General features: G+C 72.6%; 104 protein-coding genes (2 of these 104 cut by a window edge). 59 read left to right on the top strand and 45 right to left on the bottom strand.

Features of this window, described 5'->3' with window-relative positions; all coding sequences use genetic code 11:
* Positions 1–825: the 3' end of an HNH endonuclease signature motif containing protein gene (locus LUW87_RS11115; RefSeq protein ID WP_232671246.1), read on the top strand. Its footprint begins 1,011 nt before the window's first position; 825 of the gene's 1,836 nt are visible here — the last part of the coding sequence; its start codon lies off the left edge, out of view; it ends in the stop codon at positions 823–825.
* A 341-nt stretch (positions 826–1,166) separates the two neighbouring features.
* Here the strand turns inward: LUW87_RS11115 and LUW87_RS11110 are convergent, their stop codons facing one another.
* Positions 1,167–1,724: a fasciclin domain-containing protein gene (locus LUW87_RS11110; RefSeq protein ID WP_232671245.1), complete on the bottom strand. Its 558-nt coding sequence runs from the start codon at positions 1,722–1,724 to the stop codon at positions 1,167–1,169.
* A gap of 259 nt (positions 1,725–1,983) precedes the next feature.
* On the opposite strand from LUW87_RS11110, the gene LUW87_RS11105 reads away from it, so the two are divergent.
* Together LUW87_RS11105 and LUW87_RS11100 are read left to right on the top strand one after the other, a co-directional pair.
* Complete coding sequence (locus LUW87_RS11105; protein ID WP_232671244.1) at positions 1,984–3,108, top strand: DUF1214 domain-containing protein; 1,125 nt, start codon at positions 1,984–1,986, stop codon at positions 3,106–3,108.
* Positions 3,109–3,264: 156 nt separating this feature from the next.
* A complete protein-coding gene (locus tag LUW87_RS11100; RefSeq protein ID WP_232671243.1) occupies positions 3,265–4,257 on the top strand; it encodes a YihY/virulence factor BrkB family protein in 993 nt (330 codons plus the stop codon).
* Between the two features lie 39 nt (positions 4,258–4,296).
* On the opposite strand, the gene LUW87_RS11095 is transcribed toward LUW87_RS11100, so the two are convergent.
* Both LUW87_RS11095 and LUW87_RS11090 read right to left on the bottom strand, forming a co-directional pair.
* The gene (locus LUW87_RS11095) at positions 4,297–5,412 is read right to left on the bottom strand and encodes a DUF1214 domain-containing protein (protein ID WP_232671242.1); all 1,116 of its coding nucleotides are present in this window, start codon (positions 5,410–5,412) and stop codon (positions 4,297–4,299) included.
* Between the two features lie 216 nt (positions 5,413–5,628).
* Positions 5,629–5,847: a hypothetical protein gene (locus LUW87_RS11090; RefSeq protein WP_232671241.1), complete on the bottom strand. Its 219-nt coding sequence runs from the start codon at positions 5,845–5,847 to the stop codon at positions 5,629–5,631.
* Positions 5,848–5,979: 132 nt separating this feature from the next.
* Between LUW87_RS11090 and LUW87_RS11085 the strand changes: the two genes are divergently transcribed.
* The gene (locus LUW87_RS11085) at positions 5,980–6,483 is read left to right on the top strand and encodes a nuclear transport factor 2 family protein (RefSeq protein ID WP_232671240.1); all 504 of its coding nucleotides are present in this window, start codon (positions 5,980–5,982) and stop codon (positions 6,481–6,483) included.
* 12 nt (positions 6,484–6,495) lie between these two features.
* Here LUW87_RS11085 and LUW87_RS11080 read toward each other — a convergent pair whose 3' ends face one another.
* A complete protein-coding gene (locus LUW87_RS11080) occupies positions 6,496–6,801 on the bottom strand; it encodes a hypothetical protein (RefSeq protein WP_232671239.1) in 306 nt (101 codons plus the stop codon).
* A 95-nt stretch (positions 6,802–6,896) separates the two neighbouring features.
* Positions 6,897–7,847, bottom strand: coding sequence for a helix-turn-helix transcriptional regulator (locus tag LUW87_RS11075; protein WP_232671238.1), 951 nt, complete (start codon positions 7,845–7,847; stop codon positions 6,897–6,899).
* Between the two features lie 63 nt (positions 7,848–7,910).
* On the opposite strand from LUW87_RS11075, the gene LUW87_RS11070 reads away from it, so the two are divergent.
* Complete coding sequence (locus LUW87_RS11070; protein WP_232671237.1) at positions 7,911–8,636, top strand: TIGR03086 family metal-binding protein; 726 nt, start codon at positions 7,911–7,913, stop codon at positions 8,634–8,636.
* Between the two features lie 63 nt (positions 8,637–8,699).
* Here the strand turns inward: LUW87_RS11070 and LUW87_RS19265 are convergent, their stop codons facing one another.
* The 4 genes from LUW87_RS19265 to LUW87_RS11050 form a co-directional block, all read right to left on the bottom strand.
* Entirely contained in the window at positions 8,700–10,463 is a 1,764-nt protein-coding gene (locus LUW87_RS19265; protein WP_232671236.1) for a diguanylate cyclase domain-containing protein, read from the bottom strand.
* Entirely contained in the window at positions 10,460–11,236 is a 777-nt protein-coding gene (locus LUW87_RS11060) for an alpha/beta fold hydrolase (RefSeq protein ID WP_232671235.1), read from the bottom strand. The genes LUW87_RS19265 and LUW87_RS11060 overlap by 4 nt, the downstream gene beginning before the upstream one ends.
* Positions 11,237–11,316: 80 nt before the next feature.
* The gene (locus LUW87_RS11055; RefSeq protein ID WP_232671234.1) at positions 11,317–11,790 is read right to left on the bottom strand and encodes a hypothetical protein; all 474 of its coding nucleotides are present in this window, start codon (positions 11,788–11,790) and stop codon (positions 11,317–11,319) included.
* A gap of 71 nt (positions 11,791–11,861) precedes the next feature.
* Positions 11,862–12,758: a hypothetical protein gene (locus LUW87_RS11050; RefSeq protein WP_232671233.1), complete on the bottom strand. Its 897-nt coding sequence runs from the start codon at positions 12,756–12,758 to the stop codon at positions 11,862–11,864.
* A 272-nt stretch (positions 12,759–13,030) separates the two neighbouring features.
* On the opposite strand from LUW87_RS11050, the gene LUW87_RS11045 reads away from it, so the two are divergent.
* The 3 genes from LUW87_RS11045 (at position 13,031) to LUW87_RS11035 (ending at position 15,976) form a co-directional block, all read left to right on the top strand.
* Positions 13,031–13,900 carry an amidohydrolase family protein gene (locus LUW87_RS11045; RefSeq protein WP_232671232.1) on the top strand — a complete coding sequence of 290 codons (870 nt, stop codon included), beginning with the start codon at positions 13,031–13,033 and terminating at the stop codon, positions 13,898–13,900.
* 99 nt (positions 13,901–13,999) lie between these two features.
* Positions 14,000–14,719 (top strand): SDR family NAD(P)-dependent oxidoreductase, encoded by a 720-nt coding sequence (locus tag LUW87_RS11040; protein WP_232671231.1) that lies wholly within the window; start codon positions 14,000–14,002, stop codon positions 14,717–14,719.
* Between the two features lie 90 nt (positions 14,720–14,809).
* Positions 14,810–15,976 (top strand): epoxide hydrolase family protein, encoded by a 1,167-nt coding sequence (locus LUW87_RS11035; RefSeq protein ID WP_232671230.1) that lies wholly within the window; start codon positions 14,810–14,812, stop codon positions 15,974–15,976.
* A 12-nt stretch (positions 15,977–15,988) separates the two neighbouring features.
* Here the strand turns inward: LUW87_RS11035 and LUW87_RS11030 are convergent, their stop codons facing one another.
* The gene (locus LUW87_RS11030) at positions 15,989–16,396 is read right to left on the bottom strand and encodes a nuclear transport factor 2 family protein (RefSeq protein WP_232671229.1); all 408 of its coding nucleotides are present in this window, start codon (positions 16,394–16,396) and stop codon (positions 15,989–15,991) included.
* Positions 16,397–16,628: 232 nt separating this feature from the next.
* Positions 16,629–17,015: a hypothetical protein gene (locus LUW87_RS11025; RefSeq protein ID WP_232671228.1), complete on the bottom strand. Its 387-nt coding sequence runs from the start codon at positions 17,013–17,015 to the stop codon at positions 16,629–16,631.
* Positions 17,016–17,226: 211 nt separating this feature from the next.
* Here LUW87_RS11025 and LUW87_RS11020 point away from each other — a divergent pair, with 211 nt between their 5' ends.
* Positions 17,227–17,529 (top strand): Dabb family protein, encoded by a 303-nt coding sequence (locus LUW87_RS11020; RefSeq protein ID WP_232671227.1) that lies wholly within the window; start codon positions 17,227–17,229, stop codon positions 17,527–17,529.
* A gap of 79 nt (positions 17,530–17,608) precedes the next feature.
* Here LUW87_RS11020 and LUW87_RS11015 read toward each other — a convergent pair whose 3' ends face one another.
* Positions 17,609–18,370, bottom strand: a complete 762-nt coding sequence (locus LUW87_RS11015) for an IclR family transcriptional regulator domain-containing protein (RefSeq protein ID WP_232671226.1) — start codon at positions 18,368–18,370, stop codon at positions 17,609–17,611.
* Positions 18,371–18,441: 71 nt separating this feature from the next.
* Here LUW87_RS11015 and LUW87_RS11010 point away from each other — a divergent pair, with 71 nt between their 5' ends.
* The 6 genes from LUW87_RS11010 to LUW87_RS10985 all read left to right on the top strand — a co-directional run bounded on the left by LUW87_RS11010 (position 18,442) and on the right by LUW87_RS10985 (position 26,346).
* Positions 18,442–20,814 carry a CaiB/BaiF CoA-transferase family protein gene (locus LUW87_RS11010; protein WP_232671225.1) on the top strand — a complete coding sequence of 791 codons (2,373 nt, stop codon included), beginning with the start codon at positions 18,442–18,444 and terminating at the stop codon, positions 20,812–20,814.
* Between the two features lie 16 nt (positions 20,815–20,830).
* Complete coding sequence (locus LUW87_RS11005; protein ID WP_232671224.1) at positions 20,831–22,024, top strand: amidohydrolase family protein; 1,194 nt, start codon at positions 20,831–20,833, stop codon at positions 22,022–22,024.
* A gap of 1 nt (position 22,025) precedes the next feature.
* Positions 22,026–22,814 carry an enoyl-CoA hydratase/isomerase family protein gene (locus LUW87_RS11000; protein ID WP_232671223.1) on the top strand — a complete coding sequence of 263 codons (789 nt, stop codon included), beginning with the start codon at positions 22,026–22,028 and terminating at the stop codon, positions 22,812–22,814.
* A gap of 148 nt (positions 22,815–22,962) precedes the next feature.
* On the top strand, positions 22,963–23,355 hold the full coding sequence (locus LUW87_RS10995; RefSeq protein ID WP_232671222.1) for an SHOCT domain-containing protein: 393 nt from the start codon (positions 22,963–22,965) through the stop codon (positions 23,353–23,355).
* A gap of 157 nt (positions 23,356–23,512) precedes the next feature.
* Positions 23,513–26,077 carry a beta-glucosidase family protein gene (locus tag LUW87_RS10990; RefSeq protein WP_232671221.1) on the top strand — a complete coding sequence of 855 codons (2,565 nt, stop codon included), beginning with the start codon at positions 23,513–23,515 and terminating at the stop codon, positions 26,075–26,077.
* Positions 26,078–26,130: 53 nt separating this feature from the next.
* Positions 26,131–26,346, top strand: a complete 216-nt coding sequence (locus tag LUW87_RS10985) for an RNA-binding S4 domain-containing protein (RefSeq protein ID WP_232671220.1) — start codon at positions 26,131–26,133, stop codon at positions 26,344–26,346.
* Positions 26,347–26,364: 18 nt separating this feature from the next.
* Here the strand turns inward: LUW87_RS10985 and LUW87_RS10980 are convergent, their stop codons facing one another.
* Positions 26,365–29,526: a glycoside hydrolase family 2 TIM barrel-domain containing protein gene (locus LUW87_RS10980; protein WP_232671219.1), complete on the bottom strand. Its 3,162-nt coding sequence runs from the start codon at positions 29,524–29,526 to the stop codon at positions 26,365–26,367.
* A gap of 67 nt (positions 29,527–29,593) precedes the next feature.
* Positions 29,594–30,136 carry a DUF6328 family protein gene (locus tag LUW87_RS10975; protein WP_232671218.1) on the bottom strand — a complete coding sequence of 181 codons (543 nt, stop codon included), beginning with the start codon at positions 30,134–30,136 and terminating at the stop codon, positions 29,594–29,596.
* 73 nt (positions 30,137–30,209) lie between these two features.
* Here LUW87_RS10975 and LUW87_RS10970 point away from each other — a divergent pair, with 73 nt between their 5' ends.
* The 4 genes from LUW87_RS10970 (at position 30,210) to LUW87_RS10955 (ending at position 35,560) form a co-directional block, all read left to right on the top strand.
* On the top strand, positions 30,210–32,315 hold the full coding sequence (locus tag LUW87_RS10970; RefSeq protein WP_232671217.1) for an oxidoreductase: 2,106 nt from the start codon (positions 30,210–30,212) through the stop codon (positions 32,313–32,315).
* A gap of 166 nt (positions 32,316–32,481) precedes the next feature.
* Positions 32,482–34,053, top strand: a complete 1,572-nt coding sequence (locus LUW87_RS10965; protein WP_232671216.1) for a DEAD/DEAH box helicase — start codon at positions 32,482–32,484, stop codon at positions 34,051–34,053.
* Between the two features lie 161 nt (positions 34,054–34,214).
* Complete coding sequence (locus tag LUW87_RS10960; RefSeq protein ID WP_232671215.1) at positions 34,215–35,207, top strand: LLM class flavin-dependent oxidoreductase; 993 nt, start codon at positions 34,215–34,217, stop codon at positions 35,205–35,207.
* Positions 35,208–35,290: 83 nt separating this feature from the next.
* A complete protein-coding gene (locus LUW87_RS10955) occupies positions 35,291–35,560 on the top strand; it encodes an acylphosphatase (RefSeq protein WP_232671214.1) in 270 nt (89 codons plus the stop codon).
* Positions 35,561–35,582: 22 nt separating this feature from the next.
* Here LUW87_RS10955 and LUW87_RS10950 read toward each other — a convergent pair whose 3' ends face one another.
* Positions 35,583–35,732, bottom strand: coding sequence for a hypothetical protein (locus LUW87_RS10950; RefSeq protein WP_232671213.1), 150 nt, complete (start codon positions 35,730–35,732; stop codon positions 35,583–35,585).
* A 154-nt stretch (positions 35,733–35,886) separates the two neighbouring features.
* Between LUW87_RS10950 and LUW87_RS10945 the strand changes: the two genes are divergently transcribed.
* Positions 35,887–36,861 (top strand): patatin-like phospholipase family protein, encoded by a 975-nt coding sequence (locus tag LUW87_RS10945; protein WP_232671212.1) that lies wholly within the window; start codon positions 35,887–35,889, stop codon positions 36,859–36,861.
* A gap of 80 nt (positions 36,862–36,941) precedes the next feature.
* Positions 36,942–37,190, top strand: coding sequence for a hypothetical protein (locus tag LUW87_RS10940; protein ID WP_232671211.1), 249 nt, complete (start codon positions 36,942–36,944; stop codon positions 37,188–37,190).
* Positions 37,191–37,245: 55 nt separating this feature from the next.
* Here the strand turns inward: LUW87_RS10940 and LUW87_RS10935 are convergent, their stop codons facing one another.
* Both LUW87_RS10935 and LUW87_RS10930 read right to left on the bottom strand, forming a co-directional pair.
* Positions 37,246–38,799: an acetolactate synthase large subunit gene (locus LUW87_RS10935; protein ID WP_232671210.1), complete on the bottom strand. Its 1,554-nt coding sequence runs from the start codon at positions 38,797–38,799 to the stop codon at positions 37,246–37,248.
* On the bottom strand, positions 38,796–40,208 hold the full coding sequence (locus LUW87_RS10930) for an FAD-binding oxidoreductase (RefSeq protein ID WP_232671209.1): 1,413 nt from the start codon (positions 40,206–40,208) through the stop codon (positions 38,796–38,798). The genes LUW87_RS10935 and LUW87_RS10930 overlap by 4 nt, the downstream gene beginning before the upstream one ends.
* Before the next feature lie 126 nt (positions 40,209–40,334).
* Here LUW87_RS10930 and LUW87_RS10925 point away from each other — a divergent pair, with 126 nt between their 5' ends.
* Positions 40,335–41,153, top strand: coding sequence for a sulfite exporter TauE/SafE family protein (locus LUW87_RS10925; protein WP_232671208.1), 819 nt, complete (start codon positions 40,335–40,337; stop codon positions 41,151–41,153).
* Positions 41,150–41,413 carry a hypothetical protein gene (locus tag LUW87_RS10920; protein ID WP_232671207.1) on the top strand — a complete coding sequence of 88 codons (264 nt, stop codon included), beginning with the start codon at positions 41,150–41,152 and terminating at the stop codon, positions 41,411–41,413. Before LUW87_RS10925 ends, LUW87_RS10920 begins: the two co-directional genes overlap by 4 nt.
* A 12-nt stretch (positions 41,414–41,425) precedes the next feature.
* Here LUW87_RS10920 and LUW87_RS10915 read toward each other — a convergent pair whose 3' ends face one another.
* Together LUW87_RS10915 and LUW87_RS10910 are read right to left on the bottom strand one after the other, a co-directional pair.
* Complete coding sequence (locus LUW87_RS10915) at positions 41,426–42,253, bottom strand: META domain-containing protein (protein ID WP_232671206.1); 828 nt, start codon at positions 42,251–42,253, stop codon at positions 41,426–41,428.
* A gap of 55 nt (positions 42,254–42,308) precedes the next feature.
* Complete coding sequence (locus LUW87_RS10910) at positions 42,309–43,322, bottom strand: hypothetical protein (RefSeq protein ID WP_232671205.1); 1,014 nt, start codon at positions 43,320–43,322, stop codon at positions 42,309–42,311.
* A 62-nt stretch (positions 43,323–43,384) separates the two neighbouring features.
* Here LUW87_RS10910 and LUW87_RS10905 point away from each other — a divergent pair, with 62 nt between their 5' ends.
* From LUW87_RS10905 to LUW87_RS10885, 5 genes are all read left to right on the top strand, one after another.
* Positions 43,385–43,819, top strand: a complete 435-nt coding sequence (locus LUW87_RS10905; protein WP_232671204.1) for a Fur family transcriptional regulator — start codon at positions 43,385–43,387, stop codon at positions 43,817–43,819.
* A 1-nt stretch (position 43,820) separates the two neighbouring features.
* Positions 43,821–45,662, top strand: a complete 1,842-nt coding sequence (locus tag LUW87_RS10900) for a hypothetical protein (protein ID WP_232671203.1) — start codon at positions 43,821–43,823, stop codon at positions 45,660–45,662.
* Between the two features lie 120 nt (positions 45,663–45,782).
* Positions 45,783–46,841, top strand: coding sequence for a D-2-hydroxyacid dehydrogenase (locus LUW87_RS10895; protein ID WP_232671202.1), 1,059 nt, complete (start codon positions 45,783–45,785; stop codon positions 46,839–46,841).
* Between the two features lie 128 nt (positions 46,842–46,969).
* Entirely contained in the window at positions 46,970–49,204 is a 2,235-nt protein-coding gene (locus LUW87_RS10890) for an NADP-dependent isocitrate dehydrogenase (RefSeq protein WP_232671201.1), read from the top strand.
* A gap of 52 nt (positions 49,205–49,256) precedes the next feature.
* Complete coding sequence (locus LUW87_RS10885; protein ID WP_232671200.1) at positions 49,257–50,033, top strand: hypothetical protein; 777 nt, start codon at positions 49,257–49,259, stop codon at positions 50,031–50,033.
* A 51-nt stretch (positions 50,034–50,084) separates the two neighbouring features.
* On the opposite strand, the gene ppsA is transcribed toward LUW87_RS10885, so the two are convergent.
* The 6 genes from ppsA to LUW87_RS10855 all read right to left on the bottom strand — a co-directional run bounded on the left by ppsA (position 50,085) and on the right by LUW87_RS10855 (position 58,098).
* Positions 50,085–52,475 (bottom strand): phosphoenolpyruvate synthase, encoded by a 2,391-nt coding sequence (ppsA, locus tag LUW87_RS10880; RefSeq protein WP_232671199.1) that lies wholly within the window; start codon positions 52,473–52,475, stop codon positions 50,085–50,087.
* Positions 52,476–52,621: 146 nt separating this feature from the next.
* Entirely contained in the window at positions 52,622–54,133 is a 1,512-nt protein-coding gene (locus LUW87_RS10875; RefSeq protein WP_232671198.1) for a GMC oxidoreductase, read from the bottom strand.
* A gap of 5 nt (positions 54,134–54,138) precedes the next feature.
* The gene (locus LUW87_RS10870) at positions 54,139–54,516 is read right to left on the bottom strand and encodes a hypothetical protein (protein WP_232671197.1); all 378 of its coding nucleotides are present in this window, start codon (positions 54,514–54,516) and stop codon (positions 54,139–54,141) included.
* 74 nt (positions 54,517–54,590) lie between these two features.
* A complete protein-coding gene (locus LUW87_RS10865; RefSeq protein ID WP_232671196.1) occupies positions 54,591–55,580 on the bottom strand; it encodes a hypothetical protein in 990 nt (329 codons plus the stop codon).
* The gene (locus LUW87_RS10860) at positions 55,577–57,031 is read right to left on the bottom strand and encodes an MFS transporter (RefSeq protein WP_232671195.1); all 1,455 of its coding nucleotides are present in this window, start codon (positions 57,029–57,031) and stop codon (positions 55,577–55,579) included. Before LUW87_RS10860 ends, LUW87_RS10865 begins: the two co-directional genes overlap by 4 nt.
* Positions 57,028–58,098 (bottom strand): hypothetical protein, encoded by a 1,071-nt coding sequence (locus LUW87_RS10855; RefSeq protein ID WP_232671194.1) that lies wholly within the window; start codon positions 58,096–58,098, stop codon positions 57,028–57,030. The genes LUW87_RS10860 and LUW87_RS10855 overlap by 4 nt, the downstream gene beginning before the upstream one ends.
* Before the next feature lie 184 nt (positions 58,099–58,282).
* Here LUW87_RS10855 and LUW87_RS10850 point away from each other — a divergent pair, with 184 nt between their 5' ends.
* The 6 genes from LUW87_RS10850 (at position 58,283) to LUW87_RS10825 (ending at position 63,963) form a co-directional block, all read left to right on the top strand.
* Positions 58,283–59,536 carry an alpha/beta hydrolase family protein gene (locus tag LUW87_RS10850; protein WP_232671193.1) on the top strand — a complete coding sequence of 418 codons (1,254 nt, stop codon included), beginning with the start codon at positions 58,283–58,285 and terminating at the stop codon, positions 59,534–59,536.
* Positions 59,533–59,919: a VOC family protein gene (locus LUW87_RS10845; protein WP_232671192.1), complete on the top strand. Its 387-nt coding sequence runs from the start codon at positions 59,533–59,535 to the stop codon at positions 59,917–59,919. The genes LUW87_RS10850 and LUW87_RS10845 overlap by 4 nt, the downstream gene beginning before the upstream one ends.
* A gap of 41 nt (positions 59,920–59,960) precedes the next feature.
* Positions 59,961–60,629 (top strand): O-methyltransferase, encoded by a 669-nt coding sequence (locus LUW87_RS10840; RefSeq protein ID WP_232671191.1) that lies wholly within the window; start codon positions 59,961–59,963, stop codon positions 60,627–60,629.
* 82 nt (positions 60,630–60,711) lie between these two features.
* Positions 60,712–61,794, top strand: coding sequence for an FUSC family protein (locus LUW87_RS10835; RefSeq protein WP_232671190.1), 1,083 nt, complete (start codon positions 60,712–60,714; stop codon positions 61,792–61,794).
* A 66-nt stretch (positions 61,795–61,860) separates the two neighbouring features.
* Entirely contained in the window at positions 61,861–62,358 is a 498-nt protein-coding gene (locus LUW87_RS10830; RefSeq protein WP_232671189.1) for a flavin reductase family protein, read from the top strand.
* A 132-nt stretch (positions 62,359–62,490) separates the two neighbouring features.
* Positions 62,491–63,963 carry a trypsin-like peptidase domain-containing protein gene (locus LUW87_RS10825; RefSeq protein ID WP_232671188.1) on the top strand — a complete coding sequence of 491 codons (1,473 nt, stop codon included), beginning with the start codon at positions 62,491–62,493 and terminating at the stop codon, positions 63,961–63,963.
* A gap of 38 nt (positions 63,964–64,001) precedes the next feature.
* Here LUW87_RS10825 and LUW87_RS10820 read toward each other — a convergent pair whose 3' ends face one another.
* Positions 64,002–64,877 carry an alpha/beta fold hydrolase gene (locus LUW87_RS10820; RefSeq protein WP_232671187.1) on the bottom strand — a complete coding sequence of 292 codons (876 nt, stop codon included), beginning with the start codon at positions 64,875–64,877 and terminating at the stop codon, positions 64,002–64,004.
* A gap of 140 nt (positions 64,878–65,017) precedes the next feature.
* On the opposite strand from LUW87_RS10820, the gene LUW87_RS10815 reads away from it, so the two are divergent.
* A complete protein-coding gene (locus LUW87_RS10815) occupies positions 65,018–65,449 on the top strand; it encodes a VOC family protein (protein ID WP_232671186.1) in 432 nt (143 codons plus the stop codon).
* Between the two features lie 16 nt (positions 65,450–65,465).
* Here LUW87_RS10815 and LUW87_RS10810 read toward each other — a convergent pair whose 3' ends face one another.
* Both LUW87_RS10810 and LUW87_RS10805 read right to left on the bottom strand, forming a co-directional pair.
* Positions 65,466–66,884, bottom strand: coding sequence for a ferredoxin reductase family protein (locus tag LUW87_RS10810; RefSeq protein ID WP_232671185.1), 1,419 nt, complete (start codon positions 66,882–66,884; stop codon positions 65,466–65,468).
* 57 nt (positions 66,885–66,941) lie between these two features.
* The gene (locus tag LUW87_RS10805) at positions 66,942–67,832 is read right to left on the bottom strand and encodes a universal stress protein (RefSeq protein WP_232671184.1); all 891 of its coding nucleotides are present in this window, start codon (positions 67,830–67,832) and stop codon (positions 66,942–66,944) included.
* A 119-nt stretch (positions 67,833–67,951) separates the two neighbouring features.
* Here LUW87_RS10805 and LUW87_RS10800 point away from each other — a divergent pair, with 119 nt between their 5' ends.
* The 3 genes from LUW87_RS10800 to LUW87_RS10790 are packed head-to-tail and all read left to right on the top strand — an operon-like array spanning position 67,952 to position 72,506.
* The gene (locus LUW87_RS10800; RefSeq protein WP_232671183.1) at positions 67,952–69,547 is read left to right on the top strand and encodes a proton-conducting transporter transmembrane domain-containing protein; all 1,596 of its coding nucleotides are present in this window, start codon (positions 67,952–67,954) and stop codon (positions 69,545–69,547) included.
* Positions 69,544–72,183: a DUF2309 domain-containing protein gene (locus LUW87_RS10795; RefSeq protein WP_232671182.1), complete on the top strand. Its 2,640-nt coding sequence runs from the start codon at positions 69,544–69,546 to the stop codon at positions 72,181–72,183. Before LUW87_RS10800 ends, LUW87_RS10795 begins: the two co-directional genes overlap by 4 nt.
* Positions 72,180–72,506, top strand: coding sequence for a DUF190 domain-containing protein (locus tag LUW87_RS10790; protein WP_232671181.1), 327 nt, complete (start codon positions 72,180–72,182; stop codon positions 72,504–72,506). The genes LUW87_RS10795 and LUW87_RS10790 overlap by 4 nt, the downstream gene beginning before the upstream one ends.
* 83 nt (positions 72,507–72,589) lie before the next feature.
* Here LUW87_RS10790 and LUW87_RS10785 read toward each other — a convergent pair whose 3' ends face one another.
* Positions 72,590–74,245: an ABC transporter permease gene (locus LUW87_RS10785; RefSeq protein ID WP_232671180.1), complete on the bottom strand. Its 1,656-nt coding sequence runs from the start codon at positions 74,243–74,245 to the stop codon at positions 72,590–72,592.
* The gene (locus tag LUW87_RS10780) at positions 74,245–75,204 is read right to left on the bottom strand and encodes an ABC transporter ATP-binding protein (RefSeq protein ID WP_232671179.1); all 960 of its coding nucleotides are present in this window, start codon (positions 75,202–75,204) and stop codon (positions 74,245–74,247) included. Before LUW87_RS10780 ends, LUW87_RS10785 begins: the two co-directional genes overlap by 1 nt.
* Before the next feature lie 286 nt (positions 75,205–75,490).
* Here LUW87_RS10780 and LUW87_RS10775 point away from each other — a divergent pair, with 286 nt between their 5' ends.
* Complete coding sequence (locus tag LUW87_RS10775; RefSeq protein WP_232671178.1) at positions 75,491–76,408, top strand: hypothetical protein; 918 nt, start codon at positions 75,491–75,493, stop codon at positions 76,406–76,408.
* 173 nt (positions 76,409–76,581) lie between these two features.
* Here the strand turns inward: LUW87_RS10775 and LUW87_RS10770 are convergent, their stop codons facing one another.
* Complete coding sequence (locus LUW87_RS10770) at positions 76,582–77,346, bottom strand: TetR/AcrR family transcriptional regulator (protein ID WP_232671177.1); 765 nt, start codon at positions 77,344–77,346, stop codon at positions 76,582–76,584.
* A gap of 281 nt (positions 77,347–77,627) precedes the next feature.
* On the opposite strand from LUW87_RS10770, the gene LUW87_RS10765 reads away from it, so the two are divergent.
* The 3 genes from LUW87_RS10765 (at position 77,628) to LUW87_RS10755 (ending at position 80,892) form a co-directional block, all read left to right on the top strand.
* Entirely contained in the window at positions 77,628–78,500 is an 873-nt protein-coding gene (locus LUW87_RS10765) for an SDR family NAD(P)-dependent oxidoreductase (protein ID WP_232671176.1), read from the top strand.
* Positions 78,501–78,583: 83 nt separating this feature from the next.
* Positions 78,584–79,810, top strand: a complete 1,227-nt coding sequence (locus LUW87_RS10760; protein ID WP_232671175.1) for an amidohydrolase family protein — start codon at positions 78,584–78,586, stop codon at positions 79,808–79,810.
* The gene (locus tag LUW87_RS10755) at positions 79,807–80,892 is read left to right on the top strand and encodes a Rieske 2Fe-2S domain-containing protein (RefSeq protein WP_232671174.1); all 1,086 of its coding nucleotides are present in this window, start codon (positions 79,807–79,809) and stop codon (positions 80,890–80,892) included. The genes LUW87_RS10760 and LUW87_RS10755 overlap by 4 nt, the downstream gene beginning before the upstream one ends.
* Positions 80,893–80,956: 64 nt before the next feature.
* On the opposite strand, the gene LUW87_RS10750 is transcribed toward LUW87_RS10755, so the two are convergent.
* A complete protein-coding gene (locus tag LUW87_RS10750) occupies positions 80,957–81,211 on the bottom strand; it encodes a GlsB/YeaQ/YmgE family stress response membrane protein (RefSeq protein WP_232671173.1) in 255 nt (84 codons plus the stop codon).
* A 94-nt stretch (positions 81,212–81,305) separates the two neighbouring features.
* Positions 81,306–82,457, bottom strand: coding sequence for a serine hydrolase domain-containing protein (locus LUW87_RS10745; protein WP_232671172.1), 1,152 nt, complete (start codon positions 82,455–82,457; stop codon positions 81,306–81,308).
* A 136-nt stretch (positions 82,458–82,593) separates the two neighbouring features.
* On the opposite strand from LUW87_RS10745, the gene LUW87_RS10740 reads away from it, so the two are divergent.
* The 3 genes from LUW87_RS10740 to LUW87_RS10730 are packed head-to-tail and all read left to right on the top strand — an operon-like array spanning position 82,594 to position 85,396.
* Positions 82,594–83,904: a sulfotransferase family protein gene (locus LUW87_RS10740; RefSeq protein WP_232671171.1), complete on the top strand. Its 1,311-nt coding sequence runs from the start codon at positions 82,594–82,596 to the stop codon at positions 83,902–83,904.
* Positions 83,901–84,626 carry a PaaI family thioesterase gene (locus tag LUW87_RS10735; protein WP_232671170.1) on the top strand — a complete coding sequence of 242 codons (726 nt, stop codon included), beginning with the start codon at positions 83,901–83,903 and terminating at the stop codon, positions 84,624–84,626. Before LUW87_RS10740 ends, LUW87_RS10735 begins: the two co-directional genes overlap by 4 nt.
* Complete coding sequence (locus tag LUW87_RS10730; RefSeq protein ID WP_232671169.1) at positions 84,623–85,396, top strand: SDR family NAD(P)-dependent oxidoreductase; 774 nt, start codon at positions 84,623–84,625, stop codon at positions 85,394–85,396. Before LUW87_RS10735 ends, LUW87_RS10730 begins: the two co-directional genes overlap by 4 nt.
* A gap of 6 nt (positions 85,397–85,402) precedes the next feature.
* On the opposite strand, the gene LUW87_RS10725 is transcribed toward LUW87_RS10730, so the two are convergent.
* The 8 genes from LUW87_RS10725 to LUW87_RS10690 form a co-directional block, all read right to left on the bottom strand.
* Entirely contained in the window at positions 85,403–86,170 is a 768-nt protein-coding gene (locus tag LUW87_RS10725) for an SDR family NAD(P)-dependent oxidoreductase (protein WP_232671168.1), read from the bottom strand.
* A 7-nt stretch (positions 86,171–86,177) separates the two neighbouring features.
* On the bottom strand, positions 86,178–87,335 hold the full coding sequence (locus LUW87_RS19260) for a DUF1214 domain-containing protein (protein WP_232671167.1): 1,158 nt from the start codon (positions 87,333–87,335) through the stop codon (positions 86,178–86,180).
* Positions 87,336–87,410: 75 nt separating this feature from the next.
* A complete protein-coding gene (locus LUW87_RS10715; RefSeq protein WP_232671166.1) occupies positions 87,411–88,133 on the bottom strand; it encodes a hypothetical protein in 723 nt (240 codons plus the stop codon).
* A 184-nt stretch (positions 88,134–88,317) separates the two neighbouring features.
* Positions 88,318–89,706, bottom strand: coding sequence for an MBL fold metallo-hydrolase (locus LUW87_RS10710; protein ID WP_346742553.1), 1,389 nt, complete (start codon positions 89,704–89,706; stop codon positions 88,318–88,320).
* Positions 89,707–89,726: 20 nt separating this feature from the next.
* On the bottom strand, positions 89,727–90,323 hold the full coding sequence (locus LUW87_RS10705) for a rhodanese-like domain-containing protein (RefSeq protein WP_232671164.1): 597 nt from the start codon (positions 90,321–90,323) through the stop codon (positions 89,727–89,729).
* A 68-nt stretch (positions 90,324–90,391) separates the two neighbouring features.
* On the bottom strand, positions 90,392–91,030 hold the full coding sequence (locus tag LUW87_RS10700) for a carbonic anhydrase (protein WP_232671163.1): 639 nt from the start codon (positions 91,028–91,030) through the stop codon (positions 90,392–90,394).
* The gene (locus LUW87_RS10695) at positions 91,027–92,811 is read right to left on the bottom strand and encodes a SulP family inorganic anion transporter (RefSeq protein ID WP_232671162.1); all 1,785 of its coding nucleotides are present in this window, start codon (positions 92,809–92,811) and stop codon (positions 91,027–91,029) included. The genes LUW87_RS10700 and LUW87_RS10695 overlap by 4 nt, the downstream gene beginning before the upstream one ends.
* A 133-nt stretch (positions 92,812–92,944) precedes the next feature.
* On the bottom strand, positions 92,945–93,589 hold the full coding sequence (locus tag LUW87_RS10690) for a TetR family transcriptional regulator (RefSeq protein WP_232671161.1): 645 nt from the start codon (positions 93,587–93,589) through the stop codon (positions 92,945–92,947).
* 98 nt (positions 93,590–93,687) lie between these two features.
* Between LUW87_RS10690 and LUW87_RS10685 the strand changes: the two genes are divergently transcribed.
* The 6 genes from LUW87_RS10685 (at position 93,688) to LUW87_RS10660 (ending at position 102,509) form a co-directional block, all read left to right on the top strand.
* A complete protein-coding gene (locus tag LUW87_RS10685; RefSeq protein ID WP_232671160.1) occupies positions 93,688–96,171 on the top strand; it encodes an efflux RND transporter permease subunit in 2,484 nt (827 codons plus the stop codon).
* Between the two features lie 68 nt (positions 96,172–96,239).
* The gene (locus tag LUW87_RS10680) at positions 96,240–97,595 is read left to right on the top strand and encodes a sensor domain-containing diguanylate cyclase (RefSeq protein ID WP_232671159.1); all 1,356 of its coding nucleotides are present in this window, start codon (positions 96,240–96,242) and stop codon (positions 97,593–97,595) included.
* Positions 97,596–97,691: 96 nt separating this feature from the next.
* Positions 97,692–99,203, top strand: coding sequence for a hypothetical protein (locus LUW87_RS19255; RefSeq protein WP_232671158.1), 1,512 nt, complete (start codon positions 97,692–97,694; stop codon positions 99,201–99,203).
* A 35-nt stretch (positions 99,204–99,238) separates the two neighbouring features.
* A complete protein-coding gene (locus LUW87_RS10670) occupies positions 99,239–100,096 on the top strand; it encodes a fructosamine kinase family protein (protein WP_232671157.1) in 858 nt (285 codons plus the stop codon).
* A 34-nt stretch (positions 100,097–100,130) separates the two neighbouring features.
* Positions 100,131–100,886 (top strand): enoyl-CoA hydratase/isomerase family protein, encoded by a 756-nt coding sequence (locus tag LUW87_RS10665; RefSeq protein ID WP_232671156.1) that lies wholly within the window; start codon positions 100,131–100,133, stop codon positions 100,884–100,886.
* A gap of 45 nt (positions 100,887–100,931) precedes the next feature.
* Positions 100,932–102,509, top strand: coding sequence for a DHA2 family efflux MFS transporter permease subunit (locus LUW87_RS10660; RefSeq protein WP_232671155.1), 1,578 nt, complete (start codon positions 100,932–100,934; stop codon positions 102,507–102,509).
* Between the two features lie 122 nt (positions 102,510–102,631).
* Here LUW87_RS10660 and LUW87_RS10655 read toward each other — a convergent pair whose 3' ends face one another.
* Complete coding sequence (locus LUW87_RS10655) at positions 102,632–104,044, bottom strand: ABC transporter substrate-binding protein (protein WP_232671154.1); 1,413 nt, start codon at positions 104,042–104,044, stop codon at positions 102,632–102,634.
* 182 nt (positions 104,045–104,226) lie between these two features.
* Between LUW87_RS10655 and LUW87_RS10650 the strand changes: the two genes are divergently transcribed.
* From LUW87_RS10650 to LUW87_RS10640, 3 genes are all read left to right on the top strand, one after another.
* On the top strand, positions 104,227–105,282 hold the full coding sequence (locus LUW87_RS10650; protein ID WP_232671153.1) for a hypothetical protein: 1,056 nt from the start codon (positions 104,227–104,229) through the stop codon (positions 105,280–105,282).
* Positions 105,283–105,403: 121 nt separating this feature from the next.
* Positions 105,404–105,865 (top strand): nuclear transport factor 2 family protein, encoded by a 462-nt coding sequence (locus tag LUW87_RS10645; protein WP_232671152.1) that lies wholly within the window; start codon positions 105,404–105,406, stop codon positions 105,863–105,865.
* A 103-nt stretch (positions 105,866–105,968) separates the two neighbouring features.
* Positions 105,969–106,619, top strand: a complete 651-nt coding sequence (locus LUW87_RS10640) for a TetR family transcriptional regulator (protein ID WP_232671151.1) — start codon at positions 105,969–105,971, stop codon at positions 106,617–106,619.
* Between the two features lie 12 nt (positions 106,620–106,631).
* Here LUW87_RS10640 and LUW87_RS10635 read toward each other — a convergent pair whose 3' ends face one another.
* The gene (locus LUW87_RS10635; RefSeq protein ID WP_232671150.1) at positions 106,632–107,426 is read right to left on the bottom strand and encodes an enoyl-CoA hydratase/isomerase family protein; all 795 of its coding nucleotides are present in this window, start codon (positions 107,424–107,426) and stop codon (positions 106,632–106,634) included.
* A gap of 182 nt (positions 107,427–107,608) precedes the next feature.
* Between LUW87_RS10635 and LUW87_RS10630 the strand changes: the two genes are divergently transcribed.
* From LUW87_RS10630 to LUW87_RS10620, 3 genes are all read left to right on the top strand, one after another.
* Positions 107,609–108,367 (top strand): SDR family oxidoreductase, encoded by a 759-nt coding sequence (locus LUW87_RS10630; protein WP_232671149.1) that lies wholly within the window; start codon positions 107,609–107,611, stop codon positions 108,365–108,367.
* Between the two features lie 96 nt (positions 108,368–108,463).
* On the top strand, positions 108,464–110,092 hold the full coding sequence (locus LUW87_RS10625; protein ID WP_232671148.1) for an FAD-dependent oxidoreductase: 1,629 nt from the start codon (positions 108,464–108,466) through the stop codon (positions 110,090–110,092).
* Between the two features lie 5 nt (positions 110,093–110,097).
* Positions 110,098–111,318 (top strand): alpha-hydroxy acid oxidase, encoded by a 1,221-nt coding sequence (locus tag LUW87_RS10620; RefSeq protein ID WP_232671147.1) that lies wholly within the window; start codon positions 110,098–110,100, stop codon positions 111,316–111,318.
* Positions 111,319–111,390: 72 nt separating this feature from the next.
* Here LUW87_RS10620 and LUW87_RS10615 read toward each other — a convergent pair whose 3' ends face one another.
* Positions 111,391–112,023: a TetR/AcrR family transcriptional regulator gene (locus LUW87_RS10615; protein ID WP_232671146.1), complete on the bottom strand. Its 633-nt coding sequence runs from the start codon at positions 112,021–112,023 to the stop codon at positions 111,391–111,393.
* A gap of 16 nt (positions 112,024–112,039) precedes the next feature.
* Positions 112,040–112,552, bottom strand: coding sequence for a PPOX class F420-dependent oxidoreductase (locus LUW87_RS10610; RefSeq protein ID WP_232671145.1), 513 nt, complete (start codon positions 112,550–112,552; stop codon positions 112,040–112,042).
* A 170-nt stretch (positions 112,553–112,722) separates the two neighbouring features.
* Here LUW87_RS10610 and LUW87_RS10605 point away from each other — a divergent pair, with 170 nt between their 5' ends.
* Entirely contained in the window at positions 112,723–113,679 is a 957-nt protein-coding gene (locus LUW87_RS10605; protein WP_232671144.1) for a TIGR03619 family F420-dependent LLM class oxidoreductase, read from the top strand.
* A gap of 50 nt (positions 113,680–113,729) precedes the next feature.
* On the top strand, positions 113,730–114,097 hold the 5' end (the start) of the coding sequence (locus tag LUW87_RS10600) for a DegT/DnrJ/EryC1/StrS family aminotransferase (protein ID WP_232671143.1). 841 nt of this gene lie beyond the right edge of the window; only the first 368 of its 1,209 coding nucleotides appear in the window; its start codon is at positions 113,730–113,732; its stop codon lies beyond the right edge, outside the window.

Below are 114,097 nucleotides of genomic sequence, written 5' to 3'. Positions count from 1 at the left end.
CAGGGTTCGACGGTCATCCGCACCCTGGAGGGTCGCGCCCTGTCGCCGCAGGTGGTCAACGACCTGTTCGGGGAAGGCACCACCCTGGCCCGGTTGTTGACCGTGGACGGCCAGGTGATCGACCACGGCCGATCGATCCGCCTGGCCACGCCGACGTTGCGTGACGCGATCCTCGCCCGTGACGGCACCTGCCGGTTCCCCGGCTGTCACGCCCCGGCGGCGTGGGTCGACATCCACCACATCGACGCGTGGAACAACGGTGGTGGCACCGCCATCGCCAACCTGGTCGCCCTCTGCGGCGCCCATCACGGTCTGGTGCACCGCAAAGGCCACGGGCTCAGCGTCGAACCCGACGGCACCGTCGTGTTCACGTTCCCCGACCGCCCACCCGTGCTGTCACCACCCCCGAGACGCACCCGACCACCCCGACTGCCACTCGACCACCCCACCGTCGACGCTCTCACCCCCCACCCCTTCACCCCACCCACCGGCACCCGGCCCGACGAGGGCAGGTTCGAGGGCACCAGGATCGACGAGGCCAGGCCCGACGAAGCCACCGATGGACACGGTGACCTGGTCGTGCCCGGCGAGTTCATCGACGTCTTCGACCCGGCCCCGACCCCAGCCACGGCCGGGGTGCGCGAGAGGGCCGAGAAGACCGAGAGCGCCGAGCTGACCGAGATCGTCGAGATCCTCGACGAGGTCGTGGCCCTGCTCACCAGCGGCGCCCTCGGCCCCCACGACACCGACGGCGAACCCCTCGACGACGACGCCGTCGACGCCCTCATCCGCCACCGAGCCCACCAACTCGTCCGAGCCGCCTGACCCACCGAGCCGACCGCCTCCACCTCTCGGTGCGAGTGATCCCTCGGGCGTGACCCGGTGGAGCCGGGGCCAGTAGCCCTGGCGGCACGGAGGGATCGTTGCGACTTCCAGGTCGTGGCGAAAGCGACCCCTGCAGGACCACCGCCGAGCAGGGCGCGGGAGCGGCGAAGGAGTGGCTGCTCGCCGTCCAGGCTGCGGAATGGCGCCGGACGGGGTGAGGGGCTGACGACCGGCGGTCACCCGCTCGCCGGACGCGACAGTGCGGCCCCGTGGGGCCGCACTGTGCGGGGGGTCTGTGGTTCACCGGCGGTCCAGGTTCGCCGGCTCCCGTGTGGGGTGGGTCAGCTGGCGCAGGCGGGCACGAAGGGCAGCAGCACCGTGTCGATGGCGTGGATCACGCCGTTGCTGGCGTTCACGTTGAACGGGGTGGTCACACCCACGGTCTGGCCGGCACCGTCGGTGAGCGTCAGGTCCGGGTTGGCGGTGATCGAACCGGCGGCCAGCATCGGCACGGTCTTGGCGTTCTGGCCGAAGACGCTGTTGGAGAACCGGCGGCCGTCGGTCACGTGGTAGAGCAGCACGGCCTCCAGGGTGTCGGCCCCCTCGGGGCTGGTGAGGAAGGTCACGCACTCGGCCGGCAGCTTGGCGAAGGCACCGTCGGTGGGGGCGAACACCGTGAGCTTCGAGTCGGTCTGCTGCACGGCGGCGTCGAGGCCGGACAGGTCGAGCAGGGCGGTGAGGGTGGTGAAGCTGTCGCTGCCGGAGGCGATGTCGTAGATGGTGGCGGCGCCGGGCTTGCCGGGCACCACGCCCGGCTTGCCGCCGCGAGCGGCGGCCGGGGCGGCGAGCAGGCCGAGGCCGATGGCGGCCATGACGAGGACGGCGAGGATCTTCTTCATGAGGTGGGCTCCCTGGTGAGCGGTTGTGTGACGTTTATCGCTAATTGCCGCGATGCCGTTCCTACGGACCCGGGATCCGGCGCGGATGAACGACCGAGATGAACAGCAGGTGCCGACCAGGCGTCCCGTGGGCCGTCACCGGGCGTGGCCTCCCGGGTTCCGGACTGACCGGGGCCGGGTTCTGGAAGGATGGGCGCCGCCGGGGCGGGGGCCTCGGACCGCAGTGCCGGACGGGTCTGCGGCATCGAAGGGGGACCACATGGGCGACACCGCGGCGACCGCGATGCAGGAGCTCTCGGCGTTGATCGCGGCGATCGACGCCGACGCCGACCACGAGCGGTGGAACTTCTCCACCGACCTCGACCGGGCCGGCTACCGCGAGTTCGCCATGCACGCCCTGCACCACGGGCTGCAGTTCTGGTTGGAGGCCGACCCGCAGCGGCCGCGCTGGTACCGCTGGTTCTCGCCCACCAAGAAGCTGCTCGGCGACAACCCGGACTCCATCTACTTCGGTACGGCGATCGACCCGACCCGCCGCTACCGGATCCGGGGCAACCTCGCAGGTGCCTGCTACACGTCGTTCACCGTCGAGCTCGGCACCGCGGGTGGCGGCATGTCCCGCCAGCTCGGTGCCACCCTCAACGACGATGAGTTCGACGTCGACCCCGATGGCAGCTACGAGCTGATCGCGTCACCCGACGAACCGGCGAGCGGTCCCCGAAACTGGCTGCGCCTCGACGAGGGCGCCGGCTCGGTGACCACCCGGCACTACTTCGAGTGGCGCCACAGCGCCAACCTCGACCCCAACCTGGTGGTGCCGCTGTCCATCACCCCGCTCGACGACCCCGGCCCGCCCCCCGTGCCCGACGACGCCGCGGTGGCCGCCAACATTCGGCGGGTCGTCACCTTCCTGCGCTCGGTCACCGTCGACTGGGGCCACGACCCGATGCCACCCGGCGCCATCCCGTGGGTCTCGGCCGAGCCCAACGTGTTCACCAACCCGCCGCCCGACGACGGGAACCTCGGCATCGGCTACGCGGCCGCCGACAACGTCTACCGCAGCGCCCGATGGCAGCTGGCCCCCGACGAGGCGCTCGAGATCCGGGGGCGGTTCCCCCGGTGCCGCTTCGCCAACATCGTGCTGTTCAACAACCACATGCAGACTCCCAACTACGACCGGCGACAGGTGTCGCTCAACCGGGTGCAGACCGAGCACGGGCCCGACGGCAGCTTTCGGATGGTCCTGGCGCACGAGGACCCGGGCGTGCCCAACTGGCTCGACACCCGAGGCCTGCCCCACGGCACCATGTTCTGGCGCTTCCTGCTGCCCGAGGAGGCGCTCACCCCCCTCGAGACCCGGGTGGTGAAGGTGGCCGACCTGTAGGGGAGCCGTCGCCGGCTTCGACCCAGGCTCGACCGCTGTTTCGTCGACGGAGTTGGGAGGGCGCGGGCCGGGCGCCATCATCGAGGTGGTGCACCGCTCCTCGACGACCACCCTCCCGGGTCCGGGCCGCCTCGATCCGCGGGTGGCGCCGGCCTCGTGATCGGCCAGGCCTGGCATCGGGCGGCCGACCGCGCCCGACGGGCGCAGCACCGGGCCCGTGGAGTGCAGGACCGGGCCCGTCGGTCGGCGCCGAGGACCTGGGCCTTCGGCCAGGAGCTGGCTCGCGAGTGGCGGGAGGACCGCGTCGGGGGCCTGGCCGCCGAGGTGGCCTTCTTCGGGATGTTGAGCCTCTTCCCTGCGCTGCTGGCGCTCACGTCGGTGCTGGGGGTGCTCGACGCGGTGACGGGCGGCGATGTCGCCGACCGGGCGCAACAGCAGGTGGTGACCGCGCTCAGCGACGTCCTTAGCGACCAGGCCAGCGGCACCGTGGACGCGGTCGACGCCCTGTTCGAGACGTCGAGCCCCGGTGTGCTCACCATCAGCGTGGTCCTCGCCCTGTGGGCGGCCTCCCGTGGCTTCGCCGCCCTGGTGCGGGCCCTCGACATCGCCTACGACCTGCCCGAGCATCGCTCGTGGGTCCGCCTGCGCCTCGTCGCCGTCGGCCTGGCGCTCGGTTCGGTCGTGATCGGGGCCGCGCTGTTGGCCATGTTGGTGATCGGTCCGCTCCTCGGCACCGGCCAGGCGGTGGCGGACTGGTTGGGCCTCGGCGACGGCTTCGCCACCTTCTGGGACTGGGTGCGCTGGCCCACGATGGTGGTGCTCGTCGTCGCGTGGGCGGCCACGGTCTTCCACATCGCCCCGAACCACTCGACGCCCTGGCGCTGGGACGTGCCCGGCGCCCTGGTCGCGGCTGCGTCGTGGATCCTCGTGTCCGTGGGCTTCCGGGTGTACCTGGGCCTGGCGGGCGAGGCCAACCAGGTGTTCGGGCTCCTCGGGGGCGGCCTCATCGCCCTCATGTGGTTCTACCTGTTGTCCGTCGGCGTGCTGCTCGGCGGCGAGGTCAACGCCATCCTGGCCGTGCGACGCCTCACCGACGGTGAGGCCCCCGCAGAGGTCGCGGCTGCGGCGGACGCCGAGGATCCGGCCTGAACGGGGCGGCCTGAACGAGCCCGATCCGAGTGGACGGGGTCAGGCCTTCAGGTCGGCGAACTTCACGACCTCGGCCACGGGGGTCTCGATGTCGCCCTCGGGGAGGAAGAACCGGAAGAACACCGTGCCCAGGGGCCGCCCTTCGGTGTCGATCCAGTTGGGCAGGCCCGGATCCTCGTGGGCCAGGACCAGGCGGAAGCTGCCGTCGGCCTCGAGGGTGGTGTTGGCCCGGTTCCGGCTCACCTGCCGGTTGACGTAGTCGTACATCTGCGACCACCGGTTCCACAGGCACACGTTGGCGAAGCGGCACTCGGGCCAGCGCCCGGTGATGACCAGGGCCTCGTCGGGGCCGATCAGGTACGGGAACATCGAGTAGGCCGCGTCGACGGCGGCGAAGGCCATGTCGCCGGGCACGACCGGCTTCGGGATCTCGTTGGGGGTGATGGACACGAACGGTGCCGGCGGCCCGGCGTCGGGGTCGCGGGGCGGTTGGTCGACGGTCTTGCCCCGCACGTGGTTGGTGACCCGCTGGATGGCTCGAGCGACGCGCTCGTCGCCCCACCGGGGAGGGGGAGGGGGCGGGTCGAGGACCTCGATGCTCAACGGCACGTGGAGGGTCTGGGAGGCCGACGCCGAGTGGGGCCACTCGAAGTAGTGGCGGGTCGTGATGCGGCCGCCGTTGGCTCCGATGTCCATCCAGTTGCGCTCGGCGGGCTCACCGCCCAGCCGGATCTCGTAGTTGCCGTCGGGGTCGATGTCGATCTGGGTGTCGTTGAGCACCCCGGAGTTGTGGGTGGCGTAGGCGCCGTCGGCGGCCCCGGCCTCCATGGTGAACGAGGTGTAGACGGCGCCGGCCAGGTTGCCTCTGACGATGTAGGTGCGACCCGGCGCCACCGGGGTCTCGTAGTACACGGCGTCGCTGTTGTCGCCGGTGAACGAGCGGGTGGGCGACACGATGCGGTGGAAGACCGGTCGGTCCGGGTCGAACTCCTGGTGGGAGTACAGAGCGCTCTGGAGGATGTGGGTGAGGTTGCGGAAGCCCTCGGCCACGTCGTCGTCGCTCATGCCCGGTCCGGGCACCACCCAGTCGTCGGCTGCCTCGCGCAGTGAGGCCAACAACTCGTCGAACGCAGCGCGCGACCGGAGCTCGCTCATCTCATCCCCCCATGGACGTCGGAGCGTGCATCCTCGCGGATGGGCTCCGTCTCTGCACGCAGGACGAGCGGTGAGGAAGTCGGTCCGTCGTCGTTCCGCTCGTGCTCCGCCTGTCGCTCGCTGGGCGCGCCGCACCCGTCCCCGGACGCGACGACGGCCGCCGGAGGCGGCCGTCGTGATCGGTGTGCACCGGTGCCCGAGGAGGCCCCGGCGGGGTCACTCGTGGCGGGCGGGCGCCCCGGCGGACTCGTCGGCGAAGCGTTCGGCGGCCTCGCTCTCGTCGCCGCCGGTCTGCTCGAGGAGGTCCTCGGCGAGCTCTTGGTCCTGCTTGCCGGCCTGGCCGATGGACTTGTCCTGGTAGCCGGGCTCGCGGTACTTGGCGTCGGGGTCGGTGCCGGTCGGGGTGTCGGTGCCGGGGGTGGGTTCGTTCGCCATGTCGTCCTCCAGGGATCGGGCCGCAGGTGCGGCGGGGCGTGGGACGTCCCTACCCGGATCGTCCCGGCGGCGGACGTCGCCGACCCGGTACGGTCGCCATCAGCCGCAACCGCGGGTCGACGAGGGGGATGCATGGGGATGGACGAGAGCCGCCTGGCCGAGACGGTGGAGTACGTGGCGCTGCGACGGTTGCAGAACCGCTACGCCGACATCGTGACCCGTCGCGAGTGGCCCGAGCTGCACCAGATCATGCGTCCGACGTGCACGCTCGACCTCGACCTCGGCGACCGCACCATGCGTCACGAGGGACCAGCGGCGATCGGCGACTTCATCGGCACCGAGCTGCAGCGCTTCTCGTTCTTCGAGTTCGTGATCCTGAACACCGTGATCGACGTGCGCGTCGACGACGGCCACGCCGCCGGGCGGATGTACATGCAGGAGCTGCGCCAAGACGTCGAGGGCGGCCGGCGCACCAACGCCTTCGGCGTGTACCACGACGTCTTCGAGCGCGACGCCGACGGTCGTTGGTGGTTCGCCCGCCGTCGCTACGCGTCGTACTCGCGCACCGCGGTCGAGGGCCCCGAGAACGAACAGGTGGTCTTCGACCTCCCGGTCATCGCCCTCGACGCCCTCTGACCGCAGCGGAGATCAGGCCTCGTCGCGGGGGCGCAGCACCAGCTGTGGCGACGCGTTCCCGTTGCCCGACGGGTCGGGCACGACGTCGAGGGTGAGCTCCGAGAGCTGGTCGTCGAGCTCGGGGTCGACGATGAGGGTGGTGCCGTGCTGCTCGGTGACGCGGTCGCCCTCGGCCGGCTGGGCGAAGTCGATGCCGAGTCCCACCTCGCCTTCCGGCGACTGGGCGGGGAAGATCCGAACGCCCAGCTCGTCGGGGTAGAGGTTCTGCTTGCGGACCTCTTCGAGGCTGGCGGCGGCGGCGGGCGTGCACGTGAGCATGTGCGGTCTCCTTCGCATCGGTGAACGACTCACCGTAGGGAGACCGTGGTCGAGACCCAACGGGGGGCGGCCGGCGCCGTCCTGGGCGGTGCGCCTCAGCCGTAGGCGGCCACCAGCTCGGCACCGATGCGGGCGAGGTGGTCGCGCATCTCGGCCGGCTCGACGATCTCGAGGGTGGCGCCCCAGCCGGCCAGCTCGGCCGCCATGCCATAGGGGTGGCCGCCCTCCACCTCCACCTGGACACGTCCATCGGATGTCGTCGGACCGATGCGCAGACGAGCACCGAGCACCATGCGCATGATCTCGAGCCGCTCGGGGTCGGCCAGGCCCCGGGCCGTCACCGAGGACCAGCGGGCGACCACCTCGGCGGTGACCGACGCCCAGGCTGCGTCGAGGTCGAAGTCGTCGGGGCGCACGACCGGCTCGCCGGTGGGGTCCACCGACGTGACCCGATCGACGCGGAAGGTGCGCGAACCCGCCTCGGTGTCGGCGACGAGGTACCAGACCCCGCGCTTGGCGGCGAGCCCCAGCGGGTGGACTCGCCTCGTCGTGGCGTCCCCCGATCGGGCCACGTAGCCGAGGTCCACCTGCTCGCCGTGGACGACGGCCTTCTGGAGGGAGTCGAGGTGGGGCGGCGGGTGCTCCCCGGCCGGGCGCGTGTGGCCCCATCCCATCGGGTCGACCACCACCGCCGCCGATGCGGCCTCCGCCGCCGGGCGGAAGGGCTCCGGCAGGGCCTGGACGAGCTTGCGCAGGGCCGCCTTCACCTGCGGGGTGGCGGCCGAGGCGGGACCGGCCACGAGGAAGAGCGCTCGGGCCTCGTCGGCGGTGAGGCCGGTGAGATCGGTGCGGGCGCCGCCCACCAGTCGCCAGCCACCGTTGCGGCCCCGCTGGCTGTAGACCGGCACGCCGGCCATGGCCAGCGCCTCGAGGTCCCGACGGGCCGTGCGCTCGGAGACCTCCATCTCCTCGGCGACCTCGGCGGCGGTCACCGTGCCGCGGGCTTGGAGCAACAGCAGGACGGAGAGCAGACGATCGGCGCGCACGGGACCATTGTCGCGAGTGAACCGGCCACACACTGGCCGGTTCTCTCCGGGAAGATGGTCGCCATGGACACCGACACCGACACCGACACCGACACCGACACCGACACCCCTGCCACCGCGGCCGAGCCCGGCGCCGGGCCGACGGCGGCGCCCTTCGGCGACGACGACCCGCGCATGGCCTTCGCCCGGGCGGTGGGGACCGCCCGCCAGGTGATCGGGGCCGTCGAACCCGACCACCTCGACCGACCCACCCCGTGCGACGCCTTCGACGTCCGTGAGCTGCTCGCGCACCTCACGGCCGTGCTGCGCCGGGTGGCCGTGATCGGCGGCGGCGGGAGTCCTTTTGAGGTCCCCGACCAGGTCACCGACGTGGCCGACGACGGGTGGGCCGAGGCGTGGGTCGCGGCCGCGCACGCGGTGCAGGGGGTGTGGACCGACGACGTGCTCGATCGTTCGGTGCAGGTGCCGTGGCGGCCCATGTCCGGTCGCGAGGCGCTGGGCATCTACACCTGTGAGGTCACTGTGCACACCTGGGACCTGGCCCGGGCCATCGATCAAGAGGTGGACTGGGACCCGCTCGCCGTCGCCGCCGGCGAGGCGGCCATCCGCGCCGAGCTGCCCAACCAGGGTCGCCATGAGATGTTCGAGGCGGCTCGGGCCGCGATGCCGGCCGAGGCGGACGGGTGGCCCGATCCCTTTCTCGCCGCCGCGCCGGTTGCCGTCGACGCCCCCGCCATCGATCGGCTGGTGGCCTACAACGGCCGCCCGCCGCAGTGGCCGGCGTCGTGAGCAGCACCGCGTGGGCCCGGCGACCGCCCGTCGGCGGGCCGGACGTCGATCACCTGATGTCGATCAGTCGATGGGGAAGACCCGGTTGCGTCCGGCGCGCTTGGCCCGGTACATGGCGTGGTCGGATCGCGCCAGCAGGTCGTCCAACGTCTCGCCGGGCCGGGCCAGCACGACCCCGACGCTCAGCCCCACCAGGAGGGTTCCGGTGCTCAGCTCCAGTGGCTCTCGGATCCGGCGGCGCAGCCGTTCGGCGATCTGGACGGCGTGGTCGAGGTCGGCGACCCCGTCGAGCACGGCCAGGAACTCGTCGCCTCCCATGCGCCCGAAGACATCGCCGCTGCGGATGACCGACGGGGCCTGGCGGGCGATGGAGCGCAGCACCTCGTCGCCGGTCGCGTGACCCCAAGTGTCGTTGATGTCCTTGAAGTGGTCGATGTCGCAGAAGAGCGCGGCCAGCTCGCCCGAACGGTCGGTCGCCGCCAGTCGGGTGGAGAGGTGGTCGATGACCTCGGCCCGGTTCGCCAGCCCGGTGAGCTCGTCGGTACGGGCCCGGCGGTCGAGGGCCTCGGAGGCCATGCTGCGCTCGGTCACGTCCCGCCAGGTCACCACCACGCCGTCGCCTGCCTTGGCCGAGCGGACGTCGTAGCGCCGGCTCTGGTGGAGGACGCCCGGAGGGCTGACCAGGTCGTCGAGGACGAGGGCTGGCCCACCGTCGACGACATCGGTCCAGGACTCGATGAGCGTGGAGAGGTCCGCGCCGGGGAAGTGGTCCCCGAGGCGACTGCCGACCAGGTCACCCGGGCCGAGGCCCTGGTCCTCGGCAGCGGCCCGGTTGGCTTCGACGCAGCGGAAGTCGACCACCTGGCCGTCGCGTCGTTCGGCCACGAGTAGGACGCAGGGGTCCATGAGCGCGTCGAAGGTGGTCCTGAGCAGGGCCTGGGCCTCGCGCAGGCGTTCTTCGGAGGTGGCCAGTGCGGCGGAGGCGTCCTCGGCGTCGCGACGGGCCTGCTTCTCCTGGTCGAGCAGACGCCGCTCGGTGGAGATGTCGTCGAAGACCCAGATCCGCCCTGACAGGCCGGCCCCCTGCAGAGGGGTCGTGCTCACGCGGAGGTGGGTGGGTGGGTCGTCGAACTCCCAGAGCCAGTCCTCGATGCTCGCCGAGGGATTGGCGAGGTGCTCGTTGGCCCTGCGCTCGAGGGCTTCGGGGTCGCGAGACCGGCGGCGGAGCCGGCCGATGGCCTCGGCCAGGGCGGCGGCGGCCACGTCGCCGGAGTGGAGGTCGAGCAGGTCGGCGGCCGCTGCGTTGAGCCAGCCGCGGTCGCCGGCGTCGTCGATCATGACGAGCGCGTCGTCGAGGGTCGTGAGCACGGCACGGAGGCGGACAGCGTCGGCCTCGGCCGCCAGGCGCAGACGGCACTGAGCCGTCCGTCGGGCCAGCATGGCAGTGTCGAGCCCCTCAAGGGCGGCGTCCGCGTCCGGGCGCGCGGGGAGGTCGGTCCACAGGATCACCAGCTCGGCGCGGGCCGGCGCGAGGTGGGTGTGGTGGACGGCGACCGGCGGCCCGCCGAGCGCGAGGCGGACGCTTGTCGGCACCAGGGTGGCGAGGCGCACCGGGTCGCGCTCGACGGCGGGCCCCGACGTCCGGGTGAACGCGGTCGGTTGCACCGGCCACGGCGCCCCGGGCCCGAGCAGGGAGGCGGGCGCGGAGGCCAGCACGGCTGGGGTGGCGCGATGCACGGACTCGACGACGAGCGCGGCGCTCGCCCCGAAGTCGTCTCGCGCTCGATCGAGGGCGGCCACCAGGCTCCCGTCGTCGGCGAAGCTCACGGTCCGAGGAAGACGTCGATCGGTGCGATCACGGAAGCGGGGTCGACCACGTGGGGGAAGTGACCCTCCACGTCGATCTCGGCGAAGTGGCCGTCGGCGACCGCATCGGCCAACCATCGGGCGGCCTTGGTGGGGACGGCCGGATCGGCGACGCCGTTGAGCACCAGCGTCGGGGTGGACAGAAGGCTCATCTCGGCCCGGAAGTCGCTGAGGAAGGCGGCGCGGAAGACGGTGAGCGCCACGTCGGGTTGGTAGCGGGCCAAGGACCGAGCGAACTCGGTGCCCAGGTCGGGCCGGTCCGGTTGGGCCATGACGTGGGAGGCGAAGCCCGCCGACCAGAGGGTGAAGTCGCTGGCGATGGCCCCCAGGAGCTGTTCGATCGCCTCCTGGGTGAAGCCGCCGACGTAGCCAGTGGTCGGGTCGTCGACATAGCGCGCGCTGGCGCCGAGGAGGACCATCCGGTCGAAGAGCCCCGGGTCGGCGGCCGAGGCCAACGCGCCCGCCATGCCGGACATGGAGTGGCCCACGTAGAAGGCGTTGCGCAGCTCGAGCTCGGCGCACAGCTGGGCGAGGTCGTCGGCGAAGCCGACGATGCTGGCGTGGCGGACGGGGGAGAACAAGGCTGGGTCGCTGCGCCCCGAGCCGGCGATGTCGAAGGTGATGACCTGGTGGCGGTCGGCGAGGTGCTCGGCCACCGCCGCCCAGTGGGACTGGTCGCCGCCGAGCCCGTGGGCCATCACCACGGTCGTGGGCCCTTCACCTCGGCGGGTCACGGCGTGTGCGTCGGCCAGTCCCATGGTCCTCCGTTCCCCCGGGCGCTCGAGAACGAGCGCCCGGCCAGTATGCCGCGGCCTCAGGGGCCGGGCTCGGGCTCGTCCTCGTCGTCGGTCGGCTCGGGGAGGGTGAAGGGAAGCGGTTCCTCGTCGGCCCCCACGGCGGTGACGCGGCGCTGCGTGCGAGGAGCCCCGGCGGCACCGATGAGGGTCAGGGCCTCGAACGCGATCGTCATGGCATCGGTGCCCGGAGGGTGACGATGGGTGGCGCCGCCGCCGTCCTCGTCGAGCTGCCACCCGCGCCGGTCGAGGGCCTCGGCGACGTTGTTGGTGCGGCTCTTGGTGAGCTCGGCGAAGCGCACGCCCAGCACGAGGTGCCCGCCGGGCATGGCCGTGAGGGTGAACCGGTGCCATCCCTCGGGCGCGGCGACGGTGGCCACGGCGGCGACGTCGCGCTCCATGACGTGGCCGCGCAGGTCGACGATCACGTCGGTGAGCACGCCGACGGCGTCGAGGTCGGTCAGGTCGAGCACGACGTGGTCGGTGGTGGGCATGGCCCCAGCCTGCCAGCGCCGGCCGAGGGTCGGGCGCCGGCGGGATGGTGAGGTGGCGATGCCCCACTCCCTCAGCGGCTGGGCGTGAGGTCGAGGAGGTCGAGGGTCGTGGTCTCGGCGAAGCGCCCGGGACCGTCGAGCTCGATGTCGCGCTCGATCCGCAGGGGGACCCCCAGCTCCCGGTCCAGCCACTGGCGCTCCGTCCAGTGCCCGGCCAGATCTCCGCTGGCGGTCAGGTCGAGCACCAGCCGCTCGGCGGTGCGAGCCTCGCCCGCCACCCCGAGGGTCTCGGGCGCCCCCCAGCGGGCCGTGCCGATGAGATCCACGGCCAGGGTGGTCCCGGCCACCTCGAGGCGCAGGGCGCACTGCACAGCCCGAGGGCCGTCCCCGGGGCGACCCAGGCTCCCCTCGGTGCACTCGGTGGCGCCCCGGGTCGTGAAGCCGGCGACCTGCTGGAACTTCGACTGGGCGGTCAGGACCAGACCGCCCTGGTCGTCTCGGCAGTAGGTGCTGGATTCGGTGTGCTCGGACATGAGGTTCAGGGTCAGCCGCGTGCAGTCGCCCTCGGGCTGCACGACGAGGGTCACCAGCTCCGGGACGGTGCGGGACGGGACCGGCACCCCACCGATGCTGACCGCCTCTTCTCCGCTCGCCGCGTAGCGGTAGACCCCGGCGGGGATCTCGCCCGTGACCGCGGCGGCGGAGGGATCCCCGATCTCGGCCCGGTACTGGGCCAGGGCATCCTCCTCGGTGATCGGGGTGGCCGGCCGGGGCCAGAACACGTAGGCGATCCCGCCTCCCAGCACGACGGCCACCGCGGCTGCCGCCACCAGCAGGCCGCGACGGACCCGATGGCGCTCGGGTGGAGGGGCGGGACCGCCGAGGCCGGCGTCCGCTGCTCGCCGGGCCACGCGGCTGGCCGCGGCGGCGGGCTCGGTGCGTCGTGTCCGTGGTGGGAGGGTGGTCACGGTGCCACCACCTCCGGCATCGGTGGCTTCCGAGTCCAGTGTCCTGTTCCACCGGCCGGGTCGGGGAGGGCCGTTGGACCCCTGCGTCGTGAGATGGGCCCCGAACGCACGACCCCGGGGGCGGCCCGGCTGCGGAGGCCCCCCGAGTTCCTTGACCATGTCCAGTAACGCCCGCCTAGGATCGCCTCGTCGGGGACCTCGCCGGGCGTCCCCGGCCCGACCCGCACGACCGTGCGGCACCACGATCGCAGCCCGGGCACGGAGGAGCTCCCATGGCCTATCCCGACGGCGTCGGTGCCATCGACTTGATGATCGGTTTCCCCTTCAAGGACAAGAAGGCGGTGTACGAGTACCTGAAGCCCGGCATCAAGGACGGGGGCTCCGACGACCTCGAGATGCCCGCCGGCTACATGTTCAAGGACGTGCCCGACGAGGCGGACGACGACACCGATCCGATCGAGGTCACCATCGGCGAGATGGACAAGTGGGGCGTGGCCGCCGGCCTGTTCGGGTTGTCCGACAATGCCATCGAGGCCAAGAGGCGCCACCCGAACCGCGTCTACTTCGGCATGGAGGTCGACCCCAACGACATCACCGGGTGCGTCCGCAAGATCCGCCAGGCCCACGCCGACCACGGCATCAAGGCCGTCACCACCTTCCCAGCCGGCTGCAACCCGCAGGTCCCGGTGAGCGATCGCCGGTACTACCCGATCTACCAGACCTGCATCGACCTCGACATCCCCATCATCGCCAACGCGGGCATCCCCGGTCCGCGCTTCCCGGCGGAGTGCCAGCACGTCATGCACTTCGACCAGGTCTGCTACGACTTCCCCGAGCTGCGCATCGTGATGCGCCACGGCGCCGAGCCGTGGGAGGAGCTGGCCGTCAAGCTCATGCTCAAGTGGCCGGGGCTCTACTACATGCCGTCCGCCTTCGCCCCCAAGTACTACCCGGAGGCGATCATCAAGTACGCCAACAGCCGGGGCCGCGACAAGATCATGTACGCCGGCTACTACCCCGCCGGGCTGAGCCTCGAGAGGATCTTCACCGAGATGCGCGACGTGCCGCTGAAGGACGAGGTGTGGCCCTTGTTCCTCCGCGAGAACGCCAAGCGGGTCTTCAAGCTCGACGACGTGGCCTGACACCCGGGCCGGCCGGGTGCCGCCCGCCCGGACCGGTCGGCGCCCGCCGGTCTGGCACGATCGGCGGGGGCCAACGGGGCCCGGAGGGAGTGGAGCCACATGGGCATCGCCGTCGTGACCGGAGCAGGACAGGGACTGGGGCAGGCCACCGCGGTGCGCCTGGCGGCCGACGGCCACGAGGTCGTCGTCCTCGACCTCGACCTCGACCGGGCCCGGGAGACGGCCGAGGCCGTCGATGGCCAGGCGCATCGTTGCGACGTCACCGACCGCGACGCGGTGCACGCCGTCGCCTCCCGGCTCCCGAGCTGCGCCGCCCTGGTCAACAACGCCGGCATCTGGCGGTTCCACTCGATCCTCGACATGTCCGAGGACGACGCCCGGGCCGTCATCGACGTCAACGTCCTCGGCGTGGTCTGGTGCACCCAGGCGTTCGCCCCCCTCATGAAGGCCGGTGGGGGCGGCAGCATCGTGAACCTGTCCTCCGGCGCGGCCTGGACGCACTCACCGGGCCTGGGCATGTACCCGGCCACCAAGTCGGCCGTGGAGTCGCTCACCCGCACCATGGCGCTCGAGCTCGGCCCATCCGGCATCCGGGCCAACGCCGTCGGCCCCGGCCTCGTGGTGAGCGACGGCACGGCGGCCAACTACCAGGGCGACCGGGCCTCCGAACGGGCCCAGGGCGTGCCCCTCGGACGGGTCGGCGCGCCGGGCGACATCGCCGACGTGGTGGCCTTCCTCTGCGGCGACCAGGCCCGCTACGTGAACGGCCAGATCATCTACGTCGACGGAGGCATCACCGCCGGCCGGGCCGCCATGTAGACCTCGACGGTGGGCGTCCCCGAGCGGGTCGCCTCCCGGCTCGGCTGCCACCCCCGAGCGCGCCAGAGCTCGCTGGGCCAGAGTGTGACCATGACCCCGCAGCCCTTCACCATCGCCGTCCCCGACGAGGTCCTCGAGGACCTGCACCGCCGACTCGACAACGCGCGCTGGCCCGATCAGGCCCCCGGTGAGCCGTGGTCGTTCGGCATCCCGGTCACCGAGGTGCAGACCGCGGTCGACCACTGGCGTCACCGCTACGACTGGCGGGCGCGTGAGGCGGCGATGAACGCCTGGCCCCACTTCCTCACCGAGGCCCAGGGCGAGCAGGTCCACTTCCTGCACGTGCGCTCGCCTCACGACGACGCCACGCCCCTGCTGCTCACCCACGGCTGGCCCGGCTCCTTCGTGGAGTTCCTCGACCTGCTCGGACCGCTGAGCGATCCCGAGGCCCATGGGGGGGACGCCGCCGACGCCTTCCACGTGGTGGTGCCGTCGATGCCCGGCTACGGCTTCTCCGGTCCCACCCGCACCCAGGGGGTCGACTCCCGGCGGGTCGCATCCATCCTCGCCGAGGTGATGTCCCAGCTCGGCTACGAGCGCTTCGTGGCCCAGGGGGGCGATTGGGGCGCGGTCGTCACCCGCTGGCTCGGCGTCGACCACCCCGACCGCCTGATCGGACTGCACGTCAACATGATGTTCGCCTTCCCCGGTGCTGACGACCCCGACCCCATGGAGGGCGTCACCGAGGCCGACCAGGAACGCTTCGCCACCGCCGGTGCTCGCATCGCCGACGGCACCGGCTACATGGCGATCCAGTCGACCCGCCCCCAGACCCTGGCCTACGGGCTCACCGACTCCCCGGTGGGGTTGGCCGCGTGGATCCTCGAGAAGTTCAACGCCTGGAGCGACCTCGACGAGGGCGGGCTGTCCGCCACCTACGGCTGGGACCGCCTGCTCGACAACCTCATGGCCTACTGGGTCACCAACACCGCCGGTTCGGCGGCCCGCCTCTACGCCGAGTCGGCTCGTGGGGGCAGCTCTCCCACCGACCCCGTCGGACAGCGGGTCGAGGTGCCGAGCGGTCACACCGTCTACCCGTACGAGCTGCTGCAGACGCCGAGAGCGTGGGCCGAGAAGGCCTACGACCTCGTCTACTGGGCCGAGGCCGAACGGGGCGGCCACTTCGCCGCCTTCGAGCGGCCCGAGGGCTTCGTGACCGACCTCCGGGCCTTCCACCGGTCGTTGCCCACGAGCTGACCGCGGACGGGATCAGGTGCGCCCGGGGATGGCGCTGGTGTCGTAGTACTCGCGCTGGAAGCGGATACGGCCGTCGCGGAAGGCGAAGATGCCGACGTAGCGGTTGGTGTAGGGCGCCCCGGTCTCGCGGTGGGTGCCGGTGCCGGAGAACTCCAGCACCATCTCGTCGGGATCGAGACCGGGGTGCACCTCGTCGACGGTGAGGTGCAGCTCGAAGACCTGGAGGGCTCCGGAGAGGAAGGCCCGAGCCGCCTCGCGCCCCTCGAGGCGCTTGGGGGGCGACGAGTAGGGCAGGTCGATGACGAGGTCGTCGGTGTAGTGCGCCAGCTGGCGGTCGGCGTCGCCGGCGGCGATCCCGGCGAAGGCGCCGAGGACGGCATCGAGGTTGCGTCGGCGGTGGGGGTCGAGCTCGGTGGTCATGGCGCCACGGTGGCACAACGACGAGAGCCCCGATCGGAATCGGGGCTCAGGTCTCTCGCAGGTGCAGGAGCGTCATGTCGTCCGAGGGATCGTCCTCGGAGCGGGTGGTTCACTCACCGGGGTCCTCCTGTCTTCTGCACTGCTCATGGTGCCCGACCCGGTGGAGGGGGACCAGGGACGGAGGTCCCTACTGTCGGCGCCCGGGGCCCCTTGGCAGCGGGCCCCGCGGCGATCAGGATTCGTTGTCGCGCTTCGGCCCTCGACGCCGGTCCGGCACCAGCCCCTCCAGGCGCTCGCCGACCGCCTCGATGACCTCGGTCGGCGGAGTGACGTCGTCGAGCACCAGGGCGAGGAGGGCCTCGTGCTCCTCCGTGCTGAGCACGAGGAGGCGGCCCTGGTACTTCGAGGCGCTGGCCCGGGTGAACTGCCGGGGGTTCTGCAACTTGGCGGCGACGGCGTCGAGCACGTCCTCGTCGGCGTCCCCGGGCTCGTCGCGGACCAGGTCCAGCAGCTCCCAGATCTGGCGGGGGGTCAGGACGACGCCCAACAGGGCGGTGTCGGTCATCATCTCGGTGCACGCTCCGGCGCTCGGCGGCGAACGGTTCTGGGGTTCCGGCACCGGCGGGGGACCCTCGCTCTCCCGGGGCACCTCGGTGCCCGGCACTCTCGAGCCACCCCCCGGCGGCAGCCACCTTCCTACTCCCCGAAGCCCCCTCGTGCACAACCCGGAGACCGATGGGGCCGTGACGGTCGGCCGCACGCCTCGGCAGGCGCCACAGTGGTGCTGACGCGGCGCCTCGCCCGGGGCGCCCACGACCCGGAGGACACCGATGGCGTTTCGTCACATCGTGCTGCTCACCCTCGCCGACGACGCCCCACCGGGCCGGGCCGACGAGATCGTCGCCGCCCTGCGCCGGCTGCCGTCGGCCATCCCCGAGCTGCGCACCTACGTGGTGGGCGTCGACGCCGGGGTGAGCCCGGGCAACGCCACCATCGCCGTGGTGGCCGACACCGACGACCAGGCCGGGTGGGAGCGCTACCGCGACCACCCCGAGCACCAGCAGGTCATCGCCGAGCTCATCGCGCCGGTGCTGGCCGCCCGCACCGCCGTGCAGCACCACGTCGAGCCCTGAGGCGGCGCTCCCTCCCGCGCGTCGGCCTGCTGTGCTGGTGGTCGGGCGCGGGGAGAGCCGCCGTTCGCCGGCGACGCGCTCAGGCCGTCGTGGCGGGAGCGCCGAGGGGCATCGAGTCCAGCACCCGGGTGACCGCCGCCGCTGCATCCACCACCGCGGCACCGAAGGTCGCCGTCTCGTCGTCGTCGAGCAGCCGCTCGGCCATGGCCGCGACGGCGGCGACGGGGAGGCCGGCGGCGTCGACGACGGGGGCGGCCACGACGGTCAGGTCCGCCTGGTACTCGCCGGCCGCGACCGCGTAGCCGTCGGCGGTCACCCGTGCCATCCCGTCGTGGACCCGCGCCGCCAGATCGGGGTCGGCCCCGGTAGGGAGGACCCGGGCCATGATCTCGTCGCGGGTCTCGGTGGGCAGGCGGGCGAGGATGGCCCGGCCGGCGGCGCTGAGGTGGACGGGCAGGGGGCCGAGGGTCTCGTCGAGGGCCCGGAGCGTCTCGGGATCCTCGGGGCCGGCCAGGATGACCATGCGGTCGCCGTCGAGCACGAACAGCCCGGTCGGGGCATCGAGGCGTCGACGTAGGTCGTCGAGCCGGGGTCGGGCCGCTTCGCGGGCGGTGATGACGGCCGGGTCGGCGTCGGCCAGCACGGAGAACCGGGCGGTGACCACCCAGAGCCCGGGACGGGTGACGTCGTGGCGGAGCCACCCGGCGTCGGAGAGGGTGCGCAGGGCCCGCTGCACCGAGGCCTTGGGGACGTCGAGCGTGCGGGAGAGCTCGCTCAGGCCCACCGGTTGGTGGGCGGCGACGGTCTCGAAGACCCGCAACGCGGTGCGCACGCTCTTCACGCCGGCCATGGTGGCACACCGGACGACCTCGGTCCGCATGGTGGACCGAGGCGGTGCTAGGGTCGCCGGTGATGGGGGATCACGCTGAGCTGCACGATGTCGTCGTCGTCGACGTCTCCGACGACCTGGCCGGCGCCTACTGCGCCAAGCTCTTCACCGACGCCGGAGCCGTCGTCACCCGTGTCGAGCCCCCCGGCGGCGACCCCTGGCGGCGGTGGCAGTGGTCGGGCGAGCCCACCGAGGCCGACGGTGCCCTCTTCCGCTACCTGCGCCACGGCCAGCGCTCCGTCGTCGCCGAGGCCGGCGAGGCGTCGCTGAGCGACCTGTGCGCGGCGGCCGACCTGGTGATCACCGGTGCCCACGGGCCGGCCGGCGACCCGGCCGAGCTGGCCGCGCGGTGCCCCGGCACGGTCGTGGTGGCCCTGTCGCCCTACGGCCTCGCCGGCCCCTACGCCGATCGACCGGCCACCGAGTTCACCGTGCAGTCCGACAGCGGAGCCCTCGCCCTCCGGGGCACCAGAGAGCTGCCCCCCTTCCAGATGGGCGGGCGGGTCGTCGAGTGGGTGGCGGGCGCCTACGCCGGGGTGGCCTCGTTGGCCGCCGTCGGTCGGGCCCGCCGCACCGGGCACGGCGAGCTCGTCGACCTGGCCCTGTGCGAGGTGGCCAACGTCACCGGGGGCAACTTCGCCGACCTCTTCGCCGGCCTCGCCGGGCGGCCCCCCATCGACCCCGAGGTGCCGGCCCGCACCGTCGAGATCCCGTCGATCGAGCCCACCAGCGACGGCTGGATCGGCGTCAACACCAACACCCGCGACCAGTGGGAGTCGTTCTGCATCCTCATCGAGCGGCCCGACCTGCTCGACGACGCCGAGTTCGCCTCCCTCGCCGTGCGAGTGGCCCGGGCCGACGAGTGGAACCAGATGGTGCGCGAGTTCACCGTGCAGCACCCCACCGCCGAGCTGGTCGAACGGGCCGCCGCCCTACGCATCCCCGTCGCCCCCGTCTCCGACGGTCGCTCGCTGCTCGAGCTCGACCACCCCCGCGAGCGCGGGGTGTTCCTCACCGCCCCCGACGGCGACTTCACCATGCCGAGGCGGCCCTACCGCTTCGACGGCGAGCCGGCCCCGACCCCTCGGCCGGCCCCGGCGGTGGGCGAGCACACGGCCGCCCCCGCCCCTCGGCGCCGCGACCGTCCGCAGGCCCCCGACGGCCCGCCGCCGCTGCCGCTCGAGGGGCTCAAGGTCCTCGACCTCACCGCCTGGTGGGCCGGCCCGTCGGGCGCCGCCGTGTTCGCCGCCATGGGCGCCGAGGTGGTCCACGTCGAGTCCACCCGCCGCATCGACGGCATGCGCACCGCCGGCGGAGCCTTCTTCGGCCGTGACCAGTGGTGGGAGTACAGCGCCTTCTTCCTGCAGGCCAACACCAACAAGTACGACGTCACCCTCGACCTCGACCGGCCCGAGGGCAAGGCCCTGGCGCTCGAGCTGGCCGCCGAGGCCGACATCGTCATCGAGAACTACACCCCCCGGGTGATCGAGAACTTCGGGCTCGACTGGCCGGTCATCCACGACGCCAACCCCCGGGCGGTCATGGTGCGGATGCCCGCCTTCGGCCTCGACGGTCCGTGGCGCGACCGGCCCGGCTTCGCCCAGACCATGGAGCAGATCACGGGACTGGCCTGGATGACGGGCCACCCCGAAGACCAGCCCCGCATCCAACGGGGTCCGTGCGACCCCAACGGCGGCCTGCACGCCGTGTTCGCCGCCCTCGTGGCGCTGGAGCGGCGCGAGCGCACCGGTCAGGGCTGCCTGGTCGAGGCCCCGATGTTCGAGGCCGCCCTCAACGTCGCCGCCGAACCCGTGATCGAGTGGACCGCCTACCAGCGCCTGGTGGGACGCGAGGGCAACCGCAGCCCGGCGGCCGCCCCGCAGAACCTCTACGCCTGTGCCGGCACCGAGCAGTGGCTGGCGCTGTCGTGCGCCACCGACGAGCAGTTCCGCCACCTGGCCGAGGTCCTCGGCCGGCCCGAGCTGGCCGACGACCCCGAGCTCGCCACCCTGGCCGGTCGACGCCGCCACCACGACCGCCTCGACGACATCGTGGCCGCCTGGGCGGGGGAGCGGTCGGTGGCCGAGGCGCTCGGCGCCCTCGTGGCCGCCGGCGTGCCCGCCGCCCCCCTCACCGACAGCCGCCGCTCCTCCGAACAGGAGCAGATGCAGGCCCGGGGCTACTTCGAGCCGGTCGACCACCCGGTGGTGGGCACCCAGGCCACCCCGGGGCTGCCCTTCCGCTTCGCCAGCGTCGACCACTGGATCCGTCGCCCCGCACCGACCCTGGGCCAGCACAACACCGAGATCCTCGGTGGCTGGCTCGGACACGACCCCGCCGAGCTGGCCGCCCTGGAGGAACAGGGCGTCATCGGCACCTGGCCCCAAGGGGCCTAGCCCTCAGGAGGCACCCATGACCCTCATCGCCGAGAACCCCACCACGACCGGAGACCTGTTCGATCGCCACCGCGTGATCGACGTCGACACCCACCTCACCGAGCCGCCCGACACCTGGACCCGCTCGTTCCCGGCGTCGCTGCACGACAAGGTCCCTCACATCGAGCGGGTCGACGGGCGCGACACCTGGATGGTCAACGGCGAGCGCATCGGCTCCCCGGGCTTCTACTCCATGGCCGGCCACGACGGGATCATGCCGGCGTCGATCCCCGACACCTACGACGACATCGCCCCGGCGATGTACGACGCCAACGCGCGCCTCGAGTTCCTCGACCGTGAGGGCATCGACGCTCAGATCCTGTACCCGAACGTGGGCGGCTTCGGCAACGGGTACTTCCTGCGCCTCGGCGACCGCGAGCTCGTCGCCCAGTGCGTGCGGGCCTACAACGACTTCCTCACCGACTGGTGCTCGGCCGACCGCGACCGGCTGATCCCCATCACCGCCCTGCCCTTCTGGGACCTCGACCTGGCCCTCGAGGAGCTGCAGCGCTGCATCGACATGGGGCATCGGGCCGTGAACTTCTGCAACCAACCGCAGGACTACGGCATGCCCGCGCTGGCCCACCCGCACTGGGACCCCATCTGGGCCACGGCCCAGGAGGCCGGCATCCCCGTGAACTTCCACGTCGGTGGCGGCTCCATGGGCACCCAGTTCGAGGACACCGCCGGCATGGGGTGGATGACCAACTTCGCCAAGGTCTCGTCGCTCATCTTCATGGACAACATGCGCTGCATGGCCGACCTCATCTTCGGGGGCGTCTGCCATCGCTTCCCGGACCTCAAGCTCGTGTCGGTGGAGAGCGGTGCCGGCTGGATCCCCGCCGCCATGGAGACCTTCGACTGGCAGTGGCTCAACGGCGGTCCCCGCCTCGAGCACCCCGAGTACGACCTCCTGCCGAGCGAGTACTTCCGCCGCCAGGTGTACGGCTGCTTCTGGTTCGAGACGCAGGCCGCCCTCGACGCCATCGCCAAGTACCCCGACAACATCATGTTCGAGACCGACTACCCGCACCCCACCTGCCAGCACCCCGGCCCCCAGACGCCGGCCCAGCGCCCCCGCGACTACGCCCAGGCCCTGTTCGCCGACGTGCCCGACGACGTCACCGCCAAGGTGCTGTCCGGCAACGCCGCTCGCGTCTACGGGCTCTGACGTGGCCGACACCGAGACGACCCTCGTCGCCCCCGACTTCGGCACCCGCTACGTGGTGGCCGAGGTGCGCGGGCGGGTGCTGCACCTGCGCATCGACCGCACCGAGCGGCGCAACTCGTTCACCCAGGACATGTACCGGGCCCTGAAGCGGGCGGCCGTGTGGGCCGACAGCCAGGCCGACCTCGACGCGGTGTGCCTCACCGGCACCGACGAGTGGTTCGGCGCCGGTGGCGACATGGGCGGCCGGGCCGAGGACACCGACGGCCTCGCCGTCGAGTGGGACTCCACCGAGCAGTTCCCGTTCCGCCACATCGAGCGGTGCCGCAAGCTGTGGGTGGCCAAGGTCAACGGGCTGTGCCACGCCGGTGGGCTCGACCTGACCCTGTGCTGCGACATCGCCGTCGCCTCCGACCGGGCGCGCTTCCGGGTGCCCGAGCTCCTGCGCGGCATCCCCGACCCGTTCATGTCGGCCCGCCTGGCCGAGGCGGTGGGCCTGGCCCGGGCCCGCTACCTCTTCTTCACCGCAGCCGAGATCACCGCGCCGGAAGCCGAGGCCATGGGTCTGGTGGGCAAGGTGGTGCCCCACGACGAGCTCGACGCCCACGTCGAGTGGGTGCTCGAACAGGTCGCCCTCACCGGACCCCAGGCCCGCGCCGACGTGAAGCGCGACCTCAACGCCCGCCTGCCGGCCATGGACTACGGCCTGTTCTTCCGGGCCATCGAGCGCCCCGAGATGCGCGAGGGCCTCGATTCGTTCCTCCAGAAACGACCGCCGGAGTGGCCCCGCTGAGACCACGGTCGGCCGACGTCGCCCGGCCGACCGGCACCCCGGCGCCAAAGGCGGTCCCGGCCGCGTCCGAGCGCGTAGGGTGACGCCGCCACGCGCGTGGCCGCTCGTCCGACCACGGACGAGGTGAGTCGACCAAGGAGCTCCCGCGATGGTGTTCGCCGCCGAATGGGGGACCGGTCAGGTCTTCCTGACCATCCTCTACTTCTTCCTGTTCTTCATCTGGATCATGTTGCTGTTCCAGGTGTTCATGGACCTGTTCAACCGTGACTTCAACGGCTGGCTCAAGGCTGGCTGGGTCGTCGTGCTCCTGGCCCTTCCCTACCTGGGCGTCTTCATCTACCTCATCGTCAATGGCGGCAAGATGGCGAAGAACCAGATGAAGATGGCCGAGGATCAGAAGGCGGCCATGGACAGCTACATCCGCGAAGCGGCCTCCACCGCCACGCCGGCCGAGCAGCTGGCCCAGCTGGCCGACCTGCACGACCGGGGCAAGCTCAGCGACGCCGAGTACGAGTCGATGAAGGCCAAGGTCGTCGCCTGAGCGACTGAGCGTCCGACCGCACGGGGACGGCCGACTGGCGCCGGACGGACCCGACTGGTGACACGGAGCCCGGGAGGGAGCGGTGCCCGCCGCCTCCCGGGCTCCGTCGCGTCCGCGCCGCTACGGTCGGGGCCCCGCCGGACCTGGAGGAACCGCCGTGCCCCGTGACGTCGCCCAACTCGTCGGCGAGCTGACCCTCGACGAGAAGACCCGACTGCTGGCCGGTGCCGATCTGTGGTCGACCACGGCGGTGGAGCGCCTCGGCATCCCGTCCGTGCGCGTCACCGACGGGCCCAACGGGGCCCGGGGGCCCATGCTCGCCGAGATGGTCGAAGGGGAGCCGCTCACCGCCCTGTGCGTGCCCTGTGGTGCGGCGCTGGGAGCGACGTGGGACGTCGAGCTGATCGAACGGGTCGGGGCGGTATTGGGCGAGGAAGCCCGGACCAAGGCCTGTCGGGTGCTGCTGGCGCCCACGGTCAACCTGCACCGATCGCCGCTCGGCGGGCGCAACTTCGAGTCCTACTCCGAGGACCCGGTGCTCGCCGGACGCATCGCCACCGCCTTCGTCGCCGGGGCGCAGTCACGTGGGGTCGTCACCACGGTCAAGCACTTCGCCGGCAACGAGTCCGAGCTCGACCGGTTCGTGGCCGACTCCGTCGTCGACGAGCGCACGCTGCGCGAGCTGTACCTCGTGCCGTTCGAGATGGCCGTCCGACAGGGCGGAGCCCTCGGGATCATGACCTCCTACAACCGGCTCAACGGCGAGCACTGCGCCGACAGCGCCACGCTGTTGGCCGGCATCCTGCGCGACGAATGGGGGTTCGAGGGGTTCGTGGTCAGCGACTGGTTCGCCCTGGCCCAGACGCCCCTCGCCATCCGCGCCGGGCTCGACCTCGAGATGCCCGGCCCGGCGCGGGCCTACGGGCCGGCCCTGGTCGAGGCCGTGCGGGGCGGGGTGGTCGCCGAGTCCGACGTCGATGCCGCCGTCACCCGGCTCCTCGGCACCCTCGACCGGGTCGGGGCCCTCGACCACGACCCGGCCGAGCAGCCTCGCTCGGTCGACGATCCGGGCCATCGGGCCGTCGCCCGCCAGGCCGCCATCGGCGCCACCGTCCTGTTGCGCAACGACGGGGTGCTGCCCCTGGAGGCCGACCGTCTGCGGCGGGTGGCGGTCATCGGCCCCAACGCCGCCCGGGCCCAGATCATGGGGGGCGGATCAGCCAACCTGCCGGCCCACCGGCTGGTGTCGCCCCTGGAGGCGCTCCGCTCCCGTCTCGGCGCGGGCGTCGAGCTCGTGCACGAGGCCGGGGTCGACATCTCCCTCACCACCCCGGAGGTCCCCGGGCGCTGGTTGACGGGCGACGACGGCGAGCCGGGCCTCACGGTGTCGTTCTTCGCCCCCGACGACCTCGGCGGAGCGATCCTGCACCGCGACCGGCGCGACAGCGGCACCGCCGTGTGGTTCGGTGCCCCGGCCGCGAGCGTCGGCGACACGTGGTCGTGTCGGGCCACGGCCACCCTCGAGGTCGACGAGCCCGGACCCTGGCTGCTCTCGCTGGTGCAGACCGGTCCGTCGCGCCTGCTCCTCGACGGCGAGGTGGTGCTGGACGGGACCGCGGGCCCTCTGCCGCCCGGCCACGACTTCCTCGGCCTCGGCTCCCGGGAGCTCACCGTCGAGGTCGACCTGCGGCCCGACCACCCGGTCGCGCTGGTGCTCGAGTGCACGAACCCCGATGGCGGCCTGCTGGCGGGGGCCAAGCTCGGCGTTCGGCCGGCCCCCGCGGCCGACGGCATCGACCGAGCGGTCGCGGCCGCCCGCGACGCCGATGCCGTGGTGGTGGTGGTGGGCACCGACGCCGACTGGGAGTCCGAGGGCGCCGATCGCACCTCGATGAACCTGCCCGGACGCCAGGACGAGCTCGTGGAGCGCATCCTGGCCGTCGCCCCCGACGCCGTGGTGGTCCTCAACACCGGATCGGTGGTACTCACCCCGTGGGCCGAACGGGCCCGGGCCCTGCTCCAGGTCTGGTTCGGTGGCGAGGAGATGGCCGACGGGCTCGTCGACGTGCTGCTCGGCGACGCCGAGCCCGGTGGGCGGCTGCCCACCACCGTCCCGGTGCGTCTCGAGCACAACCCCAGCCACGGCAACTTCCCGGCCGAGAACGGCCGGGTGGTCTACGGCGAGCGGCTGTTCGTCGGCTACCGCTGGTACGAGGAGCGCCACCTGCCGGTGGCCTTCCCGTTCGGGCACGGCCTCTCCTACACCCGCTTCGAGCTGGGCCGGCCGGTGTGCTCGGCCACGAGGCTGCGCGCGGGTGAGGGGATCGTGGTGGAGGTGCCGGTCACCAACGTCGGCGACCGAACGGGGTCCGAGGTGGTGCAGCTCTACGTCGGGTGCGACGAGCCCTTGCTGGCCCGACCCCCCAAGGAGCTGAAGGCCTTCGCTCGCATCACCCTCGACCCGGGCGAGACCGGCACGGTGCGCCTCGAGCTCGACGGCCGGTCCTTCGCCTACTGGCAGCCGGGCGACCCCGACGCCGACCGGTTCGCCCACCTCCTGGCCACCCAGGTCGCCTGGGTGCGACCCCCGTCGGGGCTGGGCCGCGAGCGGGGCTGGGCCGTCGACCCGGGCGCCCATCACCTCCACGTGGGTCGCTCCTCGGCCGTCGTCGACCACGTCGTCACCGTCGAGGTCGTCGACGGGGGCCCGGTCCCGGGCTGACGCCCGGTCGCGGTGGGGCGGCCGGCACGGCTCGGATGCACCACCATGGAGCCGTGCGAGACGTGGCCATCACCGACGAGTCCATCCGACTCGGCCAGCTGTTGAAGCTGGCCGGTCTGATCGATTCGGGATCCGACGCCAAGATGCTGCTCGAGGGCGACGACGTCGTCGTCAACGGCGAGGTCGAGCACCGTCGGGGCCGCCAGCTGCGTCCCGGCGACGTCGTCACCGCGCTCGGCGACGAGGTCCGGGTGGTCACCGGGTCGTAGCCGGGCTCGCCGAGACCGTCAACGCCCGACGAGGGGACGCACGGCCCAGGCCCAACGGTGGGGGCCCGGTCCCACCAGATACACCGGCAGGGTGTCGGGGCCGCAGCTGGCGGTGCCGAGGCCCCGGTGGGCGGCGTCGAGGTGCACGACCGCCGTGGCCCGGGGCACCAGCTCCTCGTGGTGCGTGGCGGCGGCCAGGTCGTCGGCCGTGAACCGGGTCACCGACACCTGCCGGGGTCGATCGAGGTCGATGCGCACGCCCCGACCGCCGGTGTCGGTGACCGCCAGCCAGCGCACGTCGGCGCGGCCGCCCGTCTCCTGGGGCCGGATGTAGGGGAAGGCCAAGTCGTCGACCCGGACGCGGTGGTGGCCGACCCAGCCGGCGCGGCGGCGGTCGGGGTAGGTCTCGTGGGGGCCCCGGCCGAACCACGCCACGTCGTCGAGGCCGGCGACCAGCTCGAAGGTGGTGCCCACCCGGGGCAGGTCGTGGAACCTGCCGGGGATGTCGACCTCCTCTTCGACCAGCACGGTGCCGTCGGCGAGGGTGGTGACGTGTTGGGTGTGCGGGACGGTCGTGCCGTCGCCGGTCTCCCACTCGGCCGTGATCCGAACCGTCGTGATGCCGGGCCGCGGCTCGAGGCCCCGGTGGCGAGCGACCTCTTCGACCGCGGCCAGTCGGCGCTCCAGTCGGTCGAGCCCCCAGCGCCGCCACGCCCGCGCCGGTTCCGGGTCGTTGTCGGTCGGGGCCCGCCACAGCGAGAGCGCCGGCGGTCCCGCGAACGACGGGCCCCGGAGCAGCCCCTGCGCATCGACCGCCAGCGCGGGGGCCTCCACGCGAGCATCGTCCGCGATCACCGCGCGGTGCAGGAGCGCATCGGTGGCGGAACGGTGCGCGCCGTCGGCCGGCTCGGCGGGGTCGAGCGGCAGCGAGGTGGTGCCGAGCGTCCAGCCAGCGGGTGCCCATGGTTGCTCGACGGCCACCGAGAGGGTGATCACCAGCGCCCGGTCTGGGCCCGAGCCCTGCGCTACGACCTCGGCGGGCATCGGGACCCGGGCACCCTCCTGGGCCCCGATCTCGGGAAGGTCGAGCTCGCCCGACGCGAGCTCGCCCGCCGGGGCGACGAGGCTCCATCCGGCCCGCAGCCACGTCGAGCCGCGGAACCACTGGGCGTTGCGCACCTCGATGGCCGGTGGCTCGGCGTCGGCGTCGAGCAGCGAGAACCGCAGCGGGGCAGCGAGGGCCTGGTGCTCGTGCAGGGCGGGCTTGGGGGTGCGGTCGGGGAGCACCAGGCCGTCGATGCAGAAGTTGCCGTCGTTGGGCTCGTCGTCGAAGTCGCCGCCGTAGGCCCACCGCTCGGTGCCGTCGGGTCGCGGCTGCACCAGCCCGTGATCCCACCACTCCCACACGAACCCGCCCTGCAACCCCTCGGTCGCCTCGAAGGTCTCCCAGTACTCGGCCAGGCCGCCGTTGCCGTTGCCCATGGCGTGGGAGTACTCGCACAGGACCACCGGCCGGGTCTGCTCCGCAGAGCCGGCGTGGTCGACCAGCTGCTCGATGGAGGCGTACATGGGGACGGTGAGGTCGGAGGCGGCCGCCCCGGCGTCCCACCCGTGCGCCAGCACCCCCTCGTACTGCACCGGCCGGGTCGGGTCGGCGTGGCGTACCCACGCCGCGGCCCCGTCGTGGTTCGGTCCGTAGCCGGCCTCGTTGCCGAGGGACCAGGCGATGATGCAGGCGTGGTGTCGATCGCGCTGGACCATGCGTGACACCCGGTCGAGCCAGGCCCCGAGGTAGCGGGAGTCCGAGGCCAGGTGGGGTTCGGCATGGGCCTCGATGTCGGCTTCGTCGACGACGTAGAGGCCCAACTCGTCACACAGCGCGTAGAGGACGGGATCGTTCGGGTAGTGCGACGTGCGCACGGCATCGAACCCGAAGCGCTTCATGAGGACCAGATCGGCGCGGATCTCCTCGGGCGAGACCACCCGGCCGGTGCGCGGATGGAAATCGTGGCGGTTCACCCCGTGGATCAGGACCGGCCGACCGTTCACCAAGAGCCCGGTGCCCACCACCTCCACCCGCCGGTACCCGACCCGTAGGGAGGCTTCCTCGTGCACGGTCCCGTCCGGCGTGCGCAGCCGCACGGTCACGTCGGAGAGGCGGGGCTCCTCGGCCGACCACGGGGCCACGCCGGGCACCTCGACGCGGCACCCGGCCCGGCCGGCCGGCGCCCGGCCCACCCGGGCCAGGAGGGGACGGACCTCGGGGGGTGCGGCCGGGCTGTGCAGGGCCTCGTCGAAGGTGGCGCCGGTGCCCATGGCCTCGCCGACCCACGCCAGGAAGGCGGCCTGTTCGTCGTCGGTGAAGCGCAGCGGGCCCATGGGGCGCCACCCGGGCACGGCCACCGTCGTCGGCTCGTCGGTCCCTTCGGCGTCGACCTCGAGCGACCATCCGTCGCCCAGTGGCCCACGACGGTCGTCGATTCGCACGCTCACGTCGAGCACGCCGGTGGTGAGGTCGGGCGCCAGCGACGGGGTGAGGGACAGCTCGGCGAGGTGCACCGACTCGGTGGCGTACAGGAACACCGGACGGGTGATGCCGCCGTGCCACCACTGGTCCTGGTCCTCGACGTAGTTGGCGTCGGACCACTTGGCCACGGTGAGCTCCAGCTCCACCGGCCGACCCTCTCGGAGGTGCCCGGTGAGGTCGAACTCGGCCGCCAGGTGCGAGTCCTTGGACACGCCCACCACCGCACCGTCGACCCGTGCCAACAGGGCGCTCTCGGCGGCACCGACGTGGAGCACCACACGCGAGCCGGACCAACGTGAGGGGATCTCCACCCGCCGTCGGTACACACCCGTGGGGTTCGCATCGGGCACGGCTGGCGGCACCCCGTCGTAGGGCATGGCGATGTTGGTGTACTGCGGGTGGTCGCCGACGTCCTGCATGGTCCAACAGCCCGGCACCTCGATCGGCCGCCAGTGGGCGCCGGGCGGGTCCGTCGGGTCGGCCACGAGTTGGAAGTCCCAGACGCCGTCGAGCTCGACCCGATCGGGGTGGGCGACGGGGTGCAAGGGCAGCCGGCCCAGGGAGGTGAGGGTCGGGTCCGCCCACCAGCGGGGCGGGCCTGGCTCCCGCCGGTCGGGTTCGGGGGACGGGTCGGAACCCAGGCTCGCACTCACGCCGCGAACGGTACCGGCGCCACCGGTCGGCGACCCGGGACCCACGACGGGCACCGCTCACGCCCGCTCAGCCGGGCTCCCCGGTGGGGTCGGGATGGGTGGGCGCACCGTTCTTGCGCCGGGTGATGGCGACGGGCACGACGACCCAGGCGACGACCATCGATGCGCCGATGCTGGCCACGAACGCCGCTGCCACCACCGGCGAGAAGAGGAAGCGGGTCACCACCAGGCTGGCCGAGAGCAGGGCGGTGGCGAAGAACACCAGCCCGGCCCGCATGGTGCGGATGCCCCAGATGAGCCGTTCGGCGCGCAGGGTGCGCCCGCCGATGCGATGGAACACCGTCGGTGACACGAAGCTGATCACGGCCATGATCGATGACCACAGCGCCAACGAGAACGCCGCCCGCTCGACGTCGTCGAGCTCGTTGAACCGGCTGTTGAACGGGGCGGTCAACAGGAAGGCCACCAGCACCGTCACGCCCGGCAGCAGCACCCGGAGCTCCTGGAGCAGCCCGTAGTAGCGCTGGCGGAGCTCGTCCTGGTGGGTGTGGTGATCGAGGAGTTGGGCGGGGACGTCGCCGTAGTCGTCCGCGTTCGACCGGTCGGGCATGACGAGGTCCTACCCCCGCACCCGGCCAGCGACCACGAGGCGGACGGCCACCGATCGCTACCCTCACCGGTTGATGGAACCGATCAACCTGCTCGCGCCCGGCCGCATCGGGCCCCTGCGCACCCGCAACCGCATCGTGATGCCGGCGATGGACCAGAACACGTGCGACGAGGGTGCGGTCACCGACCTCACCATCGCCCACTACGAGGCGCGGGCCGAGGGCCGGGTGGGGCTGTTGATCCTCGAGACCTCGGCGGTGGCCTGGCCGGTGGGCGCCACGTCGCGACATCAGCCGGCGCTCTCCGACGACCGCTTCGTCCCCGGCCTCCGCCGCCTCGCCGAGGCGGTGCACGCCCACGGCTCGAAGATGATCGTGCAGGCCTGCCACCACGGCAAGACCGCCGGCGTCGACGCCCAGGACGACCGGGCCCAGCTGGTGCCGTCGGTGCCCCTCCCCCCGGAGGACTACGACATCAGCGCCATCACCGTGCCCGAGCTGATGAAGATGGCGGCTCTCACCGGGGGCAAGCAGCCCACCCAGCACCAGGCCACGCTCGACGACATCGCCTGGGTGGTCGACTCCTTCGCCGACGCCGCCGCTCGCGTCCAGGCGGCGGGGCTCGACGGCATCGAGGTGCACGCCGCCCACGGCTACCTGATCGCCGAGTTCCTCTCGCCCCGGTTCAACCGGCGCGACGACGAGTACGGCGGCACCGTCGAGCGGCGGGCCCGCCTGCTGGTCGAGGTCGTGGCGGCCATCCGGGCCCGCTGCGGCGACGACTTCGCCGTGATCGTGCGCCTCGACGGCAGCGAGCACGTCGAGGGAGGCATCACCCCCGATCTGGCCGCCCGGCACGCCCGCCTCGCGGAGGAGGCGGGGGCACACGCTGTCCACGTCAGCGCCAGCGCCCCCAACGCCATGGGCACCGGATTCACCCTCGGGCCACTGCCCTGGAAGCCCGAGCAGTACGTCGACTACGCCCGCACGGTGAAGGCCGCCGTGTCGATCCCCGTGATCGCCGTGGGCCGCATCATGCCCGAGGCCGGCGATCGGCTCATCGGCGAGGGTGTCTGCGACTTCGTCTCCATGGGCCGTCAGCTGCTGGCCGATCCCGAGATCCCGGCCCGCCTGGCCGCCGGGCGCCCGGATCTGGTGCGCACCTGCATCAACTGCTACGTCTGCGTCGCCCAGAACTTCTGGGACGGCACCCCGGTGTGCGCCGTCAACGCCGAGCTCGGCCACTACGACGAGGGGCCGTTGCCTCCGGCCGACCCCGCGCGACACGTCGTCGTGGTGGGCGGAGGTCCCGGCGGCATGGAGGCGGCCCGCGTCGCCGTCCTGCGGGGCCACCGGGTCACCCTGCTCGAGCGGTCGCCGCACCTCGGCGGCACGGCCCGCTTCTCGTCGCTCACCACGCCCATGAACGCCGAGCTGGTGCGCTACCTCTCGGCCGCCATCGCCGAGGCCGGCGTGGACGTGCGCCTCGACACCTCGGCCGACGCGGCGACCCTGCGGACCCTCTCGCCGGATGCCGTCGTGGTGGCCACCGGAGCCCGCCGTGAACGTCCCCCCGTGCCCGGTGCCCACCTGCCCCACGTGCTCTCCGGCGACGACCTACGGGCCCTGCTGACCGGCGGGGGCGGCGACGGCGCCCGTGGCCTGCGGTGGCACGAGCGCCTGGCGGTCGGCGCCGGCCGGCGCCTCGGCCTCACCGACGACATGGCCAGGGTCCGCGAGCTCTCGCGCCGCTGGATGCCCTTCGGCGACGACGTCGTGGTCTGGGGCGGTGGCCTGGTGGGCGTCGAGCTGGCCGAGTTCCTGGCCGAGCGCGACCGGCGCGTCACCGTGCTCGAGGCCGGCGAGAAGCTCGGGGTGGAGATGGCCCACCCTCGCCGGGCCCGGGCGTTGCACGAGGCCCGCGAGCTCGGAGTGGTGTTCGTGAGCGGGGCCGAGCTGGTGGGCATCGACGAGCGGGCCGTCACCTACCGGGTGGCCGACGAGGAGCGCACGGCCGTGGCCGACCAGGTGATCCTGGCCGGCGGCGTGGTGCCCGACACCGGCCTGGCCGACGCGGTGCGCGCCGCTGGGTTCGAGGTCCACGTGGTGGGTGACGCCGGCGAGGTGGGCTACATCCAGGGGGCCGTGCGCAGCGGCTACCTCGTGGGTCGATCGCTGTGAGGTGAGGATCACGGGGCGAACCGGGCTAGGGTCGGCGGGTCGTTCCAGTTCCGGAGCGGCGCCGCTTCGCTGAGGGGCCCCACCGTGACGGTGGCGAGGCCCGGTCCGCAAGGCGGACCTCATCACCGTCCGCACCGCGGATCGCATCAGTGAAGGAAGTCCCCCCATGGCGCCTCGTCGCCCCCGCTCCCAGTCGTCCTCGGCCGCGCCCGTCCGCGCCGCTGCTCCCGTGCCGGGCGCCGCGCCCGCCGACCCGAACGCCTCGTTCGCCGAGCTCGGCGTGCCCGCCGAGCTGTGCGACGTGTTGACCCGCTCGGGGATCACCAGCCCGTTCCCGATCCAGACCGCCACGCTGCCCGACTCGCTGGCCGGGCGCGACGTCCTCGGACGGGGCCGTACCGGGTCGGGCAAGACCCTGGCCTTCGCCCTCCCGGTGCTCACCCGTCTCGCCGCCCAGCGTCGCGACCGCAAGCCCGGCCGTCCGCGGGCGCTCATCCTGGCCCCGACCCGTGAGCTGGCCACCCAGATCGACGACACCATCCGGCCCCTGGCCAAGCCGCTCGGGCTGCGCACCCTCACCGTCTTCGGTGGGGTCGGGCAGAACCCCCAGGTCACCGCCCTGCGCAACGGCATCGACATCGTCGTGGCCTGCCCGGGGCGCCTCGAGGACCTCATCGGTCAGGGGCACTGCCACCTCGACCGCGTCGAGGTCACCGTGCTCGACGAGGCCGACCACATGGCCGACCTCGGCTTCCTGCCCGTCGTGAAGCGCCTCCTCGACCGCACGCCCGACGCCGGGCAGCGGATGCTCTTCTCGGCCACCCTCGACAACGGCATCGACGTCATCGTCAAGCGCTACCTGACCAGCCCGGTCACCCACTCGGTCGACTCGGCCGAGTCCCCGGTCGACACCATGACCCACCACGTGCTGCACGTGAGCACCGCCGACCGCCTTCCGGTGCTCGTCGACCTCACCTCGGCTCCCGGACGCACCATGGTCTTCACCCGCACCAAGCACCGGGCCAAGCAGCTCACCAAGCAGCTCAACGCCCACGGCGTCCCTGCGGTCGAGATGCACGGGAACCTGGCCCAGAACGCCCGCACCCGCAACCTGGCCGCGTTCCACGAGGGCCGGGCCACGGCCATGGTGGCCACCGACATCGCGGCCCGTGGCATCCACGTCGACGACGTCACCCTGGTGATCCACGCCGACCCGCCGGTCGAGCACAAGGCGTACCTGCACCGCTCCGGTCGCACCGCCCGGGCCGGCGCCGACGGCACGGTGGTCACGCTGGCCACCGAGACCCAGCACGGCGACGTCCGCCAGCTCACCCGCAAGGCGGGCATCAACCCGACCGTGACCTCGGCCCGCCCGGGGCACCCGTTGCTGGTCGAGCTCGCTCCCGGCCAGCGTTCGGTCCGCTCGGCGGCCGAGATCGCGGCCGCCCTGGCCCACGCCAACCCGGCCGCCGGCAACCCCGGCGGCCGCCCCGGCTCACGCCGCCGGGGCAGCTCCACCACGACCAGGGTCACCGCCACCGGTGAGGCCGCGGGCGCCCGCAGCGGTCGTCGGGGTCGTTCCGGTGGTCCCAACGGCGGTGGCCGCGGCCAGGGCCCCTCCGGTGGGCGGGGCAAGGGCAGTGCCAGCGGGGGTGGTCGCGGTTCCGCCGCCGGCCGCCGCAGCGGTGGGGGTGGCGGCCGTTCGGCCGGTTCCTCCGGCGGCTCCCGCCGGGGCTGAACCCGGCCCCACCATCGCCTCGGTCCTCCCTTCCGTCGCTCCCGGCCCGGGTGGTCCCGTCGGGCCGTCGGGCGATCCGGCAGGGCCGAACCCACCGGTGCCGACCCATTAGGGTCGGACGCCGCGCCGCGTGCGACCGGCGCCGGAGGGGGAGGTTCGTCATGGAGATCTCGATCGGTGTGGTGCCCGGGCCCGACGCCGTGCGCCTGGCCCGGGTGGCCGAGGAGCTGGGCTACGACCGCGTCTGGATGTACGACTCAGCCGCGCTGTACGAGGACATCTGGATCAACCTGGCCAACGTCGTGCAGGCCACGTCGCTCGACGTCGGCACCGCCGTGCTGGTGCCCAACCTGCGCCACGTGATGACCACTGCGTCGGCCATCGCCACCATCGAGCGCCTGGCCCCGGGTCGGTTGACGTGCGGGTTCGGCACCGGCCTCACCGCCCGTTGGGTGCTCGACAAGCCGGCGCTCACGTGGGCCACGCTGCGGCGCTACATCGAGCAGCTGCGCACCCTCCTCGACGGCGGCGTCGCCGACATCGACGGGGGCCAGGCCCAGATGATCCACCGCCCCTCGCTGGCCATCCCGCGCCCCATCGAGACGCCGTTGTTGGTCTCGGCCCTCGGCCCCAAGGGCCTGGGCATCACCAAGGAGATGGTCGAATCCGGGGTGGCGGCCGGCCTCATGGACGTCGCCGGAGAGCCGGGCGACTTCGGCCGGCACGTGCAGATGGTGTCGGGCACCGTCCTCGACCCGGGCGAGTCGCCCGGCGACCCTCGGGCCCGTGAGGCCATCGGACCCTGGTACGTGGTCAGCTACCACTACGTGTGGACCCAGTTCCGCGAGGCCCTCGAGGGCATGCCGGCCGGTGCCGAGTGGCTGGCCCGGGTGGAGGCCGACCGCCCCGAGGGCGAGCGCCACCTGGCGGTCCACGAGGGGCACGTCACCGAGGTCACCGACCGCGATCGTATGGTGCTCGAGGCCGCCACCGCCGAAGCCCTGGGGGGCGCCGGCTGGGTGGGCGAGGCCGACGACATCGCCGCCCGGGTGAAGGCCTCCGAGGCCAACGGCGTGACCGAGGTGCTCTACACGCCCGCCGGGCCCGACGTCGAGCGCGAGATGCGGGCCTTCGCCGCGGCCGTCATCGGCTGAGGGAGGTGGCTCGGCAAACCTGTCGGGTCTGGGCGCTGGGTGGGGGGCGTGGTCGGGAGCATTGGGGGAGGGTGTCCGCGGTGATGACGGTGGCCGTCCACGTGGTGGTGTCCGGTCGGGTGCAGGGCGTCTGGTATCGCCAGACCTGCATCGAGCGGGCGCGGTCGGCCGGGGTGACGGGGTGGGTGCGCAACCGCCCCGACGGCACGGTCGAGGCGACGCTCGAGGGTGAGCGCCCGGCCGTGGAGGCCCTGTTGGCCTGGATGGCCGAGGGTCCGCCCGGGGCCGTGGTCGACCACCTTGACCTCACCGACAGGGCCCCGAGTGGGGCGACCGGGTTCGAGGTGCGCTGACCCCGGGACCGGGTCCGGGGGATCAGGTCTGCTGCAACGTGCTGATCACGGCGAGCAGGACGATGAGCAGGAGCACCCCGCCGACCAGCAGCGCCGTCTGCAGCGGCGGGTGACGAGGCCCCTCGTCGTCGCCCTCGGGCGGGCGCAGGGGTCGGTGCTCGGGCTCGGTCATCGCATGCTCCGACGTCGGCGGACGGGGACCACTCTCGCGCCCTGCCGCCCCCGTGCCCATTCCCGGGTCGCCGCCCGGCCCCGGCGGGCCCCGGTGTCGCGCTCGTGCGGGACGCAGCCGGAAGGGCCGTCCCGATGGTGGGTAGCGTGCGGCCATGATCGCGCCGACGACCAACTTCGAGGCGGTGCCCTACGAGGCCGCACCGCCGCCGCCGCCCGACGGCCTGGCGTTGCCCCACGACTTCGACGCCCGCTACGGCGAGGGCCTGCACACCGGGCTCTCGCTCGGCGGTGGGGGGCTGTTCTTCGTCGCCTGGCAGGTCACCTACCTCCAGGAGATGGCCGACCGGGGCATCGACCTCGCGGGAGCCGACCGCGTGGTGGGCACATCCGCCGGGTCGATCGTGTCGTCGGTGCTCGAGGCCGGCCACCTGGGTCGGCTCCACAAGGAGCTCGGGGTGCTGTCCAAGCTCCCCAAGCTGCTCGGCGCCCTCGCCCCCGCCGGCGACCTCCACCCCAGCCAGGAGCGAGCCCGCGACCAGTTCGGCCTGGCCGCCGACGCCGAGCCCGACACCATCAGGGCCATCGGGCACGCCGCCCTGGCCGCCCGGGCTCCCGGTCCGACGGTGATGCCCCGCAACGTGGCCCTCATCCTGGGGACGCGCAAGTGGCCCTCGCCGACGCTGCACATCACCTGCGTCGACGCCTTCACGGCCGAACGGTGTGTGGTCACCCACCGCTCCCGTGTGCGGGTCAACAGGGCGGTGGCGGCCAGCAGTGCGGTGCCCGGCCTGTTCACTCCGCAACCGATCCTCGATCGGCGATGCATGGACGGCGGCGTGAGCGGCACCGGCACCCACCTCGACCTGCTGGCCGGGGCCCACAAGGCGGTGGTGCTGGCTCTCACCGACGGCGCCGGCGCGACCGAGGGGATGATGACGATGGCGCCGGGAGGGCCCGAGCGCGAGCTGCAGGCCCTGCGTGACTCCGGCACCGAGGTGTTCCTGCGCATCCCCGAGCGCATGGACCCCCTCACCTTGATGGATCCGGCCGCGGTGCCCGAGGCGGTGGAGATGGCCCGGCGTCAGGCCGACGCCGACGCCGAGGAGCTGCGCTCCTTCTGGGTGTGAACCCCTTCGTGACCTTCGGCGGACCAGTTGGTGACGTTCTGGTCCGGCATGGCCGCCGCCGGATGCGGTAGAGATGGGACATGTCCTACGACGACATCCCACCCCCGGAACCCAAAGAGATCGACGAGAAGAACTGGCTCGAGCTCAAAGGCTTCATCGACCGAGCAGTGTTGCGCGGCCAGCCCCACGGCGAGGAGCGCTGCGACAACTGCCTCTACTACCTCGACCCCGACGAGAACCTGCACTACTGCTGGCACCCGCAGATCCGCATCCTGGTGGGCGGCGAGTGGTGGTGCCAGTGGTGGGAGCCCATCCCCGAGGACGCCTGAGCCGACGGGCGGCCGGTTCGAGCTCCGGCCGCCCGTTCGCCGCCTCCACCGACGGTCAGACGATCGGCGGGACCATCGCCTCCACCAGGCGAGGGCCGGGAGCATCCAGCGCCCGCTCGAGGTGCGACACGAACGACTCGGCGGTGTCGGCCCGTGAGGCCGGGACGCCCAGCCCGGCGGCCAGCGTCACGAAGTCGATGGGCGGATCCGACAGGTCGAACATCGAGCGGGCCACCGGTCCCGGCTCGCCCCCGCCGACCCGGTCGAGCTCCATGTTGAGCACCGCGTACGAACGGTTGTTGAAGACCACGACGGTGACGTCGAGGTCCTCGCGGGCCATGGTCCACAGGGCCTGGATCGTGTAGAGGGCGCTGCCGTCGGCCTGCAGGGCCAACACCTTGCGGTCCGGACAGGCGATGGCCGCCCCCACCGCCACGGGAAGCCCTTGGCCGATGGCTCCGCCGGTGAGGGTGAGCCAGTCGTGAGCCGGTGCGCCCGCGGTGTGGACCGGCGCGAACAGCCCTGAGGTGTTGGCCTCGTCCGAGACGATCGCGTGCTCGGGGAGCAGGGCGCCGATGGCCTGGGCCGCGGTGTCGGCCGTGAGCGCGCCCGTGGGGCGTGCGGGCCGGGCCGGCTCCTGACGGGGCGGCGCCGGCGGGGCGCCGACCGCGGCGGCCAGCGCGGCCAGCGCGCCGGCCACATCGTCGGCGCCGGCCGCCAGCACGGTGACCTCGCACCCCTCGGGCACGAGGTTGCTGGGCTTGTCGGGGTAGGCGAAGAACGACACCGGCGAGGCGGCGTCGACCAGCACCAGGTGGCGCAGCCCGGCGAGCTGCGCGGCGGCGAAGTCGCCGAGGTAGGAGAGCCGCTCCACCGGTGGACGTCCCGCGCCGCGCTCCAGGCGGGCGGGGAAGGTCTCGGCGAGGAGCTTGGCGCCGGTGCCGGCGGCCACGCGGGCGACGTCGTCGAGCGCGGGACCGTGGCCGGCGCGCCCTCCGAGGAGGATGGCCGCGGGCCCGCCGTCGCGCAGGAGGGCGGCGACGTGCTCGACGTGGTCGGCGGCCACGGCGGCGGCCCCGGGCGCGGCGGCGGGCGGGGCGGGGCTCGCCCCGTCGGTCCAGCACACGTCGGCGGGCAGGACCAGTGTGGCGACCGAACCGGGCGGTCCGGCGGCGGCGGCCACCGCGGCCGCGGCGTCGCCGGCGACGGCGTCGGTGGCGGTGGACGAGACGATCCAGGACGACACATTGCGGGCCACCGTGGCGATGTCGGACTGCAGCTGGGCGTCGTAGCGCTGGTGGGACAGCGCGTGGTCGCCGACGATGTTGACGATGGGGGTGCGGGCCCGACGGGCGTTGTGGAGGTTGGCCAGCCCGTTGCCGAGCCCCGGTCCGAGGTGCAACAGGGTGGCTGCGGGTCGGCCGGCCATCCGTCCGTACCCGTCGGCGGCCCCGGTGGCCACGCCCTCGAAGAGGGTGAGCACGCCGCGCATCTCCGGCACCTGGTCGAGGGCGGCCACGAAGTGCATCTCGGACGTGCCGGGGTTGGTGAAGCACACCTCGACGCCGCTGGCCACGAGGGTGTCGAGCAGGGCGCGGGCGCCGTTCACGCCGTCACCCCGATACCCGGCGGGGCCGGGGTGGGCGTGTCCCAGATGGCACCCGGGTTGAGGATGCCGTGGGGGTCGAACGCGGTCTTGATGCGGGCCATGAGGGCCAGCTTGGCCGGGTCCTCGAGGTCGTGCAGGTACGAGCGCTTCTCGCTGCCGATGCCGTGCTCGCCGGAGATGGCGCCGCCCAGCGCCATGCCGGCGGCGAACAGGTCGTGCAGCACCCGGTCGCGGACCTCGGGGTCGCCCTGGAAGATGGACAGGTGCACGTTGCCGTCGCCCACGTGCCCGCACCCCACGATGAACGACGCCGACTCGGCCGCCAGCTCGGCCACCCGGGCCAGGTAGGCGGGGATGTCGGCGCGGGGCACGACCATGTCGATGATGTCGTTCGCCCCGTTGGCCTTGGCCGCCCAGAACACCCGCTCGCGAGCGGCGATGAGGGAGGCGCCGGCCTGCGGGGGCAGGGCGTAGACGTCGAGGGCCCCGAGCTCGCCGAGCATGGTGGCCACCTCCTCGACGTCCTCGTCGAGGCGGGTCGCGGAGCGGTCCTCGAGCACGACCACCAGGTAGGCGAGGGTCTCGGCCCGCACCTCGGCATCGACACCCAGCTCCAAGCCGCTGGCCGCCTCGATGCCGGCCATGGCCACCAGGTCGATGTACTCCATGATCATGGGATCCACCCCGCGACCGACGATGTGGGGCACCGAGCCGGCGATGGCCTCCATCGACCCGAACGGGGCCAGCAACGTGGCCGTGTGGGCGGGCCTGGGGTAGAGGCGCAGGGTGGCTTCGGTGACGAGGGCGAGGGTGCCCTCCGAGCCGATCACCAGTTGGGTGAGGTCGTAGCCGCTGGTGGACTTCACGAACTTGCCGCCGCTGCGGATCACCTCGCCGGTGCCGAGCACCGCCTCGAGGCCCAGGACCTGGTGGCGGGTGACCCCGTACTTCACGGCCCGCATGCCCCCGGCGTTGGTGGCCACGTTGCCGCCGAGGCTGGCGCTGTTCTCGCCCGGGAACACCGGGTAGACGAGGCCGTGGGGGGCGACCGCGGCGTCGAGGCGCTCGAGGGTGACGCCGGGCTGGACCACCGCCACGTGGTTGTCGAGGTCGATCTCGAGGATCCGGTCCATGTGGTCGAACGCGACGACGATCCCGCCGTGGCGGGGGATGCACGCGCCCGACAGCCCGGTGCCGCTGCCCCGGGCGGTGACGGGGACGTGGTGCTCGGCGGCGAGGGCCACCACGGCGGCGACCGCCTCGGTGTCGGTCGGATGCACGACGAGGTCGGGTCGCCGGGGTGTGGCGGTGAGGGCTTCGTCGTGGCCCCAGTCGTCGCCGATGTTCTCCCCGGCCAGCACGGCCTGGGCGCCCAGGCGGGCCACCAACGCGTCGAACAGGTCCCCCATCGCGTCCCCCTCTCGTCCTCGGTCACGGTAGGCGCGGGGACGCGCCGGTACGAGGGCGACCCGCCCAGCGGGACGTGATATACCCCGGGGGGTGTCTTGGAGGTCGTGGTCGCGTAACGTGGGATCGTGCATCCCGTCGCCCTCGCCGTCGCCGCCCTCGCCACGGCGTCCCTGGGAGCCCTCGGCGGTCTGGGCGGGGCGGTGCTGCTGGTGCCCATCCTCGTCGTCGCCGGGGTCGATCCCTGGCTGGCCGCACCCCTCGGCCTGGTCTCGGTGGCCGCGGGCTCGCTGGCCGCCGCGCCCCGGCAGCTCACCGACCGGGTGGTGAACCACCGTCTGGCGGTGAGCACCGAGATCGCCGGCTCGGCGGCCGCGCTCGTGGGCGCCTTGATCTCGGGCCTGGTGGCCGAACGCGTCCTCTCGGTCATGCTCGGCCTGGTGGCCATCGTGGCGGCGCTGGCCGGCGCCAGCCGCAAGGGCGTGCGCAACCCGCCCGACCCCGAGCTCACCGACGCCGATGTCGGGGAGCGACCGGGCACCCTCGCCGGCGTCTATCCGCTCGGCGACGCCTTCGTGCCGTACCGGGCCCGCCGCGTGCCGGTGGGCATGTTGGGGATGGCCGCCGCCGGGATCATCGCCGGATTGTCCGGTGTGAGCGGCGGTTTCGTGAAGACGCCGGTCACCACCGAGGTCATGCACGTGCCGGTGAAGGTGGCCGCGGCCACCACCACGTTCACGGTGGGCATCACCAGCGCCGTGGCCCTGGCGGTCTTCGCCTCCCAGGGCCGCGTCATCGCGTCCGACGCCGCGCTCGTGGCCGCCGCCAGCATCGTGGGTGGTGTTCTGGGCGCCCGCCTCCAGGCGGTGATGTCCCCGCCCGTCGTGCGCCGGGTCCTGGCCGTGCTGCTCGTGGTCGTCGGCCTCGTGTTGCTGGTGCGGGGATGAACGACCTGGCCCGCCTGGCCGGGATCTTCCGGGTCGCGCTCGGCCTGGCGTTCGTGCTGGCCCTCGGGGGCGCCTTCCTGCCGGGCCGCGCCGGCACGGCCAGCGCGGTCGCCGCCCTGGTGGTGCTGGCCGGCGCCCCGGTCGTGCGGGTGGCCTGGCTCACCATCGACTGGGCGCGGACGGGGGACCGCCGCTTCGCCCTGGTCGGGGGGGCCCTGTTGGTCGTGTTGGCCACCGGCGGCATCGTGGCGCTGGTCTGAGCGCCGGTCCCCTCAGCTCTCCGAGGCGAGGGTGAGGGTGACCTGCATGGCCCCCTCGTCGTCGCGGAGGGTGAGGGTGGTGCCGGCCAGCTCGAAGGTGGTGGCGGTCTCGAGGGCGGCGGTGTACTGCTGCTCGAGGGTGGCCACGTCGGGTTCGCAGGCCATCATCGTGGTGGCGATGTCGGAGATGGCGATCGTGTCGCCGTCGGTGGTGAACGAGCCGCTGAACGAGTTGCAGCCTCCGTTGCCGCTCACCGTGCCGTCGGCCGCGAACTCCAGCGACAGGGCCCCGGTGAGGTCGGTGCCCTCGAGGGCGTTCCCGGTGTTCACCCCCGTGACGGTCCAGCCGGTGCCCTCCAGCCCCGCCAGGCCGGCGACGAACGTGAACAGGACGTCCCCGGCTTCGTCGAGGAGGGTGAAGGTCTCGCCCTCGAGCTCGAAGTCGGTGACCCGTGCCAGGCCGTCGACGAGGGCCTGCTCCTGGGCGGTGACGGCGGGGTCGACGCAGCCCCGCAGAGTCATCTGGCCGGGCTCGAAGGTGATGGCAGGAGGGTCGGTGGCGTCCACCGTGCCGTTGAGCACGTTGCAGCCGGTGTCGGCGTTGAACGAGTCGGGGGCCAGGACCAGCACCGCCTCGGAGCCCTCGACGGCGGGCACGGTGCCGTCGGGACCGCGGTAGGACTCGAGCACGAAGTTGCCGATGGGAGCGGACGCGTCAGCCTCCCGGGGCGGCTCGGTGGCGGAGCCGTCACCGCTGTCGTCGCCGCAGGCCGCCGCCGTCACGGCGAGGAGCGCGAGCAGGAGGAGGCCGGCACGGAGGGGAGACGAACGATGGCGCACGTCCGAGAATGTAGACGGCGAAGCAGCCGGGGCGGGCTACCCGGGCGGTCGGGCATCAGTCCGAGCTGTGGTCGTCCGGGGTGGCCTGACCGCCGTCGCCCTGGCCCGGTTCGAGGCCCTCACGTTCGTCGAGCGGGTACACGAGGTCGTTGGCCAGGCGGAGGAGCTCGTCCTCGGACGGGGCCCGCAGGGGGAGCTTGGTGACCCTGCGCACCGAGACGGCCGACATCGTGCCTCCGACGGCGATGCCGACCACGGGCACGAGCCCGCGCAGGAAGCGGCGGGTGGTGCGTTCGAGCAGGGCCTCACCGAGCCACTTGGCGGCATCGCGCGCCACGGTGTTGGTGGCCCGACGTGACACGGCGTCGCCGTAGCCGGCGGCCTCGGCCAGGTCGGTGACGATCACGCCGGGATCGGGCGAGCGCTGGGCCCGGTGGTACTGCTGCACCCGGGCCGACGCGGCGACGTAGGTCTCGAGCACCTCGCCGGCGATGGCCGCCACGATGGCCGTGGTCGTGGCCGTGCCCACGGTGCCGTAGGCGGCGATGGACTCGGCGGTGGCCGACGCGGCTCCGCCGGCCCCGCCCACCGCCACGTGCTTCCAGCTGCGATCGCCCTTGAGGGGCTTGTGCACGGCCGCCACGATCACCACCCGCTCGGCCTGGAGGAAGCGGTGGCCGACGCGATCGATGACCTGTTGCACCTGTTCGCGGCTGAAGGCCTTGCGGCGGCCCATGCCGGCCACCTCGTCGTAGACGTCGGCCACGATGCCGTCCCACAGCCCGGCCAACTCGTCGCGGACCTCCAGGGGCAGGTGATCGTCACGCAGTCGTCGGGGCGCGGCGTTCTCGAAGCGCAGCTTGTCGGCGACGGCGGGCGGCAGGTCCGTCAGGGACAGGTGCCGTCCGGGGGTGGCGGCCGGTTCGAGGCCGGTGCCGTGGCTCGAACCGGGCGACGGGGTGCTCTCCGTCGGGGGCGGAGGGGGCGGAGGGGGCGGAGGTGGGGGCGGGGGCGGAGGGGGCGGCGGGGGGATGGGGTCCGAGCCGTCGGCCGGGGGACGTTCGCTCACCTCAGCTGTGTACCAGGGTCCGGCGCGTTCTCAGCGATTCTCACTTTTGCTAGGATGGGTCGATGCGGGCAGACCTCCACGAGATCACCTCCGAGCGCCTGGCTGCCGACGGCCAGCGCTACACCCGCAACCGTCGCGCCATCGTGGGCATCCTGGGCGATGCCGATCGGCCGCTGGCCCTGGCCGAGGTCCTCGACCTCGGCGACGAGTTGGCCCAGAGCTCGGTCTACCGCAACCTCGCCGTGCTCGAGGGCGCCGGTGTGGTGCGCAAGGTGGTGGCCACCGACGAGTTCGCCCGCTACGAGCTGGCCGAGGACCTCACCGGCCACCACCATCACCTCCTCTGCACGGGCTGCGGGGCGGTGGAGGACTTCACCCTGCCCGCCGAGGTCGAGCAGGCCCTCGACGCCGCCCTGACGACGGCGGCCGACGACGCCGGGTTCGAGGGCACCCACCACCGCCTCGACCTGGTCGGGCACTGCGCCCGCTGCGCCTGACGTGACCGCCTCGACTTCGGGCGTGGCGCCGGCGCGCTCGTCGCTCGTCGCCCGGCTCCGGTCGGACCCCTCGTCGGTCGCCCTCCTGGTGCTCGCCGCCGTCACGCTCGTCCCGTTCGTCGTGGCCCTCGTGGTCCTCTGGACTCGACCGTGGTGGCACCCCGGTGGCGACGAGGCCCTCATCTCGCTGCGCGCGTGGGATGTCGGCCGCGACACACCGCTGCTCGGCGCCTACAGCCGCTACGGGTGGAACCACCCCGGCCCGCTGCTCTTCTGGCTGCTCGCCGTGCCGGTCCGCCTCCTCGGTGACGCCGGCACCGGCGCCACCGCCGGGGCCATCGTGATCAACGCCTCGGCCGCGGTGGCGGTGGTGGTCCTCGCCGCTCGTCGCGTCGGCATCGTGGGCGCCGCCGGGGCCATGGGCCTGATGGCGGCGCTGATCGCCGCCAACGACCACGTCATCTGGTCGGTGTGGAACCCCCATGTCACCCTGCTGGCCTTCCTGGCCTACCTCGTCGCCGTGTGGTGCATCGCCGACGGCGACGTCGCCGGGTGGCCGGTCGCCGCCGTCAGCGCGGTGTTCTGCATCCAGAGCCACGTCGGCTACGGCACCGTGGTCGCCGCGCTCGGCGTGGTGGCCGTGGTGCTCGCCCTGGTGCCCTGGTGGCGGGCCGGCCGACCGGCCCCGACGCGGCGGTCGGTGGTCGTGGTGGGGGGCTCCTTCGCCGCCGCCGCCCTGCTCATGGTGCCCGTGCTCGTCGACCAGGTGGCCCGCACCGGCAACATCGGCGCGCTGCTCGAGTGGTTCGCCGACGGCGACCGGGCCACGCTCGGCTTGGCGGATGCCGTCGGTCTGCTCAGCCGCCAGCTGCTCCCCTGGGGGCCGTGGGCGGGCGGTCCCGAGGTCGTGGTGCCCATCCTCGGGTCCACCGAGGCGATGAGCGGCTGGTGGTTGCTCGTTCCCATCGCCGCGCTCGCCGCCACGGCCGCGCTGGCGACGGCTCGAGGCGACCACACCGTCCTGCGGCTGGTCGGCCTGGTGGCCACCGCCGCGGTGGTGGCCCTCACCGCCATCGCCGCGGTGACGCCACCGGCCTTCCCGTACCTGTTCGTGTGGGTCCACGTCGTGGCCGGCGCGCTCTGGGCCACCGTCCTGCTGGGCGTGGTGCGGGCGGTGGCGCCGTGGGTCGTAGCGCGCTGGCCGGCCGCCGCCCGGCCCGGCTCGCGGGCCTGGGTGGGCGCGGTGGCGGTGGCGGGAGTGGTGCCCATGGTGCTGGTGGCACTCACCCTGCCCGGCCGGGCGCTGCCGGAGTCGTCCACCGGACGGGCCGTCGGGGCGCTCGAGGAGGCGGCCCTGGCGGCCGTGCCTGCGGGGGCCACCTTCACCATCGGCAGCGACAACCCCTACACCCGGGTGGTCGAGGGCCTCGGGTTGGTGTTGATCGAGGAGGGACGGTCCGTCGTCGTCGGCCCCGAGCACGCCCTGGCCTGGGGCACCTTCCGTGAGGGAGACCCGGCGGTGCAGGCCGACGTCCGGCTGGGGGTGGTGTCGGGCACCGAGTTGGTCGTCGACGGTGCCCCGCCGGGGTGGGTGGAGCTGGCCCGCTACGACCCGCTCGACGCCGAGGAGGCGGCCGAGCGCGAGGCGTTGCGGCGTCGTCTGATGCAGCAGGCCGAGGGCGTGGATCGCCCCGACCTGGTCGGCCTGCTCAACGGGGGGCCGTGGCCGCTGCTGGCCGCCGACGGCACCGGGCTCGACCCCACCGACGTCGAGCGCTACGTGCAGCTGGCCCGACGCGGTCAGCCCACGGCGCTCTTCCTGGCCGACGACGGCGCGCCCTGATCCACCCCGGTTGTCACCCTCCCATTCGCTTCTTGCATGAGATCGGCGTCGTGGACAGCGACGTTCTCATGCAAGAAGCGGGGGGGGGGGAATGGCGGGGTGGGGCGGTACGGTCCGGCGATGGACAGCGAGCCCGTCGTGGTGGCCATCCTCCACCCGCCCGAGTGGTGCGGTTCCGAGGGGGAGTTCGACGCGGCGGTCGCCGCCCTCGAGGCCGTCGATCCCCGGGTCGAGGTGGTGCAGGCCACCTACGTGGAGGACCACGAGCGGCGCAGCGCCCGCGGCCTCGACACCGACCCGTCGTTGCGGGCCGATGCCCCCCCGGTACCGGACGAGGTGCGTGCCGCCCTGGGCCGGGCCGAGGTGGCGGTCGCCATCGACCTTCCCTTCGACGTGGCCGAGCTGGCCCCCCGGCTGCGATGGGTGCAGTCCGTCGGTGCCGGGACGACCCAGCTGCAGTCCGCCGGCCTGGGTCCCGCCGGGATCCGGCTCACCTCCAACGCCGGCGCCAACAGCGTGGGCATCGCCGAGTTCGCGATCGGCCGGCTGCTGGAGGCGGCCAAGCGCTTCCGGGAACTCGACGCCCTGCAGGTCGAGCACCGCTGGGAGCCCCTCTACGGCCCCCAGCTGCAGGGCCGAACCATCGGGTTGCTGGGCTACGGGCCCATCAACCGGGCGGTGGCCGTCCGCGCCCACGCCTTCGGCATGCCCGTGCTGGCCACCCGCCGCACCGAGGGCGCCCCACCCGAACCACCGGTGGAGGCCTTCTTCGCACCGGACCGGCTCCACGAGATGCTGGGCCGTTGCGACGCGGTCGTCGCCGCCGTCCCCGAGACACCCGAGACGGCCGGGATGATGGACGCCGCCGCCTTCCGGGCCATGCGGCCGGGTGCCACCTTCGTCAACGTGGGCCGAGGGTCGCTCGTGGACGAGGCGGCGCTGGTGGACGCGCTGCGGTCCGGCCACCTCGGCGCCGCCGCCATCGACGTCGCCCACCGCGAGCCGCTCCCGGCCGACGACCCGCTGTGGGACGTGCCCGGCTTGGCCGTCTCGGCCCACTGCGCCAGCTCCCCCACGGGGATGTTCGCCGCCCTCTACCGTCACGTCGCCGACAACCTCGCCCGCCACCTGCGCGGTCGATCCCTCGTCGACGAGGTCGACCTCGTGCGGGGCTACTGATCTCCCGCCCCGAGCGCACCCGCGAAGTGATGCTCGCGAAGTGAGAGGGACGGTGGCGGAAGTGAGAAGATGGTCCTTCGCGTCCGGGGTCCGGGCGCCACCGCGTTCATCGAGTCGACGGGAAGAGCATGACCGAGACGACCCACACCATCATCTACACCCACACCGACGAGGCCCCCGCCCTGGCCACGGCGTCGTTCCTGCCGGTCATCTCGGCCTTCACCGGGGTGGCCGACGTCGAGGTCGAGCTGCGTGACATCTCCCTCGCCGGCCGGGTGCTGGCCACCTTCCCGGAACGCCTCACCGAGGCCCAGAAGGTCAGCGACGACCTGGCCGAGCTGGGCCAGCTCGTCACCCGTCCCGAGGCCAACGTCATCAAGCTGCCGAACATCTCGGCCTCCATCCCGCAGCTCAAGGCCACCATCGCCGAGCTGAAGGCCCAGGGCTACGACATCCCCGACTACCCCGACGAGCCCCGCACCGACGCCGAGCGCGAGGTCAAGGCCCGCTACGACAAGGTCAAGGGCTCGGCCGTGAACCCCGTGCTGCGGGAGGGCAACTCCGACCGGCGGGCCCCCGCCTCGGTCAAGGCCTACGCCCGCACCCACCCGCCGCGCATGGGCACGTGGTCCCCGGACTCCGCCAGCCACGTGTCCTGCATGGACGGCGGCGACTTCTACAGCAACGAGCAGTCGGTCACGCTCGCGGCCGACGACACCCTGCGCATCGAGCTGGTCGGCGCTGACGGGGCCACCACCGTGTTGAAGGAGGCGCTGCCCGTGCTCGCCGGTGAGGTGGTCGACGCCACCGCCATGAGCGCGAGGGCCCTCCAGTCGTTCCTCGCCGAGCAGATGGACGACGCCAAGGCCAAGGGCGTCCTGTTCTCCATCCATCTGAAGGCCACGATGATGAAGGTCTCGGACCCGATCATCTTCGGCCACGCGGTGAAGGTGTACTTCGCCGACGTGTTCGCCAAGCACGCCGACACCTTCGATCGCCTCGGTGTCGACCCCAACGACGGGTTGGGCGACGTGCTGGCCCGGGTGGCCACCCTGACCGACACCGAGCAGACCGAGATCGAGGCCGACATCGCCGCGGCCATGGCCAGCGGCGCCCACCTGGCCATGGTCGACTCCGACCGGGGCATCACCAACCTGCACGTCCCGAGCGACGTCATCATCGACGCCTCCATGCCACCGATGATCCGTGACTCGGGCAAGATGTGGAACCCGGCCGGTGAGCCGCAGGACACCAAGGCCGTCATCCCCGACGCCAGCTACGCCGGGGTCTACGACGTCGTCATCGAGGACTGCAAGGTCAACGGCGCCCTCGACCCGGCCACCATCGGTTCGGTGCCCAACGTGGGCCTCATGGCCCAGAAGGCCGAGGAGTACGGCTCCCACGACAAGACCTTCGAGATCCCCACCGACGGCAACGTGCGGGTGGTCGACGCCTCGGGTCGCGTGCTCACGGAGCACCACGTCGAGGCCGGCGACATCTGGCGGGCCTGCCAGACCAAGGACGCCGCCGTGCGCGACTGGGTCAAGCTCGCCGTCACCCGGGCCCGGGCCACCGGAGCGCCGGCGGTGTTCTGGCTCGACGAGAACCGGGCCCACGACGCCCAGCTCATCGCCAAGGTGCGCGCCTACCTCCCCGACCACGACACCACCGGGCTGCAGATCGAGATCATGGCCCCGGCCGACGCCACGCGGTTCTCGCTCGAGCGCATCCGTCGGGGTGAGGACACCATCTCGGTCACCGGCAACGTGCTGCGCGACTACCTCACCGACCTGTTCCCGATCCTCGAGGTCGGCACCAGCGCCAAGATGCTCTCGATCGTGCCGCTCATGAACGGCGGCGGGTTGTTCGAGACCGGCGCCGGGGGCTCGGCCCCCAAGCACGTGCAGCAGTTCGTGAAGGAGGGCCACCTGCGCTGGGACTCCCTCGGTGAGTTCCTCGCCCTCGCCGCCTCGCTCGAGCACCTCGCCACCGCCGGCGGGAACCAGCGGGCCCAGGTGCTGGCCGACGCCCTCGACAAGGCCACGGGCTCCCTGCTCGAGGAGGGTCGCTCCCCGTCGCGCAAGGTCAACGAGCTCGACAACCGGGGCAGCCACTTCTACCTGGCCCTCTACTGGGCCCAGGAGCTGGCCGCCCAGGACACCGATCCCGCGTTGGCCGAGCTGTTCGGACCCATCGCCACTGCGCTGGCCGACGGCGAGGCCGCCATCGTCGGCGAGCTCAACGGTGCCCAGGGCGACCCGGTCGACATCGGCGGCTACTACTTCCCGGACCCGGCCAAGGTCTCCGCCGCCATGCGCCCGAGCGCCACCTTCAACGGCATCATCGACCGCATCGGGAGCTGAGCCGGCGCAACGGCGAGCGAGCCGTGCTGGTCGTCGCGTAACGTCAACCGGCATGGCTCGCCGACGCTCCCTCACCGCCCTGGTCGCCGGGGTCTCCACCCTGTCCCTCCTGCTCGCCGCGTGCGGCGGTGGTGACGACGGGACCCTCTCCGACGAGGAGTTCTGCGCCGAGCTCGAAGCGCTCGAGGAGGCCGACGCCGCCGGCGAGGGCAGCGACGAGCTCGACGCCGAGGCGCTGGCCCAGCTGCGCGACCTCGCCGACCGGGCTCCGAACGAAGAGGTGTCCTCGGCGCTGGAGACCCTCGGCAACATCGCCGAGGACATGGAGGGGCTCGACGAGGACGACCCCGACGCCTTCGGTGAGGTGATGGCGCTGATGTTCAACCCGGAGGTCATCTCCGCCGGGGAGACGCTCGACACCTACCTCACCGAGACCTGCGGCTTCGAGGACGATGCCTTCGAGATGGTCGAGTCCGACACCGACGAGCCCGTGGGCGACGCCGACCCGGACGGCGATCCCGTCCCCTCCTCCGGCTCGGCCATGGACGACCTCGACAGCGGCGAGCTCCGCGAGGCCATGGTCGCCTACCTCGAGGACGAGGGCTTCGAACCGAGCAGCAGCGGCATGGGCATCAGCGGCGGTTCGACGGTGACGGCGGGCTTCGAGGCCGAAGGGGTCGAGGGCGCCGACGCCATGGCGTTGTGCGACGAGCTGGCCGGGCTGGTGGCCGACGCCACCGACCTCGACGACACGGTCGCCCTCGAGATCACGCTCGACGGCACGCTCGTCGCCGAGCGGGCGGCGGGCGGCAGCTGCGACGAGGTCTGAGCGGACGCGGCGGCCCGGCGCACCCGCCGGTCCCGGTCGTGGCGCGGCTCGTCAGCCCTGGTGCTCGGCGTCGAGCACGTGCTGCTTCACCCGTAGGAAGCTGTCGGGGGTCACCGAGATCGAGTCGATGCCGGCGCGGACGAGGAAGGCGGCGAACTCCGGGTCGTCGCTCGGACGCTGGCCGCACAGCCCCACTTTGCGGCCCTTGGCATGGGCCCGTTCGATGAGCACCTCGATGCTGCGGGTGACCGCCGGGTCGGTCTCGTCGAAGAGCGGAGCGAGCACGGACGAGTCGCGGTCGACGCCGAGGGTGAGCTGGGTCAGGTCGTTGCTGCCGATCGAGAAGCCGTCGAAGCGGTCGGCGAACTCCGACGCCAGCACGATGTTCGAGGGGATCTCGGCCATCACGAACACCTCGAGGCCGTTGACGCCCCGCTCGAGGCCGTGGGCGGCCATCTCCTCGAGCACCCGATCGGCCTCGCCCAGCGTGCGGCAGAACGGGACCATCACGACGACGTTGGTGAGGCCCATCTCGTCACGCACCCGCCGCAGCCCCCGGCACTCGAGCGCGAAGCCCTCTCGGTAGCCGTCGCTGTAGTAGCGGCTGGCGCCCCGCCAGCCGATCATGGGGTTGGCCTCGTGGGGCTCGAACCCCTTGCCCCCGAGGAGGCGGGCGTACTCGTTGGTCTTGAAGTCGCTGAGGCGCACGATGACGGGATCGGGCCAGCGGGACACGGCGATGCGGCCCACCCCGTGGGCCAGGCGCTCGACGAAGTACTCGCCGCGGTCGTCCTCGTAGCCGCGGGTCAGCTCGGCCACCGTGTCGCGGTCGGCGTCGTCGAGGTCGTCGAAGTGCACGAGGGCCATGGGGTGGACCTTCACCTCGTTGGCCACGATGAACTCCATGCGGGTGAGGCCGACGCCGTCCGCCGGCAGGCGCCACCACCGCATGGCCCCGGCGGGCGCGGCCAGGTTCAACATGACGGCGGTGCGGGTGTCGGCGACCTCGTCGAGGTCGATGTCCTCGGTCTCGAAGCCGAGGAGGCCCTCCAGCACGACGCCCTCGTCGCCCTCGGCGCACGACACGGTGACCTCCTGGCCGTCGGTGAGCACGGAGGTGGCATCGCCCGTGCCGATCACCGCGGCCACGCCGAGCTCACGGCTCACGATGGCGGCGTGGGAGGTTCGGCCGCCGTGGTCGGTGACGATGGCCGCGGCCCGCTTCATCACCGGCTCCCAGTCGGGGTCGGTGATGGTGGTGACGAGCACGGCCCCGTCGACGAAGCGGTCGATGTCGTCCGCGCTGGAGAGGCGGCACACCGGGCCCGAGGCGATGGCGTCGCCGATGGCCAGGCCGGTGACCAGCCGCTCACCGGTCTCGGTGAGCCGGTAGCGCCGGAGGTTCGAGGCTTGTCGGCGGGCCTGGACGGTCTCGGGGCGGGCCTGGACGATGGCGATCTCCCCCGTCCGGCCGTCCTTGGCCCACTCGATGTCCATGGCCGCGCCGTAGTGCTCCTCGATCCGGACGGCCCAACGGGCGAGGGTGAGGATCTCGTCGTCGGTGAGGACCCGGGCCCGCCGTTCGGCGTCGGTGGTCTCCTCGGTGGTGGTGGGATCGTCGCCGGTGGCGCCGTCGGCCCGGTAGACGATCTTGTGGTCCTTCTCCCCCACCCGGGCGTGCACGATCGGACGCAACGAGGTGTCGCCCAGGAAGGGCTTGAACACGACGTACTCGTCAGGGCTCACCAGCCCGCTCACCACCGCTTCGCCGAGGCCCCACGCGGCGTTGATCACCACCACGTCGGCGAAGCCGGTCTCGGTGTCGATCGTGAACATGACCCCGGCGCCGGCCTGGTCCGAGCGGACCATCCGCTGCACACCGATCGAGAGGGCGACCTTTCGGTGATCGAACGACTGGTCCTCGCGGTAGTTGATGGCCCGATCGTTGAAGAGCGACGCGTAGCAGCGTCGACACGCGTCGAGCAGAGCGTCGAGGCCGCGCACGTTGAGGAAGGAGTCCTGCTGGCCGGCGAAGCTGGCCTCCGGGAGGTCCTCGGCGGTGGCGCTCGAGCGCACGGCCACGTCGACGTCGTCGGTGCCGGCGTCCCGGCTGAGCTCGGCATAGGCCTCGGCGATGGCGTCGCGGACCGCGGCCGGCAGCTCGGCGGCGAGGACCGCGTCGCGGATGGTGCGGCCCACGTCGGCCAGTTCGGCGCCGCCGTGGAGCCGGTCGATCTGGTCGACGACGACCTGTCGGAGGTCACTGCCGTCGAGGAACGACCAGTAGGCGTCGGCGGTGGTGGCGAAGCCCCCGGGGACCGAGATGCCCTCGGCGGAGAGGTTGGTGATCATCTCCCCCAACGAGGCGTTCTTGCCGCCCACCAGGGCGGTGTCGGCCGAGGTCACCTCGGCCAGATCGACCACCAGTCGTGTCTCGGCCATCTCGGGTCCTTCCGTCGTGCGCCGCCGTACGTCCACCCTGCCATCGAAGCGCCGTCGTCGCCCGGTGACCAGGGTCCCAGGGCCTCCGCGGGACGAGATGTGGCCTCACGGGGGCTCACCGGCCTCCTGTCGGGGGCGTCGGCGACTCAGGTGCGGAGGTGGTCGGCCAGGCGGTGGGCGAGGGCGACGAGGGTGAGGGTGGGGTTCGCCATCCCGGAGGTGGGGAACACCGCGCTGCCGGCGACGTAGAGGTTCTCGACCTCGTGCATGCGGCAGTTCTCGTCCACGACCCCGCGGTTCGGATCGACGTGCATGCGGGTCGTGCCCATGTGGTGGTTCCCGATCTCGGTCGGCCAGTCCTCCACCGGGCTGCCGCTCGGGTCGAGCTCCACGCGGGCGGCCCCGGTGGCGGCGAGGTGCTCGCCCACCAGGCGGATGGTGGCGCGCAGGGTGGTGCGGTCCTCGGGGTTGAGGTGCCATTCGATGACCGGCTCGGGCAGGCCGAGCTCGTCGAGCCGGCGACCGAGGGTGACGCGGTTGTCGGGATCGGGCACCTGTTCGGTACGAACCGACAGCACCCCGAGGGGGGGTTCACTCGACCCCCGGGCGAGGAGGCGGCCGATCCCTCTCATCGCCATGGTCTCCCGGTCCCGGTCGCCGCGCAGATCGCCGCCCTCGAGGCCGGGGTAGAGCTGCACGCTGGCGTTGGCGATGCCGGCCTCGGCCTGAGCCTGCGCCGACAGGCCCAGTCCGGCCCAACGACTGACCGTCCGGCCGTCGGCCAGGGTGCTCTGACCGATCGTGTAGAAGTCCCAGGCCTCCCTCGGCTGAGCGAAGAGGATGCGACCGGACGGGTGGTGGGGGTGCTCCATGAAGTGACGACCCACCAGGTCGTTGCTGTTGCCGACGCCGCTCGGCGCGCTGGCCGTGCTGGCCAGCAGGAGACGGGGGGCCTCGATCCCCCCGACAGCCAGCACGTAGCGCCCGGCCGAGACCTGGAATCGCCGCCCGGAGAGCGTGGCCACCTGGAGACGGTCGACCCGCGTGCCGCCGGGGTCGGTGTCGATGGAGGTGACGTTGGCCCACAGGACGACCTGGGTGCTCTCGTCCGCGTCCAGGAGCGGGCGGAGCTTGGTGCCGAAGCGGGTGGGCGGGCTGAACTGGAACACGGTGGTGCGCACCGGATGGCCGTCGGCCAAGAGGGTGGCCGCGGCCTGGTCTCGCCACCAGCCGGCGTCGAAGACGTCGGTCGCCAGGTCGCAGCTGGCGGCGGCACGGACGTAGTGGGGGGCGAGGGTCTCGGCGCCGAACGGCCAGCCCGAGCCGTCGACAGCCGCCCTCACCTCGAAGTCGTGGGGGTCGAAGGGACGGCACATGCCGGTCCAGTGGTTGCTGGAACCACCGAACTGGCGCAGGCGTACGAGGTCCGGCGTCACCTCCGTGCTGTTGAAGCGGAACCCCTCGCCGGACACGCGGCCCTCGGCCAGGGCCTGGGTGCGGGGGTCCCACTGCTCGCCGCCGGACTCGAGCACGAGCACCGACAGCCCCGAGCCCACCAGCTCGGCGGCCACGGTGAGCCCGGCCGGACCGGAGCCGATGATGCACACGTCGGCGGTGAGGGCGGCGCCCTCTTCGATGTCGTCGGCGTGGCGCAGCACCTCGGTCAGCTCCTCGCGTAGGCGACGAGGGCGATGGCCTCGGTGTCGGCCAGGAGCCAACCGTCGCCGAGCACCGTGCGGCCGGCGGCGAAGTCGGCGTCCACCCGGTCGTCGACGAGGTCGAGCACCTCGAACAGCGTCGCCTCGTCGGTGATGGGTCGGGCGACGCCGGGCAGGCCCGAGGCGGCGAGGCGAGGCCCTTCGGGCCCGTCGCGCAACGAGGCGCCGAGGGTGCGGAGGGGATCGGTGTCGGTGCCGAACCCGAGGCTGCCGCAGCCGGCGAGGAGCGGCAGGGCGGGCGTGGCCGCGAGGAGCACCGCGCCCGTGGCCGTGCCGCGCAGGACCGCACGTCGCGAGACGGTTCGGGGGGAGGTCGCCGCCATCGCCCGATGATGCCACGGCCACCGGGCGAGCACGGCTTCGGGCCCGCGGCACGGGTCCTCGAAGCGCTGGGTGGTCAGCCGGGGTTCGTGGTCACACCGAAGCGGCGCCGCACCTCGTCGAGAGGGAGCGGCGCCAGCGCGAAGTGGTCGATGCCGCCCATGACGTCGACGGTGCAGCGCGCACCGCGCTGCATGGCCTCGGCCCAACGGGCGGCCGCCCCGGGCTGGGCCAGCGTGTCGGTGCGGGCCATCGTCACCTTCTTGCCGGCCACCCGGTGGATGGCGTCGTTCTGGAAGATGCCGAGCGTGACCGCCAACAGCACCAGACCCCGTTCGTCGGGCATGCAGCTGGCGATGAAGGCGAAGACGTCGAGCTCGCCCTCGGGGGTGGCGTCGTAGCCGGTGAGGACGTGCACGAAGTCGTGCCGGGCGCCGATCTCGTAGATGCCGTGGCGCTCGCCAGGGAAGGGGAAGTGGTGGCGCTCGTAGAAGGCGGCCACCTCACGACCCCAGCTGCCCTCGGGCAGGTCGCGCAGGGCCTCCCACTTGCGGGCGATGGTCCGGTCGGGTGCGATGCCGGTGTAGGCCAGCTTGGAGCGCATCAGCTCCCAGAGCCGCCCGTGCAGCGACTCGCGGATCGTCTCGGCCGTGTACCAGCTGGAGCGCTGGAGGTCGGCGTACATGAGGGCGACGTGGCCCGCGGCCATCTCGCGCGCGTCGCGCAGCAATGACAGATCGACGTCGAGCGCCTGGGCGTGGTGTTCGACGGCGCGGGCGGTCGCCGAGGACAGCGGGTGCTCGATCAGCTCGAGCACCACCGTGAGGTGCACGATCTGGCGGCGGAGGCTCTCGGAGGGCGACCGGGCGAGGAGCTCGTCGGCAGGGAGCGGAGCGAGCGGCTGCTCGGTGAGGTCGAGGCCGAAGACCCGTTCCGCGATGTTGTCGAACACCGCCTGTTGGAGCTCGTCGAGGCCGCCGACCGGCTCGAAGGCCCCGAGGGCCGCCGCCATCGCCACGCGTGCCACGTCGGGAGGCGGGAGCATCACGAGGCCGACTGTACTCATGGCCCGATGCTCCCCGGAGCGAGGCCCGAGCCGTCGGTCGGGCCCGAGGAAGGAGTCTGCCGGCGCACCGCGAGGGGGACGAGGGCGGCCCCCACCAGCGAGACGCCGAGCGCGAGGACCATGGCTGCACCGTCACCCCGGGCCAGGGCGGCGGGCGTGTCGTCGCCGCCTTGGAGGTCGACGAGGACGGCCGTGGAGATGGCGACGCCCACCACGTTGCCGAGGAGGCGGGTGCTCTGGGTGGCGCCGGTGGCCTGCCCCGATGCCGCCTGGGGGACGCCGCTCAGCGACGCCGTGGTCGACGCGGCGAAGGCCAGGCCCTGTCCGAGGCCACCGACGACCAGGCCCGCCACCACGAGGGGGAAGGCCGAGGCGGGGGCCATGGTGGTGAGCAGGGCGAACCCGGCCGCGCAGCCCAGCATCGCCACGACGAGCGTGGTGCTCACCCCGAGTCGGCGCACGGCGAGGCTGTTCACGGTGCCGGCCAGGGCGAACGCCCCGCTGAAGGCGAGGAACGTCACGCCGGCCTCGAGGGCCGAGAGGCCGCGGACCTGTTGGAGGTAGGCGCTGACCACCACCAGCGTGACCCCGAAGCCCCACGTGGAGGTGAAGGCGACGGCCAAGGCGCTGCGGGACCACCGGGCTCCCAAGGCGGCGGGGTCGAGGACCGGCCGGGCCCCTCGGCGGCCTCGGGCGACCACGAAGGCGACCGCGCCGCCGGCGGCGGCCAGGGGCACCAGCGTGGCGACCGAGAGCCACGACCCGCCCCCGGCGCGGCTGGCGGCCAGGCTGATGCCGACGAACGCCACGGCCACCGCGGCCAGCCCGGCCGCGGGGAAGGGGGCGGTCGAGGTGCGGGGCTCGCGGTCCCGGGACCCGACGAGGGCGGCGATGGCGGGCAGGGCGAGCAGGCAGATCGGGCCGTTGACGAAGAAGAAGGCCCGCCACCCCACGGCGGTGGTGAGCGCCCCTGCGACCAGCGGCCCCAGTGCGCTCCCGGCCCCGCTGACCGCACCCCAGATCCCGATGGCCGCGGGCCGCCGGTCCTCGGCGAAGGTCGCCATCACCACGCTCAGCGACGTGGTGAAGCACGCCGCCGACGACAGGCCCTGCAGCGCCCGGGCGGCGATGAGCACGGTGCTGTCGGTGGCCACACCGCACAGGAGGGATGCCACTCCGAAGCCGGCGACGCCGGCGAGCAGCAGGCGGCGGGGGCCGAACCGGTCGGCCAGCGTGCCGAAGGTGAGCAGCATCGCCCCGAAGGCGAGGGCGTTGGCGTTCATCACCCAGGCGAGCACCGTGGCGCTGGCATCGAGGTCGGTGCCGATGCTCGGCAACAGCAGGCCGATGCCGCTGACGTCGAGCGACTGCGTCAGCAGGGGCACGCACATGGCGGCCAGCACCCACCAGCTGCGGCGGCTCGCAGACGTCGTGGTCGTCGTCGCGCTCACGGATGTGTCGGGGTCCAGCACTCGACGACGTCGTCGAGCTCCAGCGTTCGCACCGCGTCCTCCACCGATCGGCGCAGTCGACGGGCGACGTCGTCGACGTCGAGCAGGCCCAACGCCAGGCTCGCCCTCAGCTGCTCGCGAGCCGAGAGCCAGCTCCGGCCGAGGTGGACCGAGAGCGCCTCTGCGAGGTCGGTGTCGTAGCGCCGAGGACGGGCCGGCGCCAGCTGGCCGTCGGTCACCTCGTCGAGCACCCCCTCGAGGGCGGACGGGGCGTCGATCACCTCGGGTGGGCCAGCGACGAAGGGGATGCTCCAGAAGTCGGGGGTCTGCATCCCCGGGGCGCCCCCGGGGATCGTTCCCGGTCCGTCGGGGGCGACGACCGAGATGCTGGCCGACCCGGGCCGGCGAGAGTCGAGCAGGGTCACCGCCAGCGAGTTCTGGCGCCGGCTGAGCTCGGTGCCCAGGTGGGCCAACCACGGCGACCGGGCGATCAACTGGATGTGGACCATGGCCAGCAGGGCGTGGAGCACCACCTCCTCGCCCTGGCAGGTGCCGCGCCCGCTCCAGAGCAGGTCGTGGGCCAGCGACGGGGTCACCAGCGCGGGGTGCTCCCCGGCGTAGCGGTCGTTGAGCGCTCGGGTGGCGCGGTCGCCGGTGGGGTGGGGACCCATGATCCGACCCGACTCGGGCATGGGCTCCACCGTCAGGCGGGCCGGTCCCTGCCGGCCGGCCGCGAAGGCGTCGAGGACGCTGCCCGCGAGGGTCGTGCCGAGCAGGACCACGGCGGCGCGCAGCCCGGGCGAGGGGACGCGGCCGACCAGGTCGCGGTCCTCGAGACGATCGACGAGGGCACCGGCCGCGCCGGGCACCGACCCATGGCCTCGGAGCTGCTCCTCGACGACCCGCTCGAGCGCCTCTCGGGCGTGGGCCTCGGTCGGGGCCTGCTTCGGCGCGGGCGCCATCGGGGGGCCCTGCGGATAGATGCCTGGTTCGCCGAACAGCGTGTTGGAGGAGAACAGCGACGGGTCCCGAGGGTCCCGAGGCGGCTCGCTCAGGATCTCGAGCACCGTTGCCTCGAGCGCCGGGTCGACGGGAGGGTCGAGGGGACGGGGTGAGAAGCGGTTCGACGTGATGCCGCCACGGTAGTGCGCTCCCCCCGGCCGGCTCCGAGGCGGCCCGGGGCCCCGGAGGAGCTGCCCCGCCGCTCATGCCGGGCCCGGCGTCCGCCCCCGACACCTACGATCGGCGGTCGTGGCCACGATCCGGTTCTCCGACGACGACGGCATGGACTTCGCCGTGCGCTGCCTCCTCACGGGGATCGGCTACGGCATGGCCGAGCCCGGCGAGGTTCTGGCGACGGCGGCGGCCGTGGTGCCCGGTGACCCCGATTCCTGGTTCACCGCGTGGACCGGGCTCGGCGAGCGGTGCGAGGCCATCGCGGCCGAGGCGTCCGCCGCCGGCCATCGCCAGAGCGCCGCGCAGGCCTACCTGCGGGCGGCCAACTATCGCTTCGCCGGCTTCTACTACGTCCTGGCGTCGGCCCGTCCCGACCGCCATCGCGCCGCGTGGCGCGCCCATCGGTCCTGCGTCGAGGCGGCCTTCGACCACTGGGCCACGCCGGTCGAGCGGGTGGAGGTCCCCTGGGAGGGTCGGGCCCTGCGGGCCTGGCGGTTCCGGGCCTCGAGCGACGCTCCTGCTCCCCCCACCGGCTCGGGCCGGCCGCTCATGGTCGTGCACAACGGGCTCGCCTCGCCGCTGTCCGACGTGGTGATGACCGGGGTCCTCGATGCCGTGGAGCGCGGGTGGGAGGCCGTCGCCTTCGACGGACCCGGTCAGGGGGCGGCCGTGGTCGACGACGGCCTCGCCCCCGTCGACCAGTGGGAACGCGTGGGCTCGGCGGTCCTCGACGCCGTCCTCGACCGCGACGTCGATCCCGGCGCCGTGGTCGTCGCCGGGATCGCCGACGGCGGCTACCTCGCCGCCCGCCACGCCGCCCGTGACCCCAGGGTGGCCGCGGTGGTCGCCGATCCCGGCGTGCTGCGACCGCTCGACGGCGTGCTGGGGGCGCTGCCCGAACCGCTCCAGCGGGCCTGGTCCGATGGTGGGGCGACCGCGCTCGACGCGGCCGTCGACGCGACATCCGACGATCCCGACACCCGGTTCGCGGTCGCCAAGGTGGTCGAGCAGTGGCCGGCCCACGGTCCGGGGCAGGTGCTCGATCGTCTGGCCGGTTGGGACCTCGAGCTGCTGGTCGACGACCTGCGAGGGCCGGTCCTGATCTGTGATCCCGACGACGCCATGAGCTTCCCCGGGCAGTCCGCCGAGCTGGCGACCCGGCTCGGCGATCGGGCGGTGCGCGTGCCGTTCTCCACCGCCGAGGGCGCTGGTCTCGACTGCGAGATCGGCGCGCCACGCCTGCGCAACCAGCGCATCTTCGACCTCCTCGACGACTGGCGGGGCCTGGCCGGCCCGGCGGCGTCGCCCCACCGAAAGGACCGACCATGACCGAACCCACCACCGAGGCCGTCGGGTGGCTCCGTGCCGTCGTCGTCGATGCCCAGGACCCCGAGCGCCTGGCGACCTTCTGGCAGGCGGTCCTCGGGGTCGGCGTCTACGAGGTCGAGCAGGACTGGATCCAGCTGGAGCGGGACCGCGGCGGGGTGTACCTGGCCTTCCAGCCGCTGCCCGCCGGTGGCGAGCCGGGGGCGATGCGCCTGCGCCCCGACATCGAGGTCGAGGACATGGACGTGGCCCAGGCCCGCATCGAGGACCTCGGCGGCCGGCTGGTGGCCGTCATCGAGGAACCCGACGGCGACTCCCACCGCCGCATGGCCGACCCGGAGGGCAACGAGTTCACCATCTTGCTCCCGCTCCCCGAGAACCGCTGACGACGCTACGAGCCGGCCTCCGCACGACCCGAGGAGAACCCATGCCCGAGCCCCACGTGCGCAGCCACTTCCTCGACCCGGACGTGGCCCGCTACGCCGCCGAGCACGTCACCCCCGCCGACGACGTGCAGCGGTGGGTGCACGCCGAGACCCAGGAGCGCTTCCCGGACTGGTCGGTGATGCAGGTCGGCGACGACCAGTCGGTGCTGCTCGAGGTGCTGACGCGGGCCATGGGCGTGCGCTCGGCGGTCGAGGTGGGCACGTTCACCGGCTCCTCGGCGCTGGCCATCGCCCGAGGCCTGGCTCCAGGGGGTCGGCTGGTGTGCTGCGACATCAGCGAGGAGTGGACGTCGGTCGCCCGCGAGGCGTGGTCGCGTGCCGGCGTGGCCGACCGGGTGGACCTGCGCATCGGCCCCGCACTCGACACCCTGCGGGCGCTCCCGGCCGAGCCCGGCCTCGACCTGGCCTTCGTGGACGCCGACAAGGTCGCCTACGTCGACTACTACGCCGAGATCGTTCCCCGCCTCCGCCCCGGGGGGCTGCTCCTCGCCGACAACACCCTGCAGTGGGGGCGGGTGGTCGACCCGTCCGTGGCCGACGACAACGTGGTGGCGATCCGGGCGTTCAACGACATGGTGGTGGCCGACGACCGGGTGCAGTCGGTGTTGTTGCCGTTCGGCGACGGGGTGACCGTCGCCCAGCGCCGCTGAACCCGGTCCCGGACGCCCGGACCGGGGGGTCGGGTGGCCCGGTCCGCCGTCCGGGCTCGGCGCACCGGCCAGACTGTCGGTCATGACGACGGCCGAGCCCCGTCCCGGCCCGGCGGGCCCGGCGCCGGCGGTGAGGTACCTGAAGGCGGTGCCCCAGGTCGTGGCGGTGGTGCTCCTGGCGTTGCTGCCGGTGGGTGTGGCCGGCTTCGCCGGCACCGAGGTCAACGCCATGGTCGTGACCCTGGCCTGCCTGCTCGGGGTGCAGGCCACCATGACCGAAGGGCCCCGGTGGGGGGCGGTCCTCGTCGCGGTCGGGGTGGGGTCGATGTCGGTCGCCACCGTGCTGAGCCCCCACCCGTGGGCCGCGGCGGCCTGGATCGCGGTGGTGGGCGCCGGTTCCTACCCGGCGGCCCGCCTCGGCCGGATGCGGGGGTACGCCATCGTCGGCATCACCACCGGGTTCGTGGTGGTGGCTCCGGTACCCGTCGATCCGGCCGACAAGGTCGAGCTGGTTCGGGTGGTGCAGACCGGTGGTGGGGTGGTGCTGCTCAACCTGGTGGTCGGCCTGCTCGCCGGTCTGTGGTCGTCGCAGGTCACGGCCCGCGCGCTGCCCCGGAGCGTCCCTCTTCCCGGCCTCGAACGTTCGTCTGCGGCGGTGCTGGCCGGGACCCTCGCGGTCACGACGGCGACGGCGACCTTCGTCGTGCTCGAGTGGTACCGGTTGCCGCTGGCCGCCTGGCTCCTGCTCACGCTGTACGTGCTGGCCATGTCGGCGCGGCCCGAGGAGCCTCGTCGCGCCGTTCGGATCAAGGCCGCTCAGCGCGCCGTGGGGACGGTCGGCGGGGCGCTGATCGCCATGGTCGTCGCCCTGGTGGTGCCGTGGGAGGGGGTGCAGCACCTGCTGGGGATGGGCTGCCTGGTCGTGAGCCTGCTGCTCTTCCTCGATCCCGACCCGCACCATTACTGGCGGGCCGTGGCGTTGCTCACCCCGGCGGTGGTGCTGTTCGACTCCGATGCCGGCACTGCGCTGAGCGCCGATGCCTACCGGGTGGGCTTCACCCTGCTCGGGGTGGCGCTGGCGGCCCTCGTCGTCCCCGTGGTGACGGTGGTGCTCACCGTGCTCACCGGGAGGGCATCCGGCCGGTCGGCTCCTGCCCGTCCCTGAACCGTCGTCGGGTCGACGCGGCCATCGCCCGAGCCGTCACCGCGGCATGCCCCTACCATCGCGCCCATGGCCCTCGACGACGAGCTGCTCAACCGTGTCACCTGGAAGATCCCCAACGCGCTGGCGCTCGTGGGCTCCCGAGCGGGTGACGAGCGCAACGCCATGACCACCAGCTGGATCACCCAGCTGGCCATGGAGCCCGTGCTCATCGGCATCGGCGTCGACAACGCCGCGGTCACCCATCGGTTGATCACCGACGGCGGATCGTTCACGGTCAACCTCTGGGACGCCGACGACACGCGGGTGTTCGTGAAGTTCTCCAAACCGGCCGCCGACGAGGGCGACACCCTCAACGGCCGCGCCGTGCGCTCGGCCAGCACCGGCGCCCCGGTGTTCGAGGAGGCGATCGCCTGGGTCGACTGCGAGGTGCGCCACACCCTCGATCTCGGGAGCCACACCCTGTTCGTGGGCGAGGTGGTCGACGCCGGCATCGACGACGACGAGCGTCGAGCCGCGTCCATGGCCGACACCCGCATGAAGTACGGCGGCGTGAAACGTCACTGAAAGAGCGCTGAAACCGCTCGGCCGTACCGTCGGCGCAGCCTCGACCCGATGGAGGGTCGATCTGCGGAGCGGAGGCGTGAGATGGGGATGATGCGACGGGCAACGGTCGCCGGAGTGACGGTGACGGCGGCGATGACGGCCGTCGCCTGCGGTGGAGGGGGTGGCTCGGGCGCCGTGGGGTCGGTCGACGACGTGGAGTCGGCCACCATCCGGATCACGACCGAAGGTTCCCTGCGGGACCCGGAGGTGGGGTTCGCCACCGAGACCGGTACCGGCAGCGGCTTCTTCATCGACGATCAGGGCCTGGCGGTGACCAACAACCACGTGGTCACCGGGGCCGGAACCCTCGAGGTCTTCATCGGCGACGACGACAGCCAGGGCTACAACGCCCAGGTGGTCGGTGTGTCCGAGTGCAACGACCTGGCTCTCATCCAGGTCGACGTGGAGGAGTCCACCCCCTACCTGGAGTGGTACGACGAGGAGATCAGCACCGGGCTCGACGTCTACGCCGCCGGGTTCCCCCTCGGTGACCCCGAGTTCACCCTCACCCGGGGGATCGTGGCCAAGGCCCAAGCTGACGGCGACCTCACCGGCACCTCGTCGATCGACCGCACCATCGAGCACGACGCCAACATCCAGCCGGGCAACTCCGGTGGACCGCTGGTGGACGAGTCCGGCAAGGTCGTGGCGGTGAACTACGCCGGCGGCGCGGTCACCGACACCGCCCAGTTCTTCGCCATCGCGGCCGACCTGGCGACCGAGGTGGTCGACCAGCTCCAGGAGGGCGACATGGAGTCCATCGGCGTCAACGGTTGGTCCGTCGACGACGAGGAGACCGGGTTGACCGGCATCTGGGTGGCCGGGGTGGCCCCCGGTTCGCCGGCCGCGACGGCGGCGCTGCTGCCCGGCGACATCATCACGTCGCTCAACGGCGTGCCCATGGGCGAGGACGGCACCTTCCGTGCCTACTGCGACGTGCTGCGCACCGCCGGCGGCGGGGCCATCGCCGTCGAGGCGCTGCGCTTCGACAGCGAGGAGGTCCTGCGGGGTGAGATCAACGGTTCGAAGGCACTCGAGGCCGCCTACAGCTTTGCTCGGGAGGTGGAGGAGGAGGCCCAGCTGTCCGAGGGCGCGTCCTACACGTCCTACGTCACCATCACCGACGACACGGGCACGCTCACCGTCGACGTGCCCACCGAGTGGGCCGACGTGCTCACCTCCCCGCTCACCGCCGACGACGGCGGGCCGATCCCGGTGGTGGCGGCCTCGCCCGACCTCCAGAGCTTCGAGACCTCCTACAGCACCCCGGGGATGGTGTTCGTGGCCGGCGAGACGCTCGTCAGCCCCGGAGAGGCGCTGGCGGAGTTCGCTCCTGCCCCGGGCGAGTGCGTGGACGCCGGTGTCTCCGAGTACGCCGACGACCGCTTCAGCGGTCTGTTCCAGATCTGGGATCAGTGCGGACCCAACGGGGCGGCGTTCGTGGTGCTCGTCACCGAGGCCGCCGAGTTCCCGGGCTTCACCTTCGTGGTCGCCGTGCAGGCGGTGACCGAGGCAGACCTCGGCGTGATCGACGAGGTGTTCGCCACGTTCAACGTCGTCGGGTGAGGGCGACCCTCGCCCGGCGCGCACCGGGCGAGGGGACCTCAGCGGGCGTGGCGCTCCAGGAAGTCGAGGACCGCCCTCGTGAAGGCGTCGTTGCGGTCGCCGGCCACCATGTGCCCGGCGCCGGCGACGTCGACGTACTCCACGGTCGGGAACCGCGCGCAGAACTCCCGGGCCCGCGTCTCGCTGACCAGGTCGCTCACCCGGCCTCGCACCAGCATCACCGGTGTGGTGTCGACCAGCGTCGCCACCGCCCGGTGCAGACGTTCGACGTCGCCGATCTCGGTGGGTGGCAGATCGGCGGTGCCGCCCACGAAGGCGGGGTCCCAGTGCCAGTAGAAGCGCCCCTCGCGCTCGCGCACGTTCTTGGCCAACCCCGACAGGTCGGTGGGACGGGGACGGTGCGGGTTGTAGGCGGCGATGGCATCGGCCACGTCGTCGAGGGAGTCGAAGCCGGTGCGGGCGTGCTCGGCCATGAAGGCCTGGATGCGGTCGGCGCCGGCCTGCTCCATGTCGGGGATGATGTCGACGAGGACCACGCCGCGGGCGACGCCGGGGACCATCTCGCCGGCCAGCAACATGGAGGTGAGCCCTCCGAGCGAAGCGCCGATGAGCACCGGCGAGGCGTCGAGGGTGGCGACGAACGCGGCCACGTCGGCGCCGAAGCTGGAGAGCCGGTAGTCCCCGTTCTCGGACCAGTCGGACTCGCCGTGGCCGCGAGCGTCGAGGGTGATGGCCGGCCAGCCGGCCTCGGCGACGGCACGGGCCGTCCCGCCCCAGGAGTGGCGGGTCTGCCCGCCGCCGTGGAGCAGCACGACCGGTGGCCCGGCGGTCGGGCCGCGGCGGTCACCGACGAGGTTGATGCCGTCGACTCCCGGGAACTCGAAACGAACGGCGGCATCGCGGTGGTCCGGCATCGGTCGCGACGCTACCCGCCGCCCCTCGGCCTCGGGCCGGTTCTCCGCCGCCCACCGCCGTGCGTCGGGGCCGCCGTCTACGGTGGCGGTCCACGGAGGGGGAGACCGATGGTGATCGTCGACCGGCGCGTCGTAGGGGCATGACCGGCGTTCCCGCGGGCGGCGTCGAGGGACTCGACCACGTGGCCATCACCGTGGCCGACGTCGACGTCACGCTGGACTGGTACGAACGGGTGCTCGGCGCCGAGCGCCTGTACGACGACCTCCGCCGTTCCGGCGTGATCCCGGTGGCGCTGTTGCAGCTGGGCGGGTCGCGCCTCAGCGTGCACGCCGTCGCCGCTCCCGCTGCGCCCCACGCCGTTCGACCCGTGGCCGGCTCGGCCGACCTGTGCTTCCGGTGTCGGGGCCCGGTCGAGTCGATCCTCGCCGGGTTGGCGGCCGCCCGAGTCGAGGTCGTTGAGGGGCCGGTGGACCGCCCCGCCTCGAACGGTGTCATGGGCCGGTCGGTCTACCTCCGCGACCCCGACGGGAACCTGATCGAGCTCTTGACCACGGCGTCGGCGCCGCCGTGAGCCCCGACCAGGGGGGTCAGACCGCCGCCCAGAGGGCGGCGCCCGCCACCACCACGGCGCTGAGACCCACCACCATCCGGCGGATCCCGACAGCTCGGCGGCCCACCGACGCCGCTGCTCCGAGGTCGAAGCGCTCTGACTCGATGTGGTCCAGGGGTATCCCGAGGTCGGTGAGCGCGGTTTCGGCGGCTTCCATCATGGGGGGCGGGCCGCACACGAGGTAGCGCCACCGCGCTCGACGGTCAGCGGGAAGGTGACGATCCAACAGGGCGGCATCCACCAGCCCTCGCTCACCGTCCCAGGAGGCGTCGGGGTCGGCCAGGACATGGACGACGGTGAGATCGAGCTGGCTCGCCAAGTCGTCGAGCTCGCGACGGTAGGCGATGTCCGTGGTGCGCTGGTTGGCATAGATCACCACGACTGGGTGGGTGGCACCCTCGTCGCGAAGGGTTCGCAGGACACTGATGATCGGGGTGATCCCGATGCCTCCGGCGACCAGTCCGACGCCTGGCGGGCGCTGGTCGTGCAGCCCCATCGATCCGTAGGGCCCGTCGACCCAGGCCCGTGACCCCACCTCCACGTCTCCGATGCCAGCGGTGAAGTCGCCGAGCTCCTTGATGGCGAACCTCACGCCAGCGGTGTCGCGGGCGCTGGACGCGAACGAGAACGGGTGCTGTTCGAGGTCGAAAGGGGTGGCGGCGATGGTGAGGAAGCCGAACTGGCCGGCCCTGAAGCGAACGGTGCGGCCGCTCTCGGCTGAGAGCGAGAGCTCCCAGGTCCCGTCGGCGATCTCCTCGACCTCGTCGACGCGGTGGGGATGGCGGCGTATGCGGAGCGGCTTGAGCGCGCGGACGTACAGGACGCTTCCGATGGATGCTGCTCCGATGCCGACCCACAGGGCCTGCTTCCATCCACTCTCGAGGTAGTAGGCGACCCTGGTGATGTGGACCAGACCGATGAGGACGATGAGCATGGCGAGGGCGCCGTGGCCGAGCCGCCACCATTCGTAGGGAAGCTTGAGCCGGTCGCGCCACAGGGCCGTCACGATGATGGTCGGAAGGGCGGCCAAAACGATCCAGAGGAAGAACGCCCGCAGGAACCCCTTCGTGGGATCGAGGAACGCCCAGTAGGCGGAGTTCGACGCCAGGAGGATCACCGGGTGGGCCAGGATGAGGCCGAACGCGACGAGCCCGGCCTGGCGGTGGAACTGCAGGAGTGCGTCCTGTCCGAGGGAGCCCGAGATGCGCGGGAAGCGCGCCGTGAGGATCGACTGGAGCCCGAGCATGGCGAGCCCCACGAAGCCGAGGGCGACACCGAACTCGATCCAGAAGCCACGCTCCCGAGGGATGGATCCGAGGTGTACCACGAAGAGCGGGACCAGGGTGAGCGCCCCGTAGGCGAGGGCGCTCACCCAGAGGCGTGCCCGGCGGTTCATCGGGTTGCGGGGTTCGGCTCGCGGCCTGGTGGGGAAGGTGATCGAAGTTGGCGCACGTCAGTCGTCCAGGTCGGTGCGCACCACGGCCAGCGGGAGGGGCGTGTGGGCCGCCAGGTGGGCAGAGACCGCACCGAGGAGGTGCTTGACCGAGCCGCCGCCGGTGGCGCCGACGACGACGAGATCCGCCTGACGCTCCCGGGCAGAACCCATCAGCGCGTCACGGGGATCACCCTCGACGGTGACGAGGTCGGGGGCGACGGCCGCGCGGTCCATGGCCCGCTGGACCTGCTGGTCAGCTTCCTGACGGAGCTCGGCGACGACCTGGGGTGGTATCTCGGCGAAGGGCGGCGAGAACACGTGGAGGGCGGTGAGGGCGGCCCCGCTGGCGACGGCGACGTCGCGCGCCCATCGCAGAGCCAGGCCGGAGGCGTCGGATCCGTCGAGACCGACGACCAGGTGATGCAGTCCGGCGGCGGGGGTGGTGCCCTCGGGAACCACCACGACGGTGCACGACGCATACTCGAGGCACCTCCGGCTCACCGAGCCGAGCAGGAGCCCGCGGAAGCCTCCGAGCCCGCGCGAGCCCACGACCAGCATGGACGGCCGACGCTCGTCGACCGCGCCGAGGATGGCAGCCGCGGCGGGCCCTCGCAGCACCGAGAGCTCGGCACCGTGGGTGTCGCCCAAGGTCTCGTCGACGAAGCCCCTCAGCTCCTCGAGGATCTCGTCGTCGATCGTCTCGGGTGCCTTGGGGTTGAGGTCGGCGAAGGGGAGGGGCAGCGAGGAGGGGTACTCCCAGGAACGCAGGACCCGCAGCTTCGTGCCCGTCGCGGTCGCCGTGGCCGCCGCCCAGCGAAGGGCGATCCGGGATCCTTCGGATCCGTCGACGGCCACGGCCACCGGGCGGCGAAGAGGAGGACCGGCCGGAGGTGGAGGTGCATCGCTCATGTCTCCGACCCTAGGGATGTCCCGAGCCGGGGGCGAGGGCACCCCGTCGTCGTGCGGAAGGACCTTTGGCAACACAAGCAAGACTTTACAGGAAACAAAATACTGCTATTGTGCTTCGTATGTTGTCGACGTGGTCCACTGCATCCCGCCCGGCCTCCGCGTCGGGACCCTCCCCCGACCGGAGCGAACGGCTCGCCCGGCTCGCCCTCCGGGCCACGTTGGGTGCCCTGGTCGGCGCCCTGGCTCTCGTCGGTGCCAGCCTGGGTGGCGGCCGCCCCACGCTGGCCCTGGGGCCCGAGGCGGCGCCCTGGTTGGCGGTGTCTGCCGACCGGTTGGCGGTGCTGCTCCTCGTCCTCGTCATCGGGGTGAGCGCCACGGTGCAGGGCTACGCCCTGCGCTACCTGCGCACCGAACCGTGGCGGGACCGGTTCGTCGGCCTCACCGTCACCCTCACGGCCTCGTCGATGGTGCTCGTCGCCGCCGCCACCCCCGCCACCCTGGCCCTGGCCTGGGTGGTCTCCGGAGCGGCGGTGGTCGGCCTCGTCGGCCTCCGGCGCGACGACCCGAGCGTGGCCGCCGACCTCCGGCTGGTGCGCTGGGGAGTGGGTCTCGGCGACGTGTCACTGGTCGTCGCCGTGGTGGCGGTGCTGGGGGTGGCCGGGAGCTTCGATCTCCGCGACCCCGGCGCAGTGGCGGCCGCGGCGTCCGAACTGGGTGGGTGGGCGACGCCAGTGGCCCTCTTGGTGGTCGTCGCCGCCCTGTCGCGCTGCGCCCAGATGCCGCTCCCGGGCTGGCTGCCCCTCACCGTCGGGGCACCCACCCCGGTCTCGGCGCTGTTGCACGCCGGCGTCGTCAACGGTGGCGGGCTGCTGTTGATCGTGGTCGCCCCCCTCCTCTCGGCCGCCACCGGGGCCTGGGCGCTCGTGGCCCTGGCCGCCGGGGCCACGGCCGTGTGGTCGGTGCTCACGATGTCGGTGAGCGCCGACGTGAAGGGTGAGCTGGCCCGCTCCACCTCGGCCCAGATGGGCTTCATGCTGGTCACCGTGGCCGCCGGCCTCCCCGCCGCCGCGGTCGTCCACCTCGTCGGGCACGGCCTGTACAAGTCCGCCCGCTTCCTGGGCTCGGGTGCTGTGGTGCACGAGGCCACCCACCAGCGGACGCTGCCCCCGCCCACCACCCTGCGGGCACCGACCGTCGCGGTGCTCGCCCTCCTGGCGCTGGCGCCGGGGCTGGTCCTCGCCACCGCCGTGGGCGCCCTCGGCTGGGGTGCCGCCGAGGCCGCCCTGTTGGTGTTCGCCTGGGCGGCCATCGTCGCCGGCACCGCCGGGTGGGCTCGGCGCCGGGGCGACGCCGCCGGATGGGCCTGGGCGCTCGTCGGCAGCACGGCCGCCGCGCTCGCCTACGTCGGCCTGGTGCACACGGTGAAGACCTTCCTCGGACCGATCGGCGCCACGACGCCCGCGGGACCGGGAGCCTGGGCTCTCGTGGGCCTGGCCGTGGCGCTGCTCGCCGTCGTGGGCATCCGCGCCGGGCTCCCGGGCACGGCCGGGCTGGCCGACCGCCTCTACGTGTGGGCCCTCGGGTCCACCCACCGGCCGGCCCCCTCCCGACCGACCCGCTCGCGCGCCAACACAGAGCTGCTCCGCATCGGCTCGCCGAGCGCCACCGCCCCTGCCTCCGGTCCCACCCCCGCTCCCCTCGAGGTCACACGATGAGCCCCGCCGCCCTGGCCCCGCCTGCACCGCCCGTCTCCGACGCCGTCCGTGCCCGCCTGCGGGCCGACATCTCCCTCGCCGCCCGGGTGCTGCCCGTGTCGCGCCCCCTCGCCGACCTGGTGGCGGTGAACCCCCTCGGGGGCTTCGAGGACCGCGACGTGCCCACCGCCATCGAGGCGGCCCGGGCCTGGTACGGCATCGTCGGCCACCTCGGAGAACCGGCCTACCGCGCGGCCTACGCCGCCGGTCGCATCGACGACACGGACCTGGCCGTGGCCCTGCGGCGGTGGGCCCCCGAGATCCCCTGGGGGACCTGGCTGGTACCCCCCGAGACCGGACCCGGCCACGGTTCGACCCTCGAGACCGTGGTCCTCGCCGACCTCCACCACGGCGAGGTGGTCGAGGTGGGCGGTCGCACCGAGGCCAGCCTGGCCGAGGCCCACGACCTCCGTGGGGGATCGGAGGTGGCGGCCACCGTCGACGCCCACGTGGTGCGGTGGTGTGCCGCCCACCTCGACCGGGGGCAGGCGGCTTGGTCGCCCATCCGCGGCGAGCCCGGCCTCTACCGCGCCTGGCAGCAGCTCGTGCGCCACGACCGGACGCTGCCGCGGCCCGTCCGCCGTCGGTTGGCCGCAGGCCCGTCTCGGGCGGAGGACGCGGTGCTCGCCGCGTTCGAGGCGCTCGACGTCGCGCCGAGCGACCAGCTCTCGGTCCTGCGCGCCGAGCTCACCGCCCTCCCGGGCTGGGCCGCCCACCTGCGCTGGCGGTCCGAGGCCGCCGGGGATGCCGCCCTGGTGGACTACCTGGCCCTGCGGCTGTCGCTGACCGCCGCCCTCGTCGGCGACGCGGGGCCGCCCACCCCGATGACCGCCGTCGCGGAGGCGGCTCGGCTCGAGCGCACGCCTCAGGACCCGGTGACGAGGGCGCGCCACGCCCTGCACCGCCTCGGGGTCGACCCCGGTGCGCTCGACCCGGACGGGTGGGAGCTGCTGGTGGGGGCGCTGACCCACCTGTCCGCCCCCCGTCGTCCGTGGGTGTGGCAGACCGCCTACGAGGCCCACTACCGCGACGAGCTGCTCCGGTCCCTCACCCTCGCGAACGTCGCGCCGCCCGCCGTCGACGTGCGGCCGCGCGCCCAGGTGGTGTGCTGCATCGACGTGCGCTCCGAGGGCCTGCGTCGCCACCTCGAGGACGATCCGCAGATCGACACCCTCGGCTTCGCCGGCTTCTTCGCCGTGGCCATCGGTTGGCGGGCGGTGTCGGGCGGCCAGCCCCTGGCCAACTGCCCGGCGCTCATCGACCCGCGTCACGAGGTGTCCGAGGTGGTCGTGGGCTCGCATCGGGTGGCCGAGGCCAACCGCCGCCGCACCGCGGCGTGGGCCGGCGCCGCCGACGGCGTCCACGAGGCCGCGACCACACCCGGGTCCGCGTTCGCGCTCGCCGAGGCGGCCGGCTGGATCACCGGACCGATCGCCGGTCTGCGGACCGCGTCGCCGACGGGCTGGGAGGCCCTGCGGCGGGGCACCCGCCGTTCTCTCGCCCCGACCCCTCCCACCGCCGTCGACCTCGTCGGGGGGATCCCCCCGGCCGATCGGGTGCTCACCGCCCGCGCCGCGCTCACCATGATGGGGCTGACCTCGGGCTTCGCCCGCCTCGTCGTGCTCTGCGGACACAGCAGCGACACCGCCGCCAACCCCTACGAGGCATCCTTGCGCTGCGGGGCCTGCGGCGGCCATGGCGGTGGACCCAACGCCCGGGTCCTGGCCGCGGTGTTGAACGACGCCGACACCCGCCAGGCGTTGCGCCTCCACGGCATCGACCTGCCCGACGACACGGTGGTGATCGCCGCCGAGCACGACACCACCTCCGACGTGGTCACCGTGCTCGATCCCCACCTCGTCCCGTCCACCCACCACGACGATGTCGAACGGGTGCGGCGCGACCTCGTGCGGGCCGGCGCCGCGCTGGCGGCCGAGCGCTGCTCCCAGCTGCCGGGGGCCCCCGACGCGGGCGACGGCACGACCACCGAGGCGTCGCGCTCGGTGGCGGCCCGCCACGTGGCCCGTCGCGGAGCGGACTGGAGCGAGACCTTCCCCGAGTGGGGGCTCGCCGGCAACGCCGCGTTCGTGATCGGGCCCCGGTCGCTCACCCGGGGCCTCGACCTGCAGCGGCGGGTGTTCCTCCACTCCTACGACTCGAGGGTCGACACCGACGGCACCGCCCTCGAGACGATCCTCACCGCCCCCTTGGTGGTGGCCCAGTGGATCAACTGCCAGTACTGGCTCTCGTCGACCGACCCCGAGGTCTTCGGCGCCGGCACCAAGACGGTGCACAACCCGGTCGGCGACGTGGGCGTGCTGTCGGGCCGGAGCGGTGACCTGCGCCTCGGGCTTCCCCTCCAGTCGGTGGCCGCAGGGTCGAGACTGGTGCACGAACCGCTCCGGCTGATGGCCGTGGTCGAGGCCCCGTTGGAGAGGATCGCAGGGATCGTGGACCGCCATCCGGGGCTGCGCGACCTCCTCGGAGGCGGCTGGGTGACCCTGGTCGGGCGGGGAGGTCCGGGCGACCCCTGGCACGAGTGGACCCCAGCGGGCTGGCGCGACTGGGTGGCGCCGACCATGGTGGGGGAGCCGTGAGCTATCGAGACGATCTGACCCGCATGGCCCGACTCGAGGTGGTGGTCGAGGCCGACGACGTGCCCGCCCTGCGCGACCTGATGGCGTCCGCCGGCGTGGTGGGCTTCACCATGGTCTCCGGGGTGTCGGGCCTCGGCCATGGTGGCTTCCGCAGCGGCTCGCTGCTGTTCAACGAGCAGGACTCGCAGTCGCTCGTCCTCGCCGTCGCTCCCGAGGAGCGCATCGAGACGCTGGTCGTCGGTGTCCGCGAGCTGCTGCGCGAACGCCCGGGGGTCATGTTCGTGTCCGACGTCTACGTGAGCCGCCCCGACCACTTCCGCTGACCTCACCCCTCACCCCCTCACCCCCTCGCCCGTCACCCCAGACCCCTGCGTCGTCGTGGTGTTCGGGCGCTAGCTGTGGGCGGTCAGCCCCGTCCCATGTCGCGGCGGTGGAGGGCGAACAGGCCAGTGGCCACGAGGGCGGCGCTGACGACGACGAGCACGGCCACCGGGAGGAGGGCGAACGACGCCGCCGGCATCGCCGGCACGTGCTGGAAGGGCGAGATGTTCAACGCCCAGTCGGGCAGGCCGAGCGCCTCGCCCAACAGCCCGATCACGACGGGTACGGCGAAGAGCGCCCAGGCCAGCAGCGACCAGCGCGGCGCCACGCTCCACAACAGGAAGGCGATCCCGGCCATCACGGCGGCCCCCGTGGCCATGGTGAGGGTTGCCCCGAGCAGCTGGAGCACACGAGAGGGTTCGCCCAGGCTGATGGCCGCCCCGATGCCCGTGGCCAGGCCCCCGGCCAGGAGCACGACGAGCATGCCCAGGCCCGAGGCGGCCAGATGGCTGGCGGCCCACGTGCGGCGGGGTGTGGGGGTGGCCAGCAGCGGATCGGCGCGTCCGGCGCTCTCCTCGGTGTGCAGCCGCAACACGGCCGCGACGACGAAGCCGCCGGCCAGCAGCCCCATGATCAGCACGGAGACGCTGAGGAAGGCGTCGACGATCGAGCCCTGCCCGAGCTGGGCGAAGAAGTCCTCCATCTCCGGGCTGTCCTCGAGCATCTGCTCGGCCTGGTCGGCGACGATCCCGTAGAAGACGCCGAGCACGACGACCCCGGCCGCCCACCCCACCACCACCCCGCGGAGCACCCGGACCGACAACGCGAAGGTGCTCGACAGCGACGATCGGGCCTCGGCCCGGCCGACCCGCTGGGGCAGCAGGCCCGAGCCGAAGTCGCGCCGGCCGGCCAGGGCGACGGCCACGGCGAGCAACCCCGCCGACGCCACCAGGGGCAGGAGCAGCACCCACCACCGTTCGCCGGCGAAGGCCCGTATGGCCTGGGCCCAGCCGATCGGGGACAGCCAGCTGAGGGCGCCGCCGGAGACGTCGCCGACAGCCCTGATGATGAACGCCAGACCGAGGACGACCATGGCCAGGCCGGTGGACGCCCTCGAGGTCGAGGCCACCTGGGCGGTGACGAGGGTGACGGCGGCGAACACGGTGCCGGCTCCGACGAGCGTGGCCCCGAACGCGACCGAGCCGGTGGCATCGAGGCCGCTGGCGATGAGCCCGACCGCCACGACCGCGCCCACCACCGCGTTGGTCACCAGTGCCGCCACCATGGTGGCGGCACTGGCGGCGTGGCGACCGGTGGGGAGCGAACGCAGGAGCTCGGCCCGGTCCGATTCCTCCTCGGCCCGGGTGTGCCGGGACACCATGAAGGCACTCATGATGGCGACGGCGATGATCGTCCAGATGCCCACCTCGTTCATGAGCACCGAGCCAGTGGTGGGGTCGTCGAGGCCGTACCCGGGACCGGCCTGGATGATGATGGTGGCGTTGTCCTCGGCGATGGCCGCATAGCCGGCCAAGGACTGCGGGGTGTCGTAGAGCCCGATGATGCTGGCCGCCGAGGTGAGGACCAGCCCCGTGATGGCGACCACCCACACCAGGACGCGTACCCGGTCCCGCCGGGCGATGAGGCGCAGGAGCTCGCCGGTGCCGGCGAACCCGTGGGCCCGGCCGGGCTTCGCGCCGGCCACGGCAGTTCCCGACGTGGTGGCCGCCAGGGTGCTCATCAGGGCGGGTCGGCGTCGCCGGGGACGGGCGCGGCGTCATCGTGGCCGAGGGCCTCGTCGCGGTCGACCCCGGCCAGGTCGTCGCCGTAGTGGCGCAGGAAGAGCTCTTCGAGCGTGGGCGGCTGGCTGACGAGCGTGCGCACCCCGAACGTGGTGAGGTGGCGAAGGACCGTGTCGAGCTCGACGCTGTCGACCTCGAAGGCGGCGTGGCAGTCCTCGACCTTGGGGCCGTGGATGCCGGCCAGGTCGGCCAGGCCGTCGACCGGTCGTTGGGTGGTCACCTCGATGGCGGTACGGGTCATGTGGCGCAGCTCGGCGAGGGTGCCCTGCTGCACGGTGCGGCCCTTGCGGATGATGGTGACCCGGTCGCAGAGCTTCTCCACCTCGGCCAGGATGTGGCTCGACAGCAGCACGGTGCGACCTTCGGCCTTGGCTTCGAGGATGCAGTCCTGGAACACGGCCTCCATCAGCGGGTCGAGCCCGGCGGTGGGCTCGTCGAGCAGGAGCAGCTCGGCATCGGAGGCCAGGGCGCCGACCAGCGCCACCTTCTGCCGGTTGCCCTTGGAGTAGGTGCGGGCCTTCTTGCGGGGATCGAGGTCGAGGCGCTCGACGAGCTCGGCCCGCTTGCGGGGGTCGAGGCCGCCGCGGAGGCGTCCGAGGAGGTCGATGGCCTCACCGCCGGAGAGGTTGGGCCAGAGGCTGACGTCCCCGGGCACGTAGGCGAGACGGCGGTGCAGCTCCACCGCGTCGTGCCAGGGGTCGCCACCGAGCAGCCGGACCTCGCCGTCGTCGTGGCGCAACAGTCCGAGGAGGACCCGGATGGTGACGGACTTGCCTGCGCCGTTGGGGCCCAGGAACCCGTGCACCTCGCCGGTGCGCACCTCGAGGTCGAGGCCGTCGAGGGCGTGGGTGGGGCCGAACGACTTGTGCAGCTGTCGGGCCTCGATGGCGACGGCCATGGGCGGCACTCCTCCACAGAGATCTCTCTGTCCGCACCCTAGTGATTCGCCGGAGGGGCGGATCGGTGGGCTCTCGCGGCCAGGAGCACGGAGGGACGGCGGCGCGCGTCGTCACAAAATGAGGCGCGACTGTGACCGATGCCTCAAGGTCGGGGTAGATCACGCCGATGGAACCCAAAGAGCGCTCTTCTGTCCGGTTGATCTCCGGACTCTGGAGGCCATCTCACCGACTCGGTGGTGTCTCGGGGCGCTTGCCCCAACGCTCCTGGATGCGAGGAGCGCAACCATGAACAGTCCCGATCCCACCCGTGCCGCACCGCGCCGGCGATCCCGGTTTGCCGCCCTGGCCGCGGCGATGGCGCTGCTGGCGGGAGTGAGCGGTGTCATGCTCGCCGCCGATCCCGGTCCGGTCGAGGCCGCCGAGGTGTCGTTCTCGCAGTGCAACGACCGCGGTGCCGGACCCGACGGAGCACCGCTGACCGTCACCTGCTCTGTCTCGATCGTGAACACCGTCGACGCCACCGGGGCGACCTCCACTGTGGTGTACGAGCGAATCTGCACCCTCAACGAGTGCACCGGCGACATCGTCAGCCCCAGTGACGTCGTCACTGCGGTGAACCAGTGCAACGGATCCAACAACGTCGGCGGCAGCGTGACCGTCTGCTCGGTCGACATCGTCAACAACATCAGCCTGGATGCACCGGGGGTGGCGACCCCGCTGACCCTCGAGCAGTGCATCGGCTCCGGCGGCGGGGGCGGCACCGACATGACGGCGTGCATCCCCAGCTCCGACGCCTCACCTGCCGTGACCCAGTGCAACGGGTCCGGCACCGGTGGCGGTGGGTTCATGGTCTGCACCGCCTCGGGCACGGTGAGCTCGGTTCTCCCGGTGACGGTGAACCAGTGCAACGGCTCGGAGAACGGCGGCGGCAGCACCGTCACCTGCACGACGTCGATGACGACGAACCTGGTCGACACCAGTGCCACGACCACCTCGTCCGCCTCCACCACCCCCACCACGGCCGACACCACCCCCACCACGGCCACCACGGCCCCTGATGGATCAGGGGTGACGGGATCACCGACCGGTTCGGGTCCCGGCGGCCCCGGCGGCCCCGGTTCGCCGGGAGCTCCGGGTACGCCCGGGGGACCAGTGCCGCCGGTCGCTCCTCCGGTGGCGTCCCCGCCCCGCCTCACCGGCTGAGCCGATCAGCACCCCACTGCGGGTGACGCGACCGACGGCCTCCTCCGGGAGGCCGTCGCCGCGTCCGAGAGCGATCCGCTCACCGCGGCCCCTGCTCACCACGACCCCTGCTCATCCCGACCCCTGCTCATCCCGACCTCGTGCAAGAACCAGGGGGTCAGTGGTCGGGGTCGTCAGTGGTCGCGGTCGGTCGGCTTCTCGGCGAGGACCTCGGCCACCGACTGGGGGTCGTCGCCGCGGTGGACGGCGATCCCGAGCAGGACCGGACGGAGCTGCTCGGCGAAGGCGACGGTCGGCTCGGGCACCGGATCGGTCTCGGTGAGTGCTCGGATGACGGGCAACTCGGCGGGGCTGCGGTGGGCCAGGGACCCCAACGCGACCCGAGGCGGCGGGTCACCGCGCCGCCAGGCCCGGTCGTCACGGATGGCGGCCACGGCCGATCCGATGGCCTGGGCGCTCACCAGCTCGTAGGCCGCCCGGGCCTCGGTGGCGGAGAAGCCCTGACGGGACAGCGCAGCGAGGATCACCTCGATTCGGGGCGCCATCACCTCGGCGCTGATGTCGGCATCGATGAAGTGGTCGAGCAGAGCGGGATCGGCCACGAAGGCCTCGCGGGTGTAGACGGCCCACTCGAGGAGCCACACCGCCCAGTGCTGGCCCACGTCCTCGGGAAGCCGGAGGCGGCCGGCCGAGCTGTCGGCGGCCAGGCGGAGCAGGTCGTCCTTGCCGGACACGTGGTGGTACAGGGCGGCCACGCTCACGTCCAAGCGGTCGGCCACCGCCTTGAGGGTGAGGTCGCGCAGTCCGATCTCGACAGCGGCGTCGACGATCTGGTCCCGGCTGATGCGAGGCGGCCGCCCCGTGCGCCGCGAGCTGGCCTCGGTGGCGCCCCGGGTGGTGGGCCCGTGGGCGGGCGGCGGTGGCGGCGACGCGGGCATCGGCGCTCACCCTACGCATCTCACCTGCGGCCCCATCGTTCTCGACCAGCTCGGGGCGGCGCCGTCTCGCGCCGCTCGGGGTGTAGCTGCGGCGGTGGCCATCCCCCGTGGCCGCGTCGAGGGAGCGTCAGGAGGGATCCTCGTGGTGCTCCGGGCCCCGCCCGTGCTCCTTGACGGGTGCCACACCCCGTGCGAGTTTTCTAGGCACCATCGGAAAGTCGGTCCTGCCTCGGGGAACAGGCGCGACCCGACGCGTCGGTCACCATCGGGGGGTAGCAGACGTGGAGCTCGCAGGGCGCGTGGCCGTGGTCACCGGGGGAGCGAACGGCATCGGGGCCGCGCTGAGCCGGGCGTTCCTGGGCGAGGGCATGAAGGTCGTGGTCGCCGATGTCGTGCCCGAGCGGGTGGACACCGCGGTGGCCGAGATGTCGGCCCTGGGGGAGGTCTCCGGTGTGGTCACCGACGTGTCCGATCCGGTGTCGGTCGAGGCGCTCGCCGATCGGACCTACGACACCTACGGCGCCTGCCACCTGTTGTGCAACAACGCCGGCGTCGGCGCACCGAAGGCCAACGTGTGGGAGACCACCGTCAACGACTGGCGCTGGGTCCACGGCGTCAACGTCATGGGGGTGGTCCACGGCATCCTGGCCTTCGTACCCCGCATGATCGCCGCCGGCGAGGAGGGCCACGTGCTCAACACCTCGTCGGGCGACGGCGGCATCGAGCCCCTGCCCGGAGCATCGGTGTACGCGTCGAGCAAGGCGGCGGTCACCACCCTCACCGAGTGCCTGGCCCAGCAGCTGGTGAGCGAGGGCACCAACCTGCGGGCCTCGATCTTCTATCCCTCCGGCGGTCTGCTGCGCACCGGGCTGTGGGAGTCCGACCGCACCCGCCCCGCCGAGCTGGCTCGCGAGAAGCCCCGGCCCACGGAGGCCATGACCGTGGCCAAGCTCGAGGCCATGGCCGAGCAGAAGGGCTTCGAGCTCTCGTGGCAGGACCTCGACGAGCTGGCCCGCATCGTGGTCGCGGGCATCACCGCCGGTGACTACATCCACATGATCGATCGCCAGTCGATGGGCCCCACCCTGCACGGGCGGGCCGATGCCCTCGCCTCGGGCCGGCTGCCCACCCACCACGCCGGTCCGTTGGGCTGACGTCCGCACCTTCCGTCGCTGTCACCCGCCGCCTCGACTCCGCCCAGCACCTGCGCCGGTCCGGCGCCGAAAGGGGTTCCGCCATGGAGGATCGCTACCTGCTCGTCTCGGCCGACGGGCACGCCGGCCCCCCGGCCGACCTGTACCGCCAGTACCTCGAATCGGCCTACCACGAGCGCTTCGACGCCCATCAAGCCGAGCTCGAGGCGATGCGGGAGCTGACTCGGACCACCGACGAGGAGTTCGGTTCCGAATGGGAGGCCCAGACGGGCGACGGTGGACTCTCCGCCGCCTACGACAGCTCGGTACGTTGCACCAAGCTCGACGCCGAGGGCGTGGCGGTGGAGGTCCTGTTCCCCGACGCCGACGTGCTCGGCACCGGCCGGGTGGCGTCGTCGCCGTTCGGCTCGGGTCTGGCCAGCGGGCGCGACACCGAGCCCGAGCTGGTGCTGGCCGGCGCCCGGGCCCACAACCGCTGGCTGGCCGACTTCCGGGCCGAGGAGCCCGACCGTCGCGTTGGCGTCGCGGTCGTGCCCATCACCGTCGACGTCGACCTGGCCGTGGCCGAGATCAGGGCCGTCCGTGACCTCGGCCTCACCGGGGTGATGATCCCCACCCGTTGGTTCGACGCCCCCGCCTACCACGACCCGGTGTACGAACCGGTCTGGTCCACGCTCGAGGACCTGGGCATGGTCCTGCACACGCACTCCGGTGCCGGCCCCGCCGACTACGAGGTGGGCCCCGGCTTCATGGCCATCTACGCCACCGAGGCCTGGTGGTGGGCGGCCCGCCCGCTGTGGGTGCTGTTGTGGTCCGGGGTGTTCGAGCGCCACCCGGATCTGACCTACTCGATCGCCGAGAACGGTGCCTGGTGGGTGCCCGACCTGGTGAAGAAGATGGACGAGAAGTACGTCGGGGGTCACAACACCAAGAAGCTGGGCAACGTCTTCCGGGAGCACCTCACCATGGCCCCGAGCGAGTACATCGACCGCAACTGCTTCTTCGCCGCCTCCACCCCGGGCGGCGACGACATCGACCGCCGAGGCGACATCGGTGTGGGCAACATCTTGTGGGGCAACGACTTCCCCCATCCCGAGGGCACGTTCCCCTACACCCGCGAGCGGGTCCGGCGGCGCTTCGGTGCGATGTCCGCCGAGGACGCTCGGGCCATCCTGGGTCTGAACGCGGTGGGGGTCTACGGCCTCGACGTCGAGCGCCTGCAACCCCTCGTCGACCGCATCGGGCCGACGGTGGCCGAGATCCACGGCGACATGCCTCTGCAGGACATCCCGCTGGAGGCGGCCTCGTGAGCGAGGTGGAGCGCATGGAAGGGCTGCTGGGTGCGTTCAGCACCCGGGCGCCGGGCCCGGCGGGCGCCATGCCGGTCGGGTTCCCCATGCCCCGCGACCCCGAGCTGCTCACCGATCCCGGCCGGCGCGTCCAGGTCACCCGTCGCCCGGGACGCCGGTTCCCCTTCCCGGTGCCCAACGGGTGGTTCGCGGTGGCCGAGTCCGACGACCTGGCCCCGGGTGACGTTCGGGCGCTCTACTACTTCGGCCGCGACATCGTGGTCTTCCGCGGCGAGGACGGTGTCGCGCACGTGGTCGACGCCCACTGTCCGCACCTCGGTGCCCACCTGGCCATCGGCGGCCGGGTCGAGGGCGAGTGCCTGCGGTGCCCGTTCCACGGGTGGCTGTTCGAGGGCGACGAGGGACGGTGCGTCGAGATCCCCTACGGCGAGGGCACCCGGATCCCGGCCAAGGCCCGCACCCGGGCCTACCCCGTGGTCGAGCGCAACGGCCTGGTCTTCGCCTGGTACCACGCCCGGGACGGAGCGCCCTTCTACGAGGTGCCCGAGGTGCCCGAGCTCGAGGACCCCGAGTGGCTCGAACCGGTGCTGCTGGAGTTCGAGATCGCAGTGGCCGCCGAGGACATGGCCGAGAACAACGTGGACTACGCCCACTTCGCCTTCGTCCACGGCAGCGACGCCATCCCCGAGACCGAGTTCGTGGTCGACGGCACCTACAAGCGCACCGTCAGCGGCGACGGCGCCTTCGTGCGCGAGGGGTTCGGGTTGGGCCTCGGTCTGCTCCGCATCGAGGGCTTCACCACGTTCCTGTCCTCGACGACCCCGATCGACGAGGAGCACGTCCACGTGCGGTGGCTCTTCACCGCCCCGGCGGCCAACGGCAACGATGCCGCCCGCGAGGCCGCCGAGATGTTGGCCGGGGGTGTGAGCCAGGACATCGCCATCTGGGAGAACAAGGTGTACCGGACCCACCCGGTGCTGACCCGCTCGGAGAAGCCGATCGTCGAGCAACGTCGTTGGGCCCGGCAGTTCTACTGCGACGACGTCGAGCTCGGTGGCGACGAGACCCTCCACGACGCCTGAGGTCGCCCCGGTCCCTGGACCGACCGCAGCGTACGCCGGCATCGCCGACCGTGGGGTCGCCGAGTCAGCGGCGGTCGGCCACCGCGTTCCAGACGGCCAGCACGATCACGGCCCCGACGATGGAGCCGATGATCCCCGAGGGGCGCAGGGCGAGACCGTCGCCGGCGAGCAGGCTGACGAGCAGGCCGCCGACGAACGATCCGATCACGCCGGCCAGGAACAGCCGGACCCAGTCGTCCGGGAACAGCCCGCCGCCGAGGATCAGGTTGGCCAGCCAGCCGGCGAAGACGCCGAGCACCACGATGGCGATGATGAGCATGAAGTTCTCCCGGACAGCGTGAGGTGAACCCCCACGGCGGGTGGGACCCTACCGTCGGTGGTCGGCGGGGCTGGGTTCTGCCGTGTCGACGCGCTCAGTCGCCGCTCAGGAGCGGCGCCAGGCGGCGGAACAGGGTGGTCGGCCCGTGGCTCTCGAGGTTGGAGGCGTTCATGAAGATGGCGACGGACGTGTCGGTCTCCTCGTCGTGCATGACGAGGGCGGTGAAGCCGAAACCTTCACCGGTGTGCCCCCACCAACCCTCGAGGTCGCCGATGCCGAACGCGTAGAGGTCGTACTCCGGACCTTCCTCGAGGACCTGGCCCTCGAGGCGCACGCGCTGGGTCTCGGGCTCGACGAGCTCGCCGGTGGCCAGCGCCTCCGCCCAGACCAGCAGGTCGTCGGTGGTGGTGATCATGGCGCCCGCCGGACCGAACACCGAGAAGTTCACCGGCTGCTGCTCCAGGCCGCCGCCGTCTCCCGGTTGGTAGCCCACCACGGCGCTCGTCCCGTGGTCGGGGTCGGTGGGGTAGACGGTGTCGTCCAGCCCGAGCGGCTCGAGGATGCGCTCGTCGAGCACCTCGTCGAAGGGCTGGCCGGTCACCTGCTCCACGATGCGACCGAGGATGTTGGTGTTGGCGTTGGTGTAGACGGCCTCGGCGCCCGGCTCGGCCACCGGCGGGTCCTGGGCGCCGTACGCGATGAGCTCGTCGAGCGTGAACTGGCGCTCGGGATCGGCGACGAAGTCGTCGATGAACGCCTCGTTGGTGTAGTCGGCGAGGCCGCTGGTCATGGTGGCGAGCTGGCGCACGGTGACCGCGTCGCCGTTGGGGATCCCGTCGACCCAGGTGCTGACCGGGTCGTCCAGGGAGATCAGGCCCTCGTCGGCCAGCTGCAGGATCAACGTCGTGGTGAACGACTTGGTGATGCTGCGCAGCGGCCACCGCAGACCCCCTTCCAGCGGGGTGCCCGACTCGAGGTCGGCGGTGCCGACCACGGTCTCCCAGCGGCCGTCGGGCGTGTCGACGACCACCACGGCACCGGGAGCGCCCAGCTCGGCGACCGTCGTGTCGACCACGTCCTGCAGCTCAGTGGTGAGGGCCGCGTCGAGCGTCGGTGGTGCGCCGGTCGAGTCGGAGGAGTCGTCGCCGCAGCCGACGGCGAGCAAGCCGATGGCGGCGATGGTGGCCAGCGTGGCGGAGACCCGACGACGACGGCGGTGGTGGTGGTGGGGGTGGCGGGCGGACATGGGCGGCACAGTATTCCGTGCCGTCGTCGACCCCGATCCCAGCGGCCGGAGCGACCGGAGCAGGCACCACCGGCGGGAGGGCGAGCGGAGGTGGGGGCGGTCCCGGTAGCGTCCGAACGGTGGGGGAGCGTGGGCGGTGACGCTGAGCGAGGGCTGGGACCCGGGACCGAGACCGCACTGGGTGCAGGCCGCCAACCGCGGCGACGTGGCGCCGATCACCGACGAGGCTCGCCTCCCGCTGACCCGCGAGTCCCTCCTCGGGGAGGCTCGGGCCCGGCTCGGCCTCGGGCCCGAGGCCGGCGTCGGGGCGATCGACGGTGACGACCGGTTCCTGGAACCGCTCGACGTGGTGCTGAAGGCCTTGGACGAGGAAGCCGAGCTCACCGTCGTCGGTCGTTGGACCACGCGGCGCTTCCTCCTGCGTCTGCTCGAGGTGCGCTTCCAGCTGGCTGCCCACGTGCGTGTCGATCCCGGTGTGCGCGAGGAGGTCGTCGAGGCGCCGATCGTCGTCACCGGCGCCCCCCGCACCGGGACCACCGCCCTGTTCGGCGCCCTGGCCGCCGAACCGGGCCTACGGGCCCCCGAGGGGTGGGAGCTTCTGCGTCCGGTGCCGTCGCCCGACCCGGACCGGTTCCCCGACGTCGCTCGGGTGGCGCTGGCCGACGAGGAGCTCCGCCGGCTCAACGCCATCTCCTCGGGTCTCGACGCCATCCACGTCTACGCCGGACGGATGCCGAAGGAGTGCCTCTCGGCGATGTCGTTCGCCTTCCTGTCCGAGGAGTTCACCGCCCGGTACCACGTGCCGTCCTACGTGGCCCACCTGGCGCGGGCCGACATGGCGCCGGCGTACGAGGTGCACCGCCTGGTCCTGCAGGTGCTCCAACGTCGCTTCGGGCCGGTGCAGTGGTTGCTCAAGTCGCCCGTGCACCTGCACTCCCTCGACGAGCTGTTCGCCGTGTACCCCGATGCCCGCCTGGTGGTCACCCATCGCGACCCCCTGAAGATCCTGCCGTCGGTCTCGAGCCTGGTGGCCACGCTGCGGTGGGCGCACAGCGACCGCGTCGATCTCGGTGAGATCGGGGGATACCACGCCGAGCTCTACGGCCGTGCCCTCGACGCGCTGGCCGCCGCCGAGGGCGGCGGCTCGCTCGATCCGGTGAGGACCCACCACGCCCACCACGCCGACATCGTGGCTGACACCGTCGCCGCCGCCCGGGGGGTGCACGACGGGCTGGGTCTCCCGCTGCCACCCGAGGACGAGGCGGCGGTCGTGGCCGCGGTGGCCGCCACGCCGCTCGGTGCCCACGGCGAGCACCGGTACGCCTTCGCCGACCTCGGCCTCGACGCCGTCACCGAACGACAGCGCTTCGGCCGTTACGTCGAGGTCTTCGGGGTCCCGGTCGAGGACCCCGCCGCCTCGCCGGTGCCCGGAGCATCGAGCCGGTGAGCGACAGCTCCGGGCCCCTCTCGGCCGCCCGCCTGGCCGAGCAGATGGGCGACGCCCTCCCCGGCCCCGAGTCGTTGCCGCCCTCGGCCGACGAGCTGGTGGCTCGCACCCGTGAGCTGGTGGAGGCGGTCGTGCTCACCGACGTGGCCGACGACCTGCGGGCCGAGGCCGCTCGGACCCTCGCCCGTGTGGCCGACACCCTCAGGGTCGAGCAACGCGAGGCGCCGCTGTGGTTGGTGCGCCATCCGGATGGACGGCTCGAGAGCCTCCTGCAGGCCGGTTCGGGGCGGCTCAACCCGCAGGCCCCACCCATCGAGTGGATCGAACGGCCGGCTGAGCCGCCGGCGGGGGCCGAGCCGGTGCCGGCGCAGGTGCGGGCCCGCTGCGTCTTCACCGCGGCCCACGCCGGTTCGCCGAGCCGGGTGCACGGCGGGGTGCTGGCCGCCGCCCTCGACGAGGTGCTGGGCAACGCCGTCACCGCCTCGGGCGTCTCGGGGTTGACGGTGTCGCTCACCGTGTCGTTCAAGGGGGCCACGCCGGTCGACACGTCCGTGGAGCTGGTGGGTCGCTACGCCGGCCACGAGGGACGCAAGAGCTACGCCACGGGCGAGGTGCTCGTCGGCGGGGCGGTCGTGGTCGAGGCCAGCGCCGTCTACGTGGCGGCGCGCCGCGAACCCCCCACCGACGACCGGCACGCCGGGCACCACGAGGAGGAGCGTTGACCGTCGACACCGACGTGACCGGACGGGTGGTGGTCGTGACCGGCGCCTCCCGGGGCATCGGGCGAGGGCTGGCGCACCACCTGGGGCGTTCGGGGGCCCGGTTGGTCGTCACCGGTCGCAAGCAGGCGCGCCTCGACGCGCTGTCGAGCGAGCTCGACGACCTCGACATCGATCACCTGGCGGTGGCCGTGGACGTGGCCGACCGCGAAGGGATGCTCGAGCTGGCCGCCCGCACGGTGGAGCGGTTCGGCCGGGTCGACGGGCTGGTGGCCAACGCTCAGAGCTTCCGGTCGGTCACCCCGCTCGAGGACGTGACCGAGGCCGACATGGACCTGCTGTACGACACGGGACCCAAGGGCACCCTGTGGGCCATGCAGGCCGTGTTCCCCCTCATGCGCGACCAGGGCTGGGGGCGCATCGTCACCATGGGCTCCAACGGCGGGCTCAACGGGGCCGCCGGGTACGGGCCCTACGCCTCGTCGAAGGAGGCCATCCGGGGGCTCACCCGGGTGGCCGCCCGCGAATGGGGCCCCCACGGCATCGTGGTCAACTGCGTCTGCCCGGTGTCGGTGGCGCACCGGGCCCCGCCCGGCGACGATCCCGAGCGAGCGGCGATCTTCGCGGCCACCTTCGCCAACCAACCCATCGCCCGCGACGGCGACGCCGAGGACGACATCGCCCCCATCGTGACCTTCTTGCTCTCCGACGCCTGCCGGTACATGACCGGCCAGACGATCATGGCCGACGGCGGCGCCATCATGTTGCGCTGAGCGGGTTCAGTCCGGCCGGTTGCTGGCAGCACGGATGTTGCTGCGCACGCAGATGCCGGTGATGTTCGACGACTCGTCCGACGCCAGCCACAGCACGGTGTTGGCCACCTCCTCGGGCTGACTGAGCCGCCGCAGGTCGAGCCCGCTGGTGTGGGCGTCCACCCCGCCGGGCTGGCGTTCGAGGTAGGCGAGGAGCGGGGCGGTGGCGGTGGGGCCTGGCGTGACCGCGTTGGCGCGGATGCCCTGCGGGCCGTACTCCATGGCCACCGTCTCCATGAGGTTGATGACCCCGGCCTTGGCGGCCGCGTAGCCGCCCAGCCCGTACTGGCCGCCGATGCCGGCGCCCGACGACATGCTGACGATGGAGCCCCGCCCCCGCTCGACCATGGGGGGCAGCACCGCCCGGGTGGCGAAGAACACGGTGTCGAGGGTGAGACGTTGCTGGAAGCGCCAGTCGCGGTCGGTGAGGTCGCCGACGAGCCCCTCGCGCGAGACCCCGACGTTGTTGTAGAGCACGTCCAGCTGCCCGAACCGGTCGATGGCACCCTGCACCCACTGGTCGACGAACGAGGAGTCGGCGGCGTCGCCGGCCATGCCGTCGGCCTCCGCGCCGGCGGCCCGCAGCTCCTCGAGGAGCACCGAGAGAAGACCGTCGTCGATGTCGTTGAGCCACAGACGGGCGCCCTCGACCGCCATGCGGCGGGCCACTGCCCGCCCGATGCCGCGGGCGCTGCCGGTGGCGAGCACCACCTTGCCGTCCATGCGTCCGCGCATCGATCCCCTAGGTTCGGAAGCGCCAGGCCAGGTGGCGGCGTCGAGCCCGCATGGTCTCGGCCCGGGTGGCGGCGTCGACGGTCGCGGTGCCCGGCGGGAGGTGGTCGACCACCTCGGCGACCGGCATCACCGTGGCGTGGGCGTCGGGGGCGGAGGTGGCCCAGAAGCAGCGCAGCGACAGCAGTCCGCCGGCGCGACCGCCGGCGTCGAGCCAGTTGGCCACCCCCGGATCGGTGTGGGACACGACCAGGCGCACGTGGCCGTCGCCGTCGACGGCCACTTGCGCGTGGTTGAGCGAGCTCTGCCGTTCGGTGATGTCGATGAGCTCGAACCAGGTCATCTCGTAGAGCTGGAAGCTCCAGTAGCGGGCCACCGGGGCTTCGATCTCGACGAGGAGGGCGTCGTCGGGCCCGAGCTCCCAGAAGCAGAAGCCGTACCGGGCCGCGTCGAGCCCCTTGGCCAGGCCGAAGGTCGGCCCGAAGGTGTTGCGCGGCCGCTCGGCGGCCTTGTCGCGCATGTAGGTGTTCCAGTACTCGAGCGAGTGGCTGACCCCGTCGACGCCCTCGGCCAGGCGGGGGCCGAGCTCACCGGGCGTGCGGCGCGGTGCGGGTTGGTCGGCGTCGTCGTCGAGGCACTCGATGGTGAAGGTGGCCGGCTCGGCCTCTCGCCAGTCGAGGTAGTACTCCCGGATCGACACCATCACGGCGCCCTCCGGGAGGGGGATGGGTCCGTCGCCACCGATCTCGATGTCGATCTCGTCGCCCGGGCCGAGTCCGAGGTCGGTCGCGGTGATCTCGAACACGGTTCCCCAGGTCGGCTGGTGCATGAACCCCTTGCGCACCGCCAGCACCCACTCCTCGCAGGCGTGCATGCGGCCGCGGAGCCGGTACCGGCGACCGGACTCGACCCGCGCGTGGCGGTAGACGTTGTCGGCGTTGGGTCCGCCCCAGGGAGTGACCAGGTCGTTCTGGCGGTGGAAAGCGGGCCGCCGGGGGTCGTCGTGGAAGACCGACCAACCCAACCAGCACAGGGCCTGCTCGGCGAGGTGGGCCACTCCGTCGGCCCGGTCCTCGGGCGCGGCCGGGAAGTCGTCGTCGGCCAGCCGTCTCCCCAGTGCCGCCAGGCGCTCGCACGCCTCCTGCCAGCCCGTCAGATCGTCCCCCACGGATCTCACCCTAGTGACGCGGGCGCGCCGAAGGCGGGGCTCGGGTCCGGCGTCGGCCCTCGGCCCACCGCGGGCTCAGTCGAGCCGGCCGCGCTCGTGCTCGGTGTCGCCGACCGGACCGGACGGCCGTTCGGCCAGCTCGCCGACCTTGCCGGTCGTGCCGTACAGGATCACGGTCTCGTCGCCGACGAGTCGGCTGTGGGGCCCGGGCGCCCCCTCGTAGGTCCCGTCGGGCTTCACGATGCCGAGCACGAGGACCCCTTCGTCTCGGAGTCGGAGCTCGCCGAGCGTCGCCTCGGTGAGCCACGAGCCGGGCTGCACCGACAGCTCCTTCACCGCGTAGTCGCCCGAGATGTGCAGGAGGGCGGCGTAGTCCTTGACGTCGAGGTCGGTGTAGCGCTCCAACCACCGCCCGATCCACGACGCCAGCCGCGTGTCCACCCACTTGGACTTCGAGATGGCGTAGACGACGGCCAGCCCGGCCACCAGCAGGCCGCCTCGCAGCAGGCCACGGCTGGCGTCGGGCGTGTTGAGGAAGCTGCCGAGGAGCCCGGCGACGGCGGTGACGATGCCGATGTTGCCGGCCAGCATCAACGCCATGATGATGCGGCGCCGGGCCGGGTGGCTGACGACCTTCTCGGCTTCGGAGGTCGTGAACCCGACACCGCTCAACGCCGACCGGGCCTGGAAGCGGGCCGAGACCGAGGGCATCCCGGTGGCGGTGAGGGCCACGGTCGCCACCCTGGTCATCAGCAACGAGACCAAGGCGACGACGAAGAGGATCACGACGCCGTACATCTCCCGGAGAACCTTCCCCGCCACACCGCCACGCATGCGCCGGTCCGCGGCCGTGGGCGGTCTCGGTGGCGTGGTCCGGACGCGCCGAACCCCGTCGCCGCACGCGGTCGCCGCTCGCGGCGACCCCGAGCGACGGACGGGGTTCTCGGGTGGGCGAGGACCGCTCGAGCGGCGGTCCGGCGGCTCAGACCGAGGCGTTCTCCTCGTGCAGAGCCATCCAGGCCCCGTAGCCGCCGAGCACGTCGGAGACGTCGGAGAACCCGACGGACTCGAGCAGGCTGGCGGCGATCGACGACCGGTACCCGCCGGCGCAGAACACGACGGTGGGAGCTTCCGGGTCGAGCTCGTCGAGGCGGTCCCGCAGCTGCGCCAGCGGGACGGGCCTGGCGCTGTCGATGGTGCCGAGGTTCACCTCGCCCGGGTTGCGGATGTCGACGAGTTGGGTGGCCTGGTCCGAGTCGAGGCGCTGGCGCAGGTCGCCGGCGGTGATCTGCGAGGCACGCTCGACCAGCTCGGGGTTGTCGACCAGGACCCGGTCCGGCTCGACGAGGGCACCGATCACCTGATCGAAGCCGATGCGGCCCAGTCGGAGCTTGGCCTCGGCCACGGCGGGGGCGTCGCCGAAGAGGATGATCGGCGTGTCGTGGCTCACCACGGTGCCGCCGTACTCGGCGAAGCGGCCGCTGATGCCGATGTTCACCGAACCCCTGAGGTGGCCCCAGGCGTAGATGTCGGGCTCACGGGTGTCGATGACCACGGCACCCTCGGCCTGGCGGGCGAGCACGTCCTCCAGCGCCATCTGGTCGGGGACCTGCTCTTCGGCGAGCAGATCCCGTTCCTTGCGGTTCAGCACCGCGTTGTAGGGGAAGTACTCGGGGGCCGCCGGTTGGTCGGCGGTGACCATGGCGACGAACTGGTCGGGGGTCATGTCCTGCAGCGCGTAGTTGGTCTGGCGCTGCTCGCCCATGGTGGACACGGTCTCGGTGGACAGGTTCTTGCCGCAGGCGGAGCCGGCGCCGTGGGCCGGGAAGACCTTGGTGGCGTCGGGCAGGTCGAGCAGCTTGTCGTGCAGCGACGTGTAGAGCTTGCGGGCCAGCTCGTCGGCGGTGACGCCGACGGATCCGAGGAGGTCCGGGCGGCCCACGTCGCCGATGAAGAGGGTGTCGCCGGTGAGGACGCCGTAGGGCACCTCGTCGGTGGTCTTCTCGTACACGACCACGCTGATCGACTCGGGGGTGTGCCCCGGGGTCGAGCGGATCTCGAGGGCGACCTCGCCGAGCGAGATGCGCTCGCCGTCGCGCAGCTTGCGGCTGGCGAACTCGGTCTCGGCGACCTCGCCGAAGGCGATCTCGGCTCCCGTGGCCGCGGCCAGCTCGAGGTGGCCCGACAGGAAGTCGGCGTGGAAGTGGGTCTCGATGACCAGCTCGATCGAGAGACCGTTGGCGGCCGCGTCGTCGAGGTACTCCTGGACGTCGCGGCGGGGGTCGACGACCACGGCCCGGCCGGTGGTGGTGTCACCGATCAGGTACGAGGCGTGTGACAGGCAGTCGAGGTAGTACTGGGTGAAGTGCAGCATCGCTGAGGCTCCTTGGCTCACGAGGCCTGCGCGGACGCAGGGGGGGTCGGGGTTCCGGTCAGTTCGGCGATGACCTCACGCACATCGCAGGTCGCGCCCTTGTTGTACGGGAGCTTCGACAGCACCATCGCCATGCCGCACGTGTTGGTGACGGCCGAGAAGGTGAGCCCGGCGCCGACGAAGCCGGCGATCAAGGCCAAGGGTCGCACGAAGAGGCTGGCGATGACAGAGATGAGGACGATCGACCCGGCCACCAGGCGCACCTGGCGCTCGAGGCCCCACTTCTGGCCGGCGGCGTTGATGTCGCCCCCGACCATGGTCCACTGGCCGACACCGCCCTCGAGGACCCGGACGTTCTCCATGCCGGCGGCGGCGAGCTGCTCACCGGCCTGGCTGGCCCGGTTGCCGGACTGGCAGACGAGCACCACCGGCTGGGTGAGGTGTCGTTTGATCTCGTCGCGGTGCTCGCTCAGGGTGTCGAGGGGCACGTGGTAGGAGCCGGGGATGTGGGCCGACTCGAACTCGGCGGCGGTGCGGACGTCGATGAGGTGGACGTCGGCGTCGTTGCTGATCAGGTGGCGGAGCTCCACCGGGGTGATGACGTTGTTGCTCAAGGGTCTTCCTTTTCGGTGCGGGGACGCCGGAAGGCGTCGTCGGGAGGGGTGTGGGGGTGGGGGTCGGGTCAGGTCGTCGGGGGCAGGGGGTCGGGGGACGGTTCGGGGGGCGGTGGCGGTCCGAGGAGGCGGACCCGCCCGGTGTCGAGGTCGTAGACGGCGCCCACGACCTCGAGGTGACCGGCCGACACGGCGTCCGAGAGGGGGCCGGGCCAGGTGCGGAGCTGCTCGACGGTCGCGGCGGTGCTGGCGACGATGGCGTGGTGGACGTGGTCGCCCGGGAGCCCGGCGGTGGCCTCCACGGCCGGGACGATGCGGTCGATGAGGGCGGCCAGCTCGCCCGGGAGCTCGGTGCCCTCGGTGACGTGTTCCACGGCGGCGGTGACGGCCCCGCAATGCTCGTGGCCGAGCACGACGACGAGCTCGACGCCCAGTTGGGAGACGGCGTACTCGAGGCTGGCGACCGCGGCGCGGGCGGGCACGTTGCCGGCGACCCGCACCGAGAACAGCTCGCCCACGCCCTGGTCGAAGACCAGTTCGGGGGCGACCCGGGCGTCGGCGCAGGCCAGGACGGCGGCCACCGGCCGGTGGCTCTGCGCCGCCGCCTCGCGCTGGGCGGTGACGTCGTGGCAGTGCTGCGGGGCGGCGGTGGCGAAGCGTTCGTTGCCGTCGAGGAGGGCCTGGGCGCGAGAGGCGAGGGCGGTCATCGGCTCACCGCCCGGAAGGCCTGACCCATGCTCTGGGGCTCGGAGGGTTCCGCCGGCTCGGTGGACAGCTCGGCGGCTTCGATGCGGGGCTCTTCGTCCTCGATGCTCCGGACCGCGGCGTTGGCGTCGAGGTGCACCCGGGGACCGAGCTGGTCCCAGAGCCCGGATCGCACCAACACGTCGCGGACCGGGCCCTTCACCGTGGCCAGGTGGACGTCGATGCCCTGATCGGCCAGGTCCTCGAGGATCTCGTGCAGTGCCTGGTCGCCCGAGGCGTCGAGGTCGTTGACGCCGTTGAAGTCCAAGACGATGGCGGTGGCGTCGGGACGGTTCGCCACGAGATCGCTGATGCGGCGCTTGACGAAGGCCACGTTGGCGAAGTTCAGCGAGGTGTCGAGGCGCAGCACGGCGATGCCGGGATGGGTCTCGGCTTCGGGGAAGCGGGCGGTGTTGCGGTAGACGGAGGTTCCCGGGATGCGGCCCAGCTCGGCGGTGTGGGGCCGCATGAGGCGCATGAAGATGAGCACCAGCGAGGCGCCGATGGCGATGGCGATGCCGGCCTCGATGCCGAGCACCAGGGTGGCGGCGAAGGCCACGCCCATGGGGAACAGGTCGCCCCGCTTCACCTTGGCGATGTGGCGGGCCTCCTTGACGTCGACCAGCCCGTAGACGGCGACCACGACGATGGCGCCGAGGGTGGCGCTGGGGAGGGCGGTCAGGAAGGGGGTGATGGCCACCAGGGCGACGAGGATGATGCCGACCGAGATGAGCGAGGCCAGCGGCGTGCGGGCCCCGGCGTCGGCGTTGACGGCGGTGCGGGAGAAGCCGCCGGTGACGGGGAAGCCGCCGAACAGGCCGGCGCCGGCGTTGGCGGCGCCGAGGCCGATCAGCTCCTGGTTGGCGTCGACCTCGTAGCGGTTCTTGCGGGCGAACACCTTGGCGATGGCGATGGACTCCATGTAGCCGGCCAGGGTGATGACGAGGGCGGCGGGGACGAGCGAGCCGAGAGCTCCGCTGTCGATGGAGGGGATGGCGAGCGCCGGCAGGTCGCTCGGGATCTCCCCGATGGTGCTCACGCCTCGGCCGGCGAGGTCGAAGACCTGCGACACGATGGTGGTGACCACCACGGCCACGAGGGCGGCGGGGAAGGTCTTCTTCCACTTCTTGAGCCCCACCAGCACGGCGATGGTGCCGGCTCCGAGAGCGATGGTGGTCCAGTTGACGTCACCCAGGGACCTGCCCAGCTCGGTGACGGTCTCGATGAACCCCTCGGTGCTCGGGAGCGTCACCCCCAGCAGGTGCTTGACCTGGCTGGCACCGATGATCAGGGCGGCGGCGGCGGTGAAGCCGACCAGTACCGGGTGGGAGAGCAGGTTGACCACCCAGCCCATGCGGGTGATGCCGAGCAGGAAGTGCACGGCCGCCACCATCAGGGCGAGGACGGCGGCGAGGGCGATGTACTCGCCGGTGCCCTCGTCGGCGAGCGGGGCGAGCGCCGAGGCGGTCAGCAGCGAGACGATGGCCACGGGGCCGACGGCCAGCTGGCGGGAGGTGCCGAAGAAGGCGTAGAGCGCGATGGGGATGGTGGAGGCGTAGAGGCCGGCCTGCGGCGGCATCCCGGCGAGCATGGCGTAGGCCATGCCCTGGGGGATGAGCATGGCGGCGACGGTGATGCCGGCGGTCAGGTCGCCGCCGAGGTCCGGGCGTCGGTAGCGCGGGAGCCACCCGGCGATCGGGATCCAGCGGGCGAGGACGCCGAGGGTCGAGGAGGTGCGGGCCATGGCTGGACAAGATACCCCAGGGGGTACCCCATCACAACCCCCTGGGGTATCTCGTCGCCCGACCGAGGTCGACGGAGCGGGGCGCGCCGAAGGTGAGCGCCCGTCGTGTTGCGCCCGCCGTGGGGTTCGGCGGTCAGCGCGTGGGCGGCCCCCCGGGGAGGTCGACGCCGGTGGTCAACAGGTCGTAGGCCTCGCCGAGGAGCTCGGCGAAGTCCCGGTCGCCCTCGGTCGCCCACCACACATGGGCGGCGGCGCGCACGGCGGCGATGGCGGCCCCGGCCACGACCTGGGCCTCGAGGCTGGTCTCGGCCTCGACCCCGAGGTGTTCGGCCACGAGCACGGAGAGCTCCTCGGCCATCCGGCTCTGCAGCTCGAGGCTGCGAGCCAGCACCGACGGGTTCTCGGTCACGATCCGCATGCGAGCCAGTGCTTCGCGGCGAGCGGGGCCCTGCGGGCTCAGGTCCGCCCCGATGGCGGTGGTGACGCGCCGGATCGTGGCCAGCACCGTCTCGTGGGCCGGTCGTTGGGCGAGGGCCTCGCGCAGCTGATCGATCCGCTCCTCCTCGTAGGGGAGGACGGCGTCCTCCTTGGACTCGAAGTAGCGAAAGAACGTCCGGCGGGACACGCCCGCGGCCTCGGCGATGTCGTCGACGGTCACCTCGTCGAAGCCGCGCTCGGTGAACAGCTGCAGGGCGGCGGCGGCGAGCTCGGCCCGGTTCCGCTCGCGGTTCCGCTCCCGCAACCCGGCGGTGTTGCGTATGTCACTCGCGGTCCGCATGGGTCCAGCCTACCGGTAACATCTGTCACCGGGTGCCACCTTGGCACTCCGTGTTGTGATCTCCGTCACGCACTCCCGTCTCCCCCCGGACGTGTCCCGTGAACGCTCTGCTCGACGTCCTCGCCCGCTTCGCCCGAGAGCGCCCCGGTCGGGTGCTGGTGTCCCTCGCCGCGCTCACCGTGGTCCTGGCCACCTTCGCCGGACAAGCCACCTCCGACACCGAGCTGACCGCCTTCGCCCCCGACAGCGAGTCGGCCGCCGCCCTCGACCGGGTCCAGGAGGACTTCGGTGCGGGCGGGGCCACGTTGCAGGTGGTGGTCGACGCCGGTCCCGACGGCGACGTCCTGACCGCCGACGGGATCCAGGCGGCGGCGCGGGTCGAGGAGGCCATCGCCGGCAGCGGGGTGGAGCTCGGCGACCAGGCCGAGCCGATCCGCTCCTTCGCCCTCCCCGTCGAGGCCACCCTCGACGCTCAGGGGATCGACGTGCAGGAGGCCACCGACGCCCAGATCGCTGCGGCCGTGGCCGTGGTGGGTGACCAGATGGCACCCCTGCTGTCGACCGACGCCGACCTCGAAGCGGGACGCGCGGCCGCGGGCCTGGTCATCGTCTCGTTCCCCTCCACCATGACCGACGCCGAGGTGGCCGACGCCTCCCTCGTCCTGGCCGACGTGGTGGAGGATGCTCCGGCCGTCGACGGCATCGTCGTGGAGCCCTACAACGCGTCGGTCTTCAACGACGCCCTGCAGCGCCAGTCCGAGGAGGAGATGCCCCGGCTGTTGCTGTTGTCCTTCGCGCTGATCTTCGTGATCCTGCTGTTCCAGTTCCGCTCCGCCAGCGACGTGCTCCTCGGCCTGGCCGGGCTCGTGATCACCGTCGTGTGGACCTTCGGCTTCGGGGTGCTCCTCGGCCCCGACTACCTGGGAGTGGTGGGGGCCTTCTCGCAGATCGCGCTCATCGTGCCCGTCCTCCTGGTCGGCCTGGGCATCGACTACGCCATCCACCTCACCTCGCGCTACCGCGAGGAGCGTCGCCACGGGCAGGTCCCGTCCATGGCCTCGTCGATGGCCGTGCGCACCGTCGGTGGTGCTCTGGTGCTGGCCACGCTCACCACCGTGGTGGGCTTCCTCACCAACCTGGCCTCGCCCCTACCGCCCATCGCCGACTTCGGGATCTTCATCGCCGTGGGCGTGCTCTCGGCCTTCGTCATCATGACGATGCTCGTGCCCGCTGCCCGCAACCTGCTCGACACCCGAGCGGTCCGCCGTGAGGCGGCAGGCGGCCGACCGGCGCGGCGACGGGCGGCGGACGAGCGTCCCAACGTGCTCTCACGCCTCAGCGGTCGGCTGGCGGCGGTGGCCGAGCGCGCCCCCAAGGTCGCTCTCGCCGTGGCCCTGGTCGTCAGCCTGGGCGCCGTCGGGGCCGCCACCCAGGTCGAGACCACGTTCAGCCAGGACGACTTCATCCCCCCCGACTCCGAGATCGGGCTCCTGCTCGACCGCATCGAGACGCGCTTCGGGGGAGAGCTCACCGAGAGCACCTTCGTGGTGCTCGACGGCCCCGTGGCGACCCCCGAGGCGCTCGCGGCCATGCTCGAGGTCCAGCGCGACGTCGACGGCATCGCCGGGGTGCGCGTCACCGGTGGCGACCTGGCCGGCGACTCCATCGCCGGCCTGGTGGCCACGCTGTCCGCCGACCCGGCCCTGGCCGGGCAGTTCGCCGCACTCGGCTACGACGCCGCGGACGGGGTGGCGCCGGACGCCGACGTGGCCGGCCTCTACCAGCTGGTGCGGTCCCTGGCTCCGAGCCAGGCGCCGCGCCTGCTCGCCGCCGACGACGAGGCCGCGGTGATCGTGGTGCCCACCTCCGCCGGCCAGGAGGGCGCCAGCGACCTGGTGGAGGCAGTGGCCCAGCGAACCGGCCCGCTCGCCGAGGCCGGGCTCACCTCGGTCGTCACCTCCGAGCCGCTGGTGAACGACGAGTCCTTCGACGCCCTGCAGGCCAGCCAGACCCAGGGCATGGCCATCACCCTCGTGGCGGCGCTGCTCCTGCTCGTCTCCTACTACGGGCTCAAGGAACGCAAGCCCGTCCTGGGGGTCATCACCATGGTCCCGTCGATGGCCGTGGTGTCCTGGGTGCTCGGGACCATGTGGCTGCTGGGCATCAGCTTCAACGTGTTGACCGCCATGGTCGCCAGCATCGCCATCGGCATCGGCGTCCCCTTCGGGATCCACGTCACCCATCGCTTCCTCGAGGACCGTCGTCGCTACGACACCGTCGACGAGGCGATCCGGATGACGGTGACCCACACCGGCGGCGCCATGGCCGGTTCGGCCCTCACCACGGCGGCGGGGTTCGGTGTGCTCCTCTTCGGGTCCTTGGTGCCGATGCAGCAGTTCGGCCTGATCGTGGCCATCACGATCCTTTACTCGTTCGTCGCCGCCATCCTCATCCAACCGGCCTGCCTGAAGCTGTGGGCCGACTGGCGGGTGCGCAAGGGCGACGTGGTCGAGCTGGACGACCACGAACGGCGCTCCGAGACGGCCTCGATCGGCGAGCCGACGCCAGTGGGAGCACGCTGAGATCGGGCCTGGAACGCTCTTCTGCCGGTCGCTACGCTGCCTCCGGCGGTCGGTGGAGGGACGGTGCGGTGGACGAGGACAGCCCGGTCGGGGAGGTGCCGATCGACGACGAGTTCCTCGCCGAGCTCGTCCGCAACAGCCCTGACCCCTATGTCGTCATCGATGCCTCGTTCGTGCTGCGCTGGGCCAGCACGGATGCGGTCATGTTCGTGGGACGGCCGGCCGAGCAACTGGTCGGCGTCGGGGCGCTCGACCTGGTCGCCCCCCACGATCACGCCACCGCGCTCGCGGCCGTCCACGAGTTCCGACGGGCGGGCGAGCTGGGGGAGGGATGGACAGGACCCCCGATCATCATCGACCTGCTCCACGCCGACGGACGTGTCGTCCCGACCGAGGTGCTCGGAGTGCCGTTCCCACAGCCCGATTTCGACGGCGTGGTGGCTCGACTCCGACCGGCGAAGGACATGGTGGCGCTCGATCGGGCGGTGGAGGCGCTCGTCGCGTGCGACGACCTCGACGAGGTCCTCGTCGACATCATCGAGGTGCTCGAGCTGCAGTTCCCGGCGTCGCGGGCGGCCGTCGGGCTCGAATGGGACGGCGAGGGCTTCGGCCGGGTCGTCGGAGATGCCGGCTGCTGCACGGTCCTCACCGCCGAGGCCACGGCTGCCCACCCCACCCTCTGGGAGGAGCTGCTGCAGGCCGGCGCACCCCTGGCGGTCGACGACCCGGCGCAGCTCGGGTCCGCGTTCGCGGCGGGCGCAGCGTCGCTCGCCGCCGTCGGGTGCTGGCTGTTCCCGTTCGTGGCCGACGGCTCTGCCGGGGCCCTGGTCGTGTGGCGCACGCTGCCCGGTCCGCTGGCCCTGCACCACCAGCGGGCCATCGAGCGCCTGGTCCGGCTCGTGCAGCTGGCCCTGACGACGCACCGGGCCCGGGTCGCGCTCGTGGCCCGGTCCCACACCGACCCGCTCACCGGCTTGGCCAACCGCTTCGGTCTGGCCGACCGCCTCTCGGAGCTCGGTCGCCAGGGCTCCGAGCACACCGTCGGGCTGCTCTACTGCGACGTCGACGACTTCAAGCCGGTCAACGACCGCTATGGCCACACCACCGGTGACCACGTGCTCGAGGTCGTGGCTCGACGTCTGGCGGGGGCGGCGCGACGCGACGACCTGGTGGCCCGCATCGGCGGCGACGAGTTCGTCGTGGTCTGCCCGGGTACGGACCAGGGCGCCCTCGACCGGATGGTCGCACGGGTCAGGGACGCGTTCGACGAGCCCATCAGCGCCGACGGCGCCTGCGTCGACCTCACCGTGAGCGTGGGTGCGGCGGTGCTGCCCGAGGACTGGGGCGATCACCCGATCGACACGGTGCTCGACCACGCCGACCAGGCGCTGCTCCAGGCCAAGGCCCGCCGCCGCCGCCCCTGAACGCAGGGCCCCGGTCCGCCGCGGGTCGGGTCGATGGGCCCTGCCGGCGACGTGGCCGGGACCGCGAGGATGATCGCACCGTCGCCAGGAGGTCCCGTGCGTCTCGATCCCCACACCCCCGTCGTGATCGGGGCTGCCGTCGTCAGCAACCGCACGAACGCCGGTGCCCCTGTCCGGGAACCCATCGACCTGCTGGCCGAGGCCGCCCGCCTCGCCGCCGACGACGCCGAGGCGGCCGCCGGCACCTCGGTGGTGCTCGAGGCGGTGGAGGTGGCCCGCAGCGCCCCCGTCCTCACGAACCGGCACGCCGATCCGGCGGGGCTGGCGGCGAGCGTGCTCGGGTTGGCCGGGGTGCGCAGCGAGCTGTGGTTGGGTGGCGGTGAGGTGTGCGGCACCATGCTGGCCGGCACGGCGATGGGCATCGGCGCCGGGGTCGGCGGCGTCACCCTGCTGGTGGCCGGCGAGGCCTGGTACTCGAAGGTCGCCGCCCGCCGAGGGCGGGGCCCCGCGCTCCCCCGGTTCGACGACGAGGCCAGCCCGACCCCGGAACGGGTGGTCGGTGGGCTCATCGACTTCGTCGACCCCGCCGAGGAGGCGGTCGGGCTGACCGACCCCGTCGAGCTGTACCCCCTGCTCGAGCAGGCGCTGAGGATCGCCTCGGGCCGCACCCCGGCCGAGCACCGCGCGTGGTTGGGGGAGCTGTGGGCCGGCCTCGCCCAGGTGGCGGTGTCCAACCCGTGGGCCTGGGACCGCACGCCCCACTCGCCCGACGAGATCGCCACGCCGTCGCCGACCAACCGCCTCGTCGGGTCGCCGTACACGAAGCTCATGGTCTCCAACGAGCAGGTCGACCAGGGTGCGGCCCTCTTGCTGTGCTCGGTGGCCGAGGCCGAGCGCCTCGGCGTACCTCGGGACCGGTGGGTCTTTCCGTGGCTCACGGTGGAGGGGTCCGCGCCCACCATGACGGCCCGAGCAGACCTGGCCCGGTCGTCGCTGGCCGACGTGGTCGGCCGCACCCTGTGGGCCGCCTCCGGGCTCGATGTCGACGACGTCGGCCCGGTCGACCTCTACTCGTGCTTCCCCTCGGCCGTGCAACAGCAGGCAGCCGGCTACGGGCTGTCGCTCGACCGGCCGCTCACCGTCACCGGGGGGATGCGCTTCGCCGGTGGACCCTGGAACGGGTACCCGATGCACGGCATGGCCCGGATGGTGCACGAGGTTCGAGGAGACCCCGGGGCTGTGGGGCTGTGCTCGGCGAACGGGGGTGTGGTCACCAAGTTGGCGGCCACGGTCTTCTCCGCCCGCCCACCGGACCACGCATTCTCCCACCACCGTCCCGACGAGGCGCTGGCTGCTGTGCCGCGACGTCGAGCCGCGCGCCCCGATGCCGTCGACGGCCTCGAGGGGGTGATCGAGACCTGGACGGTCATGCACGACCGCGCCGGCGCCGCCACCCACGGGTTCGTGGCCGTGGTCCCGGACGACGAGCACCGCGGCTGGGGTCGGGTCGAGGACGCCGACGACCTGGCGGTGATGGACGGTGACGAGGAGCTCGTGGGTCGTGGGGTCAGGATCGCCCCCGACGGTCGGGCCCGGCTGACCGGCTGAGCTCGACCGCGGCGAACCGGGCGTAGGGTCCGACCATGGAGCGGATGCTGGTGCTCGCCGTGGAGGCCGCCCTCTCGGCGACCGTCGTGGCGTCGGCCCGGCTGCATGGCGGCGATGTCGCCGCCGCCTTCCGACTCGACCTGGGCGACGGTCGGCGCGTGTTCGCCAAGACCCACCACGACCCACCTCCCGGCTTCTTCGTCACCGAAGCCGCCGGGCTGTCCTGGTTGCGCGACGCGGGGGCGGTCGCCGTGCCCGAGGTGCTGGCCGTCGGCGACGACCCGGCCCACCTCGTGCTGGAGTGGATCGAGGAGGGCTCTCCGGGGCCCGGCACCGACGAGGCCTTCGGTCGGTCGCTGGCCGCCCTGCACGCCGCGGGCGCGCCGTGCTTCGGGCGGGAGGACCGGCGGCCGACGGGTTCGCGCTCGCTCCCCAACGATCCGGCGCCGAGCTGGGCGACCTTCTACGCCGAACGGCGCCTCGTGCCGCTCGCCGCCCTGGCCGAGGAGGCCGGTGCCCTGCCCCCGGCCGCCGTGGCCGGCCTGCACCGGGTGGCGGCGAGAGCCGAAGCGCTCCTCGGCCCGGTCGAACCTCCGGCTCGCCTGCACGGCGACCTGTGGGCCGGGAACCGCCTGGTCGACACGGGTGGCCGGAACTGGCTGATCGACCCGGCGGCGTTCGGCGGGCACCGCGAGTTCGACCTGGCCATGATGCGACTGTTCGGCGGCTTCGGCCCCCGGGCCCATGCCGCCTACGAAGACGTCGCCCCGCTGGCCGACGGTGCCGGCGAGCGGGTGGAGCTGCACCAGCTGGCCCCGCTCGTCGTGCACGCCATCAAGTTCGGGGGTGGGTACGTGGGGGCGGCCACCAGCGCCATCGACCGCTACGCCTGACCTCGGTGGTGGCGCGCTGTGGTAGACGACGCGGATGAGCACCGACACCACCACCGTGCGCGTCGAGCGCGCCGAGCCGGTCACCACCCTGGTCCTCGACCGCCCTGCGGCGTTGAACGCCATCACCTCGGAGATGCTCACCGAGCTCGACCTGGCCCTCGAGGCGATCGCCGAGGACGACGGCACCAGGGTGGTGGTGATCACCGGGGAGGGCCGGGCGTTCAGCGCCGGTGTCGACCTCAAGGCGCTCGGCGGACGTTCGCTCGAGGGGGGCATGGTCGGCGACGTCCTCGACGTGCCCGCCCGACGGGTGATCGAACGCATCCGGCGCCTGCCCCAGATCGTGATCGCCGCCGTCAACGGCCACTGCTTCACCGGGGCGTTGGAGCTCGCCCTCGGCTGCGACCTCATCGTGGCCGCCGAGGAGGCCGTGTTCGGTGACACCCACGCCAAGTGGGGCCTGCGCCCGACCTGGGGCATGAGCCAGCGCCTCCCCCACCTGGTCGGCCCCGCCCGGGCGCGCCAGCTGTCCTACACCGCCCGCACGTTCACCGGGGTCGAGGCGGGGGCCTGGGGTCTGGCGGCCAGCGTCGTGCCCCGGGCCGACCTCGACGCCACGGTCGCCGAGCTGGCCGCCACCATCGCCGCCAACAGCCCGGGAGCGCTCGCGGCCTACAAGGACCTCTACCGGGTGGCCGACGAACGAGATCTGCCCGACGGCCTGGCCTACGAGGCCGCAGCCCGGTATCCGATCGCCGACACCGAGGAGCGCATCGCCGGTTTTCGGTGACATCACCGAGGCATCTCGGCGGTCGACGGGCGAGACTGGGCGCCGATGGTGACCGAACGCGTGGGCGGCGAAGCAGGCGGGGCGAGCGACGTGGAGGCCGATCCGCGCCGGTGGCTCATCCTCTTGGTGCTGTGCCTCAGCCTGTTCATGGTGGTGATGGGCAACACCGTGCTCAACATCGCCCTGCCGGAGATCTCCGACGCCTTGACCGCCACCGCGTCGCAGCTGCAGTGGATGGTCGACGCCTACTCGTTGGTGTTCGCCGGGCTCCTCTTCACCGCCGGCTCCCTGGGCGACCGCTTCGGGCGCAAGGGAGCCCTCACCGGTGGCCTCGTCGTGTTCGGGCTCGGTTCGTTCTCGGCCACGTTGGCGGACTCGGCCGATGGGGTGATCGCGGCCCGGGCGATCATGGGGCTCGGGGCGGCGTTCGTGATGCCCGCCACCCTGTCGATCCTCACCCACGTCTTCCCGCCCCACGAGCGGGCCAAGGCCATCGGGGCCTGGGCCGGGGTGGCGGGTGCCGCCGGTGCGGTCGGCCCGGTCACCAGCGGCTGGCTCCTCGAGCACTTCGCGTGGCCCTCGGTCTTCTGGCTCAACGTGCCCGTGGTGGTCGTGGCCCTCCTCGCGGGAGCCGTGCTGGTCCCCCGGTCCCGCCACCCCGACCGGGTGCCGCTCGACCCGGTCGGCGCCCTGCTGTCGGTGGGCATGATCGGCTCGCTGGTCTACGGCGTGATCGAAGCCCCCGTCTACGGCTGGACCGACCCGCTCATCCTGGCCGCCTTCGTCGTGGCGGCCGTGCTGCTGGCCGCGTTCGTGGTGTGGGAGCTGCGCCACGACCACCCGATGCTCGACGTGCGACTGTTCGGCAACGGTGGCTTCACGGGGGGCAGCCTGGCCATCGCCATGATGTTCTTCGGGATGTTCGGGCTCTTCTTCCTGCTCACCCAGTACCTGCAGCTGGTGCGTGACTACACGGCCCTGCAGGCCGGCATCCGCACGTTGCCCTTCGCCGTCGCCATGATGGTGGCCGCCCCCAGCTCGGCCCACCTCGCCGCCCGCTTCGGTACCCGTCGAGTGGTGGCGGGCGGCATGGCCACGGCCGGCACGGGCATGGCGCTGCTGGCCCTCACCGCCGGGGTGGGGTCGTCGTATCCGTTGTTGGCTGCCTGCCTGGTGGTGCTGGCCACCGGCATGGGGCTGACCATGGCCCCGGCCACCGCCACCATCATGGCCTCGCTGCCCCACGAGAAGGCGGGCGTGGGCTCGGCGATGAACGACACCAACCGCGAACTGGGTGGGGCCCTCGGCGTCGCCGTGATCGGCAGCCTGGCCTCGACCCTCTACGCGTCGTCGGTGCGTGACGCGCTGCCGGACCTCCCCCCGGACCTCACCGACCGGGTGACGTCCTCGCTCTCCGAGGCGCTGCGGGTGGCCGGCGAGCTCGGTGCCGACGGCGCCGGGGTGGTGGACGCCGCCCGCCAGTCGTTCGTCGACGGCATGAGCTGGGCCCTGGGCTTGGGGGCCGCGGTGATCCTCGTCGGTGCCGTGGTCGTGCGCCTGGTCATCCCGGCGCGCCCCCCGGTGTCGGCCCCCGTCGAGGTCCCGGTGAACGCCGACGACTGATCGGCGGGCCCGGTCGGCACCCTCCGCGCGGGGCGCCGCCCCCCCCTCGAGCACTGGTCCGAGCCCCGGTCCAGGTCCCGACGGGCGCTGCTCGTCGGGACCCGGCCGGGGGACCTCAGGGCTCAGCCGGTGGTGAAGGCCTGGGAGATCCGGTCGGGTCCCAGGTCGGCGGCGGTGAGGGCGTCGATGCCCTGGACCTCGGCGACGTAGGACGGGTCGCAGGAGAACTCGCCCTGCTCCTCGGGGAGGGCCTGCACGAAGCTGGTGCCCTCCATCCCGAGCACCATGACGCACTCGGGCGGCATGTTCTCGCCCGGGTTGCTCTCGGCGTGGAGCCCACCGCCGGTCCACGCCGTGACGGTGGCCAGCTCGTCGAGCACGCACTGGCGGGTGAGCTCGGCGCCGCAGGCGTCCGCCGCGGTCGCCCACAGGAGGAAGGCGGAGGTCGCCTGCGCCCCGAGCAACGAGGGCGTGCCCCCGCTGGCCTCGAGCAAGTCGAGGTACTGCTGGGTGGCTTCGTTCTGGTCGGCCTGCTCGAAGGGCGTGAACGCCATGCGCATGTGGACCGTGTCGGCGTAGCCGGCGGTGTTGGCCAGGGCGAAGTTCTCCTCGTACTGGTTGGCGTCGCTCAGGTACACCATGTCGAGGTCGGCCTGGGCCGCGGCCTCGAGCAGGTTCTGGAACATGGGCAGCGGCGAGCCCACCCAGTAGACGATGCCGGCGCCGCACTCCTTCAGCTTCTGCACGTACGGAGCCCACTGGGCCACGCCGCCGATCGGGTAGGTCTGCTCGCAGTCGGGGACGAACTCCCAGCCGTAGTCCGGGGCGACCGCCTCGATCTTGTCCATGACCTCGATCTGGGCCGGGTAGTCGGCGTAGAGCGCGGCGGCCTTGGTGACGCGGTCGGGGTACTGCTCGGCCATGAGGGCGAGGTGTCCGGCCGGGGTGACGTCGACCGGGTTGGGCACGGCGACGTAGGTCAGCGGTCCGTGGGCCGCGGTGGCGCTCACCGTGTAGCCGGGGACCTGGGGCAGACCGCAGCCCACCCGGGTCTGCTCGGCCGCACCGTCGAAGGCCCAGCCCTGGCCGACCAGCATGAAGACCTGGTCGCAGGCCTCGATCATGACGTTGTTGGCTTCGAGGATCTTGGCGTCGTAGTACTCGCCCGTGACCTGTCGACCGTTGATGCCGCCCTGCTCGTTGCACCAGTCCATGAGGGCGACGACGGCGTCGGACATCTGGGCGTTCAGGCCGGGGGCGGCCTGGTAGCCGGCGTCGTCGCCGTAGCCGATGGTGATCGTCTCGGCGGTGACGAAGTCGCCCTGGTCGGTGAGCTCGACGCCGTCCTCGGCGGGACCGCACGGCGACTCGAGGTCGCCGAAGCCGCCGCTGGGTCCGTCCTCGACCACGTCGGACGAGGTCGAGGGGGAGCTGTCGTCCCCTCCCTCGTCGGCCCGGTCGCCTCCACCGCACGCGGCGGCCACCAGGCCGAGCGTCATCAGCACGGCGAGCAGCCGCCAACTGTTCCTACGCATCGATCGAAACCCCCCGGTTCCTGTGTCGCCCCGCCGTCGGCGGGCACGCCGGCCGTGACCTCCCACGGCGTGGCGACACCCTAGGCGCAATGAGATAACAGCGCTATATTCTTTTGCAGTCGCCGAGGGGCGCCACGAGACGTCCGGCTCGTCGCAGGCCGACGGCCGGGGAGGGGACACCGATGGGGGCCTACGAAGACCAGATGAACCAGGCGCTGCGGCCCATCGCGCCGCCGCGGTTGCTGGAGGGCGTGTACACCGACGACCAGTACGGACGTCTGCTCGACGTGGTGAAGCAGAAGGGCCCCTGGCCGACCATCCAGGCCCACCACTTCAAGACGGTCGAGGAGCTCATCGCCACCGTCACCGGGGTGGTGCCCGAGGGCCACGGTCTCACCCTCGACGACATCGCCAACCCGCAGTTCCGTGGCTTCTACGGGCAGAACTCGGTGTGCTTCCACCCCGAGGTCCACGACTGCTTCTACAACCCGCAGTTCATCGAGCTGGTCAAGGACTACTGGAACGTCCAGTACGCCAAGCCCACCATGATGCTGTTCAACATCACCGGCCCGTACCCGGCGGCCGCCCCGCCGCCGGCGCACCTCGACGCCGTCACCTTCCGGGGCGTGCGCTACGAGAACGCCCCGGTGTGGCTGCAGAACGTCATGGGCAAGTCGGGGTTGTTCACCGACTACCTGGTGAAGATGGCCCAGGTCATCACCTGGTGGTACGTGGGTGAGAACGGCACGTTCACCTACTGGCCCGAGGGCCCGCTGGGGCCGCCCGAGGTCCTCGAGCATCCGCTGTGGAACAAGGGCCTGGTGGTGCAGAACGAGCTCATGTTCCACCGAGGTGACCCGGTGGGTCCCTTCGACGCCCCACCGGTGGAGGGCCTCAAGCATCGCTCGATGATGGGCTGGGACCCCGAGGTCGATGCGTGGCAGATCACCACCGACGACGAGGTGATCCACACCTACCAGCCGTCGGACCTCCGCTTCCTCGTGCACTGGAGCTCGGAGCTCTACGAGGACATGGACGAGCTGAAGAAGGTGATGGACCACACCGATGACCTCACCATCGAAAAGGCCGTCGGCATGCTCGTCGACGACATGCGCAGCAAGGGCAAGAAGATCGCCGAGCCGTCCGACCCGCTCGACGACACGGACTTCGTCAAGGCCCTCGTCGAGACCTACACGATCGGGCCGGCCACCGAGTGGCTGGAGTTCCCGGCCGCGTAGCCGGGGACGGGCGCGTCGCGCAGCCGCCCTGCTCTTCACTTCGGCGTCGCCGTCCGGTGAGCGCCGCCACCATCCACCCGCCCGTCCTCCCGGCCGAGCGGAGCACCCCAGGGGGAACAACGTGATCCAGCCGGCCGACGTCCAGAACCTGCTCGGGAAGTGGTGGTTCGCGTACGACAACGCCCTGTTCGACGAGTGGCCGGCCATGTTCACGTCCGACGCCCACTTCACCTGTCGCACCGACACCGGCACGACCGACTACGAGGAGTTCGTGCGCGCCGACGTCTCGGGTCACGCCGACGTGCTGGCCTGGCAGACCCAGCACCGTCTCGACAGCCCGCACCCGCTGCGCCACAACGGCGAGAACGTGCACCTGACCAGCGCCTCGGACGACGAGGCCGCGTTCCGCTCCTACATCTGGGTCACCCAGATCGTCGGGGGTGCTCCCTCGCCGCTGTCCACGGCCATCGTCGACGGCACGGTGCGGGTGGAGGAGGGGGAGCTGCGCATCGGTGAGCTCAACGTCATCCTCGACACCCAGGAGTCGATCGTGCTGGCCGAGCGCCGGCGCCAGGCCGGCTGAGACCCGCACGGCGGGCTCGGATCGGCCGGCCGCCGGCCCGCGGGTCCTGCGGCAGAATGCACCCGACCCCGACCCAGGTGGTGTGGACGTGCCCTCGAGACCGGTGACCCCCACGCGGCGTCCGCCGCGGACGAGCGACAAGGCGATCGCCACCCGTGCCGCGTTGGTGGAGCTGGCCGCCGAGCTCTTCGCCACCCAGGGGTACCTCCAGACGTCCATCAGGGACGTCGCTCGCAGTGCGTCGCTGACGACGGGTGCGATCTACGGCCACTTCCGCAACAAGGCCGAGCTGCTGGCCGAGGCCATCAGTCTGCGGACCCAGCGAGAGCTCGAGTCCGCCTACCGGGCCACGGGGGGCCAGACCGAGCACGTCGAGATCCTGCGGCGGCTCTCCCAGCGCTACCCGGAACGCCGCCAGCTGCGGGCGCTGATCGTGCAGGGCGCGGCGGCCTCGCTCACCGACGACGAGACGCGCGAACGGCTCCGGGAGGAGCAGCTGCGCCACCTCCAGGGGTGGATCGACGGCTACCAGGAGCACCTCGACGATCTGGGCATCGACCCGTCGGTCGACGTGCGCGACGCGGTCCTCTACACGTGGGCGGCCGAGGTGGGCCTCGGCGTCCTCGAGGCGGTGGGGATCGAGCCCCGCACGAGGAAGGGCTGGGCCGACATGGCCGCCCGCTTCGGCCGTTCCCTCACCTTACCGGCGGCCGAGGTGGAGGCCAGGCCTCGACGCAAGGGGAGCCGCCGCTGACTCGGGCCGGGATCAACCGGACCCGGTGGTGCGCTGGCGGTAGGAGGCCATGAACGCCTTCACGTCGGGCGCGTGCTGCAGCAGGTTCTGGTTGCGGATCTCGAGGGCGAGGGCGGCCGACAGGCTCGGGGCTTCGGTGTTGTGCCACAGCACGTCCTTGGTGCTGCGCAGGCCGGAGGCGGTGTAGCCGGCCATCTGGCGGGCGTACTCGAGGGCCAGGTCCTGGAGCGCGCCGTCCTCGGCGACGCGCGAGACCAGCCCCATGCGGTGGGCCTCGTCGGCATCGATGTCGCGGCCGGTCAGGATGAGGTCGAAGCCGTGGGCGTTGCCCACCAGGCGGGGGAGCAGGTAGGTGATGCCGATGTCGGTGCCGGACAGGCCGGTGCGGATGAACGCCGAGCACAGGCGGGCGGAGGCGCCGGCGAGGCGGATGTCGGCGGCGCAGGCCAGAGCCAGGCCGCCACCGAAGGCAGGCCCGTTCACCGCGGCGATGATGACCTGCGGGGTGTCGCGCATGTGGACGGTGAGGTTCGACATGAAGGTCTGGGCGTCGATGCCGGCGTTGATGTGGGGGTGCTCGCCCGGTGCGGGCGGGGTGCCCCAGTCCTTGAGGTCGAGGCCGGCGCAGAAGGCGCGACCGGCGCCGGTGAGGATCACCACCTTGCAGTCGGTGTCGGCGGCGACCCGGTCGAGGGCGTCGTGGAGGTCGGCCACCAGCTCGAAGGTGATGGCGTTGAGGCGATCCGGCCGGTTGAGGCGGATCATGGTGATGTGAGGTTCGAGCGGGAGCACCTCGACGGTCGACACGGAGCACCTCTCTGTGGCGGGCAGGTGAGCAGACCGTAGGCCGGGAGCGAGCACGTCGTGGTTCCGGTCGCACCGGGGGCAGCATGGGTGACAGTCCACCCGGCCGCTCTCCTTCGTAACGATGTTATCTTTTCTGGCTGACAGCGCCCGTGGGGGTGCGTTCGACGACGAGGGGGAGCGAGATGGACGGCGAGCACGCGGGCAAGGTCGTGATCGTGACGGGCGGCAGCCAAGGGGTGGGGCTGGGCATCGCCCGGTCGTTCCTCGACGCCGGCGCATCGGTGGTCACCTGCGCCCGCAGCGAGTTCGAGGTGGCGCCCGCCGCACGCGACGAGTCCGAGCAGGCCCGCGCCGTCCACGTGGCGGCCGACGTGCGCGACGACGACCAGATCGACCGGGTGGTGCGCACCGCCGTCGAGCGCTTCGGGCGTCTCGACGTGCTGGTGAACAACGCCGGTGGGCAGCCCCCGGCGGACACGGCCACCGTGTCGCCGCGGTTCATCCGGGCGATCGTCGAGCTCAACCTCACCGCGCCGATGATCTTTGCCCAGAAGGCCTACCAGGTGATGGAGGCGCAGGAGTCGGGCGGTTCGATCATCAACATCTCCAGCCAGGCGTCCATGCCCGGCGGCTCCGGCGGCGGGCTCGCCCCGTACGGCGCGGCCAAGGCCGGGCTGAACCACATGACCCGTTCGCTGGCCACCGCCTGGGGTCGCACGGTGCGGGTCAACTGCGTCTCGCTGGGCTGGGTGCGCACCGAGGCCATGGTCGACCTCCTCCTGCCCGACGACCAGGGCCGCACCATCGAGGACAAGATCCCCGTGGGGCGCATGGGGACCCCCGACGACATCGGTGGGATCTGCCTGTTCCTGGCCTCCGACGCCGCCTCCTACATCAACGGCGCCACGCTCTGGGCCGACGGGGGCGGCGGCTTCGGCTGACCAGGGCGACCGGAGGGCGGGCCGCCGGCGCGGGAGCGCCGATCGGTCCACTCGGGCGATGATGGGCTCGCAGCACACCACCTCGGGGGGTCAGGCATGGACGCAGGTACGTGGGATCGGATCGTCGACGTCGTGGTCGTGGGCACGGGGGGCGCGGCGCTGACCGCGGCCACCCTGGCCCACGACGGGGGCGCCGACGTGCTCCTGGTCGAGAAGAACCCCATGCTGGGCGGCACGACAGCGGTGTCCGGTGGTGGGGTCTGGCTTCCCGGCAACCACGTGATGGCCGAGGCCGGTGTCGACGACAGCCGTGAAGAGGCGCTCGCCTACATCCGTCGGGTGGCCGGCCCGAGAGTGCCCGACCCCGAGCTGCTCGAGGTGTACGTCGACACCGCGCCCGAGGTGCTGCGCTACCTCGAGGACCACACGCCGCTGAGCACCCACATCCAGCCCCTGCCCGACTACTACTGGCCCTGGCAGTTCCCCGGCACGAAGATGATGCCGGGGCGCACGGTCGAGGCCGATCCCTACCCGGTGGGCGAGGAGCTCCCCGAGTGGGCCGACCGCATCGTGAAGCGGGGCACGCTCATGTCGCTCGGGGCGGCGACCACGCTGGCCGAGGACCTCTCTCCCCAGACCCCCGAGCTCGAGGAGGAGCTGCGCCGTCGTGAGGCCCGGGACATCCGGCCGAAGGGGGCGGCCCTGATCGCTCGGCTCTTCAAGGGTCTGCTGGAGCGGGGCGTGGAGACGCTGCTCGAGACGCCCGCCCGCCAGTTGGTGACCGACGACGCCGGCGACGTGATCGGCGTGGTGGTCGACCACGACGGTGCGCCGATGCGGATCGGCGCCCGCAAGGGGGTGGTGCTGGCCTGCGGCGGCTTCGAGTGGAACCCGGCGCTGGTCCGGGCCCACGTCGGCTACGACGTGCACCCCCTCAGCCCGGGCGGCAACACCGGCGACGGGCTGCTGATGGCCATGGGCGCCGGGGCCCAGTTGGGCAACATGGACTCCTACTGGGGCACCCCGGTCATGTTCGACCCGGAGATCACCCGCGACGGTGCGCAGGTGCCCCAGTTCGAGTGGGGCCGGGGCGCCCCGGCGTCGATCGTCGTGAACCGCAAGGGCCGTCGGTTCGCCAACGAGGCCCTGCCCTACAACGACTTCCCGAAGGCGTTCGGCGCCTACGACCCGGAGTCGGTGGAGTTCCCCAACGCCGGGCCCGGCTACCAGATCTTCGACCGCACCGTGCGCGACGCCCAACGCATCCTGTCGATGATGCCGGGTGAGCCCGATCCCGACTGGGTCGTCAAGGCCGACACGATCCGCGAGCTGGCCGAGGAGCTCGGTCTCGATCCGGACGCGCTCGAGGCCACGGTGGAGCGCTACAACACCCACGCCGCAGAAGGCGTCGACCCGGACTTCGGCCGCCACCAGCACGGCCTCATGTCGCCCGGTCGGGTCAAGCCCCTCACCGAGGCGCCGTTCTACGCGGTCGAGATCCACCCCGGCGCCCTCGGCACCAACGGTGGCCCCCGGCTGGACCGACACGGTCGGGTGCTGCGCAACGGCAGTGGGGTGGTGGGCGGGCTCTACGCGGCAGGCAACACCGCCGCCAACGTGTTCGGGTGGGCCTACCCGAGCGGCGGGGGCACCCTCGGCAACGGGTTGGTGTTCGGCTTCCTCGCCGGCCGTGACGTGGCGTCCCGGCCCGCCCGAGACCTCTGAGCCCCGTGGCCCGACCCCGCAGCGTGGCGGCGATCCGTTCGGTCGTCCGTTGGGCCCCGCGACCGACCGATCCGGTCGAGCGCCGGTTGGCCCGGGCCGCCTCGGTGGCCGACCTGCGGCGTCTGGCCCGCCGGCGCCTGCCCCGCGGGGTGTTCGACTACATCGACGGCGCGGCCGAGGACGAGCGCACCCTCGCGGCCAACGCCGCCGCCTTTGCCCGCACGGCGTTCCGGCCTCGAGTCCTGGCCGGCCTCGGAGAGGTGGACGTCTCGGCCTCGATCTTCGGGGTCCCGGCCGCGTACCCGTTGGTGTTGGCCCCCACCGGCTTCACCCGCATCGCCGACCCCCAGGGGGAGTTGGCCGTGGCCCGCGCCGCCGAGCGGGCCGGGCTGCCCTACACCTTGTCCACGTTGGCCACCCGCTCCATCGAGGAGGTGCGAGCGGTCAGCGGCGGACGCCTGTGGTTCCAGGTCTACGCCTGGCGCGACCGAGGGCTGGTGGCCGAGATGATCCAGCGGGCGGCGGCCGCCCGCTACGAAGCGCTGGTGCTCACCGTGGACACGGCCGTGCTCGGCCGTCGCGAGCGCGACGTCCGGCGGGGCTTCACGCTCCCGCCGACCATCGGGCCGTCGACCCTCGTCGACGGTGCTCTCCACCCGCGATGGACGCTCGAGCTGCTGCGCAATGAACCCATCCGCTTCGCCAACGTGGCCGGTCGCGACGTGGGCGACGGTTCGTCACCGGTCACCCTGTCCGACTACATCAACAGCCAGTTCGATCCGAGCTTGTCGTGGTCCGACGTCGAGTGGCTCCGGACGGTCTGGGACGGACCGATCGTGGTCAAGGGCATCCAGCGGGTCGACGATGCCGTGCTCGCCGCCGAGGTCGGGGTGGACGCCGTGGTGCTGTCCAACCACGGCGGCCGCCAGCTCGACGGGGCCCCGGCGCCGTTCACGCTGGTGGCCCCGGTGGCCGACGCCGTGGGTGGGCGCACCGAGATCATCTGCGACGGCGGCATCCGTCGGGGGAGCGACATCGTCAAGGCGCTGGCCGCCGGCGCCACGGCGGCCATGGCCGGCCGGGCCTACCTCTACGGGCTGGGCGCCGCGGGGGAACGAGGAGTGGACCGGGTGCTGCAGTGGTTCGCTGACGACATGGCGCGCACCATGGCCCTGCTCGGGGTCGACGCCGTCGCCGACCTCGATCCTTCGCTGCTCGCCGAGTGAGCGTCCTCAACCCCGGTGGTGGACGGCGCCGCTCGGGTGTGTTCAGCGGATGTCGCGCGGGTGCCGCGGGCTTCAGACCGTCGGTGGGACGGTGAAGATCACGTCGACGCCCTGGTCGAGCCGGCGTCGGGCCTCCTCGATGCTGATGCGCCCCGTGACCCAGCTCTGCAGGACCGAGCTCAACAGCGCCAGCGACATCCACACGATGGTCTCGGCCGTGTCGGGGTCGATGCCGTCGAGGACGCCCATGAACGCGGCGCGGGTCTGCTCGGAGTAGCGCCACATGGTCTCGGCCACGGCGGGGTCGTCGACCGAGCTGAGCAGGTTGACCAGCGAGAAGAGCTGGGGGTTGCGCTCGAAGGCGGTGACGGCGTCGCGGAGCGCCCGCTTCAGCCGGGCGGGCGGCTCGGGTGGGCGGGCCGCGGTCCGCCCCGATTGGCGGGGGCCGAAGCCGGCGCCCCACTCGGCCAGGGCGGCGGCGAAGAGGTGCTCCTTGGAGGGGAAGTACCGGTAGAGCGTGCCGAGGGCCACGCCGGCCCGTTCGGCGACCATGCGGATCTGGATGCGCTCGTAGTCGGCGTCGCCGAGCAGGTCGAGGGCGGCCGCGATGATCCGGGCGCGACGGGCCCGCTGGCCGGCCGGGAGGTCCTCGACGGCGGGCACCGTCGGGGCCGCCGACGCCGGCTTGGCCGGTCGGGTGCTCATCGCTGCCTCGCCGCGATCACTCCTCGCCGATGTACTGGGCGGTCGTGCCGGCCAGCGGCATCGGGTCCTGGCCCAGCTTGCGGTGATCCCACGAGCGCACCCGCTCCGGGTCGACGCGCACGACGACCCGCTTGTTCATCATGATCTCCACGAAGGGGTGCACCTCTTCGCTGTAGGGGCCGTTGTAGCGCTCGAACACCGAGATGGCCGCCGCCCAGTACTCGTCGTCCTCGGTGTCGTCGATGATGGTGGCCGTGCCCTCGATGGCGACGCCGCGCAGCTGGTCGTAGGTCTCACCGGCCTCGATCATCACCGACACGCGGGAGTCGCGGCGCAGGTTGACGGTCTTCTGGGCCTTGGCCTTGGTCTCGAAGTAGATCTTGCCGTCGATGAGCCCGTACCACATGGCGATCAGATGGGGTACGCCCTTCGGGCCGTTGGTGGCCAGCGTGGCGGTACGGCTGCGCTCGACGAACGACGCCACCTCCTCGTCGGTCATGGTGATGGCGGCTCGTTGGTTCGTTCCCATGACGGGCGATGTTACGGCCCATCCCCGGGGCCGTCCGGCGCACCGGTCGGGAGCACCTGGCGGGAGGGTCCCGACGCGCCGTGTGAGCCGGACTGCTACACCATCGGGTGGCACCGGGTCGGACACGACGCGGTGGAGTCCCAACGACGAAGCAGGAGGACGTGGTCTCGATGGGTGGCGCACTCGTACGCGACGGAGGTTGGGCCTACGGCTTGCAGCTGCCGGTCCAGACGCTCACGTTGAACCTCGTCGACCCCTGGGAGGACGAGGCCACCGTCGCCGATCTGGTGACGGTGGCCCAGAAGGCCGAGGCCACCGGCCATTCGTTCGTCGGTGTGTGCGACCACGTCGCCGTCCCCGACGACGACTACTCCGCCCGGATGCGCACCACCTGGTACGACACGGTCGCCACGTTGGGCTTCCTGGCCGCCCACACCGAACGGGTGCACCTGCTGTCGGTCGTGTGGATCGCCGCCTACCGCCACCCGCTGCAGACCGCCTCGTCGTTCGGCACCCTCGACCACCTCTCGGGTGGTCGGGTGATCCTGGGGGTCGGTGCCGGCCATGTGAAGGGCGAGTTCGACGCCCTCGGGGTGCCTTTCGCCGAGCGGGGCGCCATCCTCGACGAGACCCTCGAGGCCCTGTCGGGTGCCTTCGCCGAGCCCTACGTCTCGTTCCGGGGGGAGCGCTACGCCTACGAGCGGGTCGGCGTGTCACCGGGCCCGGCCGACGGTTCGCTCACCACCTGGGTCGGTGGCAACTCCAAGGCGGCCTGGCGTCGCGCCGGCCGCTTCGGCGACGGCTACATCCCGATGGGCAACTCCATCGACCAGTACGGCGAGATCATCGGCGAGATCCGGGCCTCCGCCGAGGCCCACGGCCGGGGCGACGCGCCCATCGACATCGGCTACATGCCGGGCTGGGCGCACCTCACCGGTGGGCCGGCCGACGACCTGCCCCCCACGGTGATCCACGGCACCGAGGCCTACGCCGCCGACCTGCGCGCCGCTCGCGAGGCCGGGGCCAACGTGATCCACGTGAAGTTCCGGGGTCGGTCCCTGGCGGAGTACCTCGAGCAGTTCGACGCCTTCGCCGAGGAGGTCGTCCCCTTGGTGAACGAGGGCTGACCGGCCCACGACGACGGGGCCCGACGGTCACCGGCGAGGAGATGAGCTCGATGGATCGCGTCTTCTACTCGAGCAGCGTGCACGACGAGCGCGAGATCGAGGCCGTGGTGGAGGTGCTGCGGTCGGGACCCCAGGGACTGTGGCCGGGCCGTCGGGTCAACGCCATGGAGCGCCAGGTGTCGGCCTTGTTCGGCAAGTCCGGGGGGGTGATGGTCAACTCCGGCTCCTCGGCGCTGTACCTGGCGGTCGAGCTGCTCGGCCTCGAGCCGGGCACCGAGGTCGTCACCTGCGGGCTCACGTTCTCCACCGACATCGCCCCGCTGGTCCGGGCCGGGTTGGTGCCGGTGCTCGTCGACTGCGAGGTCGACACCTACTGCGTCGACGTCGACCGGGTGGCCGAGATGGTCACCCCTCGCAC

The sequence above is a fragment of the Rhabdothermincola salaria genome (genome assembly GCF_021246445.1).
GTDB lineage: Bacteria > Actinomycetota > Acidimicrobiia > Acidimicrobiales > Acidimicrobilacustridaceae > Rhabdothermincola_A > Rhabdothermincola_A salaria.
Note: the sequence above shows the minus strand (reverse complement) of the source record. Positions and strands in the feature narration are given on the sequence as shown.

Excerpts from the sequence above, each read along its gene's own strand:
- LUW87_RS10825 (WP_232671188.1), top strand. The coding sequence starts at position 62,491 with ATGACGGCCGTCGCCTGCGGTGGAGGGGGTGGCTCGGGCGCCGTGGGG.
- LUW87_RS10930 (WP_232671209.1), bottom strand. The coding sequence starts at position 40,208 with ATGGGGGACCTGTTCGACGCGTTGGTGGCCCGCCTGGGCGCCCAGGCC.
- LUW87_RS10805 (WP_232671184.1), bottom strand. The coding sequence starts at position 67,832 with ATGAGCGATGCACCTCCACCTCCGGCCGGTCCTCCTCTTCGCCGCCCG.
- LUW87_RS11095 (WP_232671242.1), bottom strand. The coding sequence starts at position 5,412 with ATGAGCGAGCTCCGGTCGCGCGCTGCGTTCGACGAGTTGTTGGCCTCA.
- LUW87_RS11085 (WP_232671240.1), top strand. The coding sequence starts at position 5,980 with ATGGGGATGGACGAGAGCCGCCTGGCCGAGACGGTGGAGTACGTGGCG.
- LUW87_RS11020 (WP_232671227.1), top strand. The coding sequence starts at position 17,227 with ATGGCGTTTCGTCACATCGTGCTGCTCACCCTCGCCGACGACGCCCCA.
- LUW87_RS10780 (WP_232671179.1), bottom strand. The coding sequence starts at position 75,204 with ATGGCCGTCGCCATCGAGGCCCGACAGCTGCACAAGTCGTTCGGCCCC.
- LUW87_RS11040 (WP_232671231.1), top strand. The coding sequence starts at position 14,000 with ATGGGCATCGCCGTCGTGACCGGAGCAGGACAGGGACTGGGGCAGGCC.
- LUW87_RS10965 (WP_232671216.1), top strand. The coding sequence starts at position 32,482 with ATGGCGCCTCGTCGCCCCCGCTCCCAGTCGTCCTCGGCCGCGCCCGTC.
- LUW87_RS10830 (WP_232671189.1), top strand. The coding sequence starts at position 61,861 with ATGGCCCTCGACGACGAGCTGCTCAACCGTGTCACCTGGAAGATCCCC.
- LUW87_RS10970 (WP_232671217.1), top strand. The coding sequence starts at position 30,210 with ATGGAACCGATCAACCTGCTCGCGCCCGGCCGCATCGGGCCCCTGCGC.
- LUW87_RS10810 (WP_232671185.1), bottom strand. The coding sequence starts at position 66,884 with ATGAACCGCCGGGCACGCCTCTGGGTGAGCGCCCTCGCCTACGGGGCG.
- LUW87_RS10795 (WP_232671182.1), top strand. The coding sequence starts at position 69,544 with ATGAGCCCCGCCGCCCTGGCCCCGCCTGCACCGCCCGTCTCCGACGCC.
- LUW87_RS10870 (WP_232671197.1), bottom strand. The coding sequence starts at position 54,516 with ATGGCGGCGACCTCCCCCCGAACCGTCTCGCGACGTGCGGTCCTGCGC.
- LUW87_RS10865 (WP_232671196.1), bottom strand. The coding sequence starts at position 55,580 with ATGAGTACAGTCGGCCTCGTGATGCTCCCGCCTCCCGACGTGGCACGC.
- LUW87_RS10750 (WP_232671173.1), bottom strand. The coding sequence starts at position 81,211 with ATGCTCATCATCGCCATCGTGGTGCTCGGCGTCTTCGCCGGCTGGCTG.
- ppsA (WP_232671199.1), bottom strand. The coding sequence starts at position 52,475 with ATGGCCGAGACACGACTGGTGGTCGATCTGGCCGAGGTGACCTCGGCC.
- LUW87_RS11105 (WP_232671244.1), top strand. The coding sequence starts at position 1,984 with ATGGGCGACACCGCGGCGACCGCGATGCAGGAGCTCTCGGCGTTGATC.
- LUW87_RS10845 (WP_232671192.1), top strand. The coding sequence starts at position 59,533 with ATGACCGAACCCACCACCGAGGCCGTCGGGTGGCTCCGTGCCGTCGTC.
- LUW87_RS10920 (WP_232671207.1), top strand. The coding sequence starts at position 41,150 with ATGAACGACCTGGCCCGCCTGGCCGGGATCTTCCGGGTCGCGCTCGGC.
- LUW87_RS11035 (WP_232671230.1), top strand. The coding sequence starts at position 14,810 with ATGACCCCGCAGCCCTTCACCATCGCCGTCCCCGACGAGGTCCTCGAG.
- LUW87_RS10785 (WP_232671180.1), bottom strand. The coding sequence starts at position 74,245 with ATGAGCACCCTGGCGGCCACCACGTCGGGAACTGCCGTGGCCGGCGCG.
- LUW87_RS10815 (WP_232671186.1), top strand. The coding sequence starts at position 65,018 with ATGACCGGCGTTCCCGCGGGCGGCGTCGAGGGACTCGACCACGTGGCC.
- LUW87_RS10885 (WP_232671200.1), top strand. The coding sequence starts at position 49,257 with ATGGCTCGCCGACGCTCCCTCACCGCCCTGGTCGCCGGGGTCTCCACC.
- LUW87_RS10725 (WP_232671168.1), bottom strand. The coding sequence starts at position 86,170 with ATGCGCGGACGCATGGACGGCAAGGTGGTGCTCGCCACCGGCAGCGCC.
- LUW87_RS10700 (WP_232671163.1), bottom strand. The coding sequence starts at position 91,030 with ATGACCGCCCTCGCCTCTCGCGCCCAGGCCCTCCTCGACGGCAACGAA.
- LUW87_RS10605 (WP_232671144.1), top strand. The coding sequence starts at position 112,723 with ATGGGTGGCGCACTCGTACGCGACGGAGGTTGGGCCTACGGCTTGCAG.
- LUW87_RS10940 (WP_232671211.1), top strand. The coding sequence starts at position 36,942 with ATGTCCTACGACGACATCCCACCCCCGGAACCCAAAGAGATCGACGAG.
- LUW87_RS10975 (WP_232671218.1), bottom strand. The coding sequence starts at position 30,136 with ATGCCCGACCGGTCGAACGCGGACGACTACGGCGACGTCCCCGCCCAA.
- LUW87_RS11010 (WP_232671225.1), top strand. The coding sequence starts at position 18,442 with ATGGGGGATCACGCTGAGCTGCACGATGTCGTCGTCGTCGACGTCTCC.
- LUW87_RS11055 (WP_232671234.1), bottom strand. The coding sequence starts at position 11,790 with ATGCCCACCACCGACCACGTCGTGCTCGACCTGACCGACCTCGACGCC.
- LUW87_RS10905 (WP_232671204.1), top strand. The coding sequence starts at position 43,385 with ATGCGGGCAGACCTCCACGAGATCACCTCCGAGCGCCTGGCTGCCGAC.
- LUW87_RS10820 (WP_232671187.1), bottom strand. The coding sequence starts at position 64,877 with ATGCCGGACCACCGCGATGCCGCCGTTCGTTTCGAGTTCCCGGGAGTC.
- LUW87_RS10840 (WP_232671191.1), top strand. The coding sequence starts at position 59,961 with ATGCCCGAGCCCCACGTGCGCAGCCACTTCCTCGACCCGGACGTGGCC.
- LUW87_RS10955 (WP_232671214.1), top strand. The coding sequence starts at position 35,291 with ATGACGGTGGCCGTCCACGTGGTGGTGTCCGGTCGGGTGCAGGGCGTC.
- LUW87_RS10890 (WP_232671201.1), top strand. The coding sequence starts at position 46,970 with ATGACCGAGACGACCCACACCATCATCTACACCCACACCGACGAGGCC.
- LUW87_RS11005 (WP_232671224.1), top strand. The coding sequence starts at position 20,831 with ATGACCCTCATCGCCGAGAACCCCACCACGACCGGAGACCTGTTCGAT.
- LUW87_RS10690 (WP_232671161.1), bottom strand. The coding sequence starts at position 93,589 with ATGCGGACCGCGAGTGACATACGCAACACCGCCGGGTTGCGGGAGCGG.
- LUW87_RS10995 (WP_232671222.1), top strand. The coding sequence starts at position 22,963 with ATGGTGTTCGCCGCCGAATGGGGGACCGGTCAGGTCTTCCTGACCATC.
- LUW87_RS10665 (WP_232671156.1), top strand. The coding sequence starts at position 100,131 with ATGAGCACCGACACCACCACCGTGCGCGTCGAGCGCGCCGAGCCGGTC.
- LUW87_RS10625 (WP_232671148.1), top strand. The coding sequence starts at position 108,464 with ATGGACGCAGGTACGTGGGATCGGATCGTCGACGTCGTGGTCGTGGGC.
- LUW87_RS10650 (WP_232671153.1), top strand. The coding sequence starts at position 104,227 with ATGGGGGCCTACGAAGACCAGATGAACCAGGCGCTGCGGCCCATCGCG.
- LUW87_RS11070 (WP_232671237.1), top strand. The coding sequence starts at position 7,911 with ATGGACACCGACACCGACACCGACACCGACACCGACACCGACACCCCT.
- LUW87_RS10715 (WP_232671166.1), bottom strand. The coding sequence starts at position 88,133 with ATGTACGGCGTCGTGATCCTCTTCGTCGTCGCCTTGGTCTCGTTGCTG.
- LUW87_RS10950 (WP_232671213.1), bottom strand. The coding sequence starts at position 35,732 with ATGACCGAGCCCGAGCACCGACCCCTGCGCCCGCCCGAGGGCGACGAC.
- LUW87_RS11030 (WP_232671229.1), bottom strand. The coding sequence starts at position 16,396 with ATGACCACCGAGCTCGACCCCCACCGCCGACGCAACCTCGATGCCGTC.
- LUW87_RS10695 (WP_232671162.1), bottom strand. The coding sequence starts at position 92,811 with ATGGCCCGCACCTCCTCGACCCTCGGCGTCCTCGCCCGCTGGATCCCG.
- LUW87_RS10615 (WP_232671146.1), bottom strand. The coding sequence starts at position 112,023 with ATGAGCACCCGACCGGCCAAGCCGGCGTCGGCGGCCCCGACGGTGCCC.
- LUW87_RS10655 (WP_232671154.1), bottom strand. The coding sequence starts at position 104,044 with ATGCGTAGGAACAGTTGGCGGCTGCTCGCCGTGCTGATGACGCTCGGC.
- LUW87_RS10660 (WP_232671155.1), top strand. The coding sequence starts at position 100,932 with ATGGTGACCGAACGCGTGGGCGGCGAAGCAGGCGGGGCGAGCGACGTG.
- LUW87_RS10775 (WP_232671178.1), top strand. The coding sequence starts at position 75,491 with ATGAACAGTCCCGATCCCACCCGTGCCGCACCGCGCCGGCGATCCCGG.
- LUW87_RS10630 (WP_232671149.1), top strand. The coding sequence starts at position 107,609 with ATGGACGGCGAGCACGCGGGCAAGGTCGTGATCGTGACGGGCGGCAGC.
- LUW87_RS10670 (WP_232671157.1), top strand. The coding sequence starts at position 99,239 with ATGGAGCGGATGCTGGTGCTCGCCGTGGAGGCCGCCCTCTCGGCGACC.
- LUW87_RS10760 (WP_232671175.1), top strand. The coding sequence starts at position 78,584 with ATGGAGGATCGCTACCTGCTCGTCTCGGCCGACGGGCACGCCGGCCCC.
- LUW87_RS10800 (WP_232671183.1), top strand. The coding sequence starts at position 67,952 with ATGTTGTCGACGTGGTCCACTGCATCCCGCCCGGCCTCCGCGTCGGGA.
- LUW87_RS10770 (WP_232671177.1), bottom strand. The coding sequence starts at position 77,346 with ATGCCCGCGTCGCCGCCACCGCCGCCCGCCCACGGGCCCACCACCCGG.
- LUW87_RS10835 (WP_232671190.1), top strand. The coding sequence starts at position 60,712 with ATGACGACGGCCGAGCCCCGTCCCGGCCCGGCGGGCCCGGCGCCGGCG.
- LUW87_RS10945 (WP_232671212.1), top strand. The coding sequence starts at position 35,887 with ATGATCGCGCCGACGACCAACTTCGAGGCGGTGCCCTACGAGGCCGCA.
- LUW87_RS11110 (WP_232671245.1), bottom strand. The coding sequence starts at position 1,724 with ATGAAGAAGATCCTCGCCGTCCTCGTCATGGCCGCCATCGGCCTCGGC.
- LUW87_RS10960 (WP_232671215.1), top strand. The coding sequence starts at position 34,215 with ATGGAGATCTCGATCGGTGTGGTGCCCGGGCCCGACGCCGTGCGCCTG.
- LUW87_RS11080 (WP_232671239.1), bottom strand. The coding sequence starts at position 6,801 with ATGCTCACGTGCACGCCCGCCGCCGCCGCCAGCCTCGAAGAGGTCCGC.
- LUW87_RS10745 (WP_232671172.1), bottom strand. The coding sequence starts at position 82,457 with ATGTCCGCCCGCCACCCCCACCACCACCACCGCCGTCGTCGTCGGGTC.
- LUW87_RS11090 (WP_232671241.1), bottom strand. The coding sequence starts at position 5,847 with ATGGCGAACGAACCCACCCCCGGCACCGACACCCCGACCGGCACCGAC.
- LUW87_RS10610 (WP_232671145.1), bottom strand. The coding sequence starts at position 112,552 with ATGGGAACGAACCAACGAGCCGCCATCACCATGACCGACGAGGAGGTG.
- LUW87_RS10895 (WP_232671202.1), top strand. The coding sequence starts at position 45,783 with ATGGACAGCGAGCCCGTCGTGGTGGCCATCCTCCACCCGCCCGAGTGG.
- LUW87_RS11045 (WP_232671232.1), top strand. The coding sequence starts at position 13,031 with ATGGCCTATCCCGACGGCGTCGGTGCCATCGACTTGATGATCGGTTTC.